This window comes from Pseudobacillus sp. 179-B 2D1 NHS (genome assembly GCF_045370945.1).
GTDB lineage: Bacteria > Bacillota > Bacilli > Bacillales > Domibacillaceae > Pseudobacillus.
Genome location: NZ_JBIQDP010000018.1, coordinates 1 through 107,649, shown reverse-complemented (window position 1 = coordinate 107,649; position 107,649 = coordinate 1). Strand labels below are relative to the sequence as shown.

Sequence of the window (107,649 nt, the reverse complement as noted above, 5' to 3'; positions counted from 1 at the left end):
CATTAATAAAATTTTCATATCGTTTCTTAAAGGTTACTTTTGACCCTTCCTGGCCTGGATTTGCATAAATCATTGCGACTCCCCCTTTAAAAATTGAAAATTCATATTGTTTGAAAAAATCACTTACATTCTCATCATCCATATTTAATAGATGAAAGTCAACTCATATACTTAGAGACTAATAGATTATTAATCGCTTCATTCTGCGTCCTCCTAATGATTCTTCTTGCACGATAGTCTTAATTTATATTGAGGGTTGACTATTTATGACAAAAATAATAAATAACAATTTCTTATTTAAAATAATTATAATTTAGTATTGATTTTTTTTTGAGAAGTGTTATCATTAAGTTACTAACAAAATAATGATGAGGTGACAAGGATGACAAATAATCGACTAACAACAAGCTGGGGAGCCCCGGTAGGCGATAATCAAAATTCACAGACAGCCGGACAACGTGGACCGACATTAATACAAGATGTTCATTTACTTGAGAAATTGGCACATTTCAACCGTGAACGCGTACCGGAACGGGTCGTTCATGCAAAAGGAGCTGGTGCACACGGCTATTTTGAAGTGACAAACAGTGAGATTGCCAATTATACGAAAGCAGACTTTTTGTCTGAGGCTGGAAAGCGCACTCCATTGTTTATTCGATTCTCAACTGTAGCAGGCGAACTGGGTTCAGCAGATACAGTTCGTGATCCACGTGGGTTTGCTGTGAAGTTTTACACAGATGAAGGGAACTATGACTTGGTAGGAAATAACACGCCTGTTTTCTTTATTCGTGACGCTATTAAATTCCCGGATTTTATTCATACACAAAAACGTGATCCGCAAACACACTTAAAAAATCCAACAGCTGTGTGGGATTTCTGGTCATTATCTCCGGAGTCGCTTCATCAAGTAACGATTTTAATGTCGGATCGCGGTATTCCGGCAACCCTTCGCCATATGCATGGCTTCGGAAGTCATACATTTAAATGGGTGAATGATAAAGGGGAAGCCGTTTGGGTGAAATACCATTTTAAAACAGACCAAGGTGTTAAAAATTTAGATGTCAAGCTAGCTGCAAAATTAGCAGGAGAAAACCCTGATTATCATACAGAGGATTTGTTCAATGCGATTGAGCAAGGAAACTATCCTTCTTGGACGCTTTACGTACAGATTATGCCAATGGAAGATGCCAACACATACAAATGGGATCCGTTTGATGTGACAAAAGTTTGGTCGCAAAAAGACTATCCATTAATTGAAGTCGGAAAGATGGTACTGAATCGCAATCCAGAAAATTACTTTGCTGAAGTAGAGCAGGCCACTTTCTCCCCGGGCACATTTGTTCCTGGAATTGAAGCCTCTCCTGATAAGATGCTTCAAGGCCGCTTGTTTGCGTATGCGGATGCTCACCGTTACCGCGTAGGTGTTAACCATAATGCACTGCCGATTAATGCACCGAAATGTCCGGTTCACAATTATCAACGTGATGGCCAAATGCGTTTTGACGGCAACGGCGGCAAATCCGTCTATTATGAGCCAAATAGCTTTGGCGGTCCGAAAGAGGCGCCGGAAGCTAATGTTACACCATTTGAGGTAACAGGCCAGGCAGGTACTCATAATTATAATCATGACGACCATTACACACAGGCAGGCGACCTCTACCGCTTGATGAGTGAAGAAGAGCGCGCACGCCTTGTAGCAAATATTGTCGATGCCATGAGGCCAGTAGAAAGTGAAGAAATTAAACTTCGCCAGATCCGTCATTTCTATAAAGCTGATCCGGAATATGGTACACGTGTAGCAGAAGGGCTTGGTCTTGCTGTACCCCAGGAAGCATAATGTAATAAAAGGAGTGGGAGAATGGAAAGAAAACTCAATAAGCAAATGGCAATTGAGAAGGTAAACGAGCATTTTTGTGTAGTGAGGGAAGACAAAGGGGATAAAAAGAATATCGAGTTATGTTTTTACTCTCTAGTTGATGCGTTATCGTATGCTTCGGAACGCAACTACGCTTAAATATAAAACTTCACATCCTATTGAAAGCCTGCAGAAGAAAGCTCTGCAGGCTTTCAGGCTGTTGGTCGTGCTTATTCAATCATTATATGGGGAGGTTTTTTTCTTCTTGTGGAAAGAGCTAGAATGTAATTTCTTCTACATAATCTTTCATTTATGAAATCTTTCTTTTCATAAATGAAAGATTTTTTCTTTTTAAGAAGTTAAACAACCTTATAAACGTTTAAAAAATTAGAATATTCCGTTTTTAAAAAGCTGGTATGAATGTTGCATTTACTAATATGTATGGAAGAGTAGGAAATTAAGTGAGTGAGGTGAAGCGAATTGACCCGTTACGAGTATGGCGGTGATGAGTTTATTTTTGTGGAATTATCTGAATCTATGAGTCTAGAAGTAAACTTTCAGGCGATGGCTATTACAAAGCAACTGAAAGAAGAAAAATTACAAGGGATACTGGACATTTGTCCTTCTAATGCTTCGTATATGATCCGATTTAAACCGGAAGAGATTCACCCTAATCAATTGATTTCAAAATTGAAAGAACTTGAACACTCTGTGTCGGTCGATGATTTTAATATTTCTTCAAGAGTGGTAGATGTGCCCATTTTATTTGATGATCCTTGGACCAATGAAGCATTGATGCGCTTTAGAGACCGTCATCAAGATCCATCTTCGACTGACCTAGAGTACGCAGCGCGGATTAATGGCTTTCATTCCAAAGAAGAGTTAATTAAAGCCATTACAGATTACCCTTATCTCGTATCAATGATCGGATTTGTGCCCGGCTTGCCATGGTGTTATCAAATGGTGCCGCGTGAGCAGCAGATTGAGGTGCCAAAATATGTTCGGCCGCGTACTTATACACCTGAGAGAGCCTTTGGATTTGGCGGCGCCTTTGCCGTTATTTATCCGGTGCAGGGGGCAGGTGGCTATCAATTGTTCGGCATTGCGGCAGCCCCGATCTACCAGAAGGAACAGCGGTTGTATGATTTCAAAGATTCCATGACGTTTCCGAGACAGGGAGACATTTTTAGGTATCGCAGCATCACAATGGAGGAATTCCAATCAATTGAAAAGCAAGTAGAGGACGGTACATTCCGCTACTTAACGAGAGAAATCACATTCAAGCCTCAACAAGTGCTGGAAAACCCAAAAGCATTTTCAGATGAGATTTTAGGGGGGTTGTACGCATGATTAAAGTGATTCAGCCCGGTTTACAAACAACTGTTCAGGATTACGGCAGAATTGGCTATTACGAGGTCGGCATGCCGCCATCCGGTGCTATGGATAAATACTCGTTCACTGCAGCTAATGTACTTGTAGGCAACAATGAAAATGCAGCGGCTCTTGAAATCACGTATATGGGACCTGTTCTTCAATTTCAACAAGAGGCCGTTATTGCATTGACAGGCGGTGAAATTCCGCCAAAAGTGAATGGACAGCCTGTCCCCATGTGGGAAACGCTAGCTGTAAAGGCGGGAGATGAGCTTTCCTTTGACTTTGTTAAGCAGGGAGCCCGCGTTTATTTAGCGGTAGCAGGCGGCATTGATGTGCCGTTCGTCATGGATTCCCGTTCTACTTATACTCTATGCGGAATTGGCGGTTTGGAGGGACGTCCGCTTCGGGCCGGCGATGAATTGAAGATTGGCAAGGATATCGATCATCAAGTGAAGGTAGGGACGCGTATACAAGATGAACTAATCCCGGTCTTTTCAAAAACAAATGAAATCCGAGTAGTCGTCGGCTTATGCAGTTATCGCCTGACCGAGGAAAGCAAGGAACGGTTCTTCTCACTTGATTGGACGGTTACAACAGAAGCGAACCGAGTCGGTTACCGTTTTAAAGGGGAACGATTGAACTTTGTAGAGCGAGAGCAGCCGTTTGGAGCTGGCAGCAATCCTTCCAATGTGGTGGATCTCGGTTATCCGATCGGATCCATCCAAGTACCGGACGGAGTGGAGCCGATTGCTCTATTAAATGACGCGGTAACAGGCGGAGGCTACGCGACAATTTGTACCATTATCAGCGCCGATTTAAACAAAATGGCCCAAATCAAAACAAATGAAAAAGTGCGCTTTGTCGCTGTCGACATTGAGGAAGCCTTGCGGGCGAGAAAAGAATACACAGACAAAGTGGCAAAAATAAAACAGCAATTACAACTGTTATAGGAGGAATGACAATGCCTGGCACAAAAAGTAAAGTTCTCTCACCTATTCCTGGAGTGTTCTATCGCAGACCGGCACCCGACAAGGAAGCATTTGTCAAAGAAGGGGCTGCCGTGAAGACTGGAGATGTACTCGGTTTAGTAGAAGTTATGAAAAATTACTACGAGATCAAAGCGGAAGCCGACGGTGTACTCGAAAGCTTCCTTGCAAATGAGGAAGATATTTTAGATGCAGGACAAGAGATTGCTATCATCGCAGTCCAATAACGAAGCCGGAACTTTAGCGGAGGAATCATATGTCATATTTTAATAAAGTACTTATCGCCAATAGAGGAGAAATTGCCAGGAGAGTCATTCGGACATGCCGCCAACTTGGCATCCAAACGGTTGCTGTCTATTCAGAAGCGGATGCTCAGGCACCATTTGTCAGTGAAGCATCGGAAGCGGTTTGCATTGGACCGGCTCAGGCTAAGAAAAGCTATCTAGATATAGAGAAAGTCATCCAGGCGGCTAAACAAACAACAGCCGATGCGATCCATCCTGGTTATGGGTTTTTATCGGAAAATCCGCTATTTGCTAAACGTTGTAAAGAGGAGAATATCGTATTCATCGGCCCTGAAGCTGACGTAATGGAGACGATGGGATCGAAAGTGGAAGCAAGAGCACATATGCAAAAAGCAGGAGTTCCGGTTGTTCCTGGATCATCCGGAAAAATCGAATCTTTAGAAGAAGCCTTAGCCATTGCGGATAACTTGGGCTACCCACTCATGCTCAAGGCGAGCGCCGGCGGAGGCGGAATCGGCATGCAGCTTGCCCACAATCAAGAGGAGCTGGAGAAAGCCTTTCATTCGACCATACCAAAAGCTGAATCGTTCTTTAACGATGGAACGGTCTTTCTTGAAAAGTGGATTGCCGATCCGCGGCATATTGAGGTGCAAATAGCAGCCGACCGTCACGGAAATGTTGTCCATTTGTATGAGAGAGAATGTTCTGTTCAGCGCAGAAATCAAAAAGTAGTTGAAGAAAGCCCCTCCCCATTTTTGGATGCTTCCCTTAGAAATCAGTTGTTGGAGGCCGCTGTACGTGGAGTAAAGGAAATTGGCTATACAAATGTCGGCACGATGGAATTCATCTTTGACAGCGATAGGAACTTTTACTTCCTGGAAATGAACACACGGCTACAGGTAGAGCATCCGGTAACGGAAGAAATCACCGGCATTGATTTAGTTGAATGGCAGCTGAGAATAGCGGCCGGGCAGGAGCTTCCTCTTCAGCAGGAACAAATTAACAAAGCGGGCCATGCTATTGAGTGCCGGCTTTATGCGGAGGACCCGAAAACATTTTTTCCGTCTCCAGGGACAGTTGAACAGTTGAAGCTGCCTGACAAAGACATAAGACTGGACTTTAGCATCGTAGAAGGAAGTATTGTTTCCCCATTTTATGATCCTATGATCGGCAAATTGATCGTTCACGGAGCAAACCGTGTAGAAGCAATTGAGAAGATGAGACAAGCATTGGCGCAAGTAGAAATCCACGGGTTGAAAACGAACCTTGCTCTCTTGGCTTCCATTATGGAAAATGAGCAATTTGAGAGTGGAGATTATACAACACAGTTTTTAGAGAAAAAAGAGATTTTGTCTTGAGAGGTGAACAGGATGCATAAGGTCGACTTGAACTGTGATATGGGAGAGAGCTTCGGGCTATATGAGCTGGGAAATGATGAAGAAATGATGCAGTATATTACCTCCGCCAATATTGCTTGCGGTTTTCATGGCGGGGACCCTCACGTTATGCGAAAGACGGTAGAGCTTGCCAAAAAGTATGACGTAGGCATTGGAGCGCATCCTGCATTTCCGGACCTGTTGGGTTTTGGCCGCCGATACATGACTTGCACACCCGACGAGGTAAAAGATTACGTGACGTACCAATTAGGGGCCTTGCGGGAGTTTTGCCGGGCAACAGGTGTGAAAGTTCAGCATTGCAAACCACATGGTGCACTTTTCATGAAAGCCATGGAAGACAAACCCTTAGCCCGTGCCATTCTTGAAGCTATCCATGAAGCAGATCAAGAGATGATTATTTTTGCCTTCAATCAATCGGAAGTATATGAAGAAGCACGGAAGATGGGCGTACCGGTAGCCAAGGAAGCTTATTCAGATCGCGAGCATACGGAAAGTGGCTCTATCGTCCTTACAAGAAGAGGAGCGGAAATTACCGATTATGAAGCGATGGCGAACCGTGTTGTCCGGATGGTGAAAGAAGAGAGAGTCGTTACTTACGATGGTAAAGACGTGTCGATTCAGGCGGAAACCATTTGTATTCATGGAGATACACCGGGAGCCCCAGTCTTGGCAAAAGCCATTGTCACTGCTTTAAAAGCGGGCGGCGTAGAAATCGCTCCTATTAAAAACATCATCAGGTAACCAATTAACTGAATATTAAAAAAGAGAGGGGAATGCACAGTTGAATATTGAACATTCATATACTTTTAAAGGCGTTTCGAGAGAACTTCTATGGAAAACACTCCAAAATAAGGAGGCATTGCAAAGGGCGCTTCCAGGCTGTCAATCATTCAAGGAAGTGGAAGATAATGTGTTTGATGCCGAACTTGGCATGAACATTGGGCCAATTAAAGGAATGTTTACAGGGGTTGTTCGCCAGGTGGATATTCATGAGCCAGAATCTTACCGCCTGCTTCTTGATGGAAAAGGCAAGCCGGGGGAGATAGATGCCGATGCCCAAATGAAATTGGAGGAATCTACTGAGGGAACAACACTTACTTGTCAGGCAGAAGTGAAAGTGACCGGCATCCTTGCTTCTATGGGACAACGCGTGATGGGCGGAGTAGCAAAGGTGATATTGGGACAATTTTTCAAAGACATTGAAAAAGAAACAAAGGAAATAGCCAAGCTTTAATCTTGATATTATGCAGGGGGTGCAAACATGGCAATTGAAAATCGGAAAGTGACAGTTCTTGTTAACGGGCAGGAGAAAAGTGCGGAAGTAGAACCGCGCAAATTACTCGTTCATTATCTTCGTGATGATCTTGGCTTGACAGGCACACACATTGGCTGTGATACGAGCCAATGCGGGGCTTGCACGATTACGGTCAATGGCGATGCAGTAAAGTCATGTACGATGCTGGCTGTACAGGCAGACGGCGCGGAAGTGATAACGGTTGAGGGCTTGGGAACGGTCAGTAATCTGCATCCAATGCAGCAAAGCTTTTGGGAAGAGCACGGACTGCAATGCGGTTATTGTACACCAGGTGTCATGATGGCTATGATCGGCCTGCTGAAAGAAAATCCAAATCCAACAGAAGAAGAAATTCGTGAAGGAATGGAAGGTGTGATCTGCCGCTGCACTGGCTATCAGTTTATCGTAAGTGCTGTGCAAAAGGCCGCCAAGATCATGGCGGAAGCGGCCGCTAAAAATGATCAGACAGTCATTGCTAGTCAATTAGTAGGGGAGGGGACCCATAATGGCTAATGTAGTTGGCACTCCTTTAAAGAGAAAAGAAGATCCGCGCTTGTTAACAGGAAATGGCCGTTTTTCCGATGATATTCAATTGCCGGGCATGCTGCATGCAGCGATTTTGCGAAGCCCACATGCTCATGCAAAAATAAAAAAAATCAATGTAGAGGAAGCGCTGAGTTCTCCTCAAGTGGTTGCTGTATATACAGGGAAAGACTTGGAGGGGAAAATCGGGCCAATCCCTTCCTCCTGGCTAGTGCCTGATTGTAATTTGAAGGAAGCGCCGCAATATCCACTCGCTATTGATTATGTACGCTATGTTGGAGATGGAGTAGTCTTAATTATCGCTGATGACCGCTATGCTCTGCGGGATGCTCTTGACTTAATCGATGTGGAATATGAAGTGCTGCCAGCTGCCGTTCGTCAAAAAGAAGCCATGCAGGAAGGCGCGCCGCTCGTTCATAGTGACATTGAAAACAATATTGCTCTGCACTGGAAAGCTGGAGAAGTACCAGAAGAGGTGATTGAGAATGCAGAAGTTGTGGTACGCGAAAGCTTCTATGTTCAGCGTGTATTTCCAAGTCCAATCGAAACGAGAGCGGCCATTGGGCAATATGATCCGGGCAGTGAGGAGCTGACCTTATGGTGTACATCCCAGAACCCTCACATTCACCGTATGGTCTTATCAGGAGTGCTCGGCATTTCCGAAGCGAAGCTTAGAGTCATTGCCCCTGATATGGGAGGAGGCTTCGGTGGCAAAATTGGCGTCTATCCGGATGAAGCCTTAATTGGTTATGCCGCCCGCGATCTGGGCCGGCCGATTAAGTGGATTGAGCAGCGGAGCGAGCACTTTACGGCTTCCAACGCCGGCCGTGATGAAATCATTGATGTTGAGCTAGCAGGAAAACGTGATGGCACGCTGACGGCTATTCGTGTGAGAAACACAGCTAATTTAGGCGCGTATTTATCCACCATGGGTCCTGGAGTGTCAACGATTGACTTTGGTTTAATGATCACAGGTGCTTATGATATTCCCCATGCTTCCTGTGAAACGTTTGGTGTATACACGAACACAACGCCGACGGACGCATACAGAGGAGCGGGAAAACCAGAGGCAACGTATCAAATTGAGCGGATTATTGATTTGTATGCACGTGAAATCGGGATGGACCCTGTTGAACTGCGAAGAAAGAACTTTGTCCGTAAAGAGGCCTTCCCTTACACGAACGCTCAGGGACTCATCTATGATAGCGGAGATTATGAGAAACCACTCCAGAAAGCCCTCGAGATAGTGAACTATCAGCAGCTGCGCCAGGAACAGGAGGAGCTTCGTAAACAAGGCAAATTAATCGGCATTGGGTTCTCTACTTATGTAGAGTTATGCGGGTTTGGCCCGTCCAAAGTAGCCGGAGCCATCGGCTTCCAGGGCGGTGTGTGGGAAAATTCTACAGTGCGCGTGCATCCTTCGGGCAAGGTAACTGTTTATTCAGGCACTTCCCCGCATGGACAGGGACATGCCACGACTTTCGGCCAAATTGTGGCTGATAAGCTCGGAGTTCCGATGGAGGATATTGAGCTGATATTCAGTGATACGAGAGCCATTTCCATGAGCTGGGGCACATATGGTTCCCGTTCTACTGCCGTCGGAGGAGCAGCAGTGGCGATTGCCGCCGATCGCGTCGTTGAAAAAGCAAAGAAGATTGCTGCTCATGAACTGGAAGCAGCAGTGGAAGACATTGCTTTTGAAAACGGTGTTTTTCAAGTAAAAGGAGTGCCGGGGCAGCAGCGTACATTTCAGGAGGTTGCAAAGTCAGCCAATATGGCGTGGAACTTGCCAGAAGGCATGGAGCCGTCTCTTGAAGCACAATCGTTCTTTGACCCTGAGAACTTTGTCTATCCTTTCGGCACACATATTGTGGTCGTGGAAGTGGATAAGGCTACAGGAGAAATCCAATTGAAGCGCTATATTTGTGTAGATGACGTCGGGCGTGTGATTAATCCGCTCACAGCGGAAGGACAAGTCCATGGCGGCATTGCCCAAGGGGTCGGTCAGGCTCTCTGGGAAGGGGCTATTTACAGCAAAGAAGGGCAGCTCTTATCGGGCACATTGATGGATTACACATTGCCAAAAGCCCGTTTCTTCCCTCACATTGAATCTTCATTTACAGAAACACCGTCACCGGTGAATCCGCTCGGCGCCAAAGGAGTAGGGGAGACAGGAACGACTGCCTCTATTCCGGCAGTAATGAATGCGGTTATGGACGCGCTGAAGCCATATGGAGTGAAAGATATTGACATGCCGCTTACTCCGGAAAAAGTGTGGCGGGCGATTCAAAAAGGGGAGGGAAACTGATTGATACCTGTTAAATTTGATTATGTTCATGCTGAAACAGTTGACCAGGCTATTAAGCTGATGCAAGAAAGCAACGGAGAAGGCAAAATCATTGCCGGCGGGCACAGCCTGCTGCCGCTCATGAAATTCAGGCTGACTGAACCGGGCATTCTAATTGATATTAGCCGGATCGATCAGTTGAAAGAAGTGAGAAAAGAAGGGGATCGGATTGTTGTCGGGGCTTTGGTGACTCACCATGCTGCTTCGAAGCACCCGCTCATTAAAGAGCATGTTCCAGTTCTGGCGGATACAGTCAGCCAAATCGGCGATTTGCAAATACGCAATCGGGGTACCATTGGCGGCAACCTTGCCCACGCTGATCCGGCTGCCGATTTGCCGGCTGCTGCTTTTGCCTTAGAGGCAGAAATGATTATCCAGGGAGAAGACGGAGAGGAAAGGATGGGCATTGACAGTTTTGTCATCGGACCGCTTATTACGATGCTACCAGAGAACAGCCTTGTCACGGGTGTTTCATTCGCAATTCCGCCATCTCATACGAAATCTGTTTACCTGAAATATTTTCATCCGGCCTCCGGCTATCCAGTAGTAGGGGTAGCGGCCGTAGCAGGAACAGATAAGAATGGAGCAATTGATTATATCCGTGTAAGCATTACCGGCGTCGGTGATGTAGCTTTTCGAGCAGCATCCGTTGAACAGACCTTATTAGGGCAAAAACCGTCGGAAAAAATGATTCGGGAAGCAGCTAGGCTTGCTGCTGAAGAAGGGGAAATGGGAAGTGACTTATTTGCTTCTGCCGAGTATCGGGAAAACTTATGCAAGGTTTATACGGAACGGGCATTAAGCTCTATCCTTTTATAATTATTTGAATAGATGAAAAAACAGGGACCGGTTCTCCAGTGAACAGGCCCCTGTATTTTCTTTCTATTCCTGCCATAAAGGACAGACAGGGGGGATTATCATCAATAGCAGCAGGCAATCGATAGAAAGTATTTTTCTTCAAAACGGCTATGTAACAGATCAACCGGTAGCAGCCGCTTTGCATCTTGCACAGGTACTGCAAAAGCCATTGCTCATCGAAGGACCGGCTGGAGTTGGAAAAACGGAAATGGCGAAAGTACTGGCCCAATCATTGAATACAAGGCTAATCCGCCTGCAGTGTTATGAAGGTCTCGATGTTGCCAATGCATTATATGAATGGAACTATGCAAAGCAAATGCTTCATATCCGCATGTTGGAGAACAGTGGGGTTGGATTGGCCGAAAAGGAAGCAGCTATTTTTAGCGATTCTTTTTTATTAGCTCGCCCATTGCTCCAGGCTTTGACAGAAGAAAAGGCATCTCCGGTCCTGTTAATCGATGAAGTAGATCGAGCAGATGAAGAGTTTGAAGCTTTCCTTTTGGAAGCCTTGGCAGAATTTCAGATTACTATTCCGGAGATTGGCACGATCCAGGCCAAACACCGCCCGTATGTCATTCTGACATCGAACCGAACACGAGAGCTGAGTGATGCTTTAAGGAGAAGATGCTTGTATCAATGGATAGATTACCCTGACTTTGAGAAAGAAGCAGCCATTCTCCAAGCCAGGCTTCCTGCCATTAATAAACAGCTCGCTCGCCAGATCGCTCATATGATGAAGGAGATTCGGCAAATGCCGTTGCAAAAAGTACCGGGTGTCGCAGAAAGCCTTGATTGGGCGGAAGCACTTATGCTGCTTCATCGCAGCGAACTGAACGAGGAAACGGTTCAAGAAACGCTCGGCTGTTTTGTGAAGGACCGGGAAGATTGGGAAATGGTTCATGAGGCAGTAGAAAACGGAGTTCTTTTGCGCTCATAATTTTAAACCGTTCAAATAAGGAGCAGATGTATGAAATGAGCAACCTTTCGGAGCATGTATTATCCTTTTGCCGTTATTTGCGGTCGCAAGACTTCTTAATTGGATTAAAGGAAACAGAAGACAGTCTGAGGGCATTGGAAGCTATTGATATCGGTGAACATGAGCAATTCAGGTTAGCGCTAAAAATTGTTCTTTGTTCAAGCCGGGAAGAGCAGTTTGTTTTTGACCGGGCCTTTCCCTTATTTTTTGCGAATCACTTCAGCAATCAGTCCCTTGTTCCCTTTTTGTCTACCGACAAGCAAGTAGATGGAAGGCTGAATGCGGGCACGGCACGGGAACAAGTAGAAGAACGTTCAGAGAAAGCAGCGGAAATGGGTGACACAGACGCAAAGGAGAATCATTCAGTGGAAAGCGCTGTTGCAAATGGGAAGGATGAATCAGAAAAAGCGGAGAAAGAGTACAGAAAGGCATTCAGATGGTTTGCCGCTCATGCGATCAATAAGCGCCCTCGGGAGCGGAAAGTACCCATTTCATCAAGCCAGCTTTATCACATGGAGAAAGCGGCACAAAGGTTTGTTCGCCGGATACAGATTAAGCAGTCGCGGCGATTCGCGGCAATGAAGAAAGGTCGAAAGTTTGATGAACGGAGAACATTACGAAACAGCTTGCAAACAGGGGGGGTTCCAGCTGCCCCTGTTTGGAAGGGCCGTAAAAAAGTAAAAGCTAAATTTGTCCTGTTGTGCGATGGGAGCCGTTCCATGGCAGCTTATACCGATCAGTTTTTGCAGTTTGCATACGCGATGACGGAGTGTACCCGTCATGTGGAAGTGTTTCTCTTTTCAACAAAGCTGAAAAGAGTCACATCGCAATTAAAAAAGGGCAGAGGCGGACAACTGCCGGTGCTAACTGTATTTGAAAATGAGTGGGGAGGAGGAACGCGCATTGGCGAATCGCTTTGTTCATTTGTGCAACAATATGGTTCTCAGATGCTGCGGAAGGAAACGGTCATTATGGTTGTAAGCGACGGGCTTGATTCAGGTAATATTGTCAACTTGCCTTGGGCAATGAAGGAGATGAAGCAAAGGACTTCCGCTGTTATTTGGCTGAATCCGCTGTTAAATATTACTGGATATCAACCGGAAGCAAGAGGAATGAAAGCGGCGCTTCCTTATATTGATGTCTTCTCAGAAGCGCAAAATCCTGAGTCATTTCAAAAATTATCTCGAACGATCACGATCCGGAGGTGAAGGCGATGTCGGAAAATAGATTAGTGATGGAAGCGGTTCATGAAGCTCGAAAAGCTGGACGAAAAGCGGCGCTAGCTACTGTTGTTCGTGTGTTTGGCTCTGCTTATCGTCGAGAAGGGGCGAAAATGCTGGTTGATGAACAGGAAAATATAACAGGAATGATCTCGGGAGGATGTTTGGAAGCAGATGTTGCAGAAACAGCAAAGAAGGTAATAGAAACAGGTAGGCCCATATTAAAAACATATGCCATGGATGAGGATGTTGTTTGGGGTCTTGGTCTCGGCTGTCCGGGCACGGTAGAAATACACATTGAACTAGTATCTGGTCAGCAGCCTGTTCTTAGTGCCTGGCTTGATTGTATAAGAAAAGAGCAGGAAGGAATACTGGCCACGATTTTGCCAGGCGGCAAGAATGAAAAGGTGCATCGCCTATTTATCCCGAAGGAGGGTCAGCCGGTTGGAACACTGGGTGATTCGAGATTAGATTGGCAAGCAAGTAATATAGCGCTCCGAAAGTTAAGTGAATCAAATCCGAAATCGGAAACTCTTATAATTGAAAGTGCAGATCAAAGGGAAGACCACGTGTTTGTTGATGTGTATATCCCGCCATTAAAGCTGATGATTTTTGGAGCGGGGCATGATGCGATACCTGTGGCTCGATACGGAGTTTCACTAGGATTTGATACAATTGTGATTGATCAGCGTTCCTTTTATAACAGCGAGGAAAGGTTTCCTGGCACAAGGCGAATTGTTGCAGACACGACGAGATTCGCAGAAACGGTTCATATTGATAGCCGAACATATATTGTAGTAATGAACCATCATCTTGAAAGAGACCAAGAAACGCTAAAATTTGTCTTGCCCTCAGCATCTCCATATATAGGCGTACTTGGGCCTCGTTCCCGGCGAATTCGCATGCTAGAGGCAATTGAAAAGGAAGGTAGCTCGTTTGAGAATAGCCAGCTTCAGAGGATGTACAGCCCGATCGGTCTCGACATTGGCGCCGCCACTCCCGAAGAAATTGCAATTAGTATTTTAGGGGAAATTGTCGCCATTAAAAACGGACATACAGGAGGGTTCCTCCAAAATTCTGAATACATCCACCAGTTCGCAAAATCTTAATGATTGCTAGAAAAAGGCGGGAGAAACATGACTGAAAATGTATACGCAGTAATTTTGGCTGCTGGAATGTCTTCAAGGATGGGCGAAGCAAAGCAGTTGCTTCCGCTTGGTGAACGCTCTATTTTACAGCATGTCATTGACCGAGTGCTAAAGGGAAAATTCACTAAAGTCTTGGCAGTAATTGGTCATGAGGCTGCCGCTGTTCAAAAAACGATTCATATTGAAGACAAAAGGTTCGAATGGGTCGTCAATAAGGATTACCAATTAGGCCAAAGCACCTCGTTAAAGACCGGGCTTCAACAACTTGCCCTGTCACAAGTGAATGTGATGATTTTCCTTGGCGATCTCCCATTTATATCAGAACAGACCATACATGCTATTTATGAAAGTGGTTTAAAAATGCTCGACGAACATACAGAGCCATTTATGGTTCGCCCGGTATACCAAAGTATTCCCGGGCATCCAGTATTTTTGGGAAGGATTCATGAAGAGTTGTTTTCAAGAATGACTGGTGACCAGGGGGCAAAATCAATGCTTGAGAGCTTCTCTTATAAAGAGCGAGTGCCAGTAGAAGATGAAGGGATTATCATAGATATTGATACTCCAGAAGCCTATCAAGAAGCGAAAAAGCAAAATAATAAACTGAAAATTTAAAATAGATAGTATACTATAAGGGATAAAAGGTGCTTTTTTGTTGTGACAGGAGGGGTACGTTGATTATTTGGAAAGATATTCTCAAGCCAATTGGTGTAGTGGTCGATACGGAAAGCACATTAGAAACTGTTATTCAACGGCTCACAGAAAATAAGGCCGACACAGCTTTTGTAAAAAGAGAAGGAACGCTTGTCGGTTACTGTACGATGCAGCACGTAATGGAACAAGTCGCACATTCAGGGCAGTTGCACGTTCCTATTTCCTATAAGAGCGATATATTGAAAGTACCTCAGCTTTCTCCTGTTCAGTTTTCCCATAATATTTCGATGATTATCGGTGAGGATCTAAACAGAGAAATAGTTGGCTATATTGCCGTCGGAGAGGCAAAAAGCAAAATTAACGAGCTGGAGCTAATACAATTAAATCAGCTGCTGCATGGCTCGGGAGTGGGCATTATTAGAACAAATATTCATTATGAGATCGAATTTATTAATGAAACAGCAGAAAAGATCTTAGGAATGCCTAGCTCATTTTTACTGTTTCGAAATTATAAAACACTGCTAACAGTCGATAAAGACCTCGATCGGGTGATGAACGGAGAAACACTTGTCAGCTTAAATAGCTCAATTAATTTTAAACAAATGAGCGGGAATTTCTACCCGCTCAGGATTAATGGAAAAATAACTGGTCTTGTACATATGTTTTTTTTGCGCGAAGTATTTGAGGAGGCTGTGCAGGAGCTGGACTTTGTCCGCAATTTATACTCTGATCTCCAGGCGGTCTATTCTTCTTCACAAGAGCAAATTCTCGTGATCGATGAGAACGGAAAGATCATCCGTGTAGCTGGTCTCTTTTTAAGCAATTTCTGGAAAGTAGACAAGCCGGAAAGAATTATCGGCAAGTATATCAGTGAGTTTACAGCGAAAAATATTTTTCAGCCGGATGTGTTCAAGTTATGCATTAATCAAAAGAAAAAGGTAACGGCACTTCAGGAGGCAACTGGAGGGAGAAGGATATGGTCTGTGGCTACTCCAGTATACCATGAGGGGAAGCTGGAAAAGGTAGTCATCCTGTCAAGAGATATCTCTTACAACCGGGACGAACGTTCCTTTTCTGAGAAAGCAGTCGGTGCAGATATAACTGATAAGCTTGCCTCTATTAACGTGCAAGGAAAAAAACTCGTGTACCGATCCCAAAAAATTGAAAACTTATTATCTGAAATGCAGCGGGTGGCACAGATGAATTCCACTGTTTTACTTGAAGGTGAATCAGGTGTCGGAAAGGAAGTATTTGCTCACAAGATCCACTCAGCAAGTACCAGGAAGGAGCAACCGTTTATCCGTGTGAATTGTGGGGCAATTCCAGAACAGCTAATTGAAAGTGAATTGTTCGGATACGAGAAAGGCGCCTTTACCGGGGCGGATAGAAATGGAAAGGCTGGTCTCTTTGAGATCGCCCATAACGGCACTATTTTTCTGGATGAAATTGGTGAATTGCCATTAACAATGCAGGTAAAACTGCTGCGGGTTTTACAAGAGAGAGAGATTACGAGAGTCGGGGGCACCCGCACGGTAGCTGTCGACGTAAGAGTCATTGCCGCTACTAATAAAAGCTTGCAGAAAATGGTCGAAGCAGGCGAGTTTAGAGAGGATTTATATTACCGGTTAAATGTCATTCCTTTTGAAATTCCGCCATTAAGGGCAAGGAAGGAAGATATTTTTCCGCTTGCTATCTTTTTTCTGGAACAATTCAAACGAATGTATGAAATTAAGAAGAGCTTTACACCCGAAGCAATTGAGGTGCTGGAAACATACGACTGGCCGGGAAATGTCCGAGAGCTTCAAAATATTATTGAAAGATTAATTGTGTTAAGTGAGGATGAATGGATTCAGCGAGAGAATGTCATTAAATCACTTTACGGCGATGGGCAGAAGAGAGAAAAGCCGCCATTCGTTTTTGAAATCATGCCATTGAAAGAAGCTGTAGAGAAGCTAGAGAATCAATTAATTATCCGGGGTATGCAGAAATACCGGACAGCTGCTAAATTATCGGAAGTACTCGGGGTAAGCCCGGCTACGATCAGCAGGCGGATGAAAAAGTTGAAAGAATAAAGAGGTGGAGCCGATTGTTTAACCTGCCCGAGACAAGTTTTCACTTTTGTGGAGACGAATACATTTATGCAGAAATTTCCCGAGATATGAGAGTGGAAAGTAATTTTAAAGCACTTGCTGTAACGGAAGAATTGAGGAAAAGAAATATTCCTGGAATCATTGATATTGTTTCATCCAACGCCTCTTATTTAGTACGGTATGATCCAGATGTTATCTCTGCAAGAGACCTCGTTGATTATTTAAAAGAAATTGATTTCTCTAAAAGTGATCCGACTACACTTGATTTATCTGTCCGGATGGTGGAAATTCCGATCTGGTATGACGATCCCATCACAAAAGAATATTCCCGCCGCTTTAGAAACCGCCATCAGGAGCCGAATCTCTCAAACTTTGATTATGTTATGAAATTAAATGGTTTTACCGAAAAAGAAGCTTTTATTGAAAGGCATTCAAGTGATCCTTATTTGATTACAATGGTCGGTTTTCTGCCTGGGACTGCCTGGCATTTCCCATTAGGGGTCAAGCCGGATGAAATTATTCAGGCCCCCAAATATAAGAGTCCGAGGACGGATACCCCAGAAAGAAGTGTAGCCATCGGCGGGGCCTTCAATGTTATTTATCCTGTGAAAGGGACGGGCAGCTACCAATTAATCGGTATGTCTGCTGTTCCGGTAGTCGACCTATCTAACCGACTAATAGATTTAAAGGATACTTCTTTTTTAGCAAGACCGGGGGATGTTTGGAAATATAGACCGGTCAATGAATCTGAATACACTGCGATTGAAGAGGAAGTAAAGAGCGGCCGTTATCGATACAAGATGAAAGATATTGATCTTTCTCCAATGGAATATATGGCAAAGGGGAAAACGTATATTTATGAATTAATGGGGGATTTTTAAATGATTAAAATTAAAAGCCCGGGTTTATGGACCACTGTACAAGACATGGGGCGGGTAGGGAATTATCATCTAGGTGTTCCGCCTTCAGGAGCGGCTGATAAATACTCATTTATCATTGGAAATCTTCTCGTCGGCAATCCAATTAAGTTTGCCGCATTGGAAATGACGTTGATCGGCGGGGAAATGGAATTTCGCAAAAACACGATTGTTGCTTTAACCGGGGCGCCGATGAAGGCTTATTTGAATCAGCAGCTCGTTCCGTTTTGGGAGACGATCCAAGTAAAGGAAGGGGACACTCTCACTATTAAGGAATGTGTCAAAGGGGTAAAAAGCTATCTCTGTGTGTCAGGCGGCATTCAGGTGGATGAAGTGTTTGGCAGTAAATCTACCTATGAAACCAGTAAGATAGGAGGGTTTCAAGGGAGAAAACTGGCAGCCGGTGATGAAGTGATGATTAATGAACCGTTGCCGGGAGCGCTTAAGCAAGTTGGCAAATCAGTTCCTCTGGAATTCACTCCGTCGTTTGATTCTTTTCAGGAATTAAGAGTAACGCTGGGGTTGTCTGGCTATTTATTGAGCGATCAAGGACTAAAGGAGTTCTTAAATTCCGAATGGAAGGTCTCGCCTGAATCGAACCGTGTAGCTTATCGTTATACGGGAGCAAAAGTATCTTTAACCCAGCAAAACCCGCCGTTCGGTGCGGGCAATAGCTTTTCCAACGTAGTGGATTTTGCCTATCCAATTGGCTCCATTATGTTTCCTAATGAGGAAGAGCTTATTGTATTACATAATGATACCGCCACAGGTGGCGGCTTTGTCACGATTGGTACTGTTATCAGCCAAGACTTGGACCTGATTGCCCAGTCAAGGCCGCACTCATTCTGCCGCTTTATCGCTGTGACGATCGATCAGGCGATGGAGGCGCGCAAAGAGCGGCGAGAAAAGATCGATAAAATAGAAGCAATGATGAAAAGGTAAATAGCTTGTCAGGCACAGAGACCATGAATAGCAGGAGTTTAGCCTCTATTCATGGTTTTTATGTGTTGTGCAACGGCTAATTATGGTAAAGTGAACACTATTCCGGTAAGGGAGGAGTGGATTGGAAATGATTTTTTCTTTTGCTGTTATCGTTTTCGTTGCTTCCATTTTGCAAACGAGTACAGGATTTGGCTTTTCTATTATGGCGACCCCTTTTTTGCTCATTTTATTTGAACCGAGAGAAGCCATTCAAATTAGTTTGATTCTCTCCCTCGTTATTTCTTGTGTATTGATCCAAAAAATAAAAAAAGATACAGATAGCGGATTGGTGAAAAGATTTATCATTGGCAGTGCTGTTGGTCTCCCGATAGGAATAGTGGTCTTTTTGTTAGCGGATATAGATAAATTGAAGATAGGTGTCAGTTTGCTTATTTTAAGTTTCACTGTTTTATTAATATTAAAATTTCGTATCCGTCAAACAAGAATAAGAGATTTGGCTGCAGGCGGCTTTTCAGGCATACTTACAACCAGCATTGGCATGCCAGGACCGCCCGTATTGTTGTATTTTTCCGGTATTGACACTGGTAAAGAACGGCTGCGAGCGACCACCCTTGCTTTTTATTTATTCATTTACTCAGCAAGCTTGCTCATTCAAATTTTATTTGTTGGCACGTCAAAAGCGATTTGGTTGTCAAGCGCTGCTGCTCTGCCCCTTGTTCTAGTTGGTTTGTTTATAGGAAACAGGCTATTTATAAAAATTAACCAGCGGATCTTTCAAGCATTCTTATATGCCCTTTTAATTTTTACCGGTGTTTATTTACTCTTAGAAAGCTGGCAATAGGGTCAATTGTCTTTCGACGGATAGGTGATTCCGAGCCTTTTCATTCTGCGAATTAAATTCGCATGGTCGATACCGAGAGATCTGGCAGCAGAACGTATACTTTTTGAAGAATGGAGAGCGTCTGTTATTTTTTGTGATTCAAATAAAGCGAGTGCTTCTTTCAGATTTGGTTGATCGGTAGAAATGGACTGAGGGTTTCCTGATGCACTTTCGAAAGCAGCGGTACTATATCCTCCGTGATCTTTCATATGTTCCGGCAAATCACGAGGAGTAATAGAAGATAAAGGTGTAGAAACAACAAGAAATTCAATAACATTTTTTAACTCCCGTATATTTCCCGGCCAGGGATAATGGGTTAGAATTGATAAGGTATCTGGAGTCATATGTTTATCTAAATAATATTTGCTGCAAAATTTTTTTAAATAATGGTCAATGAGCGGCGGGATGTCCGCTGTCCGGTTTGACAATGGCTGCATCGGCAGATGAACAACATTAATACGGTACCATAAATCTTCACGAAATTGCTTATTATAGACCAGCTCTTTTAAATCCTGGTTTGTAGCACAGATGAGCCGGAAGGAAAGGCGTTTTGGCTTCACTTCTCCAATGCGGGTGATAGATTGATCTTGCAAGACACGCAGCAGTTTTACTTGCATCGGTAAGGGAAGTTCACCAATTTCGTCCAATAAAATTGTACCCTTATTAGCTTGCTCAAAGAGACCGGGTTTTCCTTCTTTTTTCGCGCCTGTAAATGAGCCTCCGCTGAAGCCAAACAATTCGGACTCAAACAGTTCTGGAGGAATAGCTGCACAGTTTACTTTTACAAAAGGCTGGTCTTTTTGGGAACTGTGTTGATGGATGAAGTTGGCCAATACTTCTTTGCCTGTTCCTGACGGTCCTGTAATCAGCACAGGCGTAGGGAAAGCAGCAATTCTTTTTGCTTGCTCAACTAAGTTCTTCATTTGTGTGCTCTTGAAGATGATGAGGGAATCTTCATTGTTTATGGAGGAATGGATAGGCTGTTCTGTACTCTTCTGTTCCGCTTCCCTTAGTTGATTTTGCAAGTGGTTTAAATAGGTCAGGTCGCGGACACTTGTAACGACCATCTTCACTTTTCTCTTCTCGCTATGTTCATTGTCAAATACAGGGGTCGCTGTCACAACAAAATACTTTCGCTTTTTAATTTTTTGCATGATTGTCGTAGTTTGTTTGGTTTGTAGTGCCATGTAAGCAGCAGAGCGGTCAAAGTATTCTCCAAAGACTAAATCTTTAATGTGCTTACCCACGACTTCATCTCGGGAGATTCCTGTCATTTCCTCATACGCTTTATTCACTTCTAAAGTAACGCCTTGATGATCCACTACATAGAGGCCGTCAGAAGAAAAATTAATAATCGTCCTCATTTGCTCATTTGTCTTTTCTAATTGATTTATTTTTTGAATGAGCTCGTCTGCTATAACATCCATTCCCATACCTCCTTTTTGTGTAGTCGTTTTATCACCAACCTGGTGTTAAAATAACACCGCTTTATCAGAGTATTTAACAAATATTCTGATTGTTGTCAATATTGTGATACTGGCACGATTCTTGTATTGGCTAATAGTAAGCACCTCTTTCTGTAAGGAAGCACAGATAAATGGGCTTGTTAACTTATTTTAAAAGGAGAGATTTATATGTCAACACTTGATTTGTCAAGACATATTGTTATTGAAAGCGGAGCAATAGAGCGTTTAGATGAGTTAGTGGCAGCAAAAGGGGGGAGCCGGGTCTTTGTTATCATAGATTCTTTTCTGGCAAGTCCGTCTGTAAAGTTGCACGAAAAAGTAACAGCTATCTTTTTAAAGAGAGGTTTTGCCTGCTCATTTTTCAGCAATTATGCAGGTGAGCCTACAACCAAAAATGTAAAAGAGGCTGTTCAGCAGCTGCAATCTTTTCAAGCAGATTGTGTCGTTGCTGTCGGGGGAGGCAGCGCGATTGATCTGGCAAAAGCTGTAGCCGTATTCAGCAAAAACAACGAAATCAAATGGAGTGAGATTTCCTGCCAGCAGCAGCTAAAGAGGTTGCCTTTAATTGCCGTGCCAACTACAGCAGGTACCGGATCGGAAGCAACAAAGATTATGGTTATCACAGATCCCGTAACGAATGTGAAAATGAACCCGAGCCATCCAGACCTTATCCCGGATGCAGCTGTGTTGGATCCCGAACTTACGGTGAGCCTGCCGCCCAGTTTTACTGCTTATACTGGCCTGGATGCGTTAACCCATGCGGTTGAAGCCTATCTATCTAACCGTGCTTCACAGATGACCGATTTGTTCGCTCTAGAGGCCATTCGACAAATCGGTCTGGCTTTGCCAAAGGCGTATGAAGATGGAAGAGATAGCGACTCGCGTAAGGACATGATTTTGGCTAGCTGTTATGCGGGTCTTGCTTTTTCTAATGCTTCTACTAATCTGGCGCACGCGGCCGGAAGACCGCTTGGCGCTCAGTTCCATATCCCGCATGGTTTAAGTGTAGCTTTGCTTCTTCCTTTTGTTCTCGAGTTCGGTTTGGAGTCTTGCCCAGAGCGTTACGCAAAGGTTGCGGTAGCTCTCGGAGCAGATCCTTCATTAAGTACAGAAAAGCTAGCGCAGGCATCTATTCATATCGTTGAGGATTACAATGAGCGCTTTGGGATTTGGAAGGATGCCAGCAAATACCTTCAGCCTGAACAGTTGATGCAAGCCATTCCGTCTCTGGTTATTGATGCTCTTTCAGGAAATGGGATTGATACGAATCGAAAAGTTCCGGCAGATCAGGACATAGCAGGAATTTATGAAAAGTTAGCAGAAAAAATAAAAGAAACAAGCCAGCAGACGCTCTTAAATAATTAATAGATTATTTATGTATGTTTTTGCAAACGCTTTCGTAAAAATAGAAAGCATGTAAATGATGGCCGTAGCATTGTTTGATTCTAGAAATGGGGAGGGAAAAAAATGAACAAGGCAGAAGGAAAGATGTTGAAGCGTGTGGTTGGTGCCAGTTTGATAGGTTCAACAATTGAGTGGTATGACTTTTTCCTCTATGGAGTCGTCGCAGGCATCGTTTTTAACCACTTATACTTTCCAGCGGATGATCCGTTTGTCTCTACTTTGTTAGCCTATGTGACCTTTGCCGTTGGTTTTATTGCCCGTCCAGTTGGCGGTGTCATCTTTGGGCACTTTGGAGATAAAATAGGCAGAAAAAGTATGCTCGTTCTTACGCTGTCTATTATGGGCGGGAGTACAGTGCTTATCGCTTTTATTCCCACCTATGATCAAATAGGCGTATGGGCACCTATCTGTCTACTCTTTTTAAGAGTCATGCAAGGGATCGGCTTAGGAGGGGAGTGGGGAGGGGCTGTTTTGATGGCATATGAGCATGCCCCAGACGCCAGAAAAGGATTTTATGCCAGCTTTCCGCAGATTGGCTTATCAATAGGGTTACTGCTTGCTTCCGGTGTTGTCGGGTTTCTCTCCTTTACTTTATCAGAGGGGCAATTTATGGCCTGGGGATGGCGGCTTGCTTTCGGGCTGAGTGCCGTTTTAATTTTCTTAGGTATGTGGATTCGATTAAACGTATCAGAATCACCGGAATTTACAGAGGTGAAAGAGACAAAGAAAGAATCGAAAATGCCTATTAAAGAGATGTGGCATAACAATACCGGCAATGTGCTTGCCGGCATGGGAGCAAGATACATTGATGGGGTGTTTTTTAATGTGATGGGTGTGTTTTCTATTACCTATCTGACCGGCACCTTGCAAATCTCCAGGACAGATGCTTTGCTAGGCGTATCGCTTGCTGCCTTTGTTATGTGTTTTTTTATTCCGATTTTTGGTCATATTTCCGACCTTGTTGGCAGAACTCGAACATACTGGATCGGCAGCCTGATCACCGGCCTTTCCGCATTGCCAGCCTTCTGGTTCATGTCACAGAGCGGGGGAAGCACGACCGTTATCTGGCTGTCTATCATCATTCCGTTTGGTATTCTCTATGCTTCCGTTTATGGGCCGGAAGCCGCTTTATTCGCAGAATTATTCGATGCTAAAGTAAGATACACCGGCATGTCTTTTGTTTATCAGTTTTCTGGAATATTCGCGAGCGGTCTAACACCAATTATCGCCACTGCATTGCTTGAATACAATGATGGAAGCCCATTGCTGCTTGCCCTTTATGTAGTTTTCGCCGGAGTTATTAGCGCAATTTCAGTCAAATGGATCAATATCCGGCAGCCTGATTTGATGCAAAGGGGAAGCAATGGCAAAAACAGCAATATAGAAACGACAGGAAGCTGAAGACTTCTTAACATAAAGGAGGTTAATAGATTGAACAGGTTCTCTCCACGGATTGAAGGCGTGATTTTTGATTGGGCTGGAACCATGGTTGATTATGGCTGCTTTGCTCCATTAGATGTGTTTAAAGAAGTGTTTAAAAAAAGAGGGATAGATGTACTGGATGAAGAAGCGAGGGAACCAATGGGACTTCAAAAGAGGGAGCATATTCAAGCAATGTGCCGGATGGATCGGATTGCCCACCTATGGAAGGACCGCCATGGAAGAAACCCGGATGAAAATGATATTGATGAGTTGTATGCCGACTTTGAGCCTATACTGTTTGCTAGCCTTCCGGATTATTGCAGTCCCGTCCCTGGAGCAGTTGAATTAGTTGGACGGTTACGGGAAGAAGGAATCAAAGTTGGTTCAACGACCGGTTATACCTCAGAGATGATGGCCATTGTCAAACGAGAAGCGAAAAAGCAAGGCTATGTCCCCGATTCGCTCGTTACATCGAGCCAGGTGCCCGCCGGCCGCCCGTTCCCCTGGATGTGCTACCACAATGCGATCAATTTAGGGATTTATCCAATGAATCGTATGGTAAAGGTGGGGGACACGGTGAGCGATATTCAGGAGGGGCTCAATGCCGGGGCCTGGAGTGTAGGAGTCATTAAAGGAAGCAGTGAACTGGGCCTCAGAAAAGAAGAGGTGAAGGCGATGGAGCCCGCATTGCTGGCTGAGAAAATGGAGGCGGTGGCTGAAAAGTTTAAAAAAGCGGGGGCCCATTACGTTATTGAGAGTATTGGGAAATTGGACGGGGTGCTCTCGCAAATTAATATGCGGATGGCTAACGAAGAAACACCTACATTAACAAGCTTTTAATAAATAAAAGACTGGAACCTGGTAAGGTTCCAGTCTTTTATTTTAAGCCCATCCTGCAAACTGTCTTACTTTATCCCAGTTGACGTTGCCAGATTCTACATCGTGGAAGGCTTGATCAAGAATATGAAGCGCCTTGGCAATCTCTTCCCGGCTGATCGTCAATGGTGGAGTAATTTCCAACACATTTCCGTAGATGCCTACATAATAAATGAGCAGACCTAATTCATACGCCCGGTAACAAATGGCTGCTGTTATTTCGGGAGCAGGAGTTTTTTTCGACCGGTCTGTCACGATCTCTACTCCAAGTGCCAGGCCTTTCCCGCGAACTTCCCCTATAAATGAATATTTTTTCTGGAGGGAAAGCAATCCTTCCATGAAAACGTCCCCATTTGTCTGCGCCTGCGTTATTAAACCTTGCTCTTCAATGAGACGAATGGTTTCAAGCGCAGCCGCTGTACAAAGCGGATTGCCACTTGTGGTGAACATGTGGCCCGCTGTCACCGAGTCTAGTATCTCCTCGCGTCCGACTACTGCACTAATAGGCAGGCCGCCGCCGAGTGATTTGCCAAGAACGACCGCATCAGGAATGACAGGAGAGTGTTCAAAGGCAAACCATTTCCCTGTCCGCCCCATGCCAACCTTTACTTCGTCAATAATGAGGTAAATGCCGTGTTGGTCACAAATTTTTCTTAAAGCAGAAAGAAAATCAGCGGGCGGCAGCACAACGCCTCCATCACTTTGGATAGCTTCAATAATAATACCGGCTGTTTCTTCGGGCGGACAAATTGTAGCAAATACTTCATTCATAAAATGGAGCGTCTGCTCCGTTAACTGCTCGTTAATGCCGCTAAAAGGCCGGTAAGGATTTGGATAAGGAAGCTTAACAACATTTCCTCTTCCTTCAAATTTTGCTTGGGCGGAATGCCCGGATAAGGACAATGCCCCCATGGTCTGCCCGTGGTAAGCCCCCATAAAAGCAATCATCTTCGGCCTTCCGCTAGCAGCGGGGACAAGCTTGCTGATTAAGTCATTGGCATCCGAGCCTGAATGTCCGAACCAAACTTTTTTGGAGAAATCTCCCGGAACGATTTGAGTTAATTTTTCAGCCAGATCCACCATCGTTTGGCTCGGAGCGCTTAGTTGAGTAGTAAAAGAAAGCTTGGCATACTGCTCCTTCAGTTTTTCAGCGATAGATTCTTGTCCATAGCCGATGTTCGCTACGGCCCATCCTGCCGTTAAATCAAGGAATGAGCGGCCATTCTCATCGAATAAATAACAGCCTTTTCCCTTTGAAACAGTCATCGGATGAAATCTTAACTTTAGCGCATCGGAAATAAATTGCTGGTCTTTAGCAAGTACAGATTGCTTCTCCATACATATCCCCCTATTTATGAATTGGTATTGATAGTTTTTTTATTTTATAATTTAAATTTTGGCGGGAAATCCCAAGTTTTTCGGCTGCATTTGTGATGTGATAATCTGTTTCCTGCAAAGCCTTTATAATTAGCTTTCTCTCTAATTTTTCAACCTGAGCTGGAAGGGTGTCTGAAAAAGTAGGTTCCATTTCTTCTGCAGCTGAAAAGGGTGTCTCTTCGGGGGTGTCAAATTTAATAGCCGCAGGTAAATATTCAGTTGTGACAATGCTTTCATCGATCATTAAATTTAAGGCGCCTTCAATAATATGTTCTAGCTGCCGGACATTGCCGGGATAATGAAAGCCGAGCAGCACGTCTTTTGCTTCCTCTGTCAGTCCTTCAACCTCAATATCAAGAAGCCGGGCATGTTTACGGATAAAATGTTCAGTAAGCAAGGAGATATCTTCCTTTCTCTTCCTCAGAGGAGGCACATGGATAGTAACTACACCTAAACGGTAAAATAAATCCTCGCGTAAGTGCTTATTTTTAATCGCTTCTTCCGGTGTTTCGTTCATTGTAGCGATCACCCGTACATCCACACTTTTTTCTTTCGTTGAACCAAGCCGCATAATTTTTTTCTCTTGAATGGCCCTGAGCAGTTTGGCTTGCAGGCTGATTCCCATTGAGTTAATTTCATCCAGCAATATCGTGCCACCGTTTGCTTGTTCGAATAAGCCCGGTCTATCTACTGCACCGGTAAATGTACCAGAAACTGTCCCAAATAGGATGCTCTCAAGCAAATTTTCGGGAATAGCTGCACAATTGTGTGCGAAGAAGGGCGCATTCTTTCGCGGGCTTTCATTATGGATGCTTTGAACGATCAGTTCTTTGCCAGTGCCTGTTTCTCCATAAACGAGAATGTTTGAAGAGGATCTGGAAGCACGAATCGCTTTATTGATTGTCTGGCGCATGTGGCTGCTGCCGAAAATAATATCCTTGAATGTAAAGCGTGTATTGTTCTGTTTCTTCTTTTGGGGAACAGAAGGCTTCTTTTCTGTCACCTGTAAATTTTGAATAGTAGAAGTTAACTTTTTAATTTCCGATAAGTCTCTAACAATAGCCAGTGCGCCAATCTTTTCTTTGCCAAGATGAATTGGTTTGCTTTTAATGACAACGGAGTATTCCTTTCCCTGATTAGAAAAAAAGGTCTCTCTATTTGTCAGCATTCTTTCGGTTAAAAGTGAGTTTAATAAAGGATCTGAATGCTCATCTGCTTCCTTAAATACATCAAGATAATATTGTCCCCTTACAGAGTTTGGCTCGAGCGTTTCTAACTCTCCAAGCTTACGGTTATAGAATACAACTTTCTTTTCATTATCAATGACACAAATTCCTTCATCAATGTGGTCTAATATCGTATCAAAAAGCCGGAACTGTTTTTTCAGCTGGTTTAATTGAAAGGTTAATTGATGAAGTTGAGTTACATTTTTCATGACGAGCAGGGTAGAATCATCGTCCATAAAACGCACATTGGCAAGCAATTGATTGGTGCCAATGGACAAGGAAACGTTACGCATGTTTTGTTTATTGATAAAGCACTTTTCGAGATCACTAGAAAAAATAAAGTCGGTGACAGAAGAGCCGATCAAGTCATCGGTTGCTGTTTCGGCGAAGAAACCACGGGCAATACGATTTAGCGACAAAATACGACCGGTTTCATCTGTCAAAATGATACCTTCAAATGCACTAGACCAAAAGTCGGTAAGTTGAATAGCTGAAGGTGTTTTATTCATAACGCATCACCTCACCTATAGAAAAATTTTTTTCGCTCCATCATATTTATAGGAGCAGTTGAACGGTTGGACTAGTACTACTATACAAAATCCTAATAAAAAAACAAACTATTAAATAAATTAAAAATTTTGTAAAAACATTTTTCGTAAAAATTTTTTCTTTGCAAATAATTTTGCGTTTTTTTAAGTAGTTCTCTAGCTTTTACTGCCTTTAGGTAGTTGGCATGGATCTTGCTTTTTAGAAAAGGAGAGAATTTTTTAGGAGGAGACAAAATGCAAAAAGTGACGCTTGACGGTATAAAAGTAGTAGACGTTCATGCCCATCCATTTCGAGAACAACGGGAACCAGAGAATCCAGTTGATTTTCTTAGAAAGCTATCCTTATCAGTTATTCCTGAGATGTTCACAAACATAGAGGATGTGGAAAAGTTTCAGCCCTATCCCGGTACAAACATGTGGATTCAAATTCTATTCCGCCATATGGCTAAGTATTTAAATTGTGAGCCGGATTTGCCTTCGATTGTGGAGGAGCGGAATAAGAAAGCAAAAAACTTTCCTGATTACACGAAAGAATTGTTTGCAGATGCGAATTTAGAAGGATTAATCATGGATTTTGGCTATCCACAGCCGCCGATTAACCGCGATGATTTTCAACAAATGAGCGGAGCGCAGATTTGGGAAATCCATCGAATTGAACCGGTGATGGTGGAGCTTGGAAAACAAAAGCTTTCGTTCGAAGAATTTATCGAAAAGTACCGTGATAACTTGGAAAAAGCGCTCAAAAGGGATGGAGTAGTCGGCTTAAAAACAATTATAGCTTACCGAAGCGGGCTGGAGATCAGCAATAAAGATGGAAAAGCCGCAGCCTCTGCTTATGAAGAGTTTTTAATAAATGAAAAAGCCCCAGCCAAAGCGATGCGCGATTACTGTTTCCATATCGCCATGGAGGAATGTACAAGGGCAGATAAATTTATGCATATTCATACGGGCATTGGTGATGGAGAGGTTGTGTTATCAAAGGCTAGTCCTAGCTTTTTGCTCGATACATTCAGGAAGCCGGAATACAAGGAAACAAAGATCCATTTAGTCCACGGAGGCTATCCTTGGATGGAGGAAGCCGCTTTTATCGTTAGTATTCTGCCGAATGTATATATGGACATTTCTTTGCAAAACCCGTTTACAGGACATGGTGTCGAACGAATAATTTCTCAAGTGCTAGAGCTCGCTCCGTTCGATAAAGTGATGTATGGGTCGGACGCTTTTACAGTACCGGAGATGAACTGGCTCGGTGTGAAATTATTTAAAGATTGTTTCGAAAGAGTGTTAAGTGACTGGGTGGAAAAAGACTACATGGATGCTGACCAAGCTCGTTATATTGGAGAAATGATTTTATACAAAAACTTTGAAAATATTTACAAAGTCAAAATTTAATTTCCAGGGGGAATGGAAATGGGAGAGTTGAAAAAGCAGCCGGTCCTTGATTTACAGCCGGAACGTACTTTAACGTTTTGGCATATATGGGCTCTCGGTGTTGGTGCAGTAATTGGTGATGGGATCTTCCTGCTGATGGGGCAGGGGATCGCCATGGCAGGTCCAAGTTCAATCCTAGCCTATTTAATTGCTGGCATTTCACAATTTTTTCTTGTTATTGCATTAACAGAAATGGCGGTCGGCATGCCGAATGCCGGAGCTATGTCCTTTTGGGTAGAAAGGTTTATGGGGAAATCCTGGGGCTTTTTGGCGGGAATTACGTTTGCTATTGGCTGGATCATTGCAGGAGGAAGTGTAGGGCTAGCCTTAGGGAAAATTACCATGTGGTTTTTCCCGCAGCTCGAAGCAAGCTGGTGGCCTGCTGCCTTCACCGTCTTTTTCCTGACGTTGTTCGCATTTATTAATGTGCTGGGAGCTGCTACGACTGCTCGGTTCCAATTATATCTCGTACTAATTTTAACGGGCGTAATGGTGCTGTTTGCTTTGATTGGTTTAAAAGATATTGATTTTGCAAACTACACGCCGATGTTTCCGCATGGAGTGGAAGGATTCTGGGGAGCGGTTCCGCTTGGCACCTATGCTTACCTAGGAGCGGTTACATTAGCCACAGCCGGTGCAGAGTGTATAAATCCGCAAAGAGATTTGCCAAGAGGGCTGATTTGGTCAAGTGTCACATTCTTGGTTTTATATACCCTTGCCCATTTTGTTTTGCAAGGAATTATTCCGTCTAATGAGGTAACGATGGACAGCTCGCCGTTTACTGTGGCGGCTGGAAAGGTGTTTGGTATTGCCGGGGCATTTATCATGAATATAGCTGCCTGGATCGCCGCTGCCACCTGTATTTTAATGGGAACGCTTTATGCCGCTTCTCGAATTTTCTACCAGCAGGCGCGAGAAGGGCTTTTACCAGGCTTTTTAGGATATCTTCACCCGAAAAAACATACACCTGTTTATGCGATCATCACTATTTGGGCGATCACTGTTGTTCTCGTATTAATCGGTCAATTTAATCCTGATTTCATCTATGTAGAACTGACAAACCAAATGGTTCTAGCTTGGCTCGTGTCCTGGACACTTGCTTTGATTTCGGGTATCCTGTACCGGAAAAACCATAAAGAAGAAATTGAAAAGCTGCCGTGGAAGCAGCCGTTGTATCCGCTCTTTCCAATCCTGGGCTTCATTGGAATTGCCATCGTTCTTTATGGAACATTTGTCGGCTCGATGATGACGCTTGTGAGAGGATTTATTTGGCTAGCAGCATTATACATTTTGTTCAGAATATTCAATAAGAAAGTGTTTCAAACATCACAGGTAAGCAGTGGAGGAGGTCAGCATGAGCAATCCATTCGTGAAAGTGGAAAATGAACAAGTAGAGGGCGTTATTCAGATACGACGACATTTACACCAGTATCCGGAGCTGTCGTTTCAAGAATTTCAGACTGCTGATTATATTAAATTTATTCTGCAAGAGTGGGAGATTCCATACCAATCAATTGGTGAGACAGGTGTACTTGTCGACATTAGCGGAAAAGAAAGCGGACGTGCCATCGGTTTAAGGGCGGATATTGATGCCCTGCCTATTCATGAGCAAACGGATTTGTCGTATAGCTCTAAACATGATCAAGTCATGCACGCTTGCGGGCACGATGGCCATACTGCCATCTTGCTAGGGGCTGTTTATGAGTTGAATAAAATAAAAGATGAGCTTCCGGGTACAGTCCGATGCATCTTTCAGCCTGGTGAAGAGGCTGATGGAGCAGCGAAAGCCTTAATTGAGCAAGGGGCGTTAAGCAACCCGGAAATAGAAGCGATGGTCGGCCTGCATTTGTGGCCTCACCTTCCTTTTGGCACAGTTGGAATTAAGTACGGCGGCATGACAGCTTCGTGCGATGATTTCAAAATTACGATTACGGGAAAAGGGGGACACAGCGCCCGTCCGCATCAGGCAATAGATGCGATTACCATTGCTGTGTCGATTATCCAGTCTCTTCAAAGCATGACAGTTAAACGCTTTAATCCGGTTGAGCCGGTTGTTATCCATATCGGCAAGATCCATGGCGGTGAGGCGAGCAATGTGGTAGCTTCAACAGTCGTACTCGAAGGAACAGCGAGGGCTATGAATAATAGTCTGAGGGGAGAAATTTATCAGGAAGTTTTAAAGGTTTGCCGGGCAGCCGAGCTGCAATGGGAAGCACGAGTAGAAGTCGACTATGCGCTTGGGCATCCACCGATTGTCAATAATGAAGCGATGACAAGGCAGTTTGAAGAAGTGGCTTCCGGCCTTCTTGGAGAAGAAAAGGTTATTTCTTTAAAGGAGCCTTCCATGGGTGCTGACGATTTTGGTTACTTTTCTGTCAAAGTTCCGAGCATTTATTTCCGGCTTGGTATTCATAAAGAGAACGAACCTGTTTATGACTTGCACCATTCGAAATTCCAATTCGATGATTCTATTTTAAAAACAGGAGTCGAATTATACGTCAACTATGCTTTATCATTTTTACTGGATGGGAGAGAGAAGTAATGGTCGCTACTCAACAAAGATTAACTAAAGAACGGGTGCTGCAAATAGTAGAAGAGCAGCAAATTGAATTTATTCGCATTGAATTTTTAGACTATACGGGCGTGACAAGAGGAAGAACCATCCGGAAAGATTCTTTACAAGGTGCTATGGAAAAAGGGGTCAACTTTAGTACAGCCATTATGGATTTTACGATGTTTGACACTTATGTGCCTGACCCAACATATGGCACACAAGGCGGCGACTTTTTTGCCATACCGGACCCGGAAACATTTGCTGTTTTGCCGCATAGAAAACAGACGGCAAGAATGTTCTGTGATTTAGTAGATGAAAACGGCAACCCTTGGGAAGGGTGCCCGCGGAGCGCATTAAAGCGTCTGCTTCATGAAGCGGAAGCTCTCCTTGGCGGGAAATTGTTCATGGCTTATGAACAGGAAGCGTACTTATTAAAAGAAGAGGACGGCAAGCTTGTCCCGGCCGATAACAGCACTTGCTTCTCATCAGACGGAGTGGATATCCAGGAGGATTTTGTTCAGAAGTTTACGGAAACTATCGGGAAAATGGGCGTGGAAACGGAGCAAATTTCCAGTGAATACGGCCCCGGACAGCTGGAGATCAATTTGAAATACGACCATTGCTTAAAAGCAACCGAAGACCAAATTACATTTAAGCAATTGTTTAAACATTTAGCGAGAGATATGGGCATGGTAGGCACGCTCGCGCCGAAACCGTTTAATGATTTTGCTGGAAGCGGCTTGCATGTTCATATGAGTTTATATAATGAAGAAACCAATTTATTTAAGGATCTTAATGATGAGAAGGGACTTGAACTCTCAGAAAACGCCTACCATTTTATTGGAGGGATTCTTCATCACGGCCGTTCCATTGTTGCAATTGGAGCTCCGACAATGAATTCCTATAAACGGATGGTTCCAGGCTCCTGGGCACCTGCTCACGTTTGTTACGGTTCAGGTAATCGCTCTGTTCTCATTCGTGTACCGGAAAAAAGACGGGAAAGAAGATTTGAGTTCAGAGGAGCAGACGGCACCTGCAATCCGTATTTGCTGTCAGCTGCTTTAATCGCAGCCGGTCTTCATGGCATTAGAAAACGGATCGATCCAGGCGAGCCGCTTGAAGTGGATGCAGGCAGCTTAAGCAATAATGAATTAGAAGCAATGGGGATTGAGTGGGTTCCCCGCAATCTTGAGGAAGCGATGGATTCATTAGCTAAAGACACCATTTTAGCGGACAGTATCGGCCGGCCAATTTGGCAGGAATTCATCAAGGTGAAAAGAGAAGAGTGGAACAAACATTTTTATCGCATAGATGAATGGGAAAGAAGGCAATATGCTGTGCTGTACTAATAACATAGAAGCCTGTCTCCAGTTGGAGGCAGGCTTTCTTTTCTTTAGACATTATGGTACTTGATGGTTAATTTTCGCTGCAGCCGGCCGCTTTCCGCTGCAATTAACTATTGAAAAAACAACATTCCTCTTTAAGAGAGCCTTTCTTTCAAAGATTCATTGTTTAAGGATTCAGCTGTTGGGGTATAGCCAGAATTGGGTAACGATCACAGCTGTGCTGATACATACATTTACCGGCTTATCTTGAATTTTTATAAAAAAATCAGGAGGGAATAGTCAATGAAAAAAAATGAACATAAAGAGACCGTACAAGGCAACTTAAAGAACGAGCAATTGGAACAATTCCGTGTAGATCATAAAGGAAAAAAAATGACGACTAATCAAGGGTTGCGAGTGTCAGATGATGAGCATTCTCTAAAGGCGGGCAACCGGGGACCGACGTTAATGGAGGATTTTCAATTCCGTGAGAAAATGACCCACTTTGACCATGAAAGGATTCCGGAAAGGGTCGTTCATGCACGCGGCTTTGGGGCACATGGTTATTTCCAAGTGTATGAGCCGATGACAGAGTACACGAAAGCAAAATTTCTCCAGGACCCTTCTGTGAAAACCCCTGTGTTTGTCCGCTTCTCTACCGTCGCAGGTTCACGCGGCTCAGCCGATTCGGTTCGCGATGTAAGAGGGTTTGCGACAAAATTCTATACAGAAGAAGGAAACTATGACCTCGTTGGCAATAACATTCCGGTTTTCTTTATTCAAGATGCAATGAAGTTTCCGGATCTAGTTCATTCCTTTAAACCGGAGCCGCATAATGAAATGCCACAGGCTTCTACAGCGCATGATACATTTTGGGACTTTGTTGCTAATAATACAGAATCAGCTCATATGGTGATGTGGGCCATGTCCGACCGAGCTATTCCGCGCAGCTATCGAATGATGGAAGGCTTTGGTGTTCATACATTCCGCTTTGTGAATGAACAAGGGAAGGCACGCTTCGTGAAGTTTCACTGGAAGCCGGTGCTCGGCGTTCATTCATTTGTTTGGGATGAAGCGCAAAAGCTGGCTGGCCGTGACCCGGATTTTCATCGCCGAGATTTATGGGAAGCCATTGAAATGGGGGATTACCCAGAGTTTGAGTTAGGCGTGCAAATGATCGAAGAAGAAGAGGAATTTAATTTTGACTTCGATATTTTAGATCCGACAAAACTATGGCCGGAAGAAGTGATACCGGTAAAAATTATCGGAAAAATGACGTTAAATCGCAATCAGGACAACGTCTTTGCAGAGACGGAGCAGGCCGCTTTTCACCCGGGCCATGTCGTACCGGGCATCGATTTTTCTAACGACCCGCTGTTACAAGGCCGCTTATTTTCCTACACAGACACGCAGTTGATTCGTTTAGGCGGACCGAATTTCCACCAAATTCCGATTAACCGTCCTGTGGCACCAGTCCACAATAATCAACGTGAGGGCTATCACCAAATGAACATTGATAAAGGGCAGGTAAGCTATCATAAAAACTCACTGCAGGAAAATGATCCACGCCCTGCTTCCGAAGAGGAAGGTGGATATGTGCATTATCAGGAAAAAATAGAAGGCAAAAAAGTCCGCCAGCGCAGCGACAGTTTTAAAGATCACTATTCGCAGGCCAAGCTGTTTTGGAATAGCATGACAGATATAGAAAAAGAGCATATTATTGAAGCCTTCCATTTTGAAGTGGGCAAAGTACAGAGCAAAGAGGTAAGACAGCAGGTTGTCGATGTCTTTGCCAATGTCGATGAAGAATTGGCAGCAGCCATTGCCGCGGGCATCGGAGCAGAGGTGCCAGCAGGAAGAACGGCTTCGAAAGTAACGCTTTCTTCTCCCGCTTTAAGTCAGGAAAAAAATAAGAAAAAGAGTGCAGCAACACGCAAAGTGGCTGTCCTGGCGGCAGATGGCTTTGATAACTTAACAGTTGAGCCTGTGATGCAGGCATTAAAAGGAGCAGGAGTTCACCCGGAAATTGTCAGCAACCATGTCGGCATGGTTACAAGCACCGACGGACATCAGCAGGAAGCGAAGCATTCTTTCTTGACGAGCGACCCGGTTATATTTGACGCTGTTTATGTAGCGGGAGGGAAAGCAAGTGTTGAACAAATAAAAGGTAATCCAAAAGCGGCTGAATTCATTAAAGATGCCTTTAAGCATTTTAAAACAGTTGGCGCGGCGGCAGAAGGTGGCGAGCTTTTGATTATAGCAGGAGTGCAGAGCGGATCAGATCCCGGCGTCGTTATTGCACATGATCCGAAAGAGTTAGAGGCATTCAGCAAATCGTTCATCACAGCTTTAGCTGAACACCGCCATTGGTCCCGCCAACTATAAGGGAGATGAAAAAGCAGCTGGTGACCGGAGACGCTTTTGATTGAGTTTTGCACTTTGAGGGACATATTAGCCTGTAAGTTAGACAAAAATAGACTACATTTACACTTTAAGAGGCCGTGCCATTTTGGGCACAGCCTCTTTTTTGGGTGACGCGGACGGAGATTACGCTTTTTCTTCAAATAGTTTAGCGATTTCGATAATGGTCTTCACTGCTTTTTCCATGTTGTCAACTGAAGCATATTCAAAACGGCCGTGGAAATTTTCACCGCCTGTAAAGATGTTAGGCGTTGGCAGACCCATATAGGAGAGCTGAGAGCCATCGGTTCCACCACGGATCGGTTCCACAATCGGCTCGATGCCCAAGTTGGTCATCGCCTCATAAGCGATATCTACGACTTCCTTTACCGGCTCAATTTTTTCTTTCATATTGTAATATTGGTCATTTAATTCCAAGACAATTCGTTCTTCTCCATATTTGTTTTGCAGGTCTTTCACAATTTGCCTGAATACATCTTTGCGTGCTTGGAACTTTTCTTTGTCATGATCACGAATAATATAGTGCATTTCAGTTTTTTCCACATCACCGTGAAGGGAAATGAGATGATAAAAACCTTCGTAACCCTCTGTGTGTTCAGGGGCTTCATCAGCAGGCAGCTTTTCATTCAGTTCCATAGCAATCTTTGCGGAATTGATCATTTTTCCTTTAGCTGATCCAGGATGCACATTTTTTCCATAAAACGTTACCTGGGCTCCGGCTGCATTAAAGCTCTCATATTGTAGTTCACCGAGCGGTCCACCATCGACGGTATAAGCAAATTCAGCCTGAAAAGCAGCCACGTCAAATTTGTGAGGCCCTCTGCCGATTTCTTCATCTGGAGTAAAAGCGACACGGATTTTTCCGTGTTTAATTTCCGGATGCTGAATTAAATAGTGCATGGCTGTCATAATTTCTGTTACACCAGCTTTATTGTCTGCGCCAAGCAGCGTGGTGCCGTCAGTGGTGATGAGTGTGTGGCCTTTATACTTTGACAGTTCGGGAAAGTCTCTCGGTGACAAAATAACGGATAATGATTTGTTTAATAGGATGTCTGCACCATCATAATTGTCAACGATTTGCGGCTGTACATTTTTGCCGGTAAAATCTGTCGCTGTATCTACGTGAGCAAGAAAGCCGATGACGGGAACATCTTTCGTTGTATTGGATGGAAGCGTAGCCATTAAATAGCCATTTTCATCCAGATTCACTTCTTGCATGCCGATTTGCTTCAGCTCCTCTTCAAGCATGCGCAATAATGTCCATTGTCCTGGTGTAGAAGGGGTCGTGTCGCTGCTTTCATCTGATTGTGTATCGATTCTGGCATAGGAAGTAAATCGGTCAATGATTTCTCTTTTCATTCAAAAACAGCTCCTTTTCATATGTATGTAGTTGATTTTAACACAAGCAATAGTTAAATATTAGTAAATTAAACCGCCGATAACAGGATTAAATGACGCCAATAGCGAACAGTTGGTAAGTATGATAGAGAAAAGCCATCAATATATATAAGATAAGTCCTAGAATGATTCAGGGGATTTAGGGGAAAAAATGAATAACGATCCTTTACAGCTGACACGCCAGCTAAATGATTGTAACTGTCCGGAAAGGGGTTATCAAATGGATGAGAAGCCATTATCATTAGCATTTTCTGTAGAAGCAAATAAAGGAGTCTATGCCCTCCTTCTGGGTTCAGGTATTTCTTATTCAGCAGGCATACCAACTGGCCGCGGTATTTTACGGGAGCTTTGCCGGCGAATAATGTGCGTCAATGGCGCAAATGAAAGTGATCCATTTGCCTGGTATGAAAAGAGATACGGAAAAGCCCCTTTATATAATGAAGTGATAGAGCTGTTAGCTAAAACCTCCTCGGAACGCAATGGGTTGCTAAAAGAGTTTTTTGAGCCGACGCTTGAGGAGGTAGAACAAAAGCAAAAGGTGCCGACAGACGCTCATTATGCAATTGCTAAGCTGGTTCAACGAGGCTATGTAAAAGTCATTGTTACGACAAACTTTGACCGCCTGCTGGAGCACGCGCTGGACGAGCATAATGTGCAATACCAAACGCTTTACCATGATACGGACATTGAAGGGATGAAGCCGCTCGCTCACGCTGATTGCACAGTATTAAAAGTGAATGGGGACTATCGCGATACTCGTTTTAAAAATATAACAGGGGAGCTGGATAATTATACGCTCCCCCTTGCCCAGTTATTGCGCCGGGTGTTTGATGAATATGGCATCATCGTATCAGGCTGGTCAGCGGAGTGGGACACAGCGCTCCGCGAGCTGATTAAATCGGTGAAAGGTCGCCGGTACTCATGGTATTGGCATGCCTTTTCGGAAAAGTTGACCCCCTATGCAGATGAGCTGATTAGTTTTCGTGATGCTAATAAAATCATCGATCCAAAAGGGGCAGATCACTTTTTTACTGAGTTGTATGAAAACGTTATAAATATTGCAAAAGTAAAAAAAGTGAGCCCTGAAAATATTCAAGTAAAAACCAAAAGGATGAAACGTTATATTCAGGATAGACGGGAAATCGAATTAAGAGAAATGCTGACAGACCAGACAAGGAAGGTAGTTTCCTTCCTTTTTGAACAACGCTATACAGAAGAAGCAACAGCCGAAGCACTGTCTGTCCGCGCTCAGATGGTTGCTGAAAAAAGTAAAACACTGGCAATGCTCGTTGCCATACTAACCTACTATATGAGAACGCCGGAACAGGCTGAACTGTTAATTCAGACAGCTGAGCGCCTTACCGGTTCACGGCATCACTTTGGCGACCCGCATTTATTAGCTACACAGGAAATTCCGCTTCAAGCCATTTTTTATAGCACTGGCATTAGCGCTGTGATGAAAAAGAATTATCAACTATTAAATAAGCTGTTCACTTTGCCAAAGGTACAGGATCCTCATCGCCGTCAGCTCTCTTTTTTAGCTTATACCTCTACGGAGGCAGGATTAGATCCTCTGTTCCAAAAGATTTCCGGCAAAGAGACCCATCTGGCGCCAACAGAAGTAATGTTTACGTATCCATATTTAAAGAGTTTGTTCATTGAAGCGAGACTGGCATTTGATGAGCAGGAGTTTGAACAGCACTTTGACCAATTTGAGCTGTTAAGGGCGATTAAATGCCGCTATATGAATGAGGTGAGCAGCATGTGCGGTCAATTCGGCTATAAGGAAAACCGAGAGCACCTTATTCGCTTTTTGAATGAGGGGGCAGAAACCGAGGACTGGCCTGCTCTTGCTATCTGTGACGGACGCCGCGAAAAGTTCACTGATTCGCTTGAGAAGTTAGCGGAGGATTTGAATGAAAAAGAAGGATTTAATGGCAAAGGCTTGTTATATGCTTATACGAAATTTGAGGAATGAGAACCTGACACACAGGTTCTTTTTTGTTGGCTGAAATCTTCAGAAATTCTTCAGAATTATGCTGCTTCAATATTAAGAATTGGCCGGTAAAATAGCATCAAACATTAGGCAGCACACATGCTATACTTTCGAAAGGAGGCGAAACAAATGAGCGATTATACGGTATTGGTTGTTGATGATGAAAAAGAAATTCGCGATGCGATCGAAATATATTTAAAAAATGAAGGAATTACAGTCATTAAAGCGGGAGACGGGATAGAGGCGATCGAAAAGCTTCATGAACAACCCGTTCATTTAATTATTTTAGATGTCATGATGCCAAGGATGGATGGAATATCCACCACGTTCAAGATCAGAGAAGAGAAAAACATTCCTATTATTATTTTAAGTGCCAAAACAGAGGACACGGACAAGATCCTCGGCTTGCAAATGGGGGCCGATGATTATGTCACAAAGCCATTTAATCCAATGGAATTAATTGCCCGGGTAAAATCACAGTTGAGAAGATATGTAGCGCTCGGCACATATGAAGGGATGAAAAAAACAATTGATTTAAATGGACTGACGCTTGACCAATCAGCTAAAGAAGTGACGGTTCACGGAGAGCCGGTCAAACTGACGCCAATTGAATACAAAATCGTTGAATTATTAATGGTTAATGCTGGCCGGGTGTTTTCAATTGATGAGATTTATGAACGTGTATGGAACGAGCCAGGTTATAATGCAGAAAATACAGTGGCTGTCCATATTCGAAAAATCCGAGGAAAGATAGAGATTGATCCAAAAAATCCGAGGTATTTAAAGGTGGTATGGGGAATTGGATACAAAATGGAAAAGTAGAGTGTTATTCGCCGGATGGCTGCTTTTGCTTGTCATCGGTCTGAGCAGTGTAGTGTCAGCTATAAATGATGGAAGCATGTATTTTAAGAAAGATTATTTTCACACTGAGGAGTTTGACAGTCACCTGAATCAATTTATCTCTGATTTAGAGACTTACGAATTAGGGGCTGTCTCGAAGGAAGAAGCCAAAAAATCGATAGTCGTCACTCCTGAGGAAATCAAGGAGTACCGTTATCGATATGGGAGTTTAGCTGAACAAATTGCCAATATAAAAAGCCAATACGAAATGGACATTCAGGAGGCGTCTGGTGCAAGCAGCAAAGAAGCCGAACAAGCATTAATAAAGACACGGGATCAAAAGATAACAGATGCTACGAAAAACTTCCAAGATGAAGATTATGTGCGACAAAAAGTCCAGGCAGAGAAAGAACAGGCCATTGATGAATATTACCGTTTATTGGAAACAGAACGCTCTAATCTGGACGACTATCAAGCATTTTTTAAATATTATTTCAAGAACACTTCGACAGGAAAGGTCTACACGAACGTCAACCTGGCGGATAGTTCAGTTAAAGAGGTATTCAACGACAAGGACATGCTGTTTGTCCGTAAATATGAAGGATCTAACCGACTCCATGTAGATCAAAGGGCAATCAGCTATGGAGAGAACGGAGAAGAGCTGTTTGTGGGAACAGAAGGAGCATTTGAAGGAAGGATCGCGGCTGTAAATCCTCCCTCTGAAACAAGTCTCGTTTATAGCGATTACAAAATGTTTCAGCGCGAGCAAAAGGCTTTTCTTATTTACACAGCTAGCGGGCTTATTCTTCTTATTGTTAGTTTATATATGAGCAGAAAACTTTCTGTTTTTCCGGCAGGAATGACAGAGAAGCTGCAGCCCTTTTATAACCGGCTGCCGATTGACGCTGTGATTGCAGCCGCTCTGTTGACGTTATTCATTGCGTTTTTGTCACTGGAGTGGAGCAGGTCGCTCATTTACTATGATTATACGTATACGTTCATACAGTATATCGTAAAACTGGCGCTCACCTCCTTTATCTTAGTGCTGCTTTCATTAATGCAGGGGAAAATGCTCTGGGAAAGGTGGAAGCAGGCGGAAGAGCCTCAGGAGGAATGGAATCACAGCTTGCTGGCGAAGACGGGCCGCCTTTTAACCAATGCTTTTGCGGTTCGTTCGGTTGGTATCCAGTTCTTTTTCTTGCTGGCGGTCTTTTTCTTCACGGGGTTTGGGGTGCCGATTGTTATACAGCACACAGTGTTATTGCCGTTTTATTGCGTTCTGTTTCTGCTTATATCCTTGCCGGCGCTGGTGTTATTGTTCAGAGGCATGGCTTATTTAAACAACATTATCCTTCATACAGGGAGACTGGCATCCGGTCATTTGGCGGCTGACCTGCCAGTCCGAGGAAAATCCGTCTTTGCCAAACTGGCAGAGAACATTAACCTGCTGAAGAAAGATGTGAGAGTGTCACAAAAAGAACAGGCAAAAAGTGAACGCTTAAAGACTGAACTGATTACTAACGTGAGCCATGATCTGCGAACACCGCTCACATCTATTATTAGCTACACAGAGCTATTAAAGACTGAAACGATTTCCGATGAAGAAAGGCTGGCGTACACAGAAATTATCGACCGCAAATCCAAGCGGTTGAAAGGATTGATTGATGACTTGTTTGAAGCATCCAAGATGGCGAGCGGCAATGCGGAACTGGTGAAAGAAAAAGCCGATCTCGTCCAGCTTCTTCAGCAGGCGCTTGCAGAATACAATGAAGCCATTGATGAATCAAGCCTACAGTTTCGAGTGACAAATCCTGACGAACCTGTTTTTGCCATGGTAGATGGGCAGAAGATTTGGCGGGTATTTGATAATTTGATCGGCAATATTTTAAAATATTCCCTGGAAAATACGCGGGTGTATATTTCCATTAAAACAGAGAATGAGCAGGCGGTTATCACCTTTAAAAACGTGACTAAATACGAGCTTGGTGACAATGTTGATGAAATGTTTGAGCGTTTTAAACGGGGAGATCAGTCACGCCACACAGAAGGCTCTGGACTCGGGCTGGCCATTGCTAAGTCGATCATCGACCTGCATGAAGGGACGCTTGATATTGAAGTTGATGGCGATCTTTTCAAAGTGACTGTTGCTCTGAATATAGTTTAACAAACGTTTAATTAGTATGACCGAAAACGCTTGTCTTTCAAGAGGCAAGGTTTGATAAGGATAGAATCATGAGCACTGCAGTCAAGGTGAGCAATGAAGAAAGTGAGTGTCTAGCAACAGCCTGGAAGCACCCAATGGGTGCTTCTTTAGGTTATCAAAATATTTCACCTTCAACTTGTGTTGTTCGATCTTCCCAATCGCGTGCTATTTTTAATCCATCGTCATTAGAAATTGATAACTGTCCATTTTTCTCAATAACTTCAGACGTCTGGTCATCATAAAATTTTAATTCTAAAGTGTACGTGTAATTAACCGTGCCGTCATCGTTTTCTTTTTCTTTTTTGAGCTTTATATCTGTTAATGCAATACTTTTGTTCGTTTTCTTAGCTATATCAGGTGCCAGGCTGAATGAGCGATTAGCCATCTGCCTATCAAACTCGTCCTTAGAAAAGCAGCTTTTCACTTCTTCGCCTATTTCCGGTCCAGTAGGGGCTTTGTCGGGGTCTTTAATGGTATATTGTTTTGTTTTATACTCTTTGACAAGCTCCATTACCTCTTCTTCGTTCACTGCTTCCTTACTGCAAGCAACGGTACCTGTGAGTATGACCATTCCAAACAACAAAAAACAAAATAGCTTTTTCATAGGCCCTTCCCCCTTTTTCCTTTACATAGCTAATTTACGGTTATATTTATCAATAGGTTTCAAATTTTTAACAACTTTTACCGCGCCCAGCAATTTCGCCCTGTTAATATTTGTCTATGCTCGGTTCGCCTTTTTGTACACGGTTGATATTAATGACTTTTGGGGCAGAAGAATGGGAATTATCAATTTTAGAAATGACGCACCATCTGCCTGGTTCTTCAGAGGTTAATGGCACGTCTATCTCATCACCCGTATTTGTTTTAATCGTTACTTTACCGTCATACTTGGCAAAATTGTCGTCTTTCTTAAAACGTAAAAAGCGGAAAATGTTAGTTGCAATGATAACAGATTCTATATCTTCCAAGGTTTTAATCACTAGATTTTCTTCGTTATGGCCGGACTTATTGCCAACACCAGCATCTTTATCGAGAGCGATATAAGGAGACTCGTTTGCCTTCCCTTTGTTTCCGAAGAAGATATGACCTATTCTTCCATTTTTTGTTTTATAGAAAGCGTGCATATCAAGATCGACGCCTTTCGTCCATTGCAACTTAATGGCTATATGGTTAATTTTATCGGCTTTTTTTAAAGAAATGGAGTCACCCGGTTTTTCGAGGGTGATTTTCGACAGCTGAATTACCGATGGAGCTTGGTCAACATTTATGTTCTCATTCTCAATAGCAGGGGCCGCTTCTTTTTGAGCCTGTTTCATACTAGCAGTTGGCTCAGTTTCCTCTGCTACTTCTAAGCCGAAATGCTGGCACAGCTGGGCAAGTCCTCCAGCGAACCCGCCTGTGTTGGCAGAAATTTTCCATCCGCCATTCCGGCGGTAAGCCTCTGCGACGACGAGCGAGTTCTCTACTGTGAATGGACCAAGGTCATAATGAATTAGTTCTGTGCCATTTTTTTTATTTAAGATTTTCATAGAGGCATGGTTCATTTGTGCAAATGTCTGTCCCTTCTGCTCCCCTTCAAAAATAGTTAATGTAAGGACCAGCTTCTGCACAATAGGCTCTATTGTATCCAATTTAATGGAAAATGATTCGGTCTTTTCGGAAGACTGGCTGTTTACTGAATGACAGACAGATTGGTTAGCGGAACTGGCATTGCCATAAAAGATCATATAAGGATCCCCTGGGCATTTCCCCGATTCATCAATCATGAAAATAGAAGCATCAATATCAAGTGAAGGATCTGCTTCCAAGCTGACTTGAATAATGATTTCGTCTAAACCCGGTTCATTTTTAGTGATATCTGCACGCGCGCCTTTAACGAGGTTCATTGTTATCTCCTCCTTTTGCTTTCCATGAGCATATCAAATATAACCTTTCCAAGGTACTCTTAATATTGGAGTTTGTTACATGGAATGAAAACAAAGTAAACTATTAAATTTTCAGAAAAAATCCTGCATAATGAAAGAGTTATTTGAAAAATGCAGAGGAGGCGGATTGTGTGAAACATATGTATACAGGTAAAACAAAAGATGTCTATGAATTGGAAGATGGAAATTATTTGTTGAAATTTAAGGACGATGTAACAGGCGAAAACGGTGTGTTTGATCCTGGTGCCAACACAGTCGGTTTGACAATGGAAGGGGCAGGCCGAGCGGGGCTCCGGTTAACGAAACACTTTTTTGAGATTTTAAAAGAAAAAGGCATTCCTACTCATTATATTGAGGCTGATATTGATGAAGCGACGATGACGGTTCAGCCGGCTACTGTATTTGGCAAGGGACTGGAAGTGATTTGCCGTTACCGGGCGGTCGGAAGTTTCTTGCGCCGTTACGGCATGTATGCGGAAGAAGGGCAACGGCTTGACGGGTTTGTAGAGGTGACATTGAAGGACGATGAACGCCAAGATCCGCCAATTTCCGAAGATGCGCTTGCAATGCTTGGTATCCTTTCGCATGAAGAATACAAAGAGCTGAAAGAACTCACAAGAAAGATTGCCGGCACGGTAAAAGAAGAGCTCGCTAAAAAAGAGATAGATTTGTATGATATTAAGTTTGAATTCGGCCGTGCAAAGGACGGGCAAGTACTATTAATTGATGAAATTTCCGGTGGAAATATGCGGGCATACAAACAAGGAGAATATATAGAGCCGCTTCGGCTTGAGAAAATGATGCTGGAGATGTAATTGCTGGCCTTTAAACTGGTATTAAATCATGATTCGGTACCTGTTTTGCTGAGAGGCAGTGCATGGCAAAGTCAGCCTGGTAGAAAAATAGAAGCAAAGAGGGACGCTTTTCCAATTAAAACTAATTGAAAATTAGCGAAATTGCTTATCTTTTGTAGTATGATAGTACGTGTAGTAAAATGGAAAAAGAAAGCCATTTGAAGCAGGAGTCCTTGTCTCTTGCTGACTTTGAGGGAGTGATTGATTTGGCTATTGTCCTCCAGAAAGGGCAGAGAATTGATTTAACAAAAGGCAATCCGGGACTTGAAAAAATTATGGTTGGTCTTGGATGGGATCCGGTACAGAGGAAATCTGGCGGATTGCTTGGCATGTTTGGCGGAGGTGGAGGTGCGAATTTTGACATTGATGCTTCGGTCATTATGCTGCAAGACGACAAGTTTGTAAGCAATGAAAATCTCATTTATTTTGGTAACTTAAAAAGCAACTGCGGCAGCATTGTACATACAGGAGATAATTTAACAGGCGACGGCGACGGCGACGATGAGCAAATTCTCATTGATTTAAAGAGTGTGCCTTCTCATATTAACAAGCTTGTGTTTGTTGTTAACATTTATGACTGTGTTTCTCGAAAGCAGGATTTTGGCATGGTCCAAAATGCATTTATTCGTGTAGTCAACTCGGCAAATCGAGAGGAACTGCTTAAATTTAATTTATCCGAGGACTACTCCGGTTCTACAAGTTTAACAGTAGCAGAGATTTACCGTCATGGCGCTGACTGGAAGTTTGCAGCCGTTGGTACCGGCACACGTGATACAGGGTTACGCGAAATGGTACGCCGTTACGCTTAATAAAAAATAGGAAAGAGGGTTTTTAATATGGCAATTTCATTGAGCAAAGGACAAAAGGTCGATTTAACAAAAGGCAATCCAGGATTGAAAAACATTACAGTTGGCCTTGGTTGGGATACGAACAAATATGATGGCGGTCATTCATTCGATTTGGATTCTTCTGTGTTCCTTTTAAATGGGGCAGGCAAGTGTGGAAGCGAACAGGACTTTATTTTTTACAATAATTTAGAAGGCGGCAATGGTTCAGTCGTCCATTCAGGAGATAACTTAACAGGTGAAGGCGATGGCGATGATGAACAAGTACAGATCAGCCTAGCTGATGTTCCTGCTGCTATTGAAAGAATTGCTTTTACTATTACTATTCACGAAGCAGAACAGCGCAACCAAAATTTTGGACAGGTGTCCAACAGCTATGTTCGTATTGTTAACAGTGAAAACAATGAAGAATTAATCCGTTATGACTTAGGCGAAGACTTCTCAATTGAGACAGCAGTAGTGGTAGGAGAGCTATACAGACATAATGGCGAGTGGAAGTTCAATGCTATCGGCAGCGGCTACCAAGGTGGACTGGCTTCACTCGTTAAAGATTATGGATTGCAAGCCTGATAAAATGTAACATCACTTTATCAATAAATGGGGAGGGATTTGAAGATGGGTATTACATTATCAAAAGGACAAAAGATTGATTTAACCAAAACAAACCCTGGCCTTGTAAAAGCAGTGATTGGTCTCGGATGGGATACAAATAAATATTCCGGCGGGCAAGAGTTTGACCTGGACGCATCCGCGTTTCTTGTTAATGCTAGCCATCGTTGCCAAAATGATCACGACTTTATTTTTTACAACAACCTCCAACATCCAAGCGGTGCGGTGATTCATACAGGCGATAACCGGACAGGTGAGGGGGAAGGAGATGACGAACAGCTGGTTGTGGACTTCTCAAAGATTCCAGATTATGTGGAGAGAATCGGCATTACGGTAACGATTCATGATGCAGACTTACGCAACCAAAACTTTGGACAAGTATCCAATGCATTTGTTCGTCTTGCTGATGAAGCAACTGGCCAAGAGCTTCTGCGCTTTGATCTGGGAGAGGATTTCTCGATTGAAACAGCGGTCGTTTTTTGTGAATTGTATAAACACGGAAATGACTGGAAATTCAGCGCGGTAGGCAGCGGCTTCTCTGGAGGATTAGCTGCACTTTGCCGAAACTACGGGTTAGAAGTTTAATTTTTAAAGCCAATAAAGGGCAGGAAAGCCTTTTATTGGTTTTTTTCAACAGGAGGAACGAATGGACATTATTCATGGTATTTTTAACACGTATGCTGCCTTCTTCGATTGGCATATGTGGGCGGAGGTATTAACTGACCCGGTTAGCTGGGGATTGATCGGCACACTTGTCATTTTAGAAGGACTACTTTCAGCGGATAACGCTCTTGTATTGGCCGTTATGGTAAAGCATCTGCCGCCTGACAAGCGAAAAAAAGCACTATTTTACGGTTTAATAGGGGCGTATGCTTTCCGCTTCATTGCCATCGGTATTGGTGTATACCTGATTAAATTGTGGTGGGTAAAAATTTTAGGAGCCGCTTATCTTGCCTGGTTGTCGATTAAATACTTTATCGATAAATCGAAAGGGGCAAGCGAAGAAGAAGATGCAGAAGGCGGATTGAAGACAGAAGGAATATTAATCCGGATGTTCGGCGCATTCTGGGGAACGGTCGTAGCGGTTGAAATCATGGATATTGCCTTTTCTGTGGACAGCGTGCTGGCGGCTTTCGGTGTCAGTGAGGAAATCTGGGTACTCTTAATTGGAGGAATGCTTGGTGTTCTAATGATGCGCGGTATTGCGGGCGTATTTTTGAAACTCATTGAGAGGGTACCGGAACTGGAGACAACAGCGTATATTTTGATTGCTATCATCGCTCTGAAAATGGGAGCAGGTGTGGCAGGATATGAAGTTTCGCATTATGCATTCTTTATTATTTTAATTATTACTTTCCTTGCGACTTTTGTGGTGCACCGCATCAATCAGCGCAAGCTGGCTGAACAGGAAGCAGCTGCAGGCAAGAAGAAGGAATAAGATAGAAAGGGGCATGTATCCTTCCCCTGATATATTTAAATAGACGTTTATTTACATTTTTAAAGAAGGAGACCACCTCCTTCTTTATTTATAAGAAGGTGTAAAGTTTGAAATACTTTAATCATTTGCCGGAACTGCAATTGGAAGGTTTTTTTCATCAAAAACCGAAAGTGATTAGTAAATACACAAATAGGAGAAAACTAGCCTGCAGTCTTGGCCCTTTACTCTACATGCCGGCAACGAGACCGGATATTGCCCAATTGATTATTTCCAATAAGTACAAAGAGCTTGTTGCTCTTGTCATCTGCCTGGAAGACGCAGTCGGGGATCTAGAGGTAGAGCAGGCAGAAGAACAGTTGATTTCTCATATGGAGGAAATAAATAGAGCAGTAGCAGCTGGACAGCTTACGGATGAAACAACTCCGCTCATTTTTACCCGGATTAGAAGTGCCCGGCAAATGCGCAGGTTGGCTGAACGACTTGGTCCCTCTTTAGAGCAGCTGGCGGGCTTTGTGTTCCCGAAATTTTCCTCAGAAAACGGCGAAAGCTTTCTCTCTGAATTACAGCGCATCAATGTTCAATCAGGAACCGTTGTGTATGGGATGCCGATATTGGAATCACCTGCAGTGCTTTATAAAGAAAAACGGATTGAGGAATTGTTGCGCATAAAAGAGCTGGTTGATTGTTATAAGGAACGAATTCTGAACATCCGTATTGGAGCCACCGATTTATGCGGGTTGTACGGATTAAGAAGAAACAGCCAAACGACGGTGTATGAAATTTCGCTTGTTAATGAACTGATTACCGACATTGTTAATTTGTTCAGTAGAGAACCGGACGGCTATGTTGTATCAGGGCCGGTCTGGGAGTATTTCTCCAACCATGAGCGGATTTTAAAGCCGCAGCTGCGCCAAACGCCTTTTGAAAAGCAATTTGGCTCGGAAGGACTGCGCTTAAGAAAAGAATTGATCAGCAAGAATTTTGATGGCTTAATTCAGGAAACGCTGCTTGACAAAGCCAATGGGCTCGTCGGAAAAACTATTATTCATCCGTCCCATCTTCTTCCTGTGCAGGCTATGCATGTCGTTTCCAAGGAAGAATATGTAGATGCTTTGAGTATCGTCCAGCAGGCAAATGGTCAGAAAGGTGTTTTCAAAAGTGAGTTTCAAAATAAAATGAATGAAATTAAGCCCCATTTAAAATGGGCTGAAAAAATATTAATGAAATCAGATATTTACGGGGTGTTCCATGAACATAGCACATTCATCGATTTATTATCCGAACCAGTATACACATAAAATCGGCGAGTCATTAGAAGTGAACGTACAAATAGATGCAAATCCATACAGACTTCCAGCAGACGCGTTATATGAAATGGCTGCACGAATCAACAAGAAGCGGTCTTTTCTGTTTGTTAGTAAAGTGCTCGGAAAGCATATTCCGCTTCATCCGTACATTCCATCCATTGCGTCAGCTTTACTTGCCACTCTTTACTATGAAAGTGAAACCGGCTGTCAATCAAGCGTTAAAGAAACGTTCATAGAGGCATTAAAGGGCAGGTCGGCGGAGCAGCTTGAAGCAGCCTACTCCCTTGTGAAAAATGTAAGCTATTCTCCGGAAGCGCCCCTTTTATTCATCGGCTTTGCGGAAACAGCAACAGCACTTGGCCACGGGGTGTTTGACTGTTTCAGCCAATCAACTTATATCCATTCCACCCGGGAAGTGCTGTGTAATAAAGAAGTTACTCTTTATTTTGAAGAAGAACATTCACATGCTACAGATCAGCGCTGCTATGCACCAGAAGAGAGCCTGAACAATGAAAGGACCATTTGTCTTGTAGATGATGAAATTACGACTGGCAAAACAGCCTTGAACATCATAGCGTCAATTCAAAAAAAATACCCGCGGAAACAGTATGCTGTCTTATCCCTTTTAGATTGGCGTACAAAAGAAGACCAGAAGCGCTTCAGGGACTTTGAGAAAGAGTGGGGAATTGAGATTAAAACCTATTCTTTACTGTCGGGTTCCATCCAGGTACAGGGCGCGCCCAGCAGGGAAGAGACATCGGACAGCCATGCTCAGCCAATCTGTAAAGAGCTGAAGTATAACCACATCCGTCTTCATAATTTTTTTCCTCCTGTGCCGCATATGGCTTATTCATCCGTTGACTCACTCAGCCAAAACAATGAGGCGCCATATTTAGCAATGACGGGGCGCTTCGGCCTTTCCTCTGAAAAGAAAGAAGTGATAGAAAACTATTGCTGTGATATCGGCCATTATTTACAGACACAGCGAAGAGGAGAGAAAACACTTTGTCTCGGCACGGGAGAGTTTATGTACCTCCCTATGAAGGTCGCTGCTTATATGGGGGAAGGAATTCTTTATCACTCAACGACGAGAAGCCCCATCTTTCCTCTTAACCAAGCCGGATATCCAGTGAAAAACCGGGTTGCATTTGAAAGTCCCGACGATCCCGCTATTATCAATTATGCTTATAACATTTTGGATGGGGATTATGAGGAAGTATTCATCTTTTTTGAAAGGCCGGTCGGGGAAGAAAGACGCCTTTCGCTTTTGCGCCAGTTCAGCAGCCTGCCGCACATTCACATCGTTGACTTTATTTGAGAGGAGCGTTTAGATGATAGAGAATGCCAGACAAACGGTTACCGGCAGCTATTCTGTGGAAGATGTGATTTTTTTGTTAAAAGACTTGTCTGAAGCAGCTTTAGAAAAGGATACCAAGGAAAGGGAATGGGCCATTCAGCAAGGGGTGCATTATTCTGAAATGCTGCCAGTAGAGTATCAGCCGTCAGAAGAATATTTACAGCTATTTCATGAATCCCTTGAGATTTATAAGCAAAAGGTAGCGACTGCTGCTGGCGTAGTTTCTGAGTTAATTATCGATGAAAAAGGCCGGGATATAGTGTTTGTTTCTCTCGCTAGAGCAGGTACGCCTATCGGCATTTTAATGAAACGATATGTAAAAGAAGCTTATGGGTGGACAGTGCCTCATTATAGTGTGTCTATTATTCGTGGGCGGGGAATTGATGAGAATGCTCTTTTATACTTACTGGAGCAGCACCCGGGCAAGCGCCTTGTATTTGTCGATGGCTGGACAGGAAAAGGAGCCATCTCCAAGGAGTTAACGCGTTCCGCACGCTTATTTAAAGAAAAGTATGGCGTTACACTGGATGATGAGCTCGCTGTGCTGGCTGATCCCGGCCATTGCTCTTCTTTGTTCGGTACGAGAGAGGATTTTCTTATTCCAAGCGCCTGTCTTAATTCTACTGTATCAGGGCTTGTCAGCCGGACGGTCTTAAATGATCATTGGATAAAGGCCGGTGACTTCCACGGGGCGAAAGTATATAGGGAGTTAGCAGATAAAGACTTGTCTAATTACTATATTGACATCATTGCGGGGGAGTTTGCGGCTGTTTTGCCGCTTGTTAAACAAGCAAAAGCAGACTTGCAAAAAGCAAATCGGACACCTACATGGGAAGGTCTCTGCTCCATTGAAGCGATTCAAAAAGAATTTGGCATCAAAGATATTAATCTGATTAAGCCAGGTGCAGGAGAAACGACCAGAGTTCTCCTCCGTCGTGTCCCTTGGAAAATACTGGTGAAAGACAAAGAGGATCTTCGGCTAAAACATATTTTTCAATTAGCAAAAGAAAGAAACGTCCCTGTGGAGGAATATAAACAAATGTCTTATACATGCTGTGGATTAATTAAGCCAATGGAGGAGAACAAGTGATTTTTGCGAGTGATTTAGATCGGACCCTGATTTACTCAAACAGGTTTTTTGACGCAACTAAGCCAGACATGCCTATCCGCAATGTTGAAATATATAAGGGCAAAGAAATTTCATTTATGACTGAAAAGGCGATCGACCTTTTGCGGGAGCTGTCAGAACAGATGATGTTTCTTCCGGTGACAACGCGAACCGTGGACCAATACAAGCGGATTTCGCTATTTCAGGAAGAAATCCGACCGAAATATGCAGTGACATGCAATGGCGGCGTGATTCTTGAAAATGGGCAAGTGGACCGTGATTGGCAGGGCTATATGGAAGCGAAAATTAATCAAAACTCTACGCCTTTAGAGGAAGTAAAAAAGAAAATTAGCCAAACGGCAGATTCCGTCTGGCTGGAATCTATCCGGGTAGTAGATCACTTTTTCATTTATTTAATTATTAAACCGGAGCTTGCTCCAGCAGAAGTGATGAATGAGTATGCGGAGTGGGCAGCTGAATGTGGCTGGATCTTTTCTCTTCAAGGAAGAAAAGTATATTTTATCCCTAGCTTTGTCAACAAATGGGATGCTGTTCAATACCTTTCTGAGAAAGAGGGAAAGAAACAAGTCTTTACGGCGGGAGATTCTTATCTGGATCTATGTTTAATTGAGAAATCCGGCTGCGGGTTGATTCCGCGCCATGGTGAGGCAGCAGCCAAGCACGGGCATTTAGGACTGACGAAGGCATCTGGCATTTTGGCGGCAGAAGAAATATTAGAGGCGGCGCTGGCAAAGAGGCTGGAAGCCGTTTCTAAATCCTATTAAGTATCGCTTGCATTCCTTTATTTTATTCACTGAAAGGAGGGATGGAGATGAAAAGAAAACCTATTACAATGCAGGTCGATTACACAAACTGGGCAAACGAATTAGCTAAACCGATTACTGATCGGTCTGACTACTATCAAACAGAAGAGGACGTGCAATATAGTCGGGTAGCAGCACGGATACTAGGTGCCGGCTTTGATGAAACCGAATATTTGCTTTCACTTTATTTACTTAGCCAGCAGCCTCACGTATGCGTTCTATCGGAAACACTCGATAAGACGATGCCCAATGACCGCTTTCAATCGATCCAAAAGATTTATCATGTGATTCAACATGAACCCGGCCTTTCTGTTAACCGGTTTGTCGCTTTCCTTGAAGGCGCTGAATTGCTGCCAAAGTATAAGAAAGACCCGGATTTTAACCGGCTTGTTCGTTCAGCACTGATCGATGTTTTCTCTCTCTTTCAAGCGAATCATGCTGGATCCTTTAGCCATCCAGAATTTAGACGAGTGTTTCTAGATATAGTGAAATGGATTTGGAATCATTTAGATCCATGGGTGAAAGAGACACCGATTGAACAAGACGTGCCACATGTGATTTGGTATGGTGACATGAGTAAGAGCCAAGTATATTTCTTATACTATTTAATTCTTTTGGGCATGGATGTTGTTATTCTACATCCTGAAGGAAAAGACGACTTTCGGGAAGTCGATCCAGAGAACAAGTGGACGGTACGGGCAGACTATCCTTCTACAATGAAAATGCAGCCTTTTCCTGAGGAAGAGCCGAAGCGCCAGGGAACGGTCGCTTATCGTGCTTCAAAGGAAATTGAACAAGTACTGAACCATGAGGGATCAGCTTTCTATAAACCGTGGCAATTTCGCAACCACCTTCCGGTATCTGTTATCTTGAAGACCACATACGATGAGGTTTTCTTGCTGGCAAAAGAAAAAGCATTTATCCGACCAGGCTTCTCGGCTGATGCAGAAGAAGTGAAAATCCCTAACTTATTTGCCAAAATTTCCGGCGTATCTAAGAACAGAAAAGAATATTGGGAAAATATGAGCAGGCTGACAAGCTGTTCAAATGCTTTAACCATTAGGAACTTTCCTTATAAGCAGGAAGGAAAAGCGAATAATCAGTTTCACTATCGCCATGCATTGAATAAAGAGGGCCTGCTCGATCCTAAAAAAATGATCGAAAGCAATTGGTGGCAATACGGTCAGCTACATGATGGCTTGCAAATGGGAATCGCTGCTGCTATTTCTCGGATGTGTGCCCATCCAAAACTTAAGCCGTTTTCAGGAGAGGCGGAAGAGGATGTTCAGCTTTATTTGTTTACACAATCAATCACTATTCCGCAAGAGATCCTAAATTTGCTGCAAACATTTGACTATTCGCAGGACATACCAAAAATCATTTTGTACAACAACGAAAAAAATGGTGATCTATCGCGGGCAGATGCAGCTTTACTCTTGATGCTCAGTGAGTTCGGGCTGGACATTATTTTGTATAATCCACCCGGTCACAATGATTTGGAAAGGTTTATTGATAAACAGTATTTTGATCATCATTTGCTTGAAGACATGGTATTTGACTTGCCATTTAATAACGGGAAAAAAGATCATTCCATTTTTAGCCGGATTTTAAAACAAATTTTTTAGTGGAAGGGGAGGAAAACCATGCCAGAAATCACAAAAAATGAAATTGAATTATTGGCAGAAAATGAAAATAAAGCCGAGGAGATGCGTCTGCAGCTTCGCAATGAACCGGAAGTGCAAAATCTTGTCCGGACGATTGATCCAAGAAACCAAACGGCTCTATTGGAATTTGGAAAAGAACCAGCTGAGGAAATTTCAGCTTTTTCAGACCGGATTTTGGCTTCCATGCGTTCCTCCAGTGTGACCGATTCTGGTGCATTATTGAAACAGCTCGGAAAAACGATGGACAAGTTTGATAAAAACGATTTTGAAGAGCCAAAAGGTTTTTTAGGCAAGCTGTTTAACCGCGGAGAAAAAATGATTGAAAAAATCTTCGGTAAATATCAGACACTCGGCAAAGAAATTGAAAAAATTCACATTGAGATTTCTAAATACAAAGATGAAATGATCCGCTCTACTAACAACATGGATCAAATGTATGAACAGAACTATCAATATTACATGGCATTGGAAAAGTATGTAGTTGCGGGACAAATGAAGATTGAGGAACTGAAAAAGATGGTTCCTGGGCTTGAACAGCGAGTATCCAGCGGCGACCAGCTGGCACAGATGGAGCTCAGCACGTTAAATAATGCTATTCAGGCGCTTGAAGAGCGTGTCTATGATTTAGAGATGGCAAGAATGGTTGCCTTACAAACAGCTCCACAAATCCGCCTTTTGCAACGAGGAAACACCAAGCTGATCGGTAAGATTAACTCGGCATTCATCACCACCATCCCGATCTTTAAAAATGGCATTATCCAAGCAGTGGCTGCCAAGCGACAGAAGCTGGTTGCCGATTCAATGAGTGAGCTGGACAAACGGACGAATGAAATGCTGCTGCGCAATTCCCAAAACATTGCTAACCAAAGTGCAGACATTGCCCGGCTTGCCGGCGGCCCAAGCATCAAAATTGAAACGATTGAGGAAAGCTGGAATACGATTGTCAAAGGGCTGGATGAAACAATAGCCATTGAAGAAGAAAATAAACGAGCCAGAGAAGACGGCATGAAGCGAATTGCCCAACTGCAGGAAAGCAAGAAAAATTACGGGAGATAGAGGTGAACGTAGATGATTGAATTAAAGAAAAAAGGGCAGTCCATTAATCTGTCTAAAAAAGGCAGTGACATTGGGGAAGTCTTAGTTAATTTAAATTGGAATCAAAGCTCAAAAGCAGCTAAAGGCGGTGGGTTTTTATCATCCCTGTTTGGCGGAGGTACAAAAAACTTTGATTTAGACCTTGGCTGTTTGTTTGAATTAAATTCAGGGGAGAAAGGGTGCGTCCAGGCACTGGGAAATGCCTTTGGCTCATTAAATAATCGGCCTTATATCCAGCTTGATCACGATGATAGGACAGGGGCTTCTGCCGGAGGAGAAAACCTACGAATCAATGGTTCCCGCCTCGCTGACATTAATCGAGTACTCGTATATGCCTTCATTTATGAAGGGGCAGCTAACTGGTCAGAGGCAGATGGAGTCGTTAGGTTAACCTACTCTCATGGAGAGGAAATTGTTGTAAAGCTTGATGAGCATCGCAACGGTCAGATTATGTGTGCGATCGCCATGATTGAAAATGTCCAAAATGAAACGTTTAGCGTTAAAAGGCTAGTTGAATATTTCCCGGGACACAAGCAAATGGATCGGGCTTATAATTGGGGAATGAACTGGGTAGCCGGTTCAAAATAAGAAAAGAAGGGTCAGAATTGACCCTTCTTTTCTTATTTTTTAGAGATAGCGATTTGTTATGCAGTTATCCTTGTTAAAGGACCGTATTAATTTTTTGCAGGTTGATTAGAGTGAAAAGCGAAGCGGCTAGAGGGCAAACCAACATTCACTATGAGCAGGGTCATGCGTTTAAGAGGAAGTATCCGGTTCAGTATGAACGATCGCATATTGAACATTGTATTTTTCTAGCAGAATTTCTTCGATTTGTTCAGTAATTAAATGGCTGTCAACTACATTGAGTTGTGGATTGACTGTAACGGTTACATCGACAAGAGTAGAATTGCCATGCATCCTGGCCTTTACGCTGCGTACCTGCTGTACACCAGAAACGAGGGCAATCGTGTCCCGTATCTCCTCCACAAGTGCTTGGTCGAAGCCATCGGTTAACGCATGTGTCGATTGTTTAAAAATCTCCCATGCTGTTTTTATAATTAAAAGCCCGACAATAAAAGCTGTAAATGTATCAAGCCAGTTTAATCCAAATTTGGTTCCAGCGATACCGACGAAGGCGCCTATACTTACTAGTGCATCCGAGCGATTGTCTTGAGCGGCTGCCATAATAGATTGGCTGCTAATTTTTTTTGCCAAACGAAGATTGTAACGATAAACGGCATACATGATGCCTGCGCTAAACAGGGCAGTCCATGCAGTCAACATGTCAGGTGATTTCTCCTCGACCAGAAAGAAAGAGCGACCTGCTTCAAGCAGAACCTGAAAACCAACACTGATCATAATAAAAGCAGCAATGAGCGAAGCGATGGTTTCAGCGCGAAAATGCCCATACTGATGATCGGCATCAGGCGGCTTACGGGCAATTTTCAAACCGATTAAAATAGCAATAGAAGCGATGACATCCGTAGTATTATTTAAACCATCCGCTTGCAAAGCTTTTGAATGGCCGATATATCCAACAGAAAGTTTTAGGATAGAAAGGAAAATGTAAGCAATAATACTGAGCCAGGCACCTTTCTCTCCTTGTTTTAAATCCTTGTAAGTATCCATTTTAAGCCTCCGCAAACTTACTTGTCTCTTGTAATATAAGCATAACAGGTAGAATTTGAGTGAGTCTAGAGCAACAGGATTGCAGCAGGTGAACTTTCGTGCCTCGGCTAAATAGTATTGAAAGTAGTGAAAAAGAATATAGGCTAAATAGTTATATTTTAAATTGAAGCAGGAGAAAAATTATGATACAATTTGTGTAAACGGTTACACATAGAAAGGACGAAAAAAATGGCTACGATAAGAGATGTTGCCTCGGAAGCAGGGGTTTCAGTAGCAACCGTGTCCCGTGTGCTAAACGGCAAAGGGTATGTGCATGAGGATACCTTAAAAAAAGTTCAGCAAGCGATAAAAAAGTTAAATTACAGCCCGAATGAAGTAGCCAGGTCACTTTTCAAGAGAAAATCAAAGCTTGTCGGCCTCCTTCTCCCTGATATTACGAATCCTTTTTTCCCAGAACTGGCAAGAGGAGTGGAGGATGAGCTGCAAAAGCAGGGATTTCGCCTCTTATTTGGCAACAGTGATGAAAATCCGGAAAAAGAGCAGGCCTATATAGATACATTTTTGCAAAATCAGGTAGTTGGCATGATTTCCGCCACGCAGACATCCGGTTTGCACAAGGATGAGCCGCACGTCATTCCAACTGTATTGCTTGACCGGACACACGGGGGAAATTATACGGTATATGCAGATGGCAGGGAAGGCGGCAGAATTGCTGCTCGTGAGTTGATCAGCCGTGGCAGCCATAACATTACCCTATTAAAAGGACCAGGGAACATTTCCCCGGTGCAGGACCGTTTCCTTGGCGCTGTTGAGGTGCTGGCAGGTGCAAATGTAGATTTTCATGTGATACAGATGGCCTCCTTAACATATGAAGAAGCAGAGCAGAGAGCAAAGGAGCTTTTTAGCCATTATCCTGGAACGGATGGAATTCTTGCAAGCAATGATATGACGGCTGCGGCCGTGCTTCATGAAGCTTTACGAATTGGCAAGTCGATTCCGGATGAGGTCCAAATTATTGGTTTTGATGATATTCCAATGAGCAGACTGCTTTTCCCCGCCTTATCAACAATACGACAACCGGTATATGAAATGGGAAAACAAGCAGCCCAACTTTTGTTAAAGTTAATCAAAAAAGAGCAGGTGACCGAGCAGAACATTCAACTGCCAGTTACATTTGTAGAAAGAAATACAACGAGGAAGGTGAAGAGGGATGGTTAAAGTTGCAGTAATTGGCAGTTCATCCATGGATTTAGTCGTTACATCGGCCAAACGGCCAGAAGCAGGAGAAACGGTACTTGGAGAGTCATTTAAGACCGTTCCTGGTGGCAAAGGGGCAAATCAGGCGGTAGCTGCCGCCCGGCTTGGCGCAGAAGTATATATGGTCGGCTGTGTCGGAAATGATCATTATGGAAAGGAAATACTTAAAAACTTTGCTGATAATCAGGTGCGAATCAACTATGTGGAACCGGTTACCGAAATGGAAAGCGGAACAGCCCACATTATTTTAGCAGAAGGAGACAACAGCATTGTTGTCGTAAAAGGAGCGAACGATGCTGTGACACCCGCCTATGTAAAACATGCCAAGCGGGCTATTGAGCAGGCAGATATTGTTTTAATCCAGCAGGAGATTCCCGAAGAAACGGTAGAATATGTAGCGGATTTATGTCATGAGCTTGGTGTGCCGCTGCTGTTGAACCCAGCCCCAGCCCGTCCGATCAGTGAAAATGTAATCGAGAAAGCGGCCTACATTACCCCGAATGAACATGAAGCAGCATTATTATTTGCGGGGATCAGTGCGGGAGAAGCATTAACAAAATATCCCGAAAAATTATTTATTACGGAGGGGAAGCGGGGCGTCCGTTATTTTAATGGCAAAAGTGAAGTGCTCATTCCTTCTTATGCTGTAGAAGTAGTTGATACGACAGGTGCAGGGGATACTTTCAATGCCGCGCTAGCCGTAGCTTTAGCAGAAGGAAAAACAATCGAAGAAAGCCTTCGTTTTGCTAATCGGGCGGCTTCATTATCCGTCATGAAGTTTGGCGCGCAAGGCGGCATGCCATTGAGAAAAGAAGTGGAGGATAAAATGGAATGAAAAAGCAAGGCATCTTAAACAGCCATATTGCTAAAGTGCTTGCTGATTTGGGCCATACCGATTTTATTGTAATAGCTGACGCTGGTCTTCCTGTTCCAGATAATATTCCGAAAATCGATTTGGCTTTAACCGTTGGTGTGCCGAGCTTTGAGCAGACGCTGGCAGCTGTTGCCGCAGATATGGTAGTGGAGAAAGTAACAATGGCTGAAGAAGTAAAGACAGCAAACGGACCAATTTTTGATTATATGAAGGAAACCTTTTCAGATACAGCTATGGAATGGGTTACACATGAGGCGTTCAAGACATTAACAAAGCAGGCAAAAGCAGTCATTCGAACAGGAGAAGCTTCCCCATACGCGAACTGCATTTTACATGCCGGAGTATTCTTCTAGAAAGAGGTGAATGTCATGCAAATTGAAATGAGAAATATCCATAAAAGATTTGGCGCGAATCAGGTGCTTACCGGCGTGGACTTTGAGCTGCTTCCCGGTGAAGTCCATGCGCTTATGGGAGAAAACGGGGCAGGAAAATCAACGCTAATGAATATCCTGACAGGCCTTCATCAGCAGAACGAAGGAACGATTACCATTAACGGGCAAGACCGTTCTTTCTCCAGCCCGAAAGAAGCAGAAGAAGGCGGCATTGCTTTTATTCATCAGGAGTTAAATATTTGGCCGGATATGTCCGTATTGGAAAATCTCTTTATTGGTCGCGAACGGAAAAATGCTTTCGGTTTGCTGAAAATGAAAGAAATGAAAGAGATGGCAAGCGCACAGTTTGAGAAGCTGGCGGTTACTATTCCTCTCGAAAAGGAAGCAGGACTTTGCTCAGTCGGACAGCAACAAATGATTGAAATTGCCAAGGCACTCATGACAAATGCGGAAGTTATTATTATGGATGAACCGACGGCTGCTCTAACAGAAAGGGAGATTTCCAAGTTGTTCGACGTTATCCGCGCACTGAGCAAGCAAGGTGTTTCCATCGTTTACATTTCTCACCGCATGGAAGAAATTTTTACGATCTGTGACCGAATTACCGTGATGCGTGACGGCAAAACAGTTGACACCAAGATGATAAAGGAAACTAACTTTGACGAGGTTGTTAAAAAAATGGTAGGCCGTGAACTCGAAGACCGCTTTCCTGCACGAAAGCCTTCTCCTGGTGAAACAGTATTAGAAGTAAAAGGCTTTACGAGAAAAGGGGCATTTGAGAATATCAGTTTCTCTGTGAAAGCAGGGGAGATTATTGGTGTTTCCGGCTTGATGGGCGCCGGACGAACAGAAGTGATGCGGGCAATTTTTGGGTTAGATCAAATAGACAGAGGCGAGCTATATATAAAGGGGCAAAAAGCGGTTATTCACTCGCCAAATGAAGCCGTTAGGAAAGGAATCGGCTTTATTACCGAGGACCGGAAAGACGAGGGACTCATTCTTGATTTCCCTATCCGTGAGAACATTTCCCTGCCAAGTGTTAAGAGCTTTGCTCCAAAAGGAATCATCGACCGGAAAAATGAACGGGAATTTGTAGAGATGTTGATTAAACGATTAACCATCAAAACGGAGTCGGCAGAAACAAGTGCTAAAAATCTATCGGGTGGTAACCAGCAAAAAGTGGTGCTCGCTAAATGGATTGGCATTGGCCCAAAAGTGTTGATTTTAGACGAACCGACAAGAGGTGTGGATGTTGGTGCCAAGCGGGAGATTTATTCGCTGATGAATGAACTGACTGACCGGGGCGTAGCCATTGTTATGGTGTCTTCTGAATTGCCTGAAGTACTTGGGATGAGCGACCGTATTCTTGTTTTCCATGAAGGAAAAATTAGCGGGGAATTAACGAAAGAAGAAGCGACGCAGGAGAAAATCATGACGTTCGCTGCAGGAGGGCAGTAATGATGAATAAAACAGGTGTAAAACCACTGAACGATCTGACACAGAAGCTTGGACCGCTGCTTGGATTAATTATTTTAATTTTGATCGTTTCTATTTTAAATCCCAGCTTCTTGGCGCCTTTAAATATTTTGAATTTGCTTCGGCAAGTGGCGATCAATGCGCTGATTGCCTATGGCATGACGTTTGTTATTTTAACAGGCGGAATCGATTTATCGGTCGGTTCTATCTTGGCGCTGTCTAGTGCGCTAATGGCTGGCATGATTGTTTCAGGCATCGATCCGATACTTGCCATTTTCATTGGCTGTCTGCTTGGCGCAATTATGGGAGCAATTAATGGCCTCTTAATTACAAAAGGAAAAATGGCGCCTTTTATCGCTACACTGGCAACCATGACGATCTATCGGGGGTTAACGCTCGTCTATACTGACGGAAACCCGATCACCGGTCTTGGAGACAATTACTTATTCCAATTGTTTGGCCGCGGTTATTTTCTAGGTATTCCTGTACCAGCTGTTACGATGTTGCTTTCCTTTGTGATCCTATGGGTAATTTTGCACAAAACTCCGTTTGGCCGTCAGACTTATGCGATTGGCGGCAATGAAAAAGCTGCCTGGATTTCAGGTATTAAAGTATCAAGAGTGAAAATTATGATTTACTCCTTAGCAGGTCTGCTCGCTGCATTGGCCGGTGCTATCCTAACCTCACGGCTTAATTCGGCCCAGCCGACAGCGGGAACTTCTTATGAACTAGACGCCATTGCCGCTGTTGTGCTTGGCGGAACGAGCCTTTCAGGCGGCCGAGGTCTTATCATCGGCACGCTCATCGGCGCTTTAATCATTGGCACATTGAACAACGGTCTCAATTTGTTGGGTGTCTCTTCCTTCTTCCAAATGGTCGTTAAAGGAATTGTCATCGTGATTGCTGTATTAATTGACCGTAAAAAAGCAGCGTAGGAGGGGATTGGCTTGAAAAAATTATGGATCATTTTGCTGTCATTTTCGTTATTTATGCTCGGAGGCTGCTCGCTTGAACCACCTCAGTGGGCCAAGCCGGCGAAAAAAGACAAGCTTGAAGATATAAAAATTGGTTTATCTGTATCGACGTTAAACAATCCGTTCTTCGTTTCTTTAAAAGACGGAGTGGTCAAAGAAGCGAAGAAGAACCATATGGAAACAATCATTGTAGATGCACAGAACGATTCCGCAAAACAAGTGAATGATGTGGAAGATTTAATTCAGCAAGGTGTTGATGTGTTGCTCATCAATCCGACTGATTCATCCGCTATTTCTACAGCGGTGCAATCAGCGAACGCCATCGGTATTCCAGTGATCACGCTTGATCGTTCGGCTGACAAAGGAGACACCGTGACCCTTGTCGCTTCAGACAACGTAAAAGGCGGACAGATGGCCGGGGATTTTATCGTTGAGAAGCTTGGAGAAGGAGCGAAGGTAGCTGAGCTCGAAGGAGTTCCAGGAGCATCCGCTACACGTGAGCGAGGAAAAGGCTTCCATTTAACAGCAGATAAAAAGCTAAAAGTTGTTGCCAAGCAATCAGCCGATTTTGACCGGACCAAAGGATTGAATGTCATGGAAAACATTTTGCAGGGTCATCCAGATATTCAGGCAGTTTTTGCCCATAACGATGAAATGGCACTTGGAGCGATTGAAGCCATTGCAAGCTCCGGCAAGGACATTCTTGTTATTGGGTTTGACGGCAATGACGATGCTATTAAATCTGTAAAGGCTGGTCAGCTAGCAGGGACAGTTGCACAGCAGCCGGAACTCATCGGCCAGCTCGCTGTGCAGGCGGCCGGAGATACAATGAAAGGGAAGAAAGTAGAAAAAACCATGCCAGCTCCATTGAAAATGGTAACGAAGTAAATAAAAAAGGCCGGCAGAGAAGAAAAAGCTCTCTGCCGGCCTTTTTTGTGAATGGTATTATTGCTGCTCCCGCAAGGCTGTAATAGCTTTATGTTCCTCCTCTTTTTTTACATAAATATCATATTGAGTGTTATCGCTAAAACTTCTGTGTCCGAAGTTAATCGGAGTTTTAGTTTTATAGGAAACGCCATTACTCTTCAGCTTCCCGACTACCATATAATAGCTTTCATGGCCATGTACAGTCCGCACCAGTTTCCATTTTCGATTGGAATTCATTGAAAAAATCATCCCTATAGCAAATAGGACCACCAAAATAATGAGAGAAATAGTCAATTTCAACCCTCCTCCGTTTTCTCTTTAAAAGTTTATTAGTGCTAAGGCGCTTATATGGCTGCGGCAAGAGGTGAAAGCTATGCTAATTTGTATGAAGCAAATGATGAAGCAGTCGCTCTTTATCATCGAAAAATTGTTTCATCATAACATAATGGCTCGTTTCTTCGAGTGGTTTCTCACATAGCCCGTCTTCAGTCACCTCTAGTATTTTAGAATCAGGATACGCCATCAACAACGGGGAATGCGTAGCAATAATAAATTGAGAGTTTGCCATCATTAAGTCATGCATCCTCGAAAGCATGGAAAGCTGCCTTAATGGTGAAAGAGCTGCCTCAGGCTCATCCAAAATATAAAGGCCATTTCCTCTGAAGCGATGATTAAATACCGCAAAAAAAGATTCACCATGTGATTGCCGATGAAGCGATTTCCCCCCAAAAGAATCAATGATTCGGCCTCCGCCTGGCTCGCTATCCAACTCTTCAATGTTTGTTGCCACATTATAAAAAGTTTCCGCTCTTAAGAAGAAGCCGTCTTTGGGACGTTTTATACCTTTGATAAGCTTTATATAGTTCCCAAGTTCAGAGTGGGAATCATGGGTGGAGAAGTTAAAGTTAAACGTACCTCCTTCCGGATTAAAACCAGAAGCAACCGCTATTGCTTCTAGCAAAGTAGATTTGCCCATTCCATTTTCTCCAATAATGTAAGTAACCCGGGGATGAAATTCAATTCCTGCTGATTGGATAAAAGGCAGATGAAAAGGATATTCATCGAAAGAAGGGATACTCTCCGTCTTAAATTGAACTTTTTTTATGAACGGACTATCCAATTGACTGATCATTTAAATCCTCCGTCCTATCTGTTTTCCATTAGTGTAACAAAAAAATTTAAGACACCCATTTATTTAATAAATAATAAAATAAATCAGGCAGCTGCTAAATGCTTTAATAAGAATTGGGATTGAGAATAAAAGTTTGCCTAGGGAAAAATAAGCTAGATAATATTTCACTTTCACCATATTATAGAATATAACGGCTTGTCAGAAAGGAAAGATTCGGATGGTAATGGACTGGTTCATCAATTTGAATCCGGCTGTTCAAGCATTGCTTGGCGGTTTATTAACATGGGGATTAACGATGTTAGGGGCATCCATTGTTTTTTTCTTTCGCCACATTAATCAAAATGTAATGAATACGATGCTTGGTTTTGCTGCTGGTGTCATGATTGCTGCTTCTTTCTGGTCTCTTTTAGCTCCTTCCATCGTATTCAGTGAACAAAACGGGCAGATCCCGTGGCTTCCGCCTGCAATTGGCTTTCTGCTTGGCGGCCTTTTTATCAGGCTGCTAGACTTTGTTGTTCCTCACCTGGATTCTGGTTTGTCAGAAAATGAAGCAGAAGGACCGAAGACTGGTTTGCCTAAATCAATGCTGCTCTTCCTTGCCATTACGCTCCATAATATTCCTGAAGGGCTGGCTATTGGTGTGGCATTTGGGGCCGCAGCCATTGGTCTCGGAGAAGCCTCTGTAATAGGGGCTCTCGGGCTCGCTATCGGCATTGGCATCCAAAATATGCCGGAAGGCGCTGCGCTCTCCGTTCCATTAAGGGGAGAAGGGATGTCGCGACTGCGGGCATTTAATTATGGCCAGTTGTCTGCCATTGTAGAGCCGGTTGCTGCTGTAATTGGAGCCGCTGCTGTGCTCGCTGTACAGCCCATTATGCCTTATGCCCTTGCATTTGCAGCGGGTGCCATGATCTTTGTTGTTGTCGAACAGTTGATTCCGCAATCACAATCAGCCGGCAGCAAAGATTGGGCAACGCTGGGCTTAATGGCAGGGTTTACGGTCATGATGATATTGGATGTGGCTCTCGGTTAATATAAAGCCCCGTTACCAGCAAAAGGTACGGGGCTTTTATGGCTTAAACAACAATTTCGGTAGATTCCCTCTTTTTGTCTTCAAGCTTTACATATAGCTCGTGTACAGGAGGTTCTTCAGAAATTTTTACATGAATCATGAATTGATTTGGATCCAGGCGGCAGTGATGCTCCTTGGCCCACTGTTTTATTTCATTAAGAGATTTCCATAATGTGTGAGTGTATCCATTGTGCTTCATATAAATATAGCTTTGGGGAGGAATATTAAAACTAATCATGCCTGCGGGCACAATATCAACGTTGTTTACTTCCAGGGCAACACAGTGTGTCACTAGGCTTCCTTGTTTTTGGCGACAAATCTCCATTAATTCACCGTTTGTTTGATCTAAAATATCACTAGCAAATTGCTTGAACTGTTTCCAAAGTATTGCTTTCTCCGTTTCTAGGTCAGTAGTCTGACATGTTTTTTGCAAGCCAATTACTTTGATCTCCTCAATTTCGACAACTTTCGGGATCATTCGGACACCTCCGCTTAAAATAATTGCTTGTTCTTTTATTTTACAATAAAATTCCGGAGAATAATTACAATAAATTGAAAATTATAAAAAATGATTTGTTCATTAGAAAAGCCGGTTTTTACGCCGGCTTTTTAAACGTATAGAGTTGCAGGGAATAAATAAATTACTGATCAGATAGAAATTTTACTGATCATAGCCGATCATTTACGAGCCGCAGAGTCTTGCTTGCAGGCTAACTGTTTACTCTTTATGGGAGGGCTCATTTACTTTTACAAGCTGCTTGCCGATATTTTCGCCTGTAAATAAACCGAAAAATGCTTGCGGAATATTTTCAAATCCTTCTGTAATGGTTTCTTCATAAGTAAGTTTGCCTTCTTGAAGCCACTTGGATAGGTGTTGAAAGCCTTCCGGATAGCGTTCACGATAATCCCCAACAGTAAAGCCTTTAATCAAGGCGCTGGACTTAATTAAGTAATGCTGAATGCGAGGGCCGTGATCCTCTCTTTTATTATAGGAAGAGATGGCTCCGCATTGGATGATCCGGGCGAATTTGTTCAGGAGCGGATATACGGCGTCAGAGATGTCACCGCCGACATTATCGAAATACACATCCACACCATCTGGACAGGCTTCCATAAGTGCCGTATTCACATCCTCTGTTTGATAATTAATAACGGCATCAGCCCCTAGCTGTCTCAACAATTGAACTTTTTCATCGGAGCCCGCAATCCCTACCACCCTGGCGCCGACAATAGTAGCGATTTGGACAACAGTAGAACCGACAGCACCCGCTGCACCAGAAACAACCACTGTTTCTCCTTCTTGTGGCCGGCCAATATCCATTAACCCAAAATAGGCAGTAAGGCCGGTCATGCCGAGAATATGCAGAGAAGTTGTTATCGGTCCAAGTGCTGGATCTATTTTACGAACAGATTCAGCGGGAATGGTTGTGTATTCTCTCCATGGGAGGGAACCAGTTACAATGTCTCCTTCCTGCAGCTGGTCAGATTGAGACTCTATTACTTCAGCTATTGCTCCTCCCTCGATAGGCTGGTTTAACTGAAAGGGCTCTACATAAGATTTTCCTTCATTCATCCGACCGCGCATATACGGATCGACTGATACATATAGTAGCCGGACGAGTGCTTCTCCCTCTGATAATTCCGGAACAGAGGTTTCCTGAACAGACAAGTGTTCGGTTGTTGGTTCGCCATCGGGGCGTTTTAAAAAAAGTATTTCACGGTTTTTCATCAATGTCATTTCCCCCTCTTTTCTTTTCCCTTATCCTACCCGTTTGTTCTTGAAACAAACGTACAGGTTTCTCATAAAAATCACTGAAAGCCACAGGGTCTTTCTTTACTTAGGTATGTTTGTTTTTATGTATAATAAAAAGGAGAGCTTTTCAATGAATGTATTGCTAAAAAAGGCATACATTTCAGTGAAAGGACCACTTTTCTTGTTTGTAAAAAAGGAGGTGCCGATGATGGCATTGGCATATTTTAATGGAAAAATTGTCGGCGTAGACGATCCGGTAATTCCGATTGATGAACGAGGCCATCAATTTGGCGACGGGGTATATGAAGTTATTCGTTTCTATCAAGGCAAACCGTTTATGATGAAAGAACATCTTGACCGCCTATATATGAGTGCTAAGGCCATTAAGCTGGAGATTGGAAAAGAACCAGATGAGCTGGAAGCACTGATCCTGCAATTAGTAGAAAAAAGCGGCTTGGCTCAAGCGGATCTTTATATACAGGCAACGAGGGGGATAGCGCCCAGAAATCATTTGTTTCCAAAGTGTCCAGCCTCTATTTCGATGACGGTGAAGCCGGCTCGAGAGCTATCGGAGAGCATGCGCAGAGAAGGAGTTAAAGTAGCGGTGCTGCCTGACGAGCGCTGGCAAAATTGCTATATTAAATCATTAAATTTATTGCCAAATATTTTAGCGAAGCAGGAGGCTTTTGAGCAGGGCTGCTTTGAAGCAGTACTCGTGCGGGATGGCCGGATTACAGAAGGATCGAGTACAAACGTATTTATTGTAAAAGACGGAAAGATACAAACAACCCCTCTTTCCAACCGGATTTTGGCTGGGATTACTCGCCTCGCGGTTAAAGAAGCGGCGGAGGAATTAAGAGTTCCGTTTGTGGAAAAAGATTTTACACCTGAAGAGCTTTATCAGGCGGACGAAGTCTTTTTAACGAGTACGACGTCAGAAGTTCTTGCCGTGACTGTTGCTGATGGACGTGAGATCGGGAATGGACGGCCGGGTTCTATTACTGGTCGGCTACACGAATGCTTTCAACAAAAAACGAAATAAAGTTTCATAAAAACCCAGGCCTTTCTGCTGCTTTATGCAGGGAGGCCTGGGTTTTTATTAAGACAAGAGATGGAAACCTTCTTCATCTAAGTATTGAATGGCTTCTCCGTAAGAGTTAAAGGTGCCGTCTAAATTCAAACCGGCATACACATTCCACATATCTTCTTCCTCCACTAGAAGAAGAGTCTGGCCGTCTCTATTAACCCATGTTTCTTCATAGGCATCTCCTGCGACGGCTTCTTCTTCAACTGTTCTTGGAGAAAGGGATTGAATGGATTCATGGATAATCTGCTTTAATTCCTCAGCAGAAAATTCACGGATATTTACCATCCCTTTGGCATCTGTGGGATAACCAGCCAATTCTCCCGCATATACAAAACCATTTCCATTCGGGTGAAGATGGTAGACGATGTTCTTTTTTTCTGACACACTGTCGGCAAATTGAAAATTGACCCTGCCGAGAGAGACATTTTTCCGTTGAAGTTGAGGAAAAGATTCAATAATCGACAATTTTTCATTGAAATTCAGCATAGTGCCTCCAAAGTTTAAAGGTAGAATAAGCCTTCATTATAACATACCCAAAACGCCGCTATTTCTTAAATTTCGTGACTTTAGTAATTACTTTTTGTATCGCCTCTGGTAAAATGAAAGAAAAATGTAATATTTCGACAAAAAATTACCTATTTTATAACAAGGGGAGAAACGCTCATGAATCCATCCAAACAGGGTAGCGCTGAAGAGAAAAAGAACGCCTTCCACCAGGCGGAAGCGTTTGCTGGTTTGATCCGTGCTATGTCTCCGTTAAACATCAGTATATTAGATGCTTTGCCGGTTCATATCTTTTTGGAAGATCGGCACGGGCGGACGCTCTTTGCTAATAAACTGGCCTGTGAGAAAAATGGCAAAGAACTCCACGAGCTGATTGGCAAGACCTCGTTCGACTTTTTCTCCCCTTCTGTCGCTGAGGAAATACGCTGCAACGACCTTGAAATATGGGAGTCTAAACAATTGAGAATGAAAGAGGCAATTGTAGACTTTGATGGAAAGCCGACCCATATGCTTGCGGGTACAACCATTATTCAAGGCGAAGAGGATGGCGAAGAATATTTGCTCGGCTTTTCTTTTGATATTAGTGAACGAATAGAAGCAGAAGAAAAACTGGCAAAGCTGGCGTTTTATGATCCGCTAACTGGTTTGCCAAACCGTCGCTATATCGAGCATTATGGTGACGGTTATTTAATGACTGATCAGGAAGGGTTATCGGCGCTGCTTGTTTTCGATTTAGATTATTTTAAAAAGATTAATGATAGCCTTGGGTATGAGGCGGGTGACCTGCTTCTTCAAGAAACAGCCCGCCGTTTGCGAACACTTGAAACAGAAAATATCTTAGCCGCGCGTATTAGCGGGGACGAGTTTGCGCTTCTCGTTTCCCGCGCAAATTGTATAAGTGAGATTTCGGAGCTATGCGAAAAACTGTTGGAGCTATTTCGCCAGCCGTTCGTTGTTTTAGAAAAAAAAGTACCTATATCGGCAAGCATTGGTGTCAGCGTTTACCCGCGTGATGGCGAAAGCTTATATTCGCTTTTGGTTCATGCCGACCTCGCCGTGAATGTTTTGAAAAATAGTGGAAAAAATGGCTATCAATTTTTTGCTGTTTCGATGAAAGAGTCTGCCAATCAGCGTTTAGAAAAAGAAATTCTGCTTTCTCAAGGGTTGGAAAAGGGAGAATTTCTTCTTCACTATCAGCCCAAAATATCCATTAGGACAAAAGAGTTATACGGTGTGGAGGCGTTGGTTCGCTGGAATAGTGAACAAGGGTTAATTTATCCGGGAGAATTTATTGGACTGGCTGAGGAAACGGGATTGATTGTTCCTTTAGGAGAGTGGGTACTGCGGGAGGCTTGTCGTCAATGCAAGGAATGGCATGAGATGGGGTATACTCATTTAAAAGTGAGTGTTAATGTGTCGGCCGTGCAATTCCAAAAGCAGGACTTTGCCGAGCTTACGGCCCAGATTTTAGAGGAAACAGGCTTGGAGCCGGCTGCCCTTGAATTAGAATTAACCGAAAGTACAGTAATGGAAAAGCCAAAGGAAGCGGCAGTGATTCTTCTTCGATTGCAGCAGCTTGGAGTGTCTATTTCAATTGATGATTTTGGAACGGGCTTTTCTTCATTTAGCTATTTAAAACAGTTTCCGATGAATGCCTTGAAAATCGATCGGTCATTTATTCAAAACATTGAGGAAGAAGAAGCTGATAAGGCCATCGCTAAAGCGATGATTAGTCTTGCTCGAAATTTAGGGCTAATGATCGTCGCTGAAGGGGTAGAAAATGAAAAGCAAATGAAAATTTTAGAATCAGCCGATTGTGACACCGCTCAAGGGTACTTTATCAGCCGGCCGCTGGATGCTGATGCTTTTTTAAATTACATGAGAAACAGCCAAGTTAAATAATGCACTTTAATAAAATGGAAAGGCAGGTCTTTATGAAGAAACGGTTTTTTCTAAGTGTAGTCACTGTTTTTCTACTGGTCGCCTCCTTATTTCCACTTAATGGGGAAGCAGACGGAGTTCGGTATGTGGCGCTTGGTGATTCGCTCGCTGCAGGGCAAACACCTCATAAAGAAATCGGTGCCAGCTATACAGACTTAATTGCCCTGTCTCTGCAGCAAACGGGACAGTTATCTAGCTTTTCAAAGCAATTGGCTTTTCCCGGGTATTCAACCGGACAAGTATTGGAGCAGTTGGAAAAGAAAGAAGCACAGGCCTTGATCAAAACAGCCGATTTGATCACCATTTCTGCGGGAGCAAACGATATGCTGCCGCTTATTCAAAACGACTCTACCCGGAGGATGTTAAGCTACCAGCCTATCCCAGTGGCTTTTGCACTTAACGGGGTACGAAAAAACTATGTAAAAATATTTGAAAAGATACGAAAAATGAATCGGCAGGCGGATATTTATGTCATGGGTTATTATTTTCCGTTCCCTCATGTGAAAGAAGAACAGAAGCCATCCGTTGCAAGCCAGCTGACGCTTTTAAATGAAATTATTGAGCAGGAAGCAAAAAGAGCAGGTGCTTATTTCGTACCGGTTTCTGGGCGGTTCGGAACAAATGCCCGTTCGCTTATTCCTAACCCGGCAGATGTGCATCCGGCACCAGGCGGTTATTTGGAGATGGCAAACAGCTTCATCGAAGTGTATGCGCCTGGAAGCCGACTAATTCCGACAAGTATATTATCGCAGCTGCCAGCGCCAGTGCCTTTTTCTAAGCTGAAAAAAAGCCATCCCAGCCGATCAGCAAGCAGAGAAACTTCAGAGAACAGCAGGAAAGAGAAGCCAGCGAAAAAGGAGAATGGAAAAACAGCTGCCAAAGAACAGGGGAAAAGCTGTAAGCGCGGTGAATATACTTAAAGGGGAAAAGCCTTCCTAATCATTAGGAAGGCTTTTTTGCTGTTTCAATTTTTATTGGCCTCTAGTTGTTCAGATTGATACACATCTGGACGACGGTTTTGCAAATAATTGAGCAGCCCCTGCTCGCGGTTGATTTCCTTTAAATTGATGGGAAGAACAGGCAGTTCTTCATTGTTTCGTCCTTTGTATATGGTCTTGCCGCTAGGGTGAACAACTTGGCTTTCACCAAAAAAGATATTCTCACTGTCTAAACCAACCATGTTAGCCGCTCCTATATAGATATGATTTTCTAGGGCACGGGCACGTAAAAAGGCGTCCTGATAATGCTGATAAGGAAGCATATTAGCTGCAAGTACGAGTAGAAGCTGAGCGTTTTTTAAAGCTAATATCCGAGAAGCCTCCGGAAATTCCATATCATAGGTAATCATAAGGCCGACATCTCCTTCCGGAAGGGAGAATACAGGAAAGGAATCTCCGGCTGTAAACCATTGTTTTTCTTGATGATATAAATGAACCTTTCGATATTTCCCAAGCATGTTGCCATTTTTCCCAATTAATAAAGCTGAATTATACAAGAGGCTGTTATCTAGTTCTGGAAAGCCTACGATAGCGCCAACATTGCTGGATTTAGCCTGCAGCTGAATGCGTCGGATACTTTCTCCATTCTCTGGCTCTGCCAAAGAATATAAGTCTTCATCTAGTGCATACCCGCTTAAATATAACTCCGGAAAAAGTACATAGTCTGCCTGCTTTTCCTTTGCTTCCTCGATTGTTTGTAAAATTCGGTTTAAATTTGCTTCTTTCTTTTTTAATTCGCAGCGCAACTGTGCAATAGCGATTTTAATCATGGTTTTACTCCTTTTTTCTCTTCTTCTCGATATTTCTTTAGTTTTTTAGCAATCGTTGATTGATCGACTTGTAGCACTTCTGCTGCTTTATAAGTGCTTTTATATAAATGGTACACACGCAAAATTAACTCTTTTTCAAATTGTTGTTTCGCTTGTTTCAGCGGAAGGATATGTTCTTTAGACAAAAAGACAGTATCGGTTAAAGCGTCTGTTAGAAGCCAGCTTTCGCCTGTTTGATCGGATTGGGTGACAACGATTTGTTCAATTGTATTTTCTAATTCACGAATGTTGCCGGGCCAGTTGTAGGATTGAAACTTCTCCATCAGCAGGGACGACAGATTGAACTGCCGATGATATTTTTGGTTGAATTTCTGCACAAAATATTGAGAGAGGTACGGAATTTCGTCATGGCGCTCACGAAGAGGGGGGACCATTAAGGGAACTACGTATAAACGGTAATAGAGATCTTCCCGAAACCCTTTCTTTTGCACGAGCTCTTTTAAATTTTTGTTCGTTGCTGCGATAATCCGGATATTAGCTGCTTTCTCATGAATACTTCCGATTTTCCGGTATTTATTCTCTTGAATAACCTCCAGTAACTTTGATTGTGCCGCAAAAGGAAGTTCAGCTATTTCATCTAAAAATAGCGTACCGCCTTCAGCTGATTCAATGAGTCCTGTTTTTCCTTCTCTTTTTCCACCCGTAAATGATCCCGGTTCGTAGCCAAATAGTTCAGATTCTATTAAGTTTTCAGGAAGCGTACTGCAATTAATAGAAATAAAAGGTTGTTCGTGTCGCATGCTTTGCTGATGAACGTATTTTGCCAGCATGGTTTTGCCGACTCCGGACTCGCCAAGCAAAAGAACCGTTGAATCGACATTAGCAATGCGGTGAATGACGTTAATGATCTTTCTCATTTTTTCTGATTTTGCTATTAATGGACCAGCTGATGTATTTACTGAATAGTCTTCTAGTGAAGTCAATTTCCTTTCACTCCTTGCTGATGATTTTTATCATTATGAGGAAAAAAATCATTATTTTGATTAAATCCAAGTTTTAAACGATGGAATATGCGGTTGGAAATAAAAAAACAATGAAAAAAATCATTAATTTATCAATAATTATATCAGAAAATACTAATAAATCGGCCTTTTTATTTTGGTACAGAACTTGCAATAAGGAGAACCACCGTCATTAGAACTAGAAGGGAGTATCAGTCATGAAGGTTGCAGTAGCACAGTTCTCTCCAGTTCTCGGAGATAAACAAGAGAATATTAAAAAAATCATTCGTTTTTTAAAGGAAGCGAAGCGGCAGGCAGCAGAGATTGTTGTTTTTCCAGAGTTAGCGCTTACCGGCTATTCCATAGGCGAAAGGTTACCGCTTATGGCGGAAACAAGAGAAGGAGACTCATTAAAAACCATTGCGCTATATTGCAAAAGTCTGCAGATTCATGCCCTTATATCCTTTCCTGAAGAAGAAGAGGGGCGTTATTATATCTCAAGCGCATTAATTGACGAAAATGGACTAATTGTTGGTGTTTATCGCAAGACCCATTTATTTCATGCAGAAACAAATTACTTTACACGTGGCGAAGGATGGCCTGTATTCCAAACGAAATTCGGAAAAGTAGGGGCGATGATTTGCTACGATCTGGAATTTCCCGAGGTATCCAGGCTTCTTCGCTTAAATGGGGCGGACATTATTTTAGTGAACACTGCTAATATGGTCCCTTATGAAAAGCATCAGCATGTGTATATGCAAAGCAGAGCGATGGAGAACGAGGTGCCGGTTGTTATTTGCAACCGAACAGGAAAAGAAGGAGAGCTTGACTTTTTTGGCCATAGCATGGCTGTCAATAACGAAGGGGAAATATTGTTCAAGCTTGACTCAGAAGAGGGAATCCGCACCATTGATATTCAAATGGATGAAGAGCGGGATCCTAAGCTGGCTTATACGAGTAATTTGCATTCGCTTGTTAAAAAACGTTTAACTCATTTGATTTAATCAGTCTACTTTGCCTCTCTACACAAAGCGGGGAGGCAAAGAGAAGGATGAGGGGAAAGGGTGAAATTGATGGAAAATGGTAGAAACTCTTTAAAAAGAACACTGACATTAGCACCGCTTGTTTTATTTGGATTAGCTTATATGACACCGATGATTTCATTTGGCATTTATGGCGTGCTGGCTGAAGCAACAAGTGGGCTGGTACCAACAGCCTATCTTGTCGCATTAATAGCCATGCTATTTACGGCATATAGTTATGGAAAGATGGTGAAGGCCTACCCTGTATCCGGCTCCGCCTACACATATACGCGTAAATCGATTCATCCGAATTTAGGTTTTCTTGTAGGATGGGCAGTTTTACTCGATTATTTATTTCTTCCCATGGTGATATGGTTAATTGGAAGCGTATACTTGCAAGCTGCTTTTCCAACTGTGCCCGTGTGGATATGGGTCTTATCATTTATAGTAATAACTACTCTTATCAATCTCATTGGTATTCGGACGACTTCCCGAGTGAATTTTCTCATGATGGTGTTTCAATTTCTCGTTATTCTTTTATTTATCATTTTTTCCACAGTAAGTTTAATGAGTGGAGAGGGAATGGGAACGCTTTTTTCCGCAAGTGCCTTTATTCATAGTGACATGTCTTTTTCTCTAGTCTTGGCGGGTGCCTCTGTCGCTTGTTATTCATTTCTTGGCTTTGACGCGGTGACTACTTTATCGGAAGAAACCATCGACCCTAAGAAAACCATTCCGCGAGCGATCTTTCTTGTCGCTTTGATTGGCGGAGGCATTTTCGTTATTACTTCTTACTTTATTTATCTTGTCTATCCGGATTTTACTAAATTCCAAAATATTGATTCAGCCGGATTTGAGATTGCTGCTTTGGTTGGGGGCAACTTGTTTAGTGCTATTTTTCTTGCGGGAATGATTACCGCACAATTTGCTTCTGGTTTATCTGCTCAAGCGAGTGCGGCCCGCCTGTTATTCGCGATGGGACGTGACAACGTGTTGCCCAAGAAAATATTTGGCTTTATTCATCCACGCTTCAGCACACCTGTTCTTAATCTGTTTACAATAGCAATCATTGCTTTGCTGGCATTAAAAATGGACATAGCTACCTCCACTTCATTTATTAACTTTGGTGCCTTTGTTACATTTATTTTTGTGAACCTATCCGTTATTGGTCATTACTATTTTAAGAAAGGACTGCGATCGGGGAAACATGTCTTTTCCTATTTGGTCCTCCCATTAATTGGAGCCGCGTTTGATGCTTGGCTGCTTATCAATTTGGACAAACATGCATTGATCCTTGGAGGTGCATGGGCCTTGATTGGATTTATCTACTTACTGTTTTTAACGAAGCTGTTTCGTGAGGCCCCTCCAGAAATGGCGATCGATGACGTCGATGCAGCCTCATAGAAAAAAAGAGTGATAAAGAATAGGGAAGAACGAAAAGGGCTAATGGAAGATATCCGTAGGCCTTTTTTGTTTGTTTTCCAGACTTACTTTTTTATTGGCATAATATTTGCATTTATCAGTTAAATGATCGTAGAGAGCAAACAATCTTCTACTGGTCTTTAAACATTAGATAGGTACCATACATAGAAAGGGAGAGACTAATGGGAAGAGGAAAAATGAACATTGCATTAATCCAGCATAAGTGCGTAGAAGACCGCGAAAAAAATGTAGAAACAGCTGAAGGGTTAATACGGGAAGCGGCAAATAGAGGAGCGCAAATTATTTGTACAGAGGAGCTTTTTGGCGGTCAATACTTTCCGCAGACGATTGATGTTAATAAATATGAGTGGGCTGAACCAATTCCAGGACCGACTTGTGACCGGATGCAAAGGTTGTCGCAGGAGCTTGGCGTAGTCATTATCGTTTCATTGTATGAATATGTGCGCGATGGTTTATATTTTAATACGGTAGTTGTATACGAGGATGGAGAATATTTAGGAAAGTACCGCAAGCATCATATTCCTGAAGGCCCTCAGTATATTGAAAAATATTATTTTACTGAAGGAGACACCGGCTATCCAGTCTTCAAAACGAAGTATGGAACGATTGGCGTGTTAATTTGTTGGGATGAATGGTTCCCGGAACCATCCCGTATCTTGGCTTTAAAAGGAGCAGATGTAGTATTTTATCCTTCAGCCATTGGTTCAGAACCTGACAATCCCGATTTAGATACATCGCAAACATGGGTAGATGCGATCCGTGCTCACGGGATCCATAATAATATGTTTATTGCTGCGGTAAACCGTGTCGGTCGCGAGGACAGCAATGAAGGCCATATGACATTTTATGGACGGAGCTTTATTAGCAATCCATGGGGAACCATTATTAAGGAAGCTGAAACAAAAGAAGATGAGATCATTATGGCTGAAATTGATCTTGCAGAGATTACCCACGCCCGCAATGTATTGCAGTTTCATAGAGACCGACGCCCGGATAGCTACGGAGAATTGCTTAAGCGTGTAATAGAATAGCAAATATAGACTCTAAAAAGCCGTTCACTATAAGTGAACGGCTTTTTTGGACTAAGCAATCAGGTTTTTTATTCATATAGGCATAAAATATGCATATTCGAATAAAAAGTGTGTCGAAAAAGGATAGACCGGCTCGTTTTTTTATTATTTCTAATTGGCACAATATTTGCAATAATTATAAAAAGGGTTAAGGGGGTTTGTTATGTCACAGACAAAAGAAATGAACAGGTCGCTAGGGCTTATCCACGTTGTTCTCTTCGGTTTTTCGTTCATGGCACTTGCCACAGTTTTCAGCACGTATGGAATTGCGGCCCAATTATCGCACGGAATGGTGCCAGGAGCCTATTTATTGGCCTTGATTGTCATGCTGTTTACTGCATACAGTTATGGACAGATGTCTAAATCTATCCCGTCTGCCGGCTCTGCTTATGCCTATACACAAAAGGCGATAAACCCGTATGTGGGCTTTCTTGTTGGCTGGGCTATTTTAATGGATTATCTTTTCATTCCTATGGTTAATTATCTGTTATTTGGCATCTTTTTTTCTGCTGCTTTTCCATCTGTGCCAAACTATGTTTGGATACTTAGCATGTTGTTATTAGTGACCGTTATTAATGTGAGAGGTGTGAAGCTGGCAACAAAGGCCAATGCTTTTATCACGATTTTCTCCATTGCATTTATCCTTCTTTTTATTGGGCTATCCATTAAAGAAATTGCAGGAGGGGCGGGCACTGGCACTCTCTTTTCTTTGAAACCGTTTTATAATTCGGAAGAGCCGCTTTCATTTATTATTTCGGGTGCTGCCCTTCTATGTTTTTCTTTCCTTGGCTTTGATTCAGCTACAGCGTTTGCAGAGGAAACTGTGAATCCGCAAAAAAATATCCCACGGGCAGTTTTCATTATCACGCTAGTAGGAGGAGCTATCTTTATTACCGTTTCATACTTTGCCCAAAATGTCTGGCCAAATTACAACTCATTTGTTGATCCGGACTCTGCAGCTCATGAAATCATTAAGTTTGTCGGTGGCAAAGCCCTCGCTTCTGCTTTTCTAGCTGTCTATGCCGTTACGGCATTTGGTTCTGCGATGTCTTCTCAGGCAAGTGCTTCGCGTGTGCTTTATGCTATGGGTCGTGATGGACAGCTCCCTAATAAGTTCTTTGGAACCTTGCATCAAAAATATAACACCCCTGTGAACAACATCCTATTAATTAGCGCTATTTCCTTGCTTGCATTGTTCTTAAGCTTATCACTCGTTGCTTCATTCATTAACTTTGGCGCTTTTCTTGCATTTACAAGTGTAAATATCGCCGTTATTACGTATTACTTTGTTCGGAAAAAGGAACGTTCTCTAAAAGGAACGCTGCTTTATTTAATTATTCCAGCAGTTGGAGCCTTGCTTGATTTATGGCTTCTTATTAATTTAGATATCCATTCAAAGGTACTAGGGAGCATTTGGTTTGCTCTTGGTCTTATCTATATGGTGGTTTTAACAAAAGGGTTTAGACAAAAACCGCCTATAATGGATTTATCAGCTTAGTATATAAATAGCAAAGGAGAATGAAAAATGTTGAAAGCGGATGTAATTATAAAAAGCAAGGCAGTTTTTACAGGATTAAAGGACGAACCGGAGGCCCTAGCCATTGCTGTTAAAGACAACAAGATTATGGGAGTCGACACGCCAGAAAAGATCGAAGCGCTGAAAAGTGAGGAGACGAAAGTAATAGATGCCGGCAATAAGCTTGTAATGCCTGGATTCCACGATGCTCACTTGCATATTATGCTCGGCAGTCTCTTCAGCCATTATTGTGTGTCTTTAACAGATGTCAAATCAGCTGAAGAGGCAGCGGTTAAAGTAAGAGAATATGCTGAAGGGAAACCAGATGGACAGTGGGTGATCGGCACAGGTTGGGATCATACGGCATGGGACAAGAAAGAGTTCCCCGACCGTTATATCCTGGATCAGGAACTGCCAGACCGTCCTGTTATGCTATTACATGCGGAAGGACATTATGGCTGGGTAAACTCAAAGGCGCTTGAAATTGCCAATATTACAAGTGAGACACCTAATCCGGAATATGGAGTTATTTACAAAGGTGATCAAGGAGAACCAACAGGCATTTTAATTGAAACTGCCATCGCTTTGGCTGCGGACTTTGCTTATGATTTTCCGAAGGAGCAGCTGCACGATATGGTGAGCCAGTTTTTGCAGCATGCAGCAAAGCTTGGTGTAACATCTGTCAATGACCTGTATGCGAGCCGTGCCCATGAAAAGCTAGAAGCTTATTCTGTGTTTAAGGAGTTTGAAGATAACGGACAATTAACATGCCGCTTCCATCTTTATCCGCCATTGAATGGCCAAATAGAACAAGCAAAGAAATTCAGGGAAGATTACTCTTCAGATAAGCTTCGGACTGCGGGGCTGAAGCAATTTATTGACGGGGTAGTGACCGGTTATACAGCTTATATGCTTGATCCATATGTTGACAAACCAGAAACCAGAGGAGAAATCGCCTATACAAAAGAGCAACTGGAAAAGTGGGTAGTAGAGGCAGACAAGGAAGGGTTCCAAATTCGTTTCCATACCATTGGTGATGGAGCTGTCCGGTTGGGATTGGACTTATATGAAACAGCCCAACAAGTGAATGGGAAACGGGATGCTCGCCATGCGCTTGAGCATATCGAGGTCATTGCGCCAGAGGACATTCCACGCTTTAAAGAGCTGGGTGTCATGCCTTCTATTCAGCCGTATCATATGGCTTTGATGCCAAGGGAAAGCCATACAACACGTGTCGGTGAAGAGAAGCAAACGTATATTTACCCGAATGCCACTCTATTAAGATCTGGAGCCGTTGTATCTTATAGCAGTGATTATCCAATTGTTCCGCTTGAACCGATGATTGAAATTTACCATGCAGTGACAAGGAAGGATTTCACGCTGGATGATACTTGGAACGAGCAGGAGCGAGTTACGCTTGCCGAGGCTTTGAAGGCTTATACTGCGGGTTCTGCCTATAGTGTCTTCCGGGAAGATGAATTAGGTACGATTGAAGAAGGCAAACTTGCTGACTTAGTTGTATTGGATCGCAACTTATTTGAAGTGTCAGCGGAAGAAATTCTGCAAACAGAAGTGGAAGTTACAGTAATGGATGGCGAAGTGGTTTGGGAAAAAACCCCTACTGCTGCTTTGAAATAAACAAAAACGAGTGCCTGCTTTTAAAGTTTGCGGCGGGTATTAATAAAAAGGACAGCCCCGAATGTAATCCGTTTGGGGCTGTCTTTCATCATTTAAGCTCCTAGATAAAAAAGCACCACAGGAATCGTTCCAATGCTTAGTAAAGTAGTGACCAGTGTGGTGAAAGATACGAGGTCGGGCTCCGTTCCGAATTGAATGGCAAACATCGTCGTATTGGCTGCAGCAGGCATTGCTGCCTGTAAGATGAGCACATTTTTTAGCAGTTCATTGACAGGTATGAAAGCAAGGATAGCAACTGCGAGCACTGGTGATGCAAACATTCGAATAAAGGTAACCGCAGAGACATAGCGATAGGCGACACGCTTGCGGGCAATAACGGCCAGCTGCATACCGAGGACGAGCATAACTGTTGGGATGGAAGCATCGGCCACGAGACTGATCGCTTCCATGAACGCTTTTGGAATATGTATAGATAAAATTTGTAGAGTAACACCGGCCAATGCCCCATGAATGACTGGCATGCGTACTACGCTTTTAAGAGATTGGATGAGAGAAGACTCGTCCTTCCCGCCGAGCGACGCAAAAAAGAGCCCGACTGTATTCATGAGAAGCGACTGAAAGACCATCATAATAACAGCATAGTCAAAGCCAGCTGCTCCGAAGGCAAAGAGTATGACAGGAGCGCCGTAATTTCCACTGTTCATGAAAGCGCCGCCGAGCATCATTGCAGACAACTGTGGTTTTGATGCTTTCATCCAGTAACCTGTAAGCCCAATCATCAAAACAAGGGCAAGACAAAGCAAAAGGCAAAATAAGATAATATAGAAATACTCCATCGTCAGCTCGTTCGTATAGAAAGTCCGGAAGGCAAGAAAAGGGGACATAATATAAAGAGCGGCTTTGGAAATGGATCGGATATCAAACCCGATTATTTTTTGGCCGAGAAAGCCGGCAAAGAAGATCATGAAGGCTGGCAATACAATCATTAGCAATTCCACATGTGTCACCTCCATTTGGACAATATGTTTTTCTCCTGGGCTATAAAAGAAACAGAGGATAATAAAGAGAGAGTGCCGCAAAGCGAGGCACTCCCGTTGTTAAGAGCCTATGGCCAGCTGGCGTTGCAGCCAATTTCTCCCCTCCACCAGACGAGTGACAAGCATGGCGCAGACCGTATTCCCGGTGGAGTTTAATAGAGTAGCAGGCGCATCAATAATCGTACTGATCACAGCGATAATTGGCAGTGCCTCCGGTGGAAATCCGAATACACTTAGAATTAGCATTTCTCCAATCATGCCGCCGCCGGGAATCGCACCCATAACCGCACCAACGAGAAATGAAACACCGAGAATAGCTAAGATGCTCGTCAGGCTTGTCATATCCTTGTTAAAAAGAGCAAACAAAAAGACGACCTTTAACACACCACCAAAAACAGATCCGTCTTTATGCGTATTAGCGCCAAGCGGAATAACCGTTTCTGCAATATCTTTTGGCACCCCCATTTTTTTAGCAGCAGTTAAGTTCACAGGAATGCTTGCCGCGCTTGAACAGGTCGCAATGGCTGTAATAGAAGGGGCTGCAGCATGTTTCCAGAAGATTTTTACCCCATCTTTTCCACCAGCAATAAAGGCATACAGTGTAAAGAAAACAAAGTAGTAAAGGGCTGTCAGGCCAAGGTAAAGAGCAAATGTCCGGGCATAGCCACTAAGAATTTGTGGTCCGAGTTCGCCAATAACAGCGGCGAAATAACAACCAAGCCCAATAGGCGCATAATACATAATAATAGAAACGACTTTCATCATAACAGCTGTGCCAGATGCCAGAAAGTCAGCTACTGGTTTTCCCTTTTCTTTTGTCATAGCAGTAGCCAGCCCGAACAAAATGGAAAAGACAATCAGTTGCAGCATGTTGCTTTTCGACAAAAGCAAGGAAAAATCATTAACAGTAAATGTATTTACTAGCTGAGCAGCAAATGACACATTGTCTGTTTCTGCTTCTGCAGGATCAAACTCAGCCATAATATTTTTAATCGCCGTCAGGTCTGTTCCCTCAAGTGGATTAAATAAAAAAGCGCCCGCCAAGCCGATCACAGCTGCAGTAGCCGCTGTGAACAGGAAGACAACCACAATGCTGGCCATGATTTTTCCCAGCCGCTTCATTCCGTCCATGCTGGCAATAGCTGAAGAGATGCTAAAAAAGACGAGCGGGATAATGATCATGAACATCAGGTTTAAAAACAAATCTCCTAGCGGTTTGACTACTGCTGCTTTTGGGCCGAACAGAACACCGGCAACTCCGCCAAGAAGAATAGCTGTGAGCAATAAAAAAGTAAATCGATAGCTTTTCAGAAAACGTTTCAACGAATTTTCCAGCCTTTCTTAGAGAATATACAACTTCCTTATCATATTACGTTTGAGAAGCTGTGAAAAGGGTTTCCCTCAAAGCAAAGAGCCAGATATCTCCGTCGGACAGGAGATGCCTGGCTCTTTGGGGTCACTCTTTCTCTTATACAACACCTTGATCGAGCATAGCGTTGGCAACTTTCATAAATCCAGCGATGTTGGCACCGATCACCAGGTTTCCTTCATAGCCGAATTCAGCAGCAGCCTCGACACTGCTAGAATAAATGTTTTTCATAATCGTATGAAGCTTCTGATCTACATCCTCGAATGTCCACGGCATACGCGAGCTATTTTGGGCCATTTCTAAAGCTGATACCGCGACACCACCTGCATTAGCCGCTTTGGCAGGAGCAAAGAGAACTTTCGCTTCCAAGAAGACATCGATCGCTTCTAGTGTAGATGGCATGTTCGCTCCTTCACCGACGGCTTTTACCCCGTTTTCAACGAGTGTTTGGGCTGCTTCTTCGTCGATTTCATTTTGTGTGGCACATGGGAGAGCGATATCGCAAGCAATATTCCAAATGTTTGAACAGCCTTCTACATATACAGCTTCCGGGTGTTCGTCTGTATATTCACTGATTCGTTTTCTTTCCTGTTCTTTTAAACGTTTGACGGTATCAAGATTAATTCCATTTTTGTCGTAAATATAACCGTTGGAGTCACTGCAGGCAACGACTTTTGCGCCGAGTTGGGTTGCCTTCTCGATCGCATAGATAGAGACATTTCCTGAGCCGGAGACGACAACTGTACTGCCGTTAAAGCTCAGGCCATTATCTTTGAGCATTTCTTCCACGAAGTAGACGGTCCCGTATCCTGTTGCTTCCGTTCTGGCCAGGCTTCCTCCATAGCTGACGCCCTTTCCAGTAAGAACACCTGCGTGGTAAGCATTCTGCAGCCGCTTATATTGTCCGAACATAAAGCCGATTTCTCGGGCCCCCACACCGATATCACCTGCCGGTACATCTGTATCCGGACCGATATGGCGAGAAAGCTCAGTCATGAAGCTCTGAGTAAAGCGCATGACTTCGCCATCCGATTTATCTTTCGGGTCAAAGTCAGATCCGCCTTTGCCGCCGCCAATAGGCTGGCCTGTTAATGAATTTTTAAAAATTTGTTCAAAACCTAGGAATTTAATAATGCTTGCATTGACAGAAGGGTGAAAACGAAGGCCGCCTTTATAGGGACCGAGGGCACTGTTATATTGAACGCGAAATCCGCGATTCACTTGAACTTTTCCTTGATCATCCACCCAAGGAACACGGAAGGTGATCATGCGTTCAGGCTCAACAATTCTTTCGAGGATGCTGTTATGCATATATTGAGGGTATTTGGCAAATACAGGGATGAGTGAGTCGAAAATTTCCTTTACAGCCTGGTGAAATTCTTTTTCTCCGGCGTTTCGCTCTTGAACTGTTTGATATACGCTATCTACATAGGATTTTGCTATTTTCATACCAGAATTAGGTATCTCTTTTGTTATATTCATTTCCATCTCTCCCACCTGTATAAAGAATTTTATGAATAATTAAACGATATATCTATATCTTACGGTACGCTAAATAATATCGTCAATGCCATTAAGATATGTAATCAATGCCGAAATGAGATTAAAAAGAGGGCCTTCCACATGGGGAAGGCTCAAAGACACGAACCATTAACCTAGAAAACCAAGCGTATTAATAAACACAATAATAATAGTTAACGGCACGAGCCATCTCATTAATAAGTACCAAGTGGAGTAGATCCCAGGGCTCAACCGGCGGCTAAGCATAAATTCTTCTTTTACAAGTTCACGATTCATCCGCCAAGCAATAAACAAGGCGATTAATAAATTGCCAAGCGGTAGAAGAATGTTGCTCACAAGGTAATCTGTCGTATCAAAAACGGTTTTGCCGAAAAGTTGAACATCTGCCAGCAGACTGAAGGAAAGTGCTGCCGGAATGCCTGCAAAAAAGACGATTGTGCCTGCAATAGCCGCTATTTTTCTTCTGGAAGCACCGTTTTTAAGAAAAGCAGCTACGATAATTTCCAACAGACTGAAGGAAGAGGTTAAGGTAGCGAATAAAAACAGTGTTAAGAAAATAAATAAAAACAAGCTGCCAAATGGCATGTGCGAGAACACGGAAGGGAGAACGATAAACAGCAGTCCCGGCCCTTCTGCCGGTTCAAAGCCAAAAGCGAAAACGACCGGGAAGATCGCCAGGCCGGCAAGGACAGAGACAAAAATGTTCATTATGGCAACTGAACCGGCTGAAGTCGGGAGGCTGACGCTTTTATTTAAATAGGAGCTGTACGTGACCATGCATGAAAACCCAACAGCAAGAGAAAAGAACGATTGCCCGAGGGCATAAAGCACAGCTTCTGCCGTTATTTTTGAAAAGTCAGGCTGCAAGAAAAAGCGGATACCTTCCATTGCTCCGTCAAGAGTTAATGCCCGGATGACGAGCACAACAAAAAACAAAAATAAGAGCGGCATCATATACTTGTTTGCTTTTTCGATTCCGTTTTGCACACCGGAAGCAACCACGACAACATTAATAACAAGAAAGACAGCAAGACCGGCGATGGTAATGGATGGAGAACCGGTAACGTGTCCGAAGAGGTTGCTATAATCTGCTCCGCTTTTAATGACTTGCCCGCCAAGCGCCATCACGGTATAGATGAGCACCCAGCCGCCTACTACGCTATAAAACGAAAGAAGGAGAAAACAGCCGACTACACCTAATTTGCCAATAATGGTCCAAAAGCTATTTGGGGCCAGTTTCTTATAAGCACTGACAGCTTCTCGGCCAGAACCGCGTCCAATGATAAATTCAGAAATCAACATCGGTAATCCGATTAATAAGGTAAATACAATAAACAATAACAGGAAAGCTCCGCCGCCGCTTTGACCGGTCACATAAGGGAACTTCCAGATGGCTCCAAGGCCTATTGCCGCACCGGCGGAGGATAAAATAAAGCCGAGACGAGAAGACCATTGTTCTTTTTTTTCCATAAACACTCACCTTTTCTATCTGTCTGCTAAAACACTAAAGCTTTGTGCGCAAGTCCCACAATTCCGGAAAGAAGCGGTGATCAAGCACTTTTTTTAAATATTGTACACCTGATGAGCCGCCTGTGCCCATCTTAAATCCGATAATCCGCTCAACAGTTTTCATGTGGCGAAACCGCCACTGCTGAAGCCAGTCTTCTATATCAATTAACTTTTCAGCCAGCTGATATAAGTCCCAATAAGCGTTCACATCATTATATACGCTTAACCATGCTGCTTCCACTGTTGGATGGCCTGTGTAAGTGATGGAATAATCGCGCTGAAGCAAGTCAACGTCAATTGGAAAGCCAGCTCGGGCCAAGGCTTCAATAGCCGCATCATAAATACTCGGTGCGTGATAAGTTTTTTCTAGAAGGGCATGAAGTTCAGGGTTTTTTTTGTAAATGGTTAAAATGTGGGATGTTTTGTAGCCAAGCAGAAATTCAATCTGTCTGTATTGGTATGACTGGAAACCTGAAGCCTGCCCAAGTTTGTCGCGAAATTCCATGTATTCAGAGGGAGTAAGCGTAGATAAAACATCCCATGCCTGAATAATTTGAGTTTGGATCTTAGAGACGCGCGCCAGCATTTTGAATGCCGGCTGCAGCTCATTCTTTTGGATGCAAACAATGGCTCCTTGTATTTCATGAATAATAAGCTTCATCCATAGCTCGCTAACCTGGTGAATAATAATAAATAACATTTCATCATGGTGGCCGGATAGCCGTCTTTGGCTGGAGAGCAGTCGGTTGAGGTCTAAATACTCGCCGTAAGTCATATTGTTTGTGAAATCAGTATGAATGGATGATTCTTGCAAGGGATCGTCTTTATTGATTGTCATATTTCCCCTTCCTCTCTGCTCGATTTGCAAGAGGGCGTAAAACGGCACGGACAGGGCTGCCATCTGCACCCTCAATGGGTAAAGGTAAAGCGATTAATTCATAATCGTCAGGTGCTATGTGATCGAGCACAATATTTTCAAGGATATGAATATTATGCTGGCTGAAAGAATGATGGACAGCCATCTCCTTACTATCTAGTGCATCAACAGATGGAACGTCCACGCCAATCAAACGAATGTTGTAGTTTTTTAAAAGGGGACCAAGATCTGGATCGAGCGAAAGGACTTTTTCAGGGAATATTTCAAGGCTGCTTACAGGTGTGGTTTTTAGAAGCAGCCGTTCCGCTCCCTCTAAAGGGAAAGCTTTCATTTGTTCTGCTCCAACTTTTTTTAGGTGAGATACATCAATTACTCGGGCTTTGCCAATAAAGATAGATAAGTCAAGGTCAAGAATCGTCGGAGCACTGGAGTCAAAGTGAAATGGTGCGTCAACATGTGTGCCGGTGTGAAGACTGGTCGTTATTTTGCCGATAGTAACAGAGCCCGTTTGCTCCTTTGTGAAAGAGACATCATAAGAAAAAGGAACATCGCCAGGCCAGTGGGCAATTCGGCTGTTAAGCGGCTGAGAGATATCTAGCCATTTTGCTGTCATTGAGCTTCATCCTCCTCATCGTATTTGTATTTTTATTAAAAGCAAACTATTCAGTTATGGATGATTTATCATCTCCTCCTGAGCTGTATTCCTAACTTGACTATAATGTAACTGGAGAGAGATGCCAATACAGTAGCGGAAGAAAACTATTTTCATTTATTTTTTTTTACAGTATAATGGATAATTAATGATCAGAAGAAGGCAGGGCTTTATTTATGGAAACAAACGTAACATCAACCCCTTTAATAGAAGAAAAAGGACGAAAGGACCGGGGCAGATTGCTCGTTAAATGTCCGGATCGGCCAGGCATTGTCGCAGCCATCTCTAAGTTTTTATCAGACTTTCAGGCGAACATTATTGAATCCAGCCAGTATTCCAGCGATCCGGAAGGCGGGACATTCTTTATTCGCATTGAGTTTGACTGCCCTGGTTTAACAGAGAAGCGAACAGCTATGGAAGCGGATTTCAAAGGGTTGGCAGATACATTCGCTATGGAATACCGGTTCACTTATACAAAAGATAGAAAGCGGACAGCGATCTTTGTTTCAAAAGAGCCGCATTGTTTGCTTGAGCTATTATGGGAGTGGCAAAGTGGAGACTTGCCAACGGATATTGCCCTCGTTGTCAGCAATCATGAGGCGGCCAGAGACATGGTTGAGTCTTTAGGTATCCCGTTCTACTACATCCCGGCTAACAAAGACATCCGGAAGCAGGTGGAACAAGAGCAAATCGCTTTGTTAAAAGAGAACAATATTGATTTGATTGTTCTTGCACGCTATATGCAAATTTTAACTTCGGGTTTTGTCAGCGAATTTCCGAATCAAATCATTAATATCCATCATTCGTTCCTTCCGGCCTTTATCGGCGCCCGTCCTTATGAGCGCGCTTACGGCAGGGGAGTAAAGTTAATCGGTGCAACCTCGCATTATGTGACAAATGATCTTGATGAAGGTCCCATCATTGAGCAGGATATCGAGCGGGTCAATCACCGGGATCATATAGCCGATTTGAAGAAGATTGGCCGTTCTATTGAACGCCGTGTTCTGGCGAGAGCAGTAAAATGGCACTTGGAAGATCGAGTAATAGTCCACGAAAACAAAACGATTGTTTTTCAATAAGAAAAAGCCCACCTATAAATGGTGGGCTTTTTTCTTAAAGACATGCAGCTGATTTTTACCTTTCCGCTTTGCCTCGTACATTGCCTGGTCTGCCTTTGTTATTAATTCATCGGGATGCTGGCCGTCCTGTGGAAATAAGCTAATGCCGATACTGGCCGATACTACTGCTTGTCCTTCATTTAAGTGAACAGGCTGAGCAACGAGCTGGCAAATTCGGTTGGCGATACAAGCTGCTTCCTCTTTACTTCTTAAATCGAATAGAAAAACAATAAATTCATCTCCGCCGAGACGGGATACGATATCTTGCTCACGGATCACTCCTTTTATTCGTACAGCTGTCTTTTGCAGCAGTAAGTCACCTTGGTCGTGTCCGTAGCTGTCATTTACGTCCTTAAATCCATCAAGATCGATAAATAACATGGCGCCCATCCGTTTCATGCCCTTTAAATTATCCAGCAGTATGGAAACTTCGCTGTAGAAAAACGTGCGATTTGGCAAATGAGTCAAGCTATCCTTATAGGCAAGATTCATAATATGACGACGATAATTTTCAAGAGAATCCACCATTGTGTTAAATTCAAGCTCTAGCAAAGAAATTTCATCTTTTCCTCTTACACGTATACGGGCAGATAAATCATTGTGTTGTTGAATGGCAATCATATTTTTCATCAAGCGGTTAAGACGGTGAAACACCATGCGGTTAATAAAGGAAAGGGCGCCTTTTAGCAATAACAAAGCAGCTGCTACAATTAAAAGCAACAAGTAGAAAACGCTTTTCCGGCCTTGATTGTAGAGATGCCGGTCGGCTTTAATGTGCAGTATAGCTGCGGGGTTACCATGTAAATCCGGAAGGGCAGCATAGGCACTATATTCGTCTGTTTTTTGCGTATCCATCCAGATAATAGTCGAGCTATCATCTGATTCTACTTCCTTTGGAAGCACTGTCCGTTTTAAGTCAGCCAGTTCCACCGGTAAAAGAGTATCATCACGAAGTTCATCAACCAGCTGCTTATCCAAATAGTGTCCGACAATCATTGTACCAGCGCGTGGACCGGTTAAGTCGCTTTTTAAAATAGGTTGAGAGACTAGCAGCATCGGTCCTTCTTGCAGACGAATAATACCTGAAAAAGAATCTTGCTTTGAAATGCGAGAAAGGAGAGGATCAGTTGCTAATTTTTCTAAAAGAGATTTAGAAACAACCGCTTCTCTTTCTTCTTCTAACCTTACGGCCTTTTTAAATAGAATCTTTTGCTCGTTATTTAGGATAAGAAGCACATTAAACTCATTGGTAAAAAAGGTTTGGTTCAATAGGTTGTTCTTCTCATACTTTTTGTTCGGTTTCAAGGCATATTGATATGTATCATCCCATGCCGAATAATCTAAGGAGCGGGAGACAAGGTGCTCCTCAAAGGTTGTAAGCGCATGCAAAATGCGTTGCATGTTTTCCTTTGCCTGAGCGTCTTCAAGAGCTTTGAAGTGAGTTAATATAAAAAAATGAGCAGAAAAATATAAAATGGATAGGCCTATGACAACAGCAGCAGTAAAAAATAAGATTATTTTTTTGCGAAGAGACATGATGGTTTTCTCCTATATAGATATAAACTCCTATGACCTATACCCTTTTTTGCGATTTGCAAAACTGTTTGTTCTTAAAATATAGACAATTTTTCACAATAAATCAAAAAACTGTCCTTCGAATTCTCTTTCATCTAAAACTTTCGTCCTTAAAATGATGAAAAGTAAAGAAATCTTAGCGAAGAACAGTTTTTTATCTTAGGAAATAGTAAATCTAACGATAACAGGAGCCTTTAGAGCTTTTCCTGTTGGTGACGCAATCGTCGTATCTATATAGAGAAAATAAGTTTGTCCGGATGTATAGCCGGCTGGCGGAGCTTTGACTGTCACTGTTTTTCCGTCGGAGCTTGTTGATAAAGCAAGGCCATCCACAAATTCTCCTTCATTTCGCACGAAAACGCTCGAAGAATTAACAGTTTTTGAATCGATGCTTTGGCTGAAGCGAATCGTCAATGTGTGGGTTGGCTTAAGATTTAGGAGAGAAGAAAACTCTATTAAGCCAAGTTGTTGGCGAATGTTGTTCAGCCCAAGCTGCAGTTCTGCTTTTTCTTGTTGATCTGGAAGTTTGCTAATAGCATGACGAGCAGAGTCATAGTCCCATAGCTTTTTAGTGGTGTTGGCCTGGACGATTTTATTTGCTGCTTCTTCAAAAGCGGATAGCAATCTGTTATCTACAGCAGGTTCTTGAACAGAAGACGGACTTGTTTCTCCATAAGTAGCTAATCCGTACCCATGCCAAGGATCTCTTCCGGGTGTACCAAGGTCTGTCGTTTGTTTTAGTAATTCATTTCGCAGAGTACTTCCTGAAAGAGCGGGATGTTGCTGTTTCAAGAGAGCAAGTAGACCGGCAATATGAGGAGTGGCTTGAGACGTCCCGCTCATGTAGGCATAACGTCCATCTGTATATGTGCTAAGAACATCAACTCCCGGCGCTGACACTTCCACTTCATTCCCGGTAGAAGAGAAACTTCCTCTTTTTAAATAGCGATCAACGGCTGCTACTGCTATAACGCTGTCATACTTAGCGGGATAGTCAACAGTGTTGCCAGTCCCAGCTGCTAACCCGTCATTCCCTGCTGCTCCAACAAGCACGATGCCCTTTTCATAGGCTTTATTAATCATGTCATGCATCATTCGAGAATCAGCTTCAGTTCCAAGACTTAGATTAATAATATCCATCCCGTTAGCGATCGACCAGTCGATTCCTTCAAGAATATCTTGGAGTGTCCCTTCTCCTTGTTGATCCATTGCTTTGACGGCAAAGAGATTGGCGTCTGGTGCTATGCCGATGATGCCGGTTCTATTCCGATGAGCTCCGATGATACCGGCTACGTGAGTGCCGTGTCCATTGTCATCAGCCCAGGAGGATGTGTAGTCAACGGTAGAAGTTCCACCGGCAATGGTTAACTCAGGGTGAGGGGAGATACCAGAATCAATAACGGCTACTTTCACACCTTTTCCAGTCATGCCTTTTTGGGCAGCTTCATTAGCTTTTACTGCTTGGTAGCTCCATTGGGATTCTTCACTGGAGATAAAAGCACTTGTTTTAGCATTATCTACTTGCTTTTTTGTGAGTACCTTCTTTTTTGTTCCCTTTAATTTAAAGACTACGTTTTTTTCAATATAAGCAATATTACGGTCTTTCTTCAGTTGATTGATGTCTCCTTGCTCCATAGTAACCGATACAGCGGGGGCATACTTGAATTGATGGTCGACTTCTACACTGTTGAGCAATGCCTTCTTCTTTCCAGTCGCATTTTTATAGACTACAATGACTTCTTCTTTTTTCTGGTCAGCTGTCTGGGGCTGAGCAGCAAGCGGGTGAGAGGCAAGCGATAAAATAAGTGCAGGAACAGCGAGACATTTAAACAGTTGTCGTTTCATCTATATATTTCATCCCCTATATACTAAATTTGAGAGTAAGAGACTAAGAGGCAGCGAGGAAAATGAATTTTCTTGCTATTTATATATCGGCAAAAAATGGCTCATTTTAATAAAATAGTGAAAATAAAAGAAAAGGTGAATTGACTGATAAACGCAGGATTGGTATAGTAATAGATAATTTTCAGAATAGTTTTATTAAGGAGAGGAGAAGAGAGAGATGAGTAGAGTTGAGACAGAAAAAGGCTATTTTGGACAGTTTGGCGGCAGCTTCGTTCCGCCAGAATTAAAGGAAGCTTTAGAATATTTAGCTGAGCAGTTTGAGGCATACAAAGATGAACCTGAATTTATGAATGAATATAAATATTATTTAAAAGAATACGTTGGTCGAGAAAACCCGTTAACCTATGCCAGCCAGTTAACTGAGCAGCTCGGCGGTGCGAAAATTTATTTAAAGCGGGAAGATTTAAACCATACAGGCTCTCACAAAATTAATAATGTAATGGGCCAGATTTTGCTGGCGAAAAAGATGGGAGCCAAGCGGATTATTGCCGAAACTGGTGCTGGACAGCATGGGGTAGCCACCGCTACCGTTTGTGCTATGTTCGGTATGGAATGCGTGATCTATATGGGGGCAGAAGATACCCGGCGCCAGGCACTGAATGTCTTTCGAATGGAGCTTCTTGGAGCCCAAGTTGTAGCTGTGAAAAGCGGGCAGGGACGCTTGAAGGATGCCGTTGATGCGGCGTTAGGTGATTATGTAGCAAACTATAAAACGACCTTTTACTTGCTTGGCTCCGCCGTAGGACCTCACCCGTACCCAACCATGGTGAAGCATTTCCACGGTGTGATTAGCGAAGAGTCGAAGAAACAGATTCTCGAAAAAGAAGGCCGTTTGCCGGATGCTGTCATCGCTTGTGTTGGCGGCGGCAGCAATGCCATTGGCGCTTTTGCCCATTATATTGATGAGCCATCTGTCCGTCTCATTGGTGCTGAGCCAGAGCAGGCAGCTACGCTTACGAAAGGGAAGCCAGCTGAACTACATGGTTTCAAATGTCTTGTTCTAATGGATGAGCAGGGAAATCCACTGCCTACTTATTCAATTGCTGCTGGGTTAGATTACCCGGGAGTCGGCCCGGAACATAGCTATATGAAAGAAACCGGGCGTGCAGAGTATTATACCGTGACGAACAAGGAAGTATTGGAGGCATTCCAGAAGCTGTCGCGTACAGAGGGGATTATTCCTGCTTTGGAAAGTGCCCACGCTGTTGCTCAAGCAATTAAACTCGCTCCACATATGGAAAAAGATCAAATTATTATTGTAAATATTTCCGGTCGAGGCGACAAGGACGTTGAGCAAGTATTTGAAATGCTAAAATAATAACGAAAAAGTCCAGAAGACTCTCTTCTGGACTTTTTTATTCAACAATGACTAGTGACTGTATATTGTAAAATGAGGATAAGTCACTTTTTTCCTCGCCGCAGCAGCTTCCGATGGGCACGTACGCTCATTATATAGTAGAGAAAGCTAATGACGAGGAGGAGGCCGCTTCCGTAGAGCCATAACTCCTGCTGAAAAAAGCTGGTTACAGCCGTTAGAATGAAACTGAGCAGGATAAAAAATAAGGCATCGCGTTTTTTAGATAATAAAAAATCATGCTCAAGCCGATTATGCTCATGACGCTGTTTCCATTCCCGATATTTTCTCGGCTCATCCAGCGTTTGCTGAATTTGCCGTGGAATGGACAACAAAGGGCGAACAGATTGCATAAGCAAGTTGATGGCCGTCCGGTCAGAAACAGGACCAGGCTCAGGGTTTTCCTGTAGCCATTTAAAAATAAGCGGCTTGCTGACCTCCAGTAGGTCGACGTCAGGGTCAAGGATATATAAGATGCCGACGAACGTAGAAACAGCACGGCCAAAAAAAGCAAACTCGCTTGGCATTTGGATAGGTTGATCCTTTACTATTTTTTCAATATCAGCTAACAGCTGTTTCATTAAAAAGTCGTCTGTTAGCGAAAACGTATGTTTTGTATAATGACCTACGAGTGTCTGAATAATATTTTTCAATAATTCTTTGTCTGCTCCAGGAAGCAGGAAGCGCAAGCTTTCTAGGGCGGAGACAACTTGATCATAATCCTCAAGGATAATTCCTTCTACAAGCTGGCGCATGTAAGCAGCGTCATTCCGTTGAATTTCGCCGATCATTCCAAAGTCAATCAAAATGATCGTTCCATCTTTTCTGACTAAAATATTGCCTGGATGAGGATCAGCATGAAACTTTCCTTCTTGAAGAAGCTGTTCTAGAAATATTTCTACAAGCCGGGCGGCTAAGTTCCGGCGGTCGATCCCATTTTGTTCAAGGAACTTTAAATCGGTTATCCGCGCACCCTCTATCCATTCCATCACAAGTACTTTTTTCGTTGAATATTCTTCATAATAAAAAGGAACACTTATCTTATCAAATAATTCATAGCGTTTTTTAAAGTACAACCCATTTTGCGATTCTTTTAGAAAATCGAGCTCTTGGCTGATCGTTGCTTCCATTTCCTGATATAAGGCTGGCAAGTCCGTTTGCTTGCCGAAGGGGGTAAAAACCTCCGCCAGCCACATGACGATGCGGACAGCTCTAAAGTCAGTTGAGATAATCCGGTCAATTCCCGGCCGCTGAACTTTGACGGCAACCGTAGTCCCGTTCGGCAGAAGGGCCTTATACACTTGCCCGATAGAAGCGGAAGCGACAGGCTCCTCATTGATTTGCTGGAGCATGGAAGTATAGGATTTATTCCATTCTTTTTCCATTAAAGCCTTCGCTGCTGACCAGGGAACACTAGGTACCCGATCAATTAAGTCTTCTAACTCTTCGATAAAAGCTGCTGGCATAATATCCGCTCGCGTGCTTAAAAACTGCCCAAGCTTAATTAATAGCCCTTCTAAACGCAGAGCCGTTTCCCGATATTCGGCTGCCTGGCGCTTCAGCAGCGCTTCCCATTTCTGATTGGTTCTACTTGTCCAGCGTTTTCGGTATCTTTTGTGAAAGAAAGTTACTTGCAAAAAGAACTTAACTGCCATTGTTATAATAATAAACATGCGGTAAAGAGAGAATTTTTTCATAAATTTTCTTCCTTTCCGGCTAAAGTGTTTATCCTCATTTTAAATCAATAGATTCTGCTCTGTACAATAATTACTATAAATGTTATCACCAAGGAATATAACTTGTTTTTAGTACCAAGTAATAAATTTATTGACAAGTGTGAAAATAAAGTGATACGATTGGCCCTAGTTGAGAAGGTGTCAGTCAGTCGATAGTTTATAGATAAGATACATTTGAAAAGAGGGATAGCACATTGAAAGAGCTTCAATCATTCGGTTGGTATGCTGCTCGTGTAGCACCGCATCTGCCTAAAAAAGCATTCAGCCCTGTTCCCGGGCGTCTTTGGGGAGGACTAGCCTATCTGGTTATTGTCGTATCGGGGATTTTGACGATTAGTTTAACCGATTTTAACATATGGCTAAGCTTAGCTATTTCTGTGATATTAGGTACTTCTTTTGCAGCTATGGGATTTCTGGGACATGAGATTCTGCACGGAACGGTCGTAAGAAAAGCCTGGCTTCGCGAATTAACAGGAGGGATTGCTTTCTTTCCGCTAAGCACCGGGCCGAAGTTATGGGTGAAGTGGCACAATATGACACATCATCGCCATACGCAGGATGAGGAGAAAGATCCGGATGCCTGGCCAACGATTGAACAGTTTTCAAAAGCTAAAATATTAAAACCTTTTTATCGGCTTCCGCTGTCACTGCGAGGGTTTTTAGGGATGGCCTTTTTAGCGATAACTTTTACGATGCATTCTTTAAGAATGTTTAAGCGCTTTGTAAAAGAATTTAACCGAGAAAAGCGCTTGTCAGTTTGGATGCAGCTGCTGTTTCCTTGGCTTACATGGATCGGGCTGTTGCTGTTAATCGGGCCGTTAAAGTGGACATTTGCTTTTCTGCTTCCACTCTTGATTGCCAATTTTATTGTCATGGCCTATATTGCAACGAATCACCGCTTAAATCCGCTCGTCCCTGTTAATGATCCGCTTGCTAACAGTTTGACAGTAACAGTACCCAAGTGGGTAGATGTGCTGCACTTTAATTTTTCATATCATACAGAACATCATTTATATCCGGGAATGAGTTCAAAATATTATCCGCTCGTCAAAGCGGAGCTTAAAAAACGCTGGCCGGAAAGATACCATGAAATGCCGATGATTCAGGCGCTTGCTGCTCTTTATAAAACACCGCGGCTGTACAGTAATCAAGTGGAGCTTGTAGATCCTGTCGGAGGAGACACTTATGGGACGCTTGGTCATGGACTGAATCCTTCCGATATCAAGCCGAAGGAAGCCGATTCAGTTTCCGCAGCAAAAAAAGATGCACCACGTTCTATGACAGTGAATGAATAGACAAGCCTGATCTCCATAAAAAAGGAGATCAGGCTTGTTGGCGTTAGGAAACAATTAATTGTAAAGGGAAAGCTTTTATTTCTCGGCTGTCGCCTTTACAGAGGAAGTTTATAAACATCGGAATCAGGGAATACATGGTTGACATTTCGGTATTTCTCAAAGAAAAGAGGTCACTATGCTTGATTCGATGCTATTTCATCTTATGATGATTGGATTGTTGGGGATCATTTCTCAATGGATTTCCTGGCGTTTTCGGCTTCCGGCCATTGTCATTATGTCAGTAGCAGGACTGATCGCCGGGCCTGTGCTTGGTCTAATCAATCCAGAAGAAGATTTTGATCAGCTATTTAAACCCGTTGTTTCCATAGCGGTAGCTATTATTTTATATGAAGGCAGTTTAAATTTGAATCTTCAAGAAATCAAAGGTCTTAAACAGCCAATTATCCGGATTATCACCCTGGGAGCATTGCTTGCCTGGATTTTTGGCTCACTTGCTGCTCGCTATGTTGCAGGCTTGTCATGGGCTGCTGCTCTCGTCATTGGTGGTTTATTCGTTGTTACGGGACCGACTGTCATCTTGCCGCTATTGCGCCAGGCAAAGTTAAAACAGCGGACAGCGGCGATATTAAAATGGGAAGGTATTATTGTAGACCCGCTTGGTGCGCTGCTAGCAGTGTTTGCTTTTGAAATTATTAAAGTCTTTACGCACAGCGAGTTTCACCTCACGGCATTATTTATCTTTTTTGCTGCTTCATTATTCGCCGTGCTGCTCGGCTGGACACTCGGCAAAGGTATTGGGTTAATGGTAGAAAAAGGAGCGATACCCGAATTTTTAAAAGCTCCATTTGTATTCGTATTGGTCATTGCATGCTTTACCATATCGGATGAACTCATGCATGAAACAGGCTTGCTCGCTGTTACAGCTATGGGAATGACAATGGCTAACATGCCAATATCTTCTATAAAAGATATGAGGCATTTTAAGGAAAACGTATCGATTTTACTTATTTCCTCCATCTTCATTATGCTGACAGCTTCTTTGTCACTGGATGTCCTGGTGCAAATTTTTGACTGGCATATTTTACTGTTTGTCGCTCTCATGCTCTTTGTCGTTCGCCCTTTATCCATTTGGATATCCACTATTGGAACGGATTTGACAGCGAAAGAAAGAGGGCTTGTGGGCTGGATTGCTCCACGGGGAATTGTTGCCTTGACAGTATCGGGCTATTTTGCCGATTCACTTCTTAGAGCCGGTTACGAAGATGCTCGTATTGTAACTTCTCTCACGCTCGCCCTAGTGTTTGCCACTGTGTGTGCCCATGGGTTTTCAATTAGCTGGTTGGCAAAAAGGTGGAAGCTGGCTGTTGATTCTCAACCAGGAGTATTAGTTGTTGGCAGCAACGATTTTACAGTCGGGCTGGCTGTGGCATTGAATGAGGCAAATGTGCCTGTGTTAATCGTTGATGAGTCATGGAGGAGACTGCAAAAAGCAAGAGCGGCGGGCCTTTCTTTTTATCACGGTGAAATTTTGTCAGAACAGGCCGAATACGAAATGGACCGTACTCCCTATGAATACATGATAGCTGCCACGGATGATGATGCATACAATGCCTTGGTTTGTAACACCTTTGTGTCAGAAATGGGAAGAAACAATTTATTTCAATTGAGCGCTGATACAGATCGCCAGCTTGCTTCAGGAGACTATAGCCACGCGATTGGAGGAAGCATTCTATTTTCCGAAGAGGCTACCTGGGGAGAGTTGAATAAAAAGCTGAAACAACATTATATTTTCCGGAAAACCGAGCTGACAGCCCGGTATAGCTATGAGCAATATGTGAAGGAGAGGGCAAGAGAGACTATTTTGCTACTTATATTAAAGCCGGATGGAAAAGTATTATTTTATGTAAAAGACAATAGTCCGAAAGGAGAAGAAGGGGATATCATTGTTAGTCTCTCTCCTCCTGCAAGAGAAGGATGCAAGAAGCAGCAGAAGAGCTAAAAAGCTGCCTGGTTGTCAGCCAGGCAGCTTTTTAAGAGCTTACATAAAAGATAGAATAGTGCTTTTATCATTAACGCCAGATGGTCTCAGCGAAAGCGCTTGTTAAGATGAAAAGAATGGGGTGGCTTTTCATCTAGGCTGAAGCCCATCTTGCAGACGTTACAAAATAGGAATTCTAAACAAGGTTATTTTTTAGCGGAAGCAGCTTCAGGCTGCAGCATGGTGCCCTTTTCCATATAATTCAGATGCCAGGAGAAAGCTTTATTCAACACATGAGGGGTTTGGCCTCCATATGTTAAAGCCTCTTCAAAATAAGCTGTCATCTGTTCTTTATAAGCTGGGTGCATGCAGTTCTGGATAATGAGACGAGCACGCTCCACGGGGGAGAGTCCGCGCAGATCCGCATACCCTTGCTCCGTTACTAGAACATCCACATCATGCTCCGTGTGGTCTACGTGGGAGACGAAAGGAACAACACTTGAAATATCTCCATTTTTTGCGATAGACTTTGTTACAAAGATTGCCAGCCGGCTGTTGCGGGCGAAGTCTCCTGAACCGCCAATTCCGTTCATCATTTTTGTGCCGCAAACATGGGTGGAATTCACGTTTCCATATATATCTGCTTCTAATGCTGTATTAATGGAAATAAGTCCTAGCCGGCGAATAATCTCAGGATGATTGGAGATTTCCTGCGGCCGCAGCACAAGCTGCTCTTTATATTGGTCAAGCTTTGGAAAAATAGTTTTCATCTTTTCCTGCGACAGAGTAATTGAACAGCCTGAGGCAAAGCGGGCTTTCCCGCTGTCCAGCAAATCAAACACCGCGTCCTGTAACACCTCTGAATAGATTTTTAGATTTTCAAACTCAGAATCAATTAATCCGTGCAGCACAGCGTTGGCAACAGAGCCAATTCCTGATTGCAACGGAGCCAATTGGTTAGTAAGTCGTCCCGCTTTAATTTCTTCACGCAAAAAACCGATTAAATGATCGGCTATAATGGCCGTTTCTTCATCTGGCGGCACAATCGTTGAAGGAGAATCTAGCATATTTGTTAAAACAATCCCTCTAATTTTATTCATGCTCACTTTCAGGCTGGATGTACCTATGCGCCCCTCAACAGACGTTAAAGAAATTGGTAAACGCTTTCCTTGTTCACCCACTTCATAAATATCATGCATTCCCTCAAGTGCAGCAGGCTGCGCAAGATTTAATTCGATAATAATGTTCTTTGCTTTTTCCAAGAAAATAGATGAGTTTCCTACAGAAGTAGAAGGAATAATATTGCCTTCTTCCGTAATGGCAACCGCTTCAATAATGGCAAAATCGATTGGATTCAAGACCTCAGAACGCACCATTTCAGCCACGTGTGATAAATGCTGATCGGTAAAGAGCAGCTCTCTTTGATTGATTTTCTTTCGCATAGAAGCATCCGCTTGGAAAGGTAGCCGTTTATGTATAATGCCTGCTTCTGCCATCATTTTATCAATATCTGACCCAAGAGAGGCACCAGTATATACATCCACTTTGAAGTTTTCATCTTTGGCTCGGTCAACTAATGCCATCGGCACTGCTTTTGCATCGCCGGCTCGTGTAAATCCGCTTAAACCAAGAGTCATGCCATCTTTAATCCATGAGGCTGCTTCGTCTGCTGAAACAATTTTCTTTCGCAGTTCTTCACTGCGCAGCTGTTTAGTGATACGTGAGTTCATTAAAATTCCCCCTTTGCCACTTTTTATAATTCTAGCAACCTTCCTGCGTCTACTCATTCGTTTTTGCATGAAAAGCCTTTAAAAAGCGACAAAGCAGAAAAAAACGTACATGAAGCAGAAGTTAATAATTCAATGCTTTTCGGAAGGAACTGGAGTATGTTTGGCTAACAGGAATCTTTGTCCGATCTTTCATAACGAGCAAAAAAGTGGAGTGGGAGTCCGGCTGAATTTCTTCTATGAAACTAACGTTGACAATATATGAACGATGCACACGGATAAATAAATCGTTTGGCAGCATAAACTCAAGCTCTGTTAAGCTCATTTTATGATAGCCTTCTCCGCCGATCGCTTGTACTTTTGTTTTTCGGTTTTCCGCCTCAAGATAAACAATCTTTTCATAAGAAACCGGATACCAGCGGTCTTCAGCTTTAATTGTAAAAAACTTTGCTGCAATCGGAGAAGGCTTTGCTGGAAAGATAGTTGTAACGGCTCCTGTGACTTGTGCGCCGTTAAATAATGGGATAGATATGGCATAGTAAGGTATTCCATATACATCGCTATTAATGTATTCCGAAATTTCATGTCTGTTGGCAATGGCTTTTGCTGCTCCGCTGCCTTCTTTATAGGGCTCTCCGGGACGAATGCGCAAATCAATCAGCTTGCTTGGCTCGTAGTAGATAAACTTTTCTGAATCGGCTACTGCAATAGATGTATGCGGCGGTAGAAACTCTTTCATTACATTCATAATAGATGTGACAGTCACATGATCCACAGGTTACACCTCATCTCTTTAATCGTTTATACTAATTATCATAACAGGCTTATTTTTAAGAGGAAAGGAAGCTGAAAGAAGTGAAGGGTAAAACGAATGCGATGCGCATACTTGATAAAGCTGGACTAACATATGAGACGTATGCTTACGATCCTGCCGACGGAAAAATTGATGGTCTATCCGCCGCGGAAAAGATCGGCAAAAGCGAAGACAGCGTATTTAAAACACTCGTTACAATTGGAACGGATAAAGAAATATACGTATTTGTCATACCGGTTGCTGAAGAGCTTGATTTGAAAAAAGCCGCTAAAGCAGCGGGGGCTAAAAAGTTGGATATGATCCCTGTAAAAGACATTCAAAAATATACGGGCTACATAAGAGGTGGTTGTTCACCGATTGGCATGAAAAAACTATACCCTACTTTTTTGGATCGGCGCACTATTTCCCGGGAAAATGTTATTGTTAGCGCTGGCAAGATCGGCAGGCAAATGGAATTAAAAACAGGCGATTTAATCACGATTACAAATGCAGTGACAGAACATGAAATCATAAAATAAACCAACCTAAGTAGCAACTAACAGCTGTTTCTCCGTTGGCAGCCTGCTCTATATGTCACATAGACAAATGCCCTTGCATATAGTGAGAGAGGACCATTCTTAAAACTGATACAAAGAGGTGCAAAAATGAGCAGGAATGTGATTCGTTATTTTGCGAGGGGAAATACGGCAAAAGGACTGCACAACCTTCTTGATTCAAATCTACAAGGGCTAAGGCAAGTCTTCCTCGTGGACGGAGGCACACCGGCAGAGAGAGCGGCTTGTTTTAAGCAGCTAGCCGATCAGCTGATGGCGGAAGGAATAACTATGGAATTGTTGCATTGTCCGGGAGATCCTGACCAAGTGGAGGGAATCATTGCAACGAAAAAACAAACAGCTATTTTAATGAAGCAGTTGGCGCCATCTATTTCCGGCCCGCATGTACATGAGGTGAGAATTCCAGAGCAGGCATCTGTGCCGGCAGATAAGGAACGAGAAATAATGGGATTAGCAGAGCAGGAAGAAATCGCCCGGCAAAATGCTTATGCTTGTTTCCGCAAAGCCTTGGCTGTCCATGATGAGTGGGAAGACATTTATATTCAACAGCTGAATAAAAAAAGAGCCAATGAGTTAGCAGATGAATGGATTGCCCGCTTGATTCCAAGTCTTTCTGACAATGGAGGCGGCCTCATTAGACACCGCTTTTTAGGAGCTGCTACACCAAAAGGAGCGGTGGACTTTATTGATAACTTAACAGAGGGCCTTGCTAAAAGATATTTTATTAAAGGCCGTGCTGGAACGGGCAAGTCAACGATGTTAAAAAAGATCGCTTCCGCCGCTGAACAGAGAGGATATGACGTAGAAATGTATCATTGCGGCTTCGATCCCGCCAGTATCGATATGGTAATTGTACGTGAACTCAGTTTTGCTATTTTTGACAGCACAGCCCCGCATGAGTATTTTCCAGAGAAAGCAACTGATAGCATCATTGATTTGTATGAAGAGATTGTGGCAGAGGGCACGGATGAAAGGTATGCGGCTGAAATTCAAGAGATTGCTGGGCGTTACCGGATGCTTATGAATAAAGGTACGGCCTATTTAGCTGAAAGTAAAAAGTGCAGAGAAAAGCTGCAGGCTTGCTATCCTGAAATGGAGAGCCATCACATTTTGACTAATATATGCGAAGAAATTAGATCAAAGCTATAAAGATACTGCTATATAATATTCAACAGATGTCCCTGACGCTAGAAGCGTAAGGGACATCTGTTTGTTGATTACTCTGCCCACAGAAAACGGCCGATCAGCTGGTCTACTCTTTTACTTTCATGCAGGCCGCTATGATTAAGGCTAGGGTCTGTTATAACGGCGTGATGAAAGTTTGAAGCTGGTACAATTTTATTTAAGCTAAGGGCACTATCCACAGAAACAAGCTGATCTCCTGAACTAGCAATGGCCATCACTTGTACATCGGAGGGGAAATTTTCTTTTTGTTTAAACAGTTTTTCCAGAGCTGCCGATTGTGGCATTAAGTCCATTGCTGCCGGCCCTGAGTTTCGATTTAAATAACTTCTATCTTTTAATCCTGAAAACGGACTACCGATTACGACTAATTTGCTAATGAATGGGTAGCCGGTTTTTTTGGCATATTCCTCAAGAAATTTAACAGAAACGATGCCCCCCATTGAGTGGCCCACGATGTTTACTTCTTCAAATTTATATTTTTCACGTAAGGTATGCAGGGCTTTGGACAACCAATAGGCTGTATTTTCAAAGCTTGCCCGATTGTTGTCGAAGATCAGTTGAACGAACAGCCGACTGCTTGAGGAGAAACGGCCTGTTTCATCACAGAGTACTTGGCTGTCAGCTGTTACACGGCAAACGATTGCTTTTTTGCCCCACTGTTGTTCGTTTTCAAAGCGATTCAGCATAGAGCGGAAAGAGACAGCCGTTCCTTTATACCCATGTACAAAAACTGTCACATTGGGAGGAGGAGTATTTATCTTAGAATGGACTGTGAAGGTCCCATAACCGATAAGAATGATAAGAGAAACAAGCAGGGAGGCTATGATTAATCTATTTCGCTTTGTCACAAGCTGCAATCTCCTTCTTAGATGGTTTTCTTTAGCTTTCTTCATTTACAACAAGGATATTCAAGTGTTTTTTATTATACAGAAAATAAAAAGCTATCGATGTGAAAATAATGACAGGAACATGAAAATAGATCTCTAATATAAAAAGTAAGGAGGTCGTTAGAATGAAAGAGAAGGTAAGCATATGTAAAAGGTGTGGAAAAGTCCTTTACTGTCTAGACGGATTCTTTAATGGTGTAATAAAAGATGATGGCTCTGCTTGTTGCTTTGAATGCATTGAACAGGAGAAGAGAAAGCAGATATGAAGGCTTCCTATAAAGATAGGAGGTCTTCATCGCGCCTATCTGACGATGAAGACACTGGTGTTGCAAATTTTATATATCTTTCGTAGCTACATCTTTAATTTCCCGGCGTGCTGCATAAAGATTCACAGCGATCGTTTTCAGAATTCCATATGTAGGGATGGCCAATATAACCCCCCAAATACCCGCAATATTACCAGCAGCTAAAATTAAGGTAATAACTGTAAGCGGATGGATGTCGAGCGCTTTTCCCATGACATTTGGGGAAATCAAGTTTGATTCAATTTGCTGGGCAATCAGCATAACGAGGGCGACCCAGATAATCATTTGTGGATCTTGAATCCAAGCGACTAGCAATGCCGGTGTTACTGCAAGATAAGGCCCAAGGAAAGGAATCACATTAGTTGCCATGCCGATCAGCGCCAAAATTAATGAATAATCCAGGCCGATGATTAAGTAGCCGATTAATAACATGGTGCCGACAAGAAAGCTAACGAGCAGCTGACCTTGGATGTAGGATTGTAAGGTTTCATCTAAATCTTTTAACGTCCGGAGGATCCATTGCCGGCGGTGACCTGAAAAAAAGTTAGCTAGAAAAGGCGCAAATCTTTCTCTATCCTTTAGCATATAAAATAGGAAAAATGGAACGAGTACGGTTAAGAACACCGTTTGCAGTAATCCTTGCAAAAAGTTAATTAACCAAGTACCAAAAGCCATTGCCCAATCTTCCACTTTTCCTTCTGCGTCTTCAAGGGATTGAATCGCAAATTGAGGAAGACGTTCTTTCTCATTCATTAAATAATTGATGGCATCTTCTGCAACTTGAACCATCTGCGGCGTATTTTTTGCCAGTCTTGCCCCTTGCTCATTCACAATTGGGCCAATCAGCGCAAATAACACCCAAAAAGTGATAATCAACAGGAGGAATACGCTCAATATCGAAGCCCATCTTGGCAGTTTCTTTCCTTCCAGCCAGTTAACGACAGGGCGCGTTAAATAAAACAGGACCCCGGCAAGAACAAGAGGTAAAAATACGGTTTTCATAACAATGACTAGTGGATTGAAAATATCATTTATTTGTCTGAACAACAAAATAATAATCAGGACCAGCACAAGTGCAATTCCTGTTTGAAACCATGTTTTATTGACCACTCAACTTTACACTTCCTTCCGCTCTTTAAAGCTGCTATTCACATTATACAAATATTTACTAGAATAAAGAAACCGCCAATGTGAAATAAAAAACACACACTTTCATACGAAAGCATGTGCAAAAGTGTTTCATTAAAATAATAAATGTGCCATACCCGCGACAATTGGCAGGGAGATAAGCGTTCTTAATAAGAAAATAAAAATTAAGTCTTTAATAGAAACCGGGATTTTCGTTCCAAGAAGAAGGCCGCCGACTTCAGACATATAGATAAGCTGGGAAACAGAAAGACTGGCAATCACAAAGCGGGTTAACTCACTTTCAATGCCTGATCCGATAATAGACGGCAAGAACATATCGGCAAACCCAACAACAATCGTTTCCGAGGCTTCTTGAGCAAACGGCACTTGCAATAATTCTAATAATGGAATGAATGGCAGGCCAAGCCATTGGAAGAATGGAGTGGTTTCAGCAATAATTAAAGCAATCGTACCGATCGCCATTACGATTGGGGCGACCCCGAGCCACATATCGATTACATTTTGCATCCCATCTTTCACGACAGCTGACGGTTTGTTTCTTTCAGCTTGAGCAACCGCCTGTTCAAAACCATAACTAAATGGTGTATAGCCCTCCGGAATACTTTCATCATCATGTTTTCTCACTTCGTCATTTACAAACGTATCCATCTTCTTAGAAAGAGGAGGGATGCGCGGTAAGATTAAAGCACAAGCGATCCCTGCCAAAATAACGGTTCCGTAAAAAGGAAGGAAATAGCGGGCTAATCCGACTTGGTTAATCACGACTAAACAGAATGTAACCGATACGACAGAAAACGTCGTGCCAATAATAGCGGCTTCTTTCTTTGTATAAAACCCTTCTTCATATTGCTTGCTTGTTAAGAGGACACCAATGGTCCCGTCACCAAGCCAGGAAGCCAGACAGTCAACCGATGAGCGGCCGGGAAGCTTGAAGAGAGGGCGCATCACTTTGGTTAGAGAGTAGCCAAAGAACTCCAGCAGTCCAAAATTGAGTAACAGTGGCAATAACAAGCCAGCGAATAAGAAGGTAGAAAATAGAATCGGCAGGAGTGAATACAAAAGCATGCCGCCTGTATTTTCGGAATGCACCCATTCAGGTCCAAGCTTATAAAGGGTCATCACAGCAAATATGGCACCGATGATACGTACGAGAGCCCAAACTGGCGCCACATCAAACAATGAAGCTAGAAACGGAGAACGGCGGACAAACGCCGGGCGCGTAGTCTTGACAAAAATAGTACCCACAGCCGCTAATACGACCAAATACGTCATAATCGTTGGGATGACATTGCCCATAGCTGACTGCAAAGAATTAGATAAAATAGCAATAGGAATAGTCAGCTCTCCATCAATCGGCACAGGCGTCATAAAAAAGAAAACTCCTATTAAGGAAGGAATAACAAAACGTAAAATACTAGATAAAGAGCTTCTAGAAGTAGTAATTTCCATTCAATACATGTTCCTTTCTATGTATATGTTTGTATAAATATTAATTATTTTTAAATTTTATACATAAGTGATTAAAAATGCAACCCCCTTTATTATTATTCAAATATACAAAAGATTCAAACCTCCCTTCTGAATATAGCATAAACAAAAGGGTATGAAAACGTTTTTATTCAAAAATTTACTAATATTGAATAATAATTGGAAGGGTAGCATATTTAAAAATATTCATTTTTAAATATGCAAAAATGTGAAAGCCAAAGGAGTTTTTTATAACTCTCTATCTGGAGCTAAATAAAAAGGGACAGATAAAAAATTCCTATTGAAAGCCAAAAGAGAAATCTATGTTAAAATGACTGAAATGAGAAAATTTAAAGAAATATCGGGATTTTTTATCCATGTTCTGAATAGGTATGTTAAAATAATTCTTAAAATTCAATTAAAGAAGGGGAAAAATGTGAGTAAAGCCTTAACAAAAATAAAAGTAGAAGACATCGTAGTGGCAAATCAAACATTAAAAGACGTCGTGATCAAGACGCCGTTGCAAAAAAATGAATTACTCTCTGCCCGTTACGGGTGTAATATTTTCTTAAAGAGAGAAGACCTACAGGTCGTTCGTTCATTTAAATTGCGCGGTGCGTACAATTTCATTTACCATCTTCCACCGGAAGAACGAGCGAAAGGAGTCGTCTGTGCGAGCGCTGGTAATCATGCGCAAGGAGTTGCTTTCTCTTGCAACCAGTTAAATATTAAAGGCGTCATCTTCATGCCGTCCACAACGCCAAGACAAAAGATCTCCCAAGTTAAGCGGTTCGGTGGCCAAAATGTTGAAGTCATTTTAACTGGCGATACATTTGATGATTCATACGAAGCAGCCATGGAATATTGCACGAAAGAGGGGATGGTCTTCGTTCATCCATTTGATGCTTATCCAACGATTGCTGGACAAGGAACGGTAGGAGTAGAAATTATGAATGAAGCTCCTCAGCCGATTGATTATGTTTTTTGCTCCATTGGAGGAGGCGGTCTCGCAGCAGGCGTTGGTTCTTATATGAAAAGCATTAGCCCTCACACTCGCATGATCGGTGTTGAGCCGGAGGGGGCCGCAGGGATGAAAACCTCGCTAGCCCAGGATAAAGTAATTGCTTTGGAATCAATTGATCCATTCGTTGACGGGGCAGCAGTAAAGCAAGTAGGTCACTTAACGATGGAAGTGTGCCGTGAAGTGATTGATGATATCGTTGTTGTACCGGAAGGGAAAGTATGCACGACGATTTTGAACTTATACAATGAAAATGCGATCATCGCTGAGCCAGCTGGAGCCTTGTCTATTGCCGCTCTTGATTTTTATAAAGAGGAAATCAAAGGGAAAAATGTCGTTTGTGTCATTAGTGGAGGCAACAATGATATTGATCGCATGCAGGAAATTAAAGAGCGGTCGCTTATTTATGAAGGCATGAAGCACTACTTTATCGTTAACTTCCCACAGCGTGCTGGCGCCTTACGTGAATTTATGCACGAAGTTCTTGGTGAGCATGATGACATTACACGCTTTGAATATACAAAGCGCACGAATCGTGATGAAGGACCGGTTCTCGTAGGTATCGAACTGAAATCAAAAGTAGATTATTTGCCGCTCATTGAACGCATGCAGCAAAAAGGTTTCCCGTATATTGAAATTAACAATGATCCATTCCTATTTAATTTATTGATTTAACTGCCGATATGCACGCCGGCCCAGGGGCTGGCGTGTTTTTTCGAAAAAAGCAATTAACTTCCGGATAACTGTTCTCTATTCCAGATAAAATTATTTTTGATAAAGCCTGAGCAAAACAAGAGGATGACCTATTTGGTCATCCTCTTGTCAGTTTGTCGACAAAAGGGGTTCGGAATAGTCTTATTCCGAACCCCTTTTGATTTTTCGGTAGTTTTAAAGCCATT

General features: G+C 43.0%; 92 protein-coding genes. 64 read left to right on the top strand and 28 right to left on the bottom strand.

Annotated features, from left to right (window positions below):
- Window positions 1–382: 382 nt before the first annotated feature.
- From katA to ACH0BF_RS17245, 19 genes are all read left to right on the top strand, one after another.
- The gene (gene katA, locus ACH0BF_RS17335) at window positions 383–1,837 is read left to right on the top strand and encodes a catalase KatA (protein WP_406909883.1); all 1,455 of its coding nucleotides are present in this window, start codon (window positions 383–385) and stop codon (window positions 1,835–1,837) included.
- Window positions 1,838–1,858: 21 nt separating this feature from the next.
- Window positions 1,859–2,014 carry a hypothetical protein gene (locus ACH0BF_RS17330; protein WP_182917044.1) on the top strand — a complete coding sequence of 52 codons (156 nt, stop codon included), beginning with the start codon at window positions 1,859–1,861 and terminating at the stop codon, window positions 2,012–2,014.
- A 321-nt stretch (window positions 2,015–2,335) separates the two neighbouring features.
- A complete protein-coding gene (locus ACH0BF_RS17325) occupies window positions 2,336–3,205 on the top strand; it encodes a 5-oxoprolinase subunit B family protein (protein ID WP_340851845.1) in 870 nt (289 codons plus the stop codon).
- On the top strand, window positions 3,202–4,179 hold the full coding sequence (locus ACH0BF_RS17320) for a 5-oxoprolinase subunit C family protein (RefSeq protein ID WP_340851846.1): 978 nt from the start codon (window positions 3,202–3,204) through the stop codon (window positions 4,177–4,179). Before ACH0BF_RS17325 ends, ACH0BF_RS17320 begins: the two co-directional genes overlap by 4 nt.
- 11 nt (window positions 4,180–4,190) lie before the next feature.
- Window positions 4,191–4,442, top strand: a complete 252-nt coding sequence (locus ACH0BF_RS17315; RefSeq protein WP_220702330.1) for an acetyl-CoA carboxylase — start codon at window positions 4,191–4,193, stop codon at window positions 4,440–4,442.
- 29 nt (window positions 4,443–4,471) lie between these two features.
- A complete protein-coding gene (locus ACH0BF_RS17310) occupies window positions 4,472–5,818 on the top strand; it encodes an acetyl-CoA carboxylase biotin carboxylase subunit (RefSeq protein ID WP_406909882.1) in 1,347 nt (448 codons plus the stop codon).
- 12 nt (window positions 5,819–5,830) lie between these two features.
- Window positions 5,831–6,598, top strand: a complete 768-nt coding sequence (locus tag ACH0BF_RS17305; protein ID WP_406909881.1) for a LamB/YcsF family protein — start codon at window positions 5,831–5,833, stop codon at window positions 6,596–6,598.
- A 40-nt stretch (window positions 6,599–6,638) separates the two neighbouring features.
- Window positions 6,639–7,091: an SRPBCC family protein gene (locus ACH0BF_RS17300; RefSeq protein ID WP_120035545.1), complete on the top strand. Its 453-nt coding sequence runs from the start codon at window positions 6,639–6,641 to the stop codon at window positions 7,089–7,091.
- 27 nt (window positions 7,092–7,118) lie between these two features.
- Window positions 7,119–7,664, top strand: a complete 546-nt coding sequence (locus ACH0BF_RS17295) for a (2Fe-2S)-binding protein (protein WP_406909880.1) — start codon at window positions 7,119–7,121, stop codon at window positions 7,662–7,664.
- Entirely contained in the window at window positions 7,657–10,002 is a 2,346-nt protein-coding gene (locus ACH0BF_RS17290; RefSeq protein WP_406909879.1) for a xanthine dehydrogenase family protein molybdopterin-binding subunit, read from the top strand. The genes ACH0BF_RS17295 and ACH0BF_RS17290 overlap by 8 nt, the downstream gene beginning before the upstream one ends.
- Complete coding sequence (locus ACH0BF_RS17285; protein WP_120035539.1) at window positions 10,003–10,860, top strand: FAD binding domain-containing protein; 858 nt, start codon at window positions 10,003–10,005, stop codon at window positions 10,858–10,860.
- A gap of 178 nt (window positions 10,861–11,038) precedes the next feature.
- The gene (locus ACH0BF_RS17280; protein WP_462791760.1) at window positions 11,039–11,836 is read left to right on the top strand and encodes an AAA family ATPase; all 798 of its coding nucleotides are present in this window, start codon (window positions 11,039–11,041) and stop codon (window positions 11,834–11,836) included.
- Between the two features lie 35 nt (window positions 11,837–11,871).
- Window positions 11,872–13,083, top strand: coding sequence for a vWA domain-containing protein (locus ACH0BF_RS17275; protein WP_406909878.1), 1,212 nt, complete (start codon window positions 11,872–11,874; stop codon window positions 13,081–13,083).
- A gap of 5 nt (window positions 13,084–13,088) precedes the next feature.
- Window positions 13,089–14,204, top strand: coding sequence for an XdhC family protein (locus ACH0BF_RS17270; RefSeq protein ID WP_120035531.1), 1,116 nt, complete (start codon window positions 13,089–13,091; stop codon window positions 14,202–14,204).
- A 27-nt stretch (window positions 14,205–14,231) separates the two neighbouring features.
- Window positions 14,232–14,858, top strand: a complete 627-nt coding sequence (locus tag ACH0BF_RS17265; protein ID WP_340851855.1) for a nucleotidyltransferase family protein — start codon at window positions 14,232–14,234, stop codon at window positions 14,856–14,858.
- Between the two features lie 59 nt (window positions 14,859–14,917).
- On the top strand, window positions 14,918–16,969 hold the full coding sequence (locus ACH0BF_RS17260) for a sigma 54-interacting transcriptional regulator (protein ID WP_340851856.1): 2,052 nt from the start codon (window positions 14,918–14,920) through the stop codon (window positions 16,967–16,969).
- Between the two features lie 14 nt (window positions 16,970–16,983).
- On the top strand, window positions 16,984–17,868 hold the full coding sequence (locus tag ACH0BF_RS17255) for a 5-oxoprolinase subunit B family protein (protein ID WP_340851857.1): 885 nt from the start codon (window positions 16,984–16,986) through the stop codon (window positions 17,866–17,868).
- A complete protein-coding gene (locus ACH0BF_RS17250) occupies window positions 17,869–18,846 on the top strand; it encodes a 5-oxoprolinase subunit C family protein (RefSeq protein ID WP_340851858.1) in 978 nt (325 codons plus the stop codon). It abuts the gene before it with no gap.
- A 127-nt stretch (window positions 18,847–18,973) separates the two neighbouring features.
- Window positions 18,974–19,687 carry a sulfite exporter TauE/SafE family protein gene (locus ACH0BF_RS17245; RefSeq protein ID WP_406909887.1) on the top strand — a complete coding sequence of 238 codons (714 nt, stop codon included), beginning with the start codon at window positions 18,974–18,976 and terminating at the stop codon, window positions 19,685–19,687.
- A gap of 2 nt (window positions 19,688–19,689) precedes the next feature.
- Here the strand turns inward: ACH0BF_RS17245 and ACH0BF_RS17240 are convergent, their stop codons facing one another.
- Complete coding sequence (locus ACH0BF_RS17240) at window positions 19,690–21,153, bottom strand: sigma-54 interaction domain-containing protein (protein WP_406909877.1); 1,464 nt, start codon at window positions 21,151–21,153, stop codon at window positions 19,690–19,692.
- 207 nt (window positions 21,154–21,360) lie between these two features.
- Between ACH0BF_RS17240 and ACH0BF_RS17235 the strand changes: the two genes are divergently transcribed.
- The 3 genes from ACH0BF_RS17235 (at window position 21,361) to phnX (ending at window position 24,858) form a co-directional block, all read left to right on the top strand.
- Window positions 21,361–22,557, top strand: a complete 1,197-nt coding sequence (locus ACH0BF_RS17235; protein ID WP_406909876.1) for an iron-containing alcohol dehydrogenase — start codon at window positions 21,361–21,363, stop codon at window positions 22,555–22,557.
- Window positions 22,558–22,659: 102 nt separating this feature from the next.
- Complete coding sequence (locus tag ACH0BF_RS17230; protein WP_340851861.1) at window positions 22,660–23,997, top strand: MFS transporter; 1,338 nt, start codon at window positions 22,660–22,662, stop codon at window positions 23,995–23,997.
- A gap of 51 nt (window positions 23,998–24,048) precedes the next feature.
- The gene (phnX, locus tag ACH0BF_RS17225) at window positions 24,049–24,858 is read left to right on the top strand and encodes a phosphonoacetaldehyde hydrolase (protein ID WP_406909886.1); all 810 of its coding nucleotides are present in this window, start codon (window positions 24,049–24,051) and stop codon (window positions 24,856–24,858) included.
- A gap of 42 nt (window positions 24,859–24,900) precedes the next feature.
- On the opposite strand, the gene ACH0BF_RS17220 is transcribed toward phnX, so the two are convergent.
- Window positions 24,901–26,232, bottom strand: coding sequence for an aspartate aminotransferase family protein (locus ACH0BF_RS17220; protein WP_406909875.1), 1,332 nt, complete (start codon window positions 26,230–26,232; stop codon window positions 24,901–24,903).
- 10 nt (window positions 26,233–26,242) lie between these two features.
- The gene (locus tag ACH0BF_RS17215) at window positions 26,243–28,006 is read right to left on the bottom strand and encodes a sigma 54-interacting transcriptional regulator (protein WP_406909874.1); all 1,764 of its coding nucleotides are present in this window, start codon (window positions 28,004–28,006) and stop codon (window positions 26,243–26,245) included.
- Between the two features lie 273 nt (window positions 28,007–28,279).
- On the opposite strand from ACH0BF_RS17215, the gene ACH0BF_RS17210 reads away from it, so the two are divergent.
- The 5 genes from ACH0BF_RS17210 to ACH0BF_RS17190 all read left to right on the top strand — a co-directional run bounded on the left by ACH0BF_RS17210 (window position 28,280) and on the right by ACH0BF_RS17190 (window position 35,740).
- The gene (locus ACH0BF_RS17210) at window positions 28,280–29,437 is read left to right on the top strand and encodes an amidohydrolase family protein (RefSeq protein ID WP_406909873.1); all 1,158 of its coding nucleotides are present in this window, start codon (window positions 28,280–28,282) and stop codon (window positions 29,435–29,437) included.
- 18 nt (window positions 29,438–29,455) lie between these two features.
- Complete coding sequence (locus ACH0BF_RS17205; RefSeq protein ID WP_120035512.1) at window positions 29,456–30,862, top strand: APC family permease; 1,407 nt, start codon at window positions 29,456–29,458, stop codon at window positions 30,860–30,862.
- Complete coding sequence (locus ACH0BF_RS17200; RefSeq protein WP_406909872.1) at window positions 30,831–32,018, top strand: M20 metallopeptidase family protein; 1,188 nt, start codon at window positions 30,831–30,833, stop codon at window positions 32,016–32,018. Before ACH0BF_RS17205 ends, ACH0BF_RS17200 begins: the two co-directional genes overlap by 32 nt.
- Window positions 32,018–33,379 carry a glutamine synthetase family protein gene (locus ACH0BF_RS17195; protein ID WP_406909871.1) on the top strand — a complete coding sequence of 454 codons (1,362 nt, stop codon included), beginning with the start codon at window positions 32,018–32,020 and terminating at the stop codon, window positions 33,377–33,379. The genes ACH0BF_RS17200 and ACH0BF_RS17195 overlap by 1 nt, the downstream gene beginning before the upstream one ends.
- A 279-nt stretch (window positions 33,380–33,658) precedes the next feature.
- The gene (locus ACH0BF_RS17190) at window positions 33,659–35,740 is read left to right on the top strand and encodes a catalase (RefSeq protein ID WP_406909870.1); all 2,082 of its coding nucleotides are present in this window, start codon (window positions 33,659–33,661) and stop codon (window positions 35,738–35,740) included.
- A 162-nt stretch (window positions 35,741–35,902) separates the two neighbouring features.
- Here the strand turns inward: ACH0BF_RS17190 and pepT are convergent, their stop codons facing one another.
- Window positions 35,903–37,135, bottom strand: coding sequence for a peptidase T (gene pepT / locus ACH0BF_RS17185; protein WP_120035504.1), 1,233 nt, complete (start codon window positions 37,133–37,135; stop codon window positions 35,903–35,905).
- Between the two features lie 190 nt (window positions 37,136–37,325).
- Between pepT and ACH0BF_RS17180 the strand changes: the two genes are divergently transcribed.
- The 3 genes from ACH0BF_RS17180 (at window position 37,326) to ACH0BF_RS17170 (ending at window position 42,174) form a co-directional block, all read left to right on the top strand.
- Complete coding sequence (locus tag ACH0BF_RS17180; protein ID WP_259455643.1) at window positions 37,326–39,152, top strand: SIR2 family protein; 1,827 nt, start codon at window positions 37,326–37,328, stop codon at window positions 39,150–39,152.
- 147 nt (window positions 39,153–39,299) lie between these two features.
- Entirely contained in the window at window positions 39,300–39,992 is a 693-nt protein-coding gene (locus ACH0BF_RS17175) for a response regulator transcription factor (RefSeq protein ID WP_120035500.1), read from the top strand.
- Entirely contained in the window at window positions 39,970–42,174 is a 2,205-nt protein-coding gene (locus ACH0BF_RS17170) for a sensor histidine kinase (RefSeq protein ID WP_406909869.1), read from the top strand. The genes ACH0BF_RS17175 and ACH0BF_RS17170 overlap by 23 nt, the downstream gene beginning before the upstream one ends.
- A gap of 154 nt (window positions 42,175–42,328) precedes the next feature.
- Here the strand turns inward: ACH0BF_RS17170 and ACH0BF_RS17165 are convergent, their stop codons facing one another.
- Window positions 42,329–42,817, bottom strand: coding sequence for a hypothetical protein (locus tag ACH0BF_RS17165; RefSeq protein WP_406909868.1), 489 nt, complete (start codon window positions 42,815–42,817; stop codon window positions 42,329–42,331).
- Window positions 42,818–42,920: 103 nt separating this feature from the next.
- Window positions 42,921–44,099: a TerD family protein gene (locus ACH0BF_RS17160; RefSeq protein ID WP_406909867.1), complete on the bottom strand. Its 1,179-nt coding sequence runs from the start codon at window positions 44,097–44,099 to the stop codon at window positions 42,921–42,923.
- Window positions 44,100–44,269: 170 nt separating this feature from the next.
- Here ACH0BF_RS17160 and ACH0BF_RS17155 point away from each other — a divergent pair, with 170 nt between their 5' ends.
- From ACH0BF_RS17155 to ACH0BF_RS17100, 12 genes are all read left to right on the top strand, one after another.
- Window positions 44,270–44,953 carry a phosphoribosylaminoimidazolesuccinocarboxamide synthase gene (locus ACH0BF_RS17155; protein WP_340851879.1) on the top strand — a complete coding sequence of 228 codons (684 nt, stop codon included), beginning with the start codon at window positions 44,270–44,272 and terminating at the stop codon, window positions 44,951–44,953.
- 245 nt (window positions 44,954–45,198) lie between these two features.
- Window positions 45,199–45,801, top strand: a complete 603-nt coding sequence (locus tag ACH0BF_RS17150; RefSeq protein WP_120038019.1) for a TerD family protein — start codon at window positions 45,199–45,201, stop codon at window positions 45,799–45,801.
- 27 nt (window positions 45,802–45,828) lie between these two features.
- Window positions 45,829–46,407, top strand: coding sequence for a TerD family protein (locus ACH0BF_RS17145; protein WP_120035490.1), 579 nt, complete (start codon window positions 45,829–45,831; stop codon window positions 46,405–46,407).
- A 45-nt stretch (window positions 46,408–46,452) separates the two neighbouring features.
- Window positions 46,453–47,031 carry a TerD family protein gene (locus ACH0BF_RS17140; RefSeq protein ID WP_120035488.1) on the top strand — a complete coding sequence of 193 codons (579 nt, stop codon included), beginning with the start codon at window positions 46,453–46,455 and terminating at the stop codon, window positions 47,029–47,031.
- Window positions 47,032–47,092: 61 nt separating this feature from the next.
- Entirely contained in the window at window positions 47,093–47,884 is a 792-nt protein-coding gene (locus ACH0BF_RS17135) for a TerC family protein (RefSeq protein ID WP_120035486.1), read from the top strand.
- Window positions 47,885–47,991: 107 nt separating this feature from the next.
- Window positions 47,992–49,182 carry an HpcH/HpaI aldolase/citrate lyase family protein gene (locus ACH0BF_RS17130; RefSeq protein WP_120035484.1) on the top strand — a complete coding sequence of 397 codons (1,191 nt, stop codon included), beginning with the start codon at window positions 47,992–47,994 and terminating at the stop codon, window positions 49,180–49,182.
- Complete coding sequence (locus ACH0BF_RS17125) at window positions 49,133–50,509, top strand: phosphoribosyltransferase family protein (RefSeq protein WP_120035482.1); 1,377 nt, start codon at window positions 49,133–49,135, stop codon at window positions 50,507–50,509. The genes ACH0BF_RS17130 and ACH0BF_RS17125 overlap by 50 nt, the downstream gene beginning before the upstream one ends.
- 13 nt (window positions 50,510–50,522) lie before the next feature.
- Window positions 50,523–51,638: a cysteine protease StiP family protein gene (locus tag ACH0BF_RS17120; protein ID WP_406909866.1), complete on the top strand. Its 1,116-nt coding sequence runs from the start codon at window positions 50,523–50,525 to the stop codon at window positions 51,636–51,638.
- Complete coding sequence (locus ACH0BF_RS17115) at window positions 51,635–52,441, top strand: HAD family hydrolase (RefSeq protein ID WP_120035478.1); 807 nt, start codon at window positions 51,635–51,637, stop codon at window positions 52,439–52,441. Before ACH0BF_RS17120 ends, ACH0BF_RS17115 begins: the two co-directional genes overlap by 4 nt.
- A 47-nt stretch (window positions 52,442–52,488) precedes the next feature.
- A complete protein-coding gene (locus ACH0BF_RS17110; RefSeq protein WP_406909865.1) occupies window positions 52,489–54,105 on the top strand; it encodes a YceG family protein in 1,617 nt (538 codons plus the stop codon).
- An 18-nt stretch (window positions 54,106–54,123) separates the two neighbouring features.
- On the top strand, window positions 54,124–55,200 hold the full coding sequence (locus tag ACH0BF_RS17105; RefSeq protein WP_406909864.1) for a toxic anion resistance protein: 1,077 nt from the start codon (window positions 54,124–54,126) through the stop codon (window positions 55,198–55,200).
- Between the two features lie 12 nt (window positions 55,201–55,212).
- Window positions 55,213–55,827, top strand: coding sequence for a TerD family protein (locus ACH0BF_RS17100; RefSeq protein WP_406909863.1), 615 nt, complete (start codon window positions 55,213–55,215; stop codon window positions 55,825–55,827).
- Between the two features lie 168 nt (window positions 55,828–55,995).
- Here ACH0BF_RS17100 and ACH0BF_RS17095 read toward each other — a convergent pair whose 3' ends face one another.
- The gene (locus tag ACH0BF_RS17095) at window positions 55,996–56,868 is read right to left on the bottom strand and encodes a cation diffusion facilitator family transporter (protein ID WP_120035470.1); all 873 of its coding nucleotides are present in this window, start codon (window positions 56,866–56,868) and stop codon (window positions 55,996–55,998) included.
- Window positions 56,869–57,078: 210 nt separating this feature from the next.
- Between ACH0BF_RS17095 and ACH0BF_RS17090 the strand changes: the two genes are divergently transcribed.
- Genes ACH0BF_RS17090 through rbsB form a run of 6 tightly spaced genes read left to right on the top strand, consistent with a single transcriptional unit; the run spans window position 57,079 to window position 62,729 of the window.
- On the top strand, window positions 57,079–58,086 hold the full coding sequence (locus tag ACH0BF_RS17090) for a LacI family DNA-binding transcriptional regulator (RefSeq protein ID WP_340856312.1): 1,008 nt from the start codon (window positions 57,079–57,081) through the stop codon (window positions 58,084–58,086).
- The gene (rbsK, locus tag ACH0BF_RS17085) at window positions 58,079–58,960 is read left to right on the top strand and encodes a ribokinase (protein ID WP_340851888.1); all 882 of its coding nucleotides are present in this window, start codon (window positions 58,079–58,081) and stop codon (window positions 58,958–58,960) included. The genes ACH0BF_RS17090 and rbsK overlap by 8 nt, the downstream gene beginning before the upstream one ends.
- Entirely contained in the window at window positions 58,957–59,352 is a 396-nt protein-coding gene (rbsD, locus tag ACH0BF_RS17080; protein ID WP_120035464.1) for a D-ribose pyranase, read from the top strand. Before rbsK ends, rbsD begins: the two co-directional genes overlap by 4 nt.
- A 15-nt stretch (window positions 59,353–59,367) precedes the next feature.
- The gene (locus ACH0BF_RS17075) at window positions 59,368–60,849 is read left to right on the top strand and encodes a sugar ABC transporter ATP-binding protein (protein ID WP_340851889.1); all 1,482 of its coding nucleotides are present in this window, start codon (window positions 59,368–59,370) and stop codon (window positions 60,847–60,849) included.
- Window positions 60,849–61,802: a ribose ABC transporter permease RbsC gene (rbsC, locus tag ACH0BF_RS17070; protein WP_406909862.1), complete on the top strand. Its 954-nt coding sequence runs from the start codon at window positions 60,849–60,851 to the stop codon at window positions 61,800–61,802. Before ACH0BF_RS17075 ends, rbsC begins: the two co-directional genes overlap by 1 nt.
- Before the next feature lie 12 nt (window positions 61,803–61,814).
- A complete protein-coding gene (rbsB, locus tag ACH0BF_RS17065) occupies window positions 61,815–62,729 on the top strand; it encodes a ribose ABC transporter substrate-binding protein RbsB (RefSeq protein WP_340851890.1) in 915 nt (304 codons plus the stop codon).
- Between the two features lie 57 nt (window positions 62,730–62,786).
- Here rbsB and ACH0BF_RS17060 read toward each other — a convergent pair whose 3' ends face one another.
- Complete coding sequence (locus tag ACH0BF_RS17060; RefSeq protein ID WP_259455642.1) at window positions 62,787–63,062, bottom strand: hypothetical protein; 276 nt, start codon at window positions 63,060–63,062, stop codon at window positions 62,787–62,789.
- A gap of 82 nt (window positions 63,063–63,144) precedes the next feature.
- Entirely contained in the window at window positions 63,145–63,900 is a 756-nt protein-coding gene (locus tag ACH0BF_RS17055; RefSeq protein WP_340851891.1) for an AAA family ATPase, read from the bottom strand.
- A 217-nt stretch (window positions 63,901–64,117) separates the two neighbouring features.
- Here ACH0BF_RS17055 and ACH0BF_RS17050 point away from each other — a divergent pair, with 217 nt between their 5' ends.
- Entirely contained in the window at window positions 64,118–64,933 is an 816-nt protein-coding gene (locus ACH0BF_RS17050) for a ZIP family metal transporter (RefSeq protein ID WP_220702328.1), read from the top strand.
- 43 nt (window positions 64,934–64,976) lie between these two features.
- Here ACH0BF_RS17050 and ACH0BF_RS17045 read toward each other — a convergent pair whose 3' ends face one another.
- Window positions 64,977–65,450 (bottom strand): GyrI-like domain-containing protein, encoded by a 474-nt coding sequence (locus tag ACH0BF_RS17045; RefSeq protein ID WP_340851892.1) that lies wholly within the window; start codon window positions 65,448–65,450, stop codon window positions 64,977–64,979.
- 240 nt (window positions 65,451–65,690) lie between these two features.
- Window positions 65,691–66,701: an NADP-dependent oxidoreductase gene (locus ACH0BF_RS17040; RefSeq protein ID WP_340856314.1), complete on the bottom strand. Its 1,011-nt coding sequence runs from the start codon at window positions 66,699–66,701 to the stop codon at window positions 65,691–65,693.
- Window positions 66,702–66,855: 154 nt separating this feature from the next.
- Here ACH0BF_RS17040 and dat point away from each other — a divergent pair, with 154 nt between their 5' ends.
- Window positions 66,856–67,767 carry a D-amino-acid transaminase gene (dat, locus tag ACH0BF_RS17035; RefSeq protein ID WP_406909861.1) on the top strand — a complete coding sequence of 304 codons (912 nt, stop codon included), beginning with the start codon at window positions 66,856–66,858 and terminating at the stop codon, window positions 67,765–67,767.
- A 57-nt stretch (window positions 67,768–67,824) separates the two neighbouring features.
- Here dat and ACH0BF_RS17030 read toward each other — a convergent pair whose 3' ends face one another.
- Complete coding sequence (locus ACH0BF_RS17030; protein ID WP_340851895.1) at window positions 67,825–68,298, bottom strand: hypothetical protein; 474 nt, start codon at window positions 68,296–68,298, stop codon at window positions 67,825–67,827.
- 177 nt (window positions 68,299–68,475) lie between these two features.
- On the opposite strand from ACH0BF_RS17030, the gene ACH0BF_RS17025 reads away from it, so the two are divergent.
- Window positions 68,476–70,218 (top strand): sensor domain-containing protein, encoded by a 1,743-nt coding sequence (locus tag ACH0BF_RS17025; protein ID WP_406909858.1) that lies wholly within the window; start codon window positions 68,476–68,478, stop codon window positions 70,216–70,218.
- Window positions 70,219–70,250: 32 nt separating this feature from the next.
- Complete coding sequence (locus ACH0BF_RS17020; RefSeq protein ID WP_340851898.1) at window positions 70,251–71,177, top strand: GDSL-type esterase/lipase family protein; 927 nt, start codon at window positions 70,251–70,253, stop codon at window positions 71,175–71,177.
- Window positions 71,178–71,221: 44 nt separating this feature from the next.
- On the opposite strand, the gene ACH0BF_RS17015 is transcribed toward ACH0BF_RS17020, so the two are convergent.
- Together ACH0BF_RS17015 and ACH0BF_RS17010 are read right to left on the bottom strand one after the other, a co-directional pair.
- Complete coding sequence (locus tag ACH0BF_RS17015) at window positions 71,222–72,025, bottom strand: carbon-nitrogen hydrolase family protein (RefSeq protein ID WP_340851900.1); 804 nt, start codon at window positions 72,023–72,025, stop codon at window positions 71,222–71,224.
- The gene (locus tag ACH0BF_RS17010; protein WP_340851901.1) at window positions 72,022–73,008 is read right to left on the bottom strand and encodes a sigma-54 interaction domain-containing protein; all 987 of its coding nucleotides are present in this window, start codon (window positions 73,006–73,008) and stop codon (window positions 72,022–72,024) included. Before ACH0BF_RS17010 ends, ACH0BF_RS17015 begins: the two co-directional genes overlap by 4 nt.
- A 236-nt stretch (window positions 73,009–73,244) precedes the next feature.
- Between ACH0BF_RS17010 and ACH0BF_RS17005 the strand changes: the two genes are divergently transcribed.
- From ACH0BF_RS17005 to ACH0BF_RS16985, 5 genes are all read left to right on the top strand, one after another.
- Complete coding sequence (locus tag ACH0BF_RS17005) at window positions 73,245–74,030, top strand: carbon-nitrogen hydrolase family protein (RefSeq protein ID WP_406909855.1); 786 nt, start codon at window positions 73,245–73,247, stop codon at window positions 74,028–74,030.
- A 69-nt stretch (window positions 74,031–74,099) separates the two neighbouring features.
- A complete protein-coding gene (locus ACH0BF_RS17000; protein WP_406909885.1) occupies window positions 74,100–75,452 on the top strand; it encodes an APC family permease in 1,353 nt (450 codons plus the stop codon).
- 215 nt (window positions 75,453–75,667) lie between these two features.
- Window positions 75,668–76,522, top strand: a complete 855-nt coding sequence (locus ACH0BF_RS16995; RefSeq protein ID WP_259455640.1) for a carbon-nitrogen hydrolase — start codon at window positions 75,668–75,670, stop codon at window positions 76,520–76,522.
- A gap of 202 nt (window positions 76,523–76,724) precedes the next feature.
- Window positions 76,725–78,059, top strand: coding sequence for an APC family permease (locus ACH0BF_RS16990; RefSeq protein ID WP_406909853.1), 1,335 nt, complete (start codon window positions 76,725–76,727; stop codon window positions 78,057–78,059).
- A gap of 27 nt (window positions 78,060–78,086) precedes the next feature.
- Entirely contained in the window at window positions 78,087–79,715 is a 1,629-nt protein-coding gene (locus tag ACH0BF_RS16985) for an amidohydrolase (RefSeq protein WP_406909851.1), read from the top strand.
- 92 nt (window positions 79,716–79,807) lie between these two features.
- On the opposite strand, the gene ACH0BF_RS16980 is transcribed toward ACH0BF_RS16985, so the two are convergent.
- The 6 genes from ACH0BF_RS16980 to kynB all read right to left on the bottom strand — a co-directional run bounded on the left by ACH0BF_RS16980 (window position 79,808) and on the right by kynB (window position 86,641).
- Window positions 79,808–80,713, bottom strand: coding sequence for an AEC family transporter (locus ACH0BF_RS16980; protein WP_406909849.1), 906 nt, complete (start codon window positions 80,711–80,713; stop codon window positions 79,808–79,810).
- 99 nt (window positions 80,714–80,812) lie between these two features.
- Complete coding sequence (locus ACH0BF_RS16975; RefSeq protein ID WP_406909848.1) at window positions 80,813–82,075, bottom strand: dicarboxylate/amino acid:cation symporter; 1,263 nt, start codon at window positions 82,073–82,075, stop codon at window positions 80,813–80,815.
- A 145-nt stretch (window positions 82,076–82,220) separates the two neighbouring features.
- On the bottom strand, window positions 82,221–83,603 hold the full coding sequence (gene gdhA / locus ACH0BF_RS16970; RefSeq protein ID WP_182917040.1) for an NADP-specific glutamate dehydrogenase: 1,383 nt from the start codon (window positions 83,601–83,603) through the stop codon (window positions 82,221–82,223).
- Between the two features lie 168 nt (window positions 83,604–83,771).
- A complete protein-coding gene (locus ACH0BF_RS16965) occupies window positions 83,772–85,112 on the bottom strand; it encodes a sodium-dependent transporter (protein WP_406909846.1) in 1,341 nt (446 codons plus the stop codon).
- A 34-nt stretch (window positions 85,113–85,146) separates the two neighbouring features.
- Entirely contained in the window at window positions 85,147–85,989 is an 843-nt protein-coding gene (gene kynA / locus ACH0BF_RS16960; RefSeq protein ID WP_406909844.1) for a tryptophan 2,3-dioxygenase, read from the bottom strand.
- Complete coding sequence (kynB, locus tag ACH0BF_RS16955; RefSeq protein WP_406909843.1) at window positions 85,976–86,641, bottom strand: arylformamidase; 666 nt, start codon at window positions 86,639–86,641, stop codon at window positions 85,976–85,978. The genes kynA and kynB overlap by 14 nt, the downstream gene beginning before the upstream one ends.
- A 215-nt stretch (window positions 86,642–86,856) precedes the next feature.
- Between kynB and purU the strand changes: the two genes are divergently transcribed.
- Window positions 86,857–87,759, top strand: a complete 903-nt coding sequence (purU, locus tag ACH0BF_RS16950; RefSeq protein WP_406909842.1) for a formyltetrahydrofolate deformylase — start codon at window positions 86,857–86,859, stop codon at window positions 87,757–87,759.
- A 12-nt stretch (window positions 87,760–87,771) separates the two neighbouring features.
- Here the strand turns inward: purU and ACH0BF_RS16945 are convergent, their stop codons facing one another.
- Window positions 87,772–89,334 (bottom strand): sensor domain-containing diguanylate cyclase, encoded by a 1,563-nt coding sequence (locus ACH0BF_RS16945; RefSeq protein ID WP_406909841.1) that lies wholly within the window; start codon window positions 89,332–89,334, stop codon window positions 87,772–87,774.
- 198 nt (window positions 89,335–89,532) lie between these two features.
- Complete coding sequence (locus ACH0BF_RS16940) at window positions 89,533–91,218, bottom strand: S8 family serine peptidase (RefSeq protein ID WP_406909840.1); 1,686 nt, start codon at window positions 91,216–91,218, stop codon at window positions 89,533–89,535.
- A 217-nt stretch (window positions 91,219–91,435) separates the two neighbouring features.
- Between ACH0BF_RS16940 and trpB the strand changes: the two genes are divergently transcribed.
- A complete protein-coding gene (gene trpB, locus ACH0BF_RS16935; RefSeq protein ID WP_120035418.1) occupies window positions 91,436–92,596 on the top strand; it encodes a tryptophan synthase subunit beta in 1,161 nt (386 codons plus the stop codon).
- Between the two features lie 83 nt (window positions 92,597–92,679).
- Here trpB and ACH0BF_RS16930 read toward each other — a convergent pair whose 3' ends face one another.
- Window positions 92,680–94,329, bottom strand: coding sequence for an ABC1 kinase family protein (locus tag ACH0BF_RS16930; RefSeq protein ID WP_406909838.1), 1,650 nt, complete (start codon window positions 94,327–94,329; stop codon window positions 92,680–92,682).
- A gap of 233 nt (window positions 94,330–94,562) precedes the next feature.
- On the opposite strand from ACH0BF_RS16930, the gene desB reads away from it, so the two are divergent.
- Both desB and ACH0BF_RS16920 read left to right on the top strand, forming a co-directional pair.
- Window positions 94,563–95,663, top strand: coding sequence for a Delta(10) desaturase DesB (desB, locus tag ACH0BF_RS16925; RefSeq protein ID WP_406909836.1), 1,101 nt, complete (start codon window positions 94,563–94,565; stop codon window positions 95,661–95,663).
- A gap of 175 nt (window positions 95,664–95,838) precedes the next feature.
- Window positions 95,839–97,662, top strand: a complete 1,824-nt coding sequence (locus tag ACH0BF_RS16920; protein WP_406909834.1) for a cation:proton antiporter — start codon at window positions 95,839–95,841, stop codon at window positions 97,660–97,662.
- A gap of 185 nt (window positions 97,663–97,847) precedes the next feature.
- Here the strand turns inward: ACH0BF_RS16920 and scpC are convergent, their stop codons facing one another.
- Both scpC and ACH0BF_RS16910 read right to left on the bottom strand, forming a co-directional pair.
- The gene (gene scpC / locus ACH0BF_RS16915; protein WP_340851925.1) at window positions 97,848–99,371 is read right to left on the bottom strand and encodes a succinyl-CoA:acetate CoA-transferase ScpC; all 1,524 of its coding nucleotides are present in this window, start codon (window positions 99,369–99,371) and stop codon (window positions 97,848–97,850) included.
- Between the two features lie 121 nt (window positions 99,372–99,492).
- A complete protein-coding gene (locus ACH0BF_RS16910; RefSeq protein WP_120035407.1) occupies window positions 99,493–100,143 on the bottom strand; it encodes a LytTR family DNA-binding domain-containing protein in 651 nt (216 codons plus the stop codon).
- Window positions 100,144–100,244: 101 nt separating this feature from the next.
- On the opposite strand from ACH0BF_RS16910, the gene ybaK reads away from it, so the two are divergent.
- Both ybaK and ACH0BF_RS16900 read left to right on the top strand, forming a co-directional pair.
- The gene (ybaK, locus tag ACH0BF_RS16905; RefSeq protein WP_406909884.1) at window positions 100,245–100,700 is read left to right on the top strand and encodes a Cys-tRNA(Pro) deacylase; all 456 of its coding nucleotides are present in this window, start codon (window positions 100,245–100,247) and stop codon (window positions 100,698–100,700) included.
- Window positions 100,701–100,826: 126 nt separating this feature from the next.
- Window positions 100,827–101,885, top strand: a complete 1,059-nt coding sequence (locus ACH0BF_RS16900) for a hypothetical protein (RefSeq protein ID WP_406909831.1) — start codon at window positions 100,827–100,829, stop codon at window positions 101,883–101,885.
- 68 nt (window positions 101,886–101,953) lie between these two features.
- Here the strand turns inward: ACH0BF_RS16900 and ACH0BF_RS16895 are convergent, their stop codons facing one another.
- The 3 genes from ACH0BF_RS16895 to ACH0BF_RS16885 all read right to left on the bottom strand — a co-directional run bounded on the left by ACH0BF_RS16895 (window position 101,954) and on the right by ACH0BF_RS16885 (window position 105,711).
- Window positions 101,954–102,769 carry an alpha/beta fold hydrolase gene (locus ACH0BF_RS16895; protein WP_406909829.1) on the bottom strand — a complete coding sequence of 272 codons (816 nt, stop codon included), beginning with the start codon at window positions 102,767–102,769 and terminating at the stop codon, window positions 101,954–101,956.
- Window positions 102,770–103,143: 374 nt separating this feature from the next.
- The gene (locus tag ACH0BF_RS16890) at window positions 103,144–104,223 is read right to left on the bottom strand and encodes an AI-2E family transporter (protein ID WP_340851930.1); all 1,080 of its coding nucleotides are present in this window, start codon (window positions 104,221–104,223) and stop codon (window positions 103,144–103,146) included.
- A 132-nt stretch (window positions 104,224–104,355) separates the two neighbouring features.
- Entirely contained in the window at window positions 104,356–105,711 is a 1,356-nt protein-coding gene (locus tag ACH0BF_RS16885) for a YjiH family protein (RefSeq protein ID WP_120035401.1), read from the bottom strand.
- 454 nt (window positions 105,712–106,165) lie between these two features.
- Here ACH0BF_RS16885 and ilvA point away from each other — a divergent pair, with 454 nt between their 5' ends.
- Window positions 106,166–107,425: a threonine ammonia-lyase IlvA gene (ilvA, locus tag ACH0BF_RS16880; protein WP_406909827.1), complete on the top strand. Its 1,260-nt coding sequence runs from the start codon at window positions 106,166–106,168 to the stop codon at window positions 107,423–107,425.
- Window positions 107,426–107,649: the final 224 nt, after the last annotated feature.

Excerpts from the sequence above, each read along its gene's own strand:
- katA (WP_406909883.1), top strand. The coding sequence starts at position 383 with ATGACAAATAATCGACTAACAACAAGCTGGGGAGCCCCGGTAGGCGAT.
- ACH0BF_RS17330 (WP_182917044.1), top strand. The coding sequence starts at position 1,859 with ATGGAAAGAAAACTCAATAAGCAAATGGCAATTGAGAAGGTAAACGAG.
- ACH0BF_RS17320 (WP_340851846.1), top strand. The coding sequence starts at position 3,202 with ATGATTAAAGTGATTCAGCCCGGTTTACAAACAACTGTTCAGGATTAC.
- ACH0BF_RS17315 (WP_220702330.1), top strand. The coding sequence starts at position 4,191 with ATGCCTGGCACAAAAAGTAAAGTTCTCTCACCTATTCCTGGAGTGTTC.
- ACH0BF_RS17310 (WP_406909882.1), top strand. The coding sequence starts at position 4,472 with ATGTCATATTTTAATAAAGTACTTATCGCCAATAGAGGAGAAATTGCC.
- ACH0BF_RS17305 (WP_406909881.1), top strand. The coding sequence starts at position 5,831 with ATGCATAAGGTCGACTTGAACTGTGATATGGGAGAGAGCTTCGGGCTA.
- ACH0BF_RS17295 (WP_406909880.1), top strand. The coding sequence starts at position 7,119 with ATGGCAATTGAAAATCGGAAAGTGACAGTTCTTGTTAACGGGCAGGAG.
- ACH0BF_RS17290 (WP_406909879.1), top strand. The coding sequence starts at position 7,657 with ATGGCTAATGTAGTTGGCACTCCTTTAAAGAGAAAAGAAGATCCGCGC.
- ACH0BF_RS17275 (WP_406909878.1), top strand. The coding sequence starts at position 11,872 with ATGAGCAACCTTTCGGAGCATGTATTATCCTTTTGCCGTTATTTGCGG.
- ACH0BF_RS17270 (WP_120035531.1), top strand. The coding sequence starts at position 13,089 with ATGTCGGAAAATAGATTAGTGATGGAAGCGGTTCATGAAGCTCGAAAA.
- ACH0BF_RS17265 (WP_340851855.1), top strand. The coding sequence starts at position 14,232 with ATGACTGAAAATGTATACGCAGTAATTTTGGCTGCTGGAATGTCTTCA.
- ACH0BF_RS17250 (WP_340851858.1), top strand. The coding sequence starts at position 17,869 with ATGATTAAAATTAAAAGCCCGGGTTTATGGACCACTGTACAAGACATG.
- ACH0BF_RS17245 (WP_406909887.1), top strand. The coding sequence starts at position 18,974 with ATGATTTTTTCTTTTGCTGTTATCGTTTTCGTTGCTTCCATTTTGCAA.
- ACH0BF_RS17240 (WP_406909877.1), bottom strand. The coding sequence starts at position 21,153 with ATGGATGTTATAGCAGACGAGCTCATTCAAAAAATAAATCAATTAGAA.
- ACH0BF_RS17235 (WP_406909876.1), top strand. The coding sequence starts at position 21,361 with ATGTCAACACTTGATTTGTCAAGACATATTGTTATTGAAAGCGGAGCA.
- ACH0BF_RS17230 (WP_340851861.1), top strand. The coding sequence starts at position 22,660 with ATGAACAAGGCAGAAGGAAAGATGTTGAAGCGTGTGGTTGGTGCCAGT.
- ACH0BF_RS17220 (WP_406909875.1), bottom strand. The coding sequence starts at position 26,232 with ATGGAGAAGCAATCTGTACTTGCTAAAGACCAGCAATTTATTTCCGAT.
- ACH0BF_RS17215 (WP_406909874.1), bottom strand. The coding sequence starts at position 28,006 with ATGAATAAAACACCTTCAGCTATTCAACTTACCGACTTTTGGTCTAGT.
- ACH0BF_RS17210 (WP_406909873.1), top strand. The coding sequence starts at position 28,280 with ATGCAAAAAGTGACGCTTGACGGTATAAAAGTAGTAGACGTTCATGCC.
- ACH0BF_RS17205 (WP_120035512.1), top strand. The coding sequence starts at position 29,456 with ATGGGAGAGTTGAAAAAGCAGCCGGTCCTTGATTTACAGCCGGAACGT.
- ACH0BF_RS17200 (WP_406909872.1), top strand. The coding sequence starts at position 30,831 with ATGAGCAATCCATTCGTGAAAGTGGAAAATGAACAAGTAGAGGGCGTT.
- ACH0BF_RS17195 (WP_406909871.1), top strand. The coding sequence starts at position 32,018 with ATGGTCGCTACTCAACAAAGATTAACTAAAGAACGGGTGCTGCAAATA.
- ACH0BF_RS17190 (WP_406909870.1), top strand. The coding sequence starts at position 33,659 with ATGAAAAAAAATGAACATAAAGAGACCGTACAAGGCAACTTAAAGAAC.
- pepT (WP_120035504.1), bottom strand. The coding sequence starts at position 37,135 with ATGAAAAGAGAAATCATTGACCGATTTACTTCCTATGCCAGAATCGAT.
- ACH0BF_RS17180 (WP_259455643.1), top strand. The coding sequence starts at position 37,326 with ATGAATAACGATCCTTTACAGCTGACACGCCAGCTAAATGATTGTAAC.
- ACH0BF_RS17175 (WP_120035500.1), top strand. The coding sequence starts at position 39,300 with ATGAGCGATTATACGGTATTGGTTGTTGATGATGAAAAAGAAATTCGC.
- ACH0BF_RS17165 (WP_406909868.1), bottom strand. The coding sequence starts at position 42,817 with ATGAAAAAGCTATTTTGTTTTTTGTTGTTTGGAATGGTCATACTCACA.
- ACH0BF_RS17160 (WP_406909867.1), bottom strand. The coding sequence starts at position 44,099 with ATGAACCTCGTTAAAGGCGCGCGTGCAGATATCACTAAAAATGAACCG.
- ACH0BF_RS17145 (WP_120035490.1), top strand. The coding sequence starts at position 45,829 with ATGGCAATTTCATTGAGCAAAGGACAAAAGGTCGATTTAACAAAAGGC.
- ACH0BF_RS17140 (WP_120035488.1), top strand. The coding sequence starts at position 46,453 with ATGGGTATTACATTATCAAAAGGACAAAAGATTGATTTAACCAAAACA.
- ACH0BF_RS17135 (WP_120035486.1), top strand. The coding sequence starts at position 47,093 with ATGGACATTATTCATGGTATTTTTAACACGTATGCTGCCTTCTTCGAT.
- ACH0BF_RS17125 (WP_120035482.1), top strand. The coding sequence starts at position 49,133 with ATGAACATAGCACATTCATCGATTTATTATCCGAACCAGTATACACAT.
- ACH0BF_RS17120 (WP_406909866.1), top strand. The coding sequence starts at position 50,523 with ATGATAGAGAATGCCAGACAAACGGTTACCGGCAGCTATTCTGTGGAA.
- ACH0BF_RS17110 (WP_406909865.1), top strand. The coding sequence starts at position 52,489 with ATGAAAAGAAAACCTATTACAATGCAGGTCGATTACACAAACTGGGCA.
- ACH0BF_RS17105 (WP_406909864.1), top strand. The coding sequence starts at position 54,124 with ATGCCAGAAATCACAAAAAATGAAATTGAATTATTGGCAGAAAATGAA.
- ACH0BF_RS17100 (WP_406909863.1), top strand. The coding sequence starts at position 55,213 with ATGATTGAATTAAAGAAAAAAGGGCAGTCCATTAATCTGTCTAAAAAA.
- ACH0BF_RS17095 (WP_120035470.1), bottom strand. The coding sequence starts at position 56,868 with ATGGATACTTACAAGGATTTAAAACAAGGAGAGAAAGGTGCCTGGCTC.
- rbsK (WP_340851888.1), top strand. The coding sequence starts at position 58,079 with ATGGTTAAAGTTGCAGTAATTGGCAGTTCATCCATGGATTTAGTCGTT.
- rbsD (WP_120035464.1), top strand. The coding sequence starts at position 58,957 with ATGAAAAAGCAAGGCATCTTAAACAGCCATATTGCTAAAGTGCTTGCT.
- ACH0BF_RS17075 (WP_340851889.1), top strand. The coding sequence starts at position 59,368 with ATGCAAATTGAAATGAGAAATATCCATAAAAGATTTGGCGCGAATCAG.
- rbsC (WP_406909862.1), top strand. The coding sequence starts at position 60,849 with ATGATGAATAAAACAGGTGTAAAACCACTGAACGATCTGACACAGAAG.
- ACH0BF_RS17055 (WP_340851891.1), bottom strand. The coding sequence starts at position 63,900 with ATGATCAGTCAATTGGATAGTCCGTTCATAAAAAAAGTTCAATTTAAG.
- ACH0BF_RS17050 (WP_220702328.1), top strand. The coding sequence starts at position 64,118 with ATGGTAATGGACTGGTTCATCAATTTGAATCCGGCTGTTCAAGCATTG.
- ACH0BF_RS17045 (WP_340851892.1), bottom strand. The coding sequence starts at position 65,450 with ATGATCCCGAAAGTTGTCGAAATTGAGGAGATCAAAGTAATTGGCTTG.
- ACH0BF_RS17040 (WP_340856314.1), bottom strand. The coding sequence starts at position 66,701 with ATGAAAAACCGTGAAATACTTTTTTTAAAACGCCCCGATGGCGAACCA.
- dat (WP_406909861.1), top strand. The coding sequence starts at position 66,856 with ATGAATGTATTGCTAAAAAAGGCATACATTTCAGTGAAAGGACCACTT.
- ACH0BF_RS17030 (WP_340851895.1), bottom strand. The coding sequence starts at position 68,298 with ATGCTGAATTTCAATGAAAAATTGTCGATTATTGAATCTTTTCCTCAA.
- ACH0BF_RS17025 (WP_406909858.1), top strand. The coding sequence starts at position 68,476 with ATGAATCCATCCAAACAGGGTAGCGCTGAAGAGAAAAAGAACGCCTTC.
- ACH0BF_RS17020 (WP_340851898.1), top strand. The coding sequence starts at position 70,251 with ATGAAGAAACGGTTTTTTCTAAGTGTAGTCACTGTTTTTCTACTGGTC.
- ACH0BF_RS17015 (WP_340851900.1), bottom strand. The coding sequence starts at position 72,025 with ATGATTAAAATCGCTATTGCACAGTTGCGCTGCGAATTAAAAAAGAAA.
- ACH0BF_RS17005 (WP_406909855.1), top strand. The coding sequence starts at position 73,245 with ATGAAGGTTGCAGTAGCACAGTTCTCTCCAGTTCTCGGAGATAAACAA.
- ACH0BF_RS17000 (WP_406909885.1), top strand. The coding sequence starts at position 74,100 with ATGGAAAATGGTAGAAACTCTTTAAAAAGAACACTGACATTAGCACCG.
- ACH0BF_RS16995 (WP_259455640.1), top strand. The coding sequence starts at position 75,668 with ATGAACATTGCATTAATCCAGCATAAGTGCGTAGAAGACCGCGAAAAA.
- ACH0BF_RS16990 (WP_406909853.1), top strand. The coding sequence starts at position 76,725 with ATGTCACAGACAAAAGAAATGAACAGGTCGCTAGGGCTTATCCACGTT.
- ACH0BF_RS16985 (WP_406909851.1), top strand. The coding sequence starts at position 78,087 with ATGTTGAAAGCGGATGTAATTATAAAAAGCAAGGCAGTTTTTACAGGA.
- gdhA (WP_182917040.1), bottom strand. The coding sequence starts at position 83,603 with ATGAATATAACAAAAGAGATACCTAATTCTGGTATGAAAATAGCAAAA.
- ACH0BF_RS16965 (WP_406909846.1), bottom strand. The coding sequence starts at position 85,112 with ATGGAAAAAAAAGAACAATGGTCTTCTCGTCTCGGCTTTATTTTATCC.
- kynA (WP_406909844.1), bottom strand. The coding sequence starts at position 85,989 with ATGACAATCAATAAAGACGATCCCTTGCAAGAATCATCCATTCATACT.
- kynB (WP_406909843.1), bottom strand. The coding sequence starts at position 86,641 with ATGACAGCAAAATGGCTAGATATCTCTCAGCCGCTTAACAGCCGAATT.
- purU (WP_406909842.1), top strand. The coding sequence starts at position 86,857 with ATGGAAACAAACGTAACATCAACCCCTTTAATAGAAGAAAAAGGACGA.
- ACH0BF_RS16945 (WP_406909841.1), bottom strand. The coding sequence starts at position 89,334 with ATGTCTCTTCGCAAAAAAATAATCTTATTTTTTACTGCTGCTGTTGTC.
- ACH0BF_RS16940 (WP_406909840.1), bottom strand. The coding sequence starts at position 91,218 with ATGAAACGACAACTGTTTAAATGTCTCGCTGTTCCTGCACTTATTTTA.
- trpB (WP_120035418.1), top strand. The coding sequence starts at position 91,436 with ATGAGTAGAGTTGAGACAGAAAAAGGCTATTTTGGACAGTTTGGCGGC.
- ACH0BF_RS16930 (WP_406909838.1), bottom strand. The coding sequence starts at position 94,329 with ATGAAAAAATTCTCTCTTTACCGCATGTTTATTATTATAACAATGGCA.
- ACH0BF_RS16920 (WP_406909834.1), top strand. The coding sequence starts at position 95,839 with ATGCTTGATTCGATGCTATTTCATCTTATGATGATTGGATTGTTGGGG.
- scpC (WP_340851925.1), bottom strand. The coding sequence starts at position 99,371 with ATGAACTCACGTATCACTAAACAGCTGCGCAGTGAAGAACTGCGAAAG.
- ybaK (WP_406909884.1), top strand. The coding sequence starts at position 100,245 with ATGCGCATACTTGATAAAGCTGGACTAACATATGAGACGTATGCTTAC.
- ACH0BF_RS16900 (WP_406909831.1), top strand. The coding sequence starts at position 100,827 with ATGAGCAGGAATGTGATTCGTTATTTTGCGAGGGGAAATACGGCAAAA.
- ACH0BF_RS16885 (WP_120035401.1), bottom strand. The coding sequence starts at position 105,711 with ATGGAAATTACTACTTCTAGAAGCTCTTTATCTAGTATTTTACGTTTT.